This window comes from Rhodococcus sp. MALMAid1271 (assembly GCF_049195265.1).
Taxonomy (GTDB): Bacteria; Actinomycetota; Actinomycetes; order Mycobacteriales; family Mycobacteriaceae; genus Rhodococcoides.
Genome location: NZ_JBMIRQ010000083.1, coordinates 57,672 through 147,955, shown reverse-complemented (window position 1 = coordinate 147,955; position 90,284 = coordinate 57,672). Strand labels below are relative to the sequence as shown.

The 90,284-nt window shown below is 64.7% G+C and carries 87 protein-coding genes (1 of these 87 only partly in view); 32 read left to right on the top strand and 55 right to left on the bottom strand.

The genetic code is table 11. The annotated features are described in order from the left end of the window. Window positions 1-261 precede the first annotated feature (261 nt). Together glyA and ACOQFP_RS12390 are read right to left on the bottom strand one after the other, a co-directional pair. Complete coding sequence (gene glyA, locus ACOQFP_RS12395) at window positions 262-1,545, bottom strand: serine hydroxymethyltransferase (RefSeq protein WP_421584478.1); 1,284 nt, start codon at window positions 1,543-1,545, stop codon at window positions 262-264. 45 nt (window positions 1,546-1,590) lie between these two features. After that, complete coding sequence (locus tag ACOQFP_RS12390) at window positions 1,591-2,787, bottom strand: DUF885 domain-containing protein (RefSeq protein ID WP_421584477.1); 1,197 nt, start codon at window positions 2,785-2,787, stop codon at window positions 1,591-1,593. Between the two features lie 99 nt (window positions 2,788-2,886). Between ACOQFP_RS12390 and coaA the strand changes: the two genes are divergently transcribed. Next, the gene (gene coaA, locus ACOQFP_RS12385) at window positions 2,887-3,855 is read left to right on the top strand and encodes a type I pantothenate kinase (protein WP_421584484.1); all 969 of its coding nucleotides are present in this window, start codon (window positions 2,887-2,889) and stop codon (window positions 3,853-3,855) included. A 14-nt stretch (window positions 3,856-3,869) separates the two neighbouring features. Further along, window positions 3,870-4,187, top strand: a complete 318-nt coding sequence (locus tag ACOQFP_RS12380; protein ID WP_421584476.1) for a hypothetical protein — start codon at window positions 3,870-3,872, stop codon at window positions 4,185-4,187. A gap of 88 nt (window positions 4,188-4,275) precedes the next feature. Here the strand turns inward: ACOQFP_RS12380 and ACOQFP_RS12375 are convergent, their stop codons facing one another. Continuing rightward, complete coding sequence (locus tag ACOQFP_RS12375) at window positions 4,276-4,509, bottom strand: AfsR/SARP family transcriptional regulator (protein WP_421584475.1); 234 nt, start codon at window positions 4,507-4,509, stop codon at window positions 4,276-4,278. 169 nt (window positions 4,510-4,678) lie between these two features. Between ACOQFP_RS12375 and ACOQFP_RS12370 the strand changes: the two genes are divergently transcribed. The 3 genes from ACOQFP_RS12370 to ACOQFP_RS12360 are packed head-to-tail and all read left to right on the top strand — an operon-like array spanning window position 4,679 to window position 7,661. Beyond that, entirely contained in the window at window positions 4,679-5,293 is a 615-nt protein-coding gene (locus ACOQFP_RS12370) for a TetR/AcrR family transcriptional regulator (RefSeq protein ID WP_421584474.1), read from the top strand. Beyond that, on the top strand, window positions 5,290-6,045 hold the full coding sequence (locus ACOQFP_RS12365; RefSeq protein WP_421584473.1) for an ABC transporter ATP-binding protein: 756 nt from the start codon (window positions 5,290-5,292) through the stop codon (window positions 6,043-6,045). Before ACOQFP_RS12370 ends, ACOQFP_RS12365 begins: the two co-directional genes overlap by 4 nt. After that, the gene (locus ACOQFP_RS12360) at window positions 6,042-7,661 is read left to right on the top strand and encodes a hypothetical protein (protein WP_421584472.1); all 1,620 of its coding nucleotides are present in this window, start codon (window positions 6,042-6,044) and stop codon (window positions 7,659-7,661) included. The genes ACOQFP_RS12365 and ACOQFP_RS12360 overlap by 4 nt, the downstream gene beginning before the upstream one ends. Window positions 7,662-7,675: 14 nt before the next feature. Here ACOQFP_RS12360 and ACOQFP_RS12355 read toward each other — a convergent pair whose 3' ends face one another. After that, window positions 7,676-8,458: an isoprenyl transferase gene (locus ACOQFP_RS12355; RefSeq protein ID WP_206486740.1), complete on the bottom strand. Its 783-nt coding sequence runs from the start codon at window positions 8,456-8,458 to the stop codon at window positions 7,676-7,678. A gap of 131 nt (window positions 8,459-8,589) precedes the next feature. On the opposite strand from ACOQFP_RS12355, the gene trhA reads away from it, so the two are divergent. Beyond that, entirely contained in the window at window positions 8,590-9,255 is a 666-nt protein-coding gene (trhA, locus tag ACOQFP_RS12350) for a PAQR family membrane homeostasis protein TrhA (RefSeq protein WP_421584471.1), read from the top strand. A gap of 6 nt (window positions 9,256-9,261) precedes the next feature. On the opposite strand, the gene ACOQFP_RS12345 is transcribed toward trhA, so the two are convergent. The 4 genes from ACOQFP_RS12345 to mca all read right to left on the bottom strand — a co-directional run bounded on the left by ACOQFP_RS12345 (window position 9,262) and on the right by mca (window position 13,442). Next, the gene (locus tag ACOQFP_RS12345) at window positions 9,262-10,194 is read right to left on the bottom strand and encodes a sensor domain-containing diguanylate cyclase (protein ID WP_421584470.1); all 933 of its coding nucleotides are present in this window, start codon (window positions 10,192-10,194) and stop codon (window positions 9,262-9,264) included. A gap of 94 nt (window positions 10,195-10,288) precedes the next feature. After that, entirely contained in the window at window positions 10,289-12,298 is a 2,010-nt protein-coding gene (locus ACOQFP_RS12340; RefSeq protein ID WP_421584469.1) for a thioredoxin domain-containing protein, read from the bottom strand. Next, window positions 12,298-12,570, bottom strand: coding sequence for a hypothetical protein (locus ACOQFP_RS12335; protein ID WP_341243609.1), 273 nt, complete (start codon window positions 12,568-12,570; stop codon window positions 12,298-12,300). Before ACOQFP_RS12335 ends, ACOQFP_RS12340 begins: the two co-directional genes overlap by 1 nt. Beyond that, window positions 12,567-13,442, bottom strand: a complete 876-nt coding sequence (mca, locus tag ACOQFP_RS12330; RefSeq protein ID WP_206486817.1) for a mycothiol conjugate amidase Mca — start codon at window positions 13,440-13,442, stop codon at window positions 12,567-12,569. Before mca ends, ACOQFP_RS12335 begins: the two co-directional genes overlap by 4 nt. A 103-nt stretch (window positions 13,443-13,545) precedes the next feature. Here mca and ACOQFP_RS12325 point away from each other — a divergent pair, with 103 nt between their 5' ends. Next, window positions 13,546-13,986: a DUF4307 domain-containing protein gene (locus tag ACOQFP_RS12325; protein ID WP_206486735.1), complete on the top strand. Its 441-nt coding sequence runs from the start codon at window positions 13,546-13,548 to the stop codon at window positions 13,984-13,986. A gap of 222 nt (window positions 13,987-14,208) precedes the next feature. After that, the gene (gene greA, locus ACOQFP_RS12320; protein ID WP_032394210.1) at window positions 14,209-14,703 is read left to right on the top strand and encodes a transcription elongation factor GreA; all 495 of its coding nucleotides are present in this window, start codon (window positions 14,209-14,211) and stop codon (window positions 14,701-14,703) included. Between the two features lie 72 nt (window positions 14,704-14,775). Here the strand turns inward: greA and ACOQFP_RS12315 are convergent, their stop codons facing one another. The 4 genes from ACOQFP_RS12315 to ilvA all read right to left on the bottom strand — a co-directional run bounded on the left by ACOQFP_RS12315 (window position 14,776) and on the right by ilvA (window position 20,944). After that, complete coding sequence (locus tag ACOQFP_RS12315; protein WP_032380514.1) at window positions 14,776-15,570, bottom strand: ABC transporter permease; 795 nt, start codon at window positions 15,568-15,570, stop codon at window positions 14,776-14,778. Then, window positions 15,567-16,535: an ATP-binding cassette domain-containing protein gene (locus ACOQFP_RS12310; RefSeq protein WP_206486734.1), complete on the bottom strand. Its 969-nt coding sequence runs from the start codon at window positions 16,533-16,535 to the stop codon at window positions 15,567-15,569. The genes ACOQFP_RS12315 and ACOQFP_RS12310 overlap by 4 nt, the downstream gene beginning before the upstream one ends. A gap of 54 nt (window positions 16,536-16,589) precedes the next feature. Next, window positions 16,590-19,706 carry an arabinosyltransferase domain-containing protein gene (locus ACOQFP_RS12305; protein ID WP_421584468.1) on the bottom strand — a complete coding sequence of 1,039 codons (3,117 nt, stop codon included), beginning with the start codon at window positions 19,704-19,706 and terminating at the stop codon, window positions 16,590-16,592. A gap of 74 nt (window positions 19,707-19,780) precedes the next feature. Next, on the bottom strand, window positions 19,781-20,944 hold the full coding sequence (gene ilvA / locus ACOQFP_RS12300; RefSeq protein WP_421584483.1) for a threonine ammonia-lyase: 1,164 nt from the start codon (window positions 20,942-20,944) through the stop codon (window positions 19,781-19,783). Between the two features lie 137 nt (window positions 20,945-21,081). Between ilvA and ACOQFP_RS12295 the strand changes: the two genes are divergently transcribed. Genes ACOQFP_RS12295 through ACOQFP_RS12285 form a run of 3 tightly spaced genes read left to right on the top strand, consistent with a single transcriptional unit; the run spans window position 21,082 to window position 23,026 of the window. After that, window positions 21,082-22,068 carry an Asp23/Gls24 family envelope stress response protein gene (locus ACOQFP_RS12295; RefSeq protein ID WP_421584467.1) on the top strand — a complete coding sequence of 329 codons (987 nt, stop codon included), beginning with the start codon at window positions 21,082-21,084 and terminating at the stop codon, window positions 22,066-22,068. After that, window positions 22,068-22,619, top strand: coding sequence for a hypothetical protein (locus ACOQFP_RS12290; RefSeq protein WP_421584466.1), 552 nt, complete (start codon window positions 22,068-22,070; stop codon window positions 22,617-22,619). The genes ACOQFP_RS12295 and ACOQFP_RS12290 overlap by 1 nt, the downstream gene beginning before the upstream one ends. A gap of 20 nt (window positions 22,620-22,639) precedes the next feature. Next, window positions 22,640-23,026, top strand: a complete 387-nt coding sequence (locus ACOQFP_RS12285; protein ID WP_421584465.1) for a hypothetical protein — start codon at window positions 22,640-22,642, stop codon at window positions 23,024-23,026. Between the two features lie 18 nt (window positions 23,027-23,044). Here the strand turns inward: ACOQFP_RS12285 and ACOQFP_RS12280 are convergent, their stop codons facing one another. From ACOQFP_RS12280 to ACOQFP_RS12195, 18 genes are all read right to left on the bottom strand, one after another. Then, window positions 23,045-23,341: a putative quinol monooxygenase gene (locus tag ACOQFP_RS12280; RefSeq protein ID WP_421584464.1), complete on the bottom strand. Its 297-nt coding sequence runs from the start codon at window positions 23,339-23,341 to the stop codon at window positions 23,045-23,047. 25 nt (window positions 23,342-23,366) lie between these two features. Continuing rightward, on the bottom strand, window positions 23,367-25,892 hold the full coding sequence (locus ACOQFP_RS12275) for a polynucleotide kinase-phosphatase (RefSeq protein WP_421584463.1): 2,526 nt from the start codon (window positions 25,890-25,892) through the stop codon (window positions 23,367-23,369). Beyond that, window positions 25,889-27,184 (bottom strand): 3' terminal RNA ribose 2'-O-methyltransferase Hen1, encoded by a 1,296-nt coding sequence (locus ACOQFP_RS12270; RefSeq protein WP_421584462.1) that lies wholly within the window; start codon window positions 27,182-27,184, stop codon window positions 25,889-25,891. The genes ACOQFP_RS12275 and ACOQFP_RS12270 overlap by 4 nt, the downstream gene beginning before the upstream one ends. Window positions 27,185-27,477: 293 nt before the next feature. Continuing rightward, window positions 27,478-28,668 (bottom strand): elongation factor Tu, encoded by a 1,191-nt coding sequence (gene tuf, locus ACOQFP_RS12265; protein WP_206486727.1) that lies wholly within the window; start codon window positions 28,666-28,668, stop codon window positions 27,478-27,480. Window positions 28,669-28,769: 101 nt separating this feature from the next. Further along, window positions 28,770-30,872 (bottom strand): elongation factor G, encoded by a 2,103-nt coding sequence (gene fusA / locus ACOQFP_RS12260; RefSeq protein WP_206486726.1) that lies wholly within the window; start codon window positions 30,870-30,872, stop codon window positions 28,770-28,772. A 95-nt stretch (window positions 30,873-30,967) separates the two neighbouring features. Beyond that, the gene (rpsG, locus tag ACOQFP_RS12255) at window positions 30,968-31,438 is read right to left on the bottom strand and encodes a 30S ribosomal protein S7 (RefSeq protein ID WP_206486725.1); all 471 of its coding nucleotides are present in this window, start codon (window positions 31,436-31,438) and stop codon (window positions 30,968-30,970) included. Window position 31,439: 1 nt separating this feature from the next. Beyond that, on the bottom strand, window positions 31,440-31,814 hold the full coding sequence (rpsL, locus tag ACOQFP_RS12250) for a 30S ribosomal protein S12 (protein WP_008714048.1): 375 nt from the start codon (window positions 31,812-31,814) through the stop codon (window positions 31,440-31,442). A 295-nt stretch (window positions 31,815-32,109) separates the two neighbouring features. Continuing rightward, complete coding sequence (locus ACOQFP_RS12245; RefSeq protein WP_341244584.1) at window positions 32,110-32,637, bottom strand: DUF3558 domain-containing protein; 528 nt, start codon at window positions 32,635-32,637, stop codon at window positions 32,110-32,112. After that, window positions 32,634-33,152: a DUF3558 domain-containing protein gene (locus ACOQFP_RS12240; RefSeq protein WP_421584461.1), complete on the bottom strand. Its 519-nt coding sequence runs from the start codon at window positions 33,150-33,152 to the stop codon at window positions 32,634-32,636. The genes ACOQFP_RS12245 and ACOQFP_RS12240 overlap by 4 nt, the downstream gene beginning before the upstream one ends. Before the next feature lie 73 nt (window positions 33,153-33,225). Further along, a complete protein-coding gene (locus ACOQFP_RS12235) occupies window positions 33,226-34,641 on the bottom strand; it encodes a guanine deaminase (protein WP_421584460.1) in 1,416 nt (471 codons plus the stop codon). A gap of 46 nt (window positions 34,642-34,687) precedes the next feature. After that, window positions 34,688-35,308, bottom strand: a complete 621-nt coding sequence (locus ACOQFP_RS12230) for a TetR/AcrR family transcriptional regulator (protein ID WP_421584459.1) — start codon at window positions 35,306-35,308, stop codon at window positions 34,688-34,690. A gap of 16 nt (window positions 35,309-35,324) precedes the next feature. After that, window positions 35,325-36,074, bottom strand: a complete 750-nt coding sequence (locus ACOQFP_RS12225) for an enoyl-CoA hydratase family protein (protein WP_421584458.1) — start codon at window positions 36,072-36,074, stop codon at window positions 35,325-35,327. Beyond that, window positions 36,074-37,234 carry an acyl-CoA dehydrogenase family protein gene (locus tag ACOQFP_RS12220; protein ID WP_421584457.1) on the bottom strand — a complete coding sequence of 387 codons (1,161 nt, stop codon included), beginning with the start codon at window positions 37,232-37,234 and terminating at the stop codon, window positions 36,074-36,076. The genes ACOQFP_RS12225 and ACOQFP_RS12220 overlap by 1 nt, the downstream gene beginning before the upstream one ends. Continuing rightward, window positions 37,231-39,192 (bottom strand): biotin carboxylase N-terminal domain-containing protein, encoded by a 1,962-nt coding sequence (locus tag ACOQFP_RS12215; RefSeq protein ID WP_421584456.1) that lies wholly within the window; start codon window positions 39,190-39,192, stop codon window positions 37,231-37,233. The genes ACOQFP_RS12220 and ACOQFP_RS12215 overlap by 4 nt, the downstream gene beginning before the upstream one ends. Window positions 39,193-39,197: 5 nt before the next feature. After that, window positions 39,198-40,796: an acyl-CoA carboxylase subunit beta gene (locus tag ACOQFP_RS12210; protein ID WP_206486718.1), complete on the bottom strand. Its 1,599-nt coding sequence runs from the start codon at window positions 40,794-40,796 to the stop codon at window positions 39,198-39,200. After that, the gene (locus tag ACOQFP_RS12205) at window positions 40,793-41,941 is read right to left on the bottom strand and encodes an acyl-CoA dehydrogenase family protein (RefSeq protein WP_206486717.1); all 1,149 of its coding nucleotides are present in this window, start codon (window positions 41,939-41,941) and stop codon (window positions 40,793-40,795) included. The genes ACOQFP_RS12210 and ACOQFP_RS12205 overlap by 4 nt, the downstream gene beginning before the upstream one ends. Then, a complete protein-coding gene (locus tag ACOQFP_RS12200; RefSeq protein ID WP_421584455.1) occupies window positions 41,938-43,701 on the bottom strand; it encodes an acyclic terpene utilization AtuA family protein in 1,764 nt (587 codons plus the stop codon). The genes ACOQFP_RS12205 and ACOQFP_RS12200 overlap by 4 nt, the downstream gene beginning before the upstream one ends. After that, the gene (locus ACOQFP_RS12195) at window positions 43,698-44,495 is read right to left on the bottom strand and encodes a TIGR03084 family metal-binding protein (RefSeq protein ID WP_421584454.1); all 798 of its coding nucleotides are present in this window, start codon (window positions 44,493-44,495) and stop codon (window positions 43,698-43,700) included. The genes ACOQFP_RS12200 and ACOQFP_RS12195 overlap by 4 nt, the downstream gene beginning before the upstream one ends. A gap of 100 nt (window positions 44,496-44,595) precedes the next feature. On the opposite strand from ACOQFP_RS12195, the gene ACOQFP_RS12190 reads away from it, so the two are divergent. Together ACOQFP_RS12190 and ACOQFP_RS12185 are read left to right on the top strand one after the other, a co-directional pair. Next, complete coding sequence (locus ACOQFP_RS12190; protein ID WP_421584482.1) at window positions 44,596-45,681, top strand: endonuclease/exonuclease/phosphatase family protein; 1,086 nt, start codon at window positions 44,596-44,598, stop codon at window positions 45,679-45,681. After that, the gene (locus ACOQFP_RS12185) at window positions 45,605-46,087 is read left to right on the top strand and encodes an ASCH domain-containing protein (protein WP_421584481.1); all 483 of its coding nucleotides are present in this window, start codon (window positions 45,605-45,607) and stop codon (window positions 46,085-46,087) included. The genes ACOQFP_RS12190 and ACOQFP_RS12185 overlap by 77 nt, the downstream gene beginning before the upstream one ends. Window positions 46,088-46,150: 63 nt before the next feature. Here the strand turns inward: ACOQFP_RS12185 and ACOQFP_RS12180 are convergent, their stop codons facing one another. Beyond that, on the bottom strand, window positions 46,151-46,834 hold the full coding sequence (locus ACOQFP_RS12180) for a class F sortase (RefSeq protein ID WP_421584453.1): 684 nt from the start codon (window positions 46,832-46,834) through the stop codon (window positions 46,151-46,153). Window positions 46,835-46,840: 6 nt separating this feature from the next. Beyond that, window positions 46,841-48,190, bottom strand: coding sequence for an ice-binding family protein (locus ACOQFP_RS12175; RefSeq protein WP_421584452.1), 1,350 nt, complete (start codon window positions 48,188-48,190; stop codon window positions 46,841-46,843). Window positions 48,191-48,573: 383 nt separating this feature from the next. Here ACOQFP_RS12175 and ACOQFP_RS12170 point away from each other — a divergent pair, with 383 nt between their 5' ends. Further along, window positions 48,574-49,263, top strand: a complete 690-nt coding sequence (locus ACOQFP_RS12170) for a TetR/AcrR family transcriptional regulator C-terminal domain-containing protein (RefSeq protein WP_206486712.1) — start codon at window positions 48,574-48,576, stop codon at window positions 49,261-49,263. Window positions 49,264-49,268: 5 nt separating this feature from the next. Here ACOQFP_RS12170 and ACOQFP_RS12165 read toward each other — a convergent pair whose 3' ends face one another. From ACOQFP_RS12165 to ACOQFP_RS12155, 3 genes are all read right to left on the bottom strand, one after another. Further along, complete coding sequence (locus ACOQFP_RS12165; RefSeq protein ID WP_421584451.1) at window positions 49,269-49,988, bottom strand: alpha/beta fold hydrolase; 720 nt, start codon at window positions 49,986-49,988, stop codon at window positions 49,269-49,271. 70 nt (window positions 49,989-50,058) lie between these two features. After that, complete coding sequence (locus tag ACOQFP_RS12160) at window positions 50,059-51,753, bottom strand: MDR family MFS transporter (protein ID WP_421584450.1); 1,695 nt, start codon at window positions 51,751-51,753, stop codon at window positions 50,059-50,061. Window positions 51,754-51,859: 106 nt separating this feature from the next. Then, entirely contained in the window at window positions 51,860-53,134 is a 1,275-nt protein-coding gene (locus ACOQFP_RS12155; protein WP_421584480.1) for an MFS transporter, read from the bottom strand. Window positions 53,135-53,230: 96 nt separating this feature from the next. Here ACOQFP_RS12155 and aroQ point away from each other — a divergent pair, with 96 nt between their 5' ends. The 5 genes from aroQ to ACOQFP_RS12130 all read left to right on the top strand — a co-directional run bounded on the left by aroQ (window position 53,231) and on the right by ACOQFP_RS12130 (window position 57,548). Continuing rightward, window positions 53,231-53,680: a type II 3-dehydroquinate dehydratase gene (gene aroQ / locus ACOQFP_RS12150; RefSeq protein ID WP_206486710.1), complete on the top strand. Its 450-nt coding sequence runs from the start codon at window positions 53,231-53,233 to the stop codon at window positions 53,678-53,680. A gap of 46 nt (window positions 53,681-53,726) precedes the next feature. Beyond that, the gene (locus ACOQFP_RS12145; RefSeq protein WP_341245092.1) at window positions 53,727-54,497 is read left to right on the top strand and encodes a thioredoxin domain-containing protein; all 771 of its coding nucleotides are present in this window, start codon (window positions 53,727-53,729) and stop codon (window positions 54,495-54,497) included. A 2-nt stretch (window positions 54,498-54,499) separates the two neighbouring features. Next, a complete protein-coding gene (locus ACOQFP_RS12140; RefSeq protein ID WP_421584449.1) occupies window positions 54,500-55,066 on the top strand; it encodes a vitamin K epoxide reductase family protein in 567 nt (188 codons plus the stop codon). 120 nt (window positions 55,067-55,186) lie between these two features. After that, window positions 55,187-56,707 carry an NlpC/P60 family protein gene (locus ACOQFP_RS12135; RefSeq protein ID WP_421584448.1) on the top strand — a complete coding sequence of 507 codons (1,521 nt, stop codon included), beginning with the start codon at window positions 55,187-55,189 and terminating at the stop codon, window positions 56,705-56,707. 49 nt (window positions 56,708-56,756) lie between these two features. Further along, window positions 56,757-57,548, top strand: coding sequence for an acyl-[acyl-carrier-protein] thioesterase (locus ACOQFP_RS12130; protein WP_421584447.1), 792 nt, complete (start codon window positions 56,757-56,759; stop codon window positions 57,546-57,548). Here the strand turns inward: ACOQFP_RS12130 and ACOQFP_RS12125 are convergent. The 7 genes from ACOQFP_RS12125 to ACOQFP_RS12095 form a co-directional block, all read right to left on the bottom strand. Then, window positions 57,452-58,900, bottom strand: a complete 1,449-nt coding sequence (locus tag ACOQFP_RS12125; protein ID WP_421584446.1) for an AMP-binding protein — start codon at window positions 58,898-58,900, stop codon at window positions 57,452-57,454. The two genes, ACOQFP_RS12130 and ACOQFP_RS12125, sit on opposite strands and share 97 nt — an antisense overlap. Next, a complete protein-coding gene (locus ACOQFP_RS12120) occupies window positions 58,893-59,540 on the bottom strand; it encodes an energy-coupling factor transporter transmembrane component T family protein (RefSeq protein WP_421584445.1) in 648 nt (215 codons plus the stop codon). The genes ACOQFP_RS12125 and ACOQFP_RS12120 overlap by 8 nt, the downstream gene beginning before the upstream one ends. Continuing rightward, the gene (locus ACOQFP_RS12115; protein WP_341245469.1) at window positions 59,537-60,217 is read right to left on the bottom strand and encodes an ABC transporter ATP-binding protein; all 681 of its coding nucleotides are present in this window, start codon (window positions 60,215-60,217) and stop codon (window positions 59,537-59,539) included. Before ACOQFP_RS12115 ends, ACOQFP_RS12120 begins: the two co-directional genes overlap by 4 nt. A gap of 10 nt (window positions 60,218-60,227) precedes the next feature. Further along, entirely contained in the window at window positions 60,228-61,346 is a 1,119-nt protein-coding gene (locus ACOQFP_RS12110) for a thiolase family protein (RefSeq protein WP_421584444.1), read from the bottom strand. Then, entirely contained in the window at window positions 61,343-62,494 is a 1,152-nt protein-coding gene (locus tag ACOQFP_RS12105) for an AMP-binding protein (protein ID WP_421584443.1), read from the bottom strand. The genes ACOQFP_RS12110 and ACOQFP_RS12105 overlap by 4 nt, the downstream gene beginning before the upstream one ends. After that, window positions 62,491-63,021, bottom strand: a complete 531-nt coding sequence (locus tag ACOQFP_RS12100) for a biotin transporter BioY (RefSeq protein ID WP_374222341.1) — start codon at window positions 63,019-63,021, stop codon at window positions 62,491-62,493. The genes ACOQFP_RS12105 and ACOQFP_RS12100 overlap by 4 nt, the downstream gene beginning before the upstream one ends. Before the next feature lie 174 nt (window positions 63,022-63,195). Beyond that, window positions 63,196-65,229 carry an HNH endonuclease gene (locus tag ACOQFP_RS12095; protein ID WP_421584442.1) on the bottom strand — a complete coding sequence of 678 codons (2,034 nt, stop codon included), beginning with the start codon at window positions 65,227-65,229 and terminating at the stop codon, window positions 63,196-63,198. A 76-nt stretch (window positions 65,230-65,305) separates the two neighbouring features. Here ACOQFP_RS12095 and ACOQFP_RS12090 point away from each other — a divergent pair, with 76 nt between their 5' ends. Continuing rightward, complete coding sequence (locus ACOQFP_RS12090) at window positions 65,306-65,818, top strand: GNAT family N-acetyltransferase (RefSeq protein ID WP_421584441.1); 513 nt, start codon at window positions 65,306-65,308, stop codon at window positions 65,816-65,818. Here the strand turns inward: ACOQFP_RS12090 and ACOQFP_RS12085 are convergent. The 3 genes from ACOQFP_RS12085 to ACOQFP_RS12075 form a co-directional block, all read right to left on the bottom strand. Beyond that, on the bottom strand, window positions 65,808-66,770 hold the full coding sequence (locus ACOQFP_RS12085; protein WP_421584440.1) for a CPBP family intramembrane glutamic endopeptidase: 963 nt from the start codon (window positions 66,768-66,770) through the stop codon (window positions 65,808-65,810). The genes ACOQFP_RS12090 and ACOQFP_RS12085 overlap by 11 nt on opposite strands. Before the next feature lie 105 nt (window positions 66,771-66,875). Then, entirely contained in the window at window positions 66,876-67,127 is a 252-nt protein-coding gene (locus ACOQFP_RS12080) for a hypothetical protein (protein ID WP_421584439.1), read from the bottom strand. 34 nt (window positions 67,128-67,161) lie between these two features. Then, the gene (locus tag ACOQFP_RS12075) at window positions 67,162-67,497 is read right to left on the bottom strand and encodes a GAP family protein (protein ID WP_421584438.1); all 336 of its coding nucleotides are present in this window, start codon (window positions 67,495-67,497) and stop codon (window positions 67,162-67,164) included. A 375-nt stretch (window positions 67,498-67,872) separates the two neighbouring features. Between ACOQFP_RS12075 and ACOQFP_RS12070 the strand changes: the two genes are divergently transcribed. Beyond that, a complete protein-coding gene (locus ACOQFP_RS12070; protein ID WP_421584437.1) occupies window positions 67,873-68,478 on the top strand; it encodes a TetR/AcrR family transcriptional regulator in 606 nt (201 codons plus the stop codon). On the opposite strand, the gene ACOQFP_RS12065 is transcribed toward ACOQFP_RS12070, so the two are convergent. Beyond that, a complete protein-coding gene (locus ACOQFP_RS12065; RefSeq protein WP_421584436.1) occupies window positions 68,457-69,650 on the bottom strand; it encodes an MFS transporter in 1,194 nt (397 codons plus the stop codon). The two genes, ACOQFP_RS12070 and ACOQFP_RS12065, sit on opposite strands and share 22 nt — an antisense overlap. A 62-nt stretch (window positions 69,651-69,712) precedes the next feature. On the opposite strand from ACOQFP_RS12065, the gene ACOQFP_RS12060 reads away from it, so the two are divergent. Next, a complete protein-coding gene (locus ACOQFP_RS12060; protein WP_421584435.1) occupies window positions 69,713-70,255 on the top strand; it encodes a GtrA family protein in 543 nt (180 codons plus the stop codon). Beyond that, window positions 70,242-70,769 (top strand): SixA phosphatase family protein, encoded by a 528-nt coding sequence (locus ACOQFP_RS12055; protein ID WP_421584434.1) that lies wholly within the window; start codon window positions 70,242-70,244, stop codon window positions 70,767-70,769. Before ACOQFP_RS12060 ends, ACOQFP_RS12055 begins: the two co-directional genes overlap by 14 nt. A 34-nt stretch (window positions 70,770-70,803) precedes the next feature. Here the strand turns inward: ACOQFP_RS12055 and ACOQFP_RS12050 are convergent, their stop codons facing one another. From ACOQFP_RS12050 to ACOQFP_RS12040, 3 genes are all read right to left on the bottom strand, one after another. Continuing rightward, window positions 70,804-71,004 carry a membrane protein gene (locus tag ACOQFP_RS12050; RefSeq protein WP_027498199.1) on the bottom strand — a complete coding sequence of 67 codons (201 nt, stop codon included), beginning with the start codon at window positions 71,002-71,004 and terminating at the stop codon, window positions 70,804-70,806. Between the two features lie 62 nt (window positions 71,005-71,066). Beyond that, the gene (locus ACOQFP_RS12045) at window positions 71,067-72,479 is read right to left on the bottom strand and encodes a PQQ-binding-like beta-propeller repeat protein (protein WP_421584433.1); all 1,413 of its coding nucleotides are present in this window, start codon (window positions 72,477-72,479) and stop codon (window positions 71,067-71,069) included. After that, the gene (locus ACOQFP_RS12040) at window positions 72,476-73,783 is read right to left on the bottom strand and encodes a hypothetical protein (RefSeq protein WP_421584432.1); all 1,308 of its coding nucleotides are present in this window, start codon (window positions 73,781-73,783) and stop codon (window positions 72,476-72,478) included. The genes ACOQFP_RS12045 and ACOQFP_RS12040 overlap by 4 nt, the downstream gene beginning before the upstream one ends. Before the next feature lie 145 nt (window positions 73,784-73,928). Between ACOQFP_RS12040 and ACOQFP_RS12035 the strand changes: the two genes are divergently transcribed. Genes ACOQFP_RS12035 through ACOQFP_RS12025 form a run of 3 tightly spaced genes read left to right on the top strand, consistent with a single transcriptional unit; the run spans window position 73,929 to window position 76,431 of the window. Then, window positions 73,929-74,504, top strand: coding sequence for a hypothetical protein (locus ACOQFP_RS12035; protein ID WP_421584431.1), 576 nt, complete (start codon window positions 73,929-73,931; stop codon window positions 74,502-74,504). Continuing rightward, complete coding sequence (locus tag ACOQFP_RS12030) at window positions 74,501-75,784, top strand: sensor histidine kinase (RefSeq protein WP_421584430.1); 1,284 nt, start codon at window positions 74,501-74,503, stop codon at window positions 75,782-75,784. Before ACOQFP_RS12035 ends, ACOQFP_RS12030 begins: the two co-directional genes overlap by 4 nt. Then, window positions 75,781-76,431, top strand: a complete 651-nt coding sequence (locus tag ACOQFP_RS12025) for a response regulator (RefSeq protein ID WP_421584429.1) — start codon at window positions 75,781-75,783, stop codon at window positions 76,429-76,431. The genes ACOQFP_RS12030 and ACOQFP_RS12025 overlap by 4 nt, the downstream gene beginning before the upstream one ends. Here ACOQFP_RS12025 and ACOQFP_RS12020 read toward each other — a convergent pair. Continuing rightward, complete coding sequence (locus ACOQFP_RS12020; protein ID WP_206486686.1) at window positions 76,428-77,750, bottom strand: NAD(P)/FAD-dependent oxidoreductase; 1,323 nt, start codon at window positions 77,748-77,750, stop codon at window positions 76,428-76,430. The two genes, ACOQFP_RS12025 and ACOQFP_RS12020, sit on opposite strands and share 4 nt — an antisense overlap. Before the next feature lie 131 nt (window positions 77,751-77,881). Between ACOQFP_RS12020 and ACOQFP_RS12015 the strand changes: the two genes are divergently transcribed. Continuing rightward, complete coding sequence (locus tag ACOQFP_RS12015) at window positions 77,882-78,781, top strand: LysR family transcriptional regulator (RefSeq protein WP_421584428.1); 900 nt, start codon at window positions 77,882-77,884, stop codon at window positions 78,779-78,781. Here the strand turns inward: ACOQFP_RS12015 and ACOQFP_RS12010 are convergent. Further along, window positions 78,757-79,725 (bottom strand): MsnO8 family LLM class oxidoreductase, encoded by a 969-nt coding sequence (locus tag ACOQFP_RS12010; protein ID WP_421584479.1) that lies wholly within the window; start codon window positions 79,723-79,725, stop codon window positions 78,757-78,759. The two genes, ACOQFP_RS12015 and ACOQFP_RS12010, sit on opposite strands and share 25 nt — an antisense overlap. A gap of 40 nt (window positions 79,726-79,765) precedes the next feature. Here ACOQFP_RS12010 and ACOQFP_RS12005 point away from each other — a divergent pair, with 40 nt between their 5' ends. Beyond that, a complete protein-coding gene (locus tag ACOQFP_RS12005) occupies window positions 79,766-80,413 on the top strand; it encodes a type 1 glutamine amidotransferase (RefSeq protein ID WP_421584427.1) in 648 nt (215 codons plus the stop codon). A 39-nt stretch (window positions 80,414-80,452) separates the two neighbouring features. After that, window positions 80,453-80,827, top strand: coding sequence for a VOC family protein (locus tag ACOQFP_RS12000; protein ID WP_206486683.1), 375 nt, complete (start codon window positions 80,453-80,455; stop codon window positions 80,825-80,827). Here the strand turns inward: ACOQFP_RS12000 and ACOQFP_RS11995 are convergent. Beyond that, complete coding sequence (locus tag ACOQFP_RS11995; protein ID WP_421584426.1) at window positions 80,810-81,775, bottom strand: endonuclease/exonuclease/phosphatase family protein; 966 nt, start codon at window positions 81,773-81,775, stop codon at window positions 80,810-80,812. The genes ACOQFP_RS12000 and ACOQFP_RS11995 overlap by 18 nt on opposite strands. A 132-nt stretch (window positions 81,776-81,907) precedes the next feature. On the opposite strand from ACOQFP_RS11995, the gene ACOQFP_RS11990 reads away from it, so the two are divergent. Next, window positions 81,908-83,548 carry a GMC oxidoreductase gene (locus ACOQFP_RS11990; protein WP_421584425.1) on the top strand — a complete coding sequence of 547 codons (1,641 nt, stop codon included), beginning with the start codon at window positions 81,908-81,910 and terminating at the stop codon, window positions 83,546-83,548. Window positions 83,549-83,593: 45 nt separating this feature from the next. After that, the gene (locus ACOQFP_RS11985; RefSeq protein WP_421584424.1) at window positions 83,594-83,935 is read left to right on the top strand and encodes a hypothetical protein; all 342 of its coding nucleotides are present in this window, start codon (window positions 83,594-83,596) and stop codon (window positions 83,933-83,935) included. A 9-nt stretch (window positions 83,936-83,944) separates the two neighbouring features. Here ACOQFP_RS11985 and ACOQFP_RS11980 read toward each other — a convergent pair whose 3' ends face one another. After that, entirely contained in the window at window positions 83,945-85,558 is a 1,614-nt protein-coding gene (locus ACOQFP_RS11980; RefSeq protein ID WP_421584423.1) for an alkaline phosphatase D family protein, read from the bottom strand. A gap of 121 nt (window positions 85,559-85,679) precedes the next feature. Between ACOQFP_RS11980 and ACOQFP_RS11975 the strand changes: the two genes are divergently transcribed. Beyond that, a complete protein-coding gene (locus ACOQFP_RS11975; protein ID WP_421584422.1) occupies window positions 85,680-86,102 on the top strand; it encodes a VOC family protein in 423 nt (140 codons plus the stop codon). A gap of 88 nt (window positions 86,103-86,190) precedes the next feature. Here ACOQFP_RS11975 and ACOQFP_RS11970 read toward each other — a convergent pair whose 3' ends face one another. Further along, window positions 86,191-86,577, bottom strand: a complete 387-nt coding sequence (locus ACOQFP_RS11970; protein WP_421584421.1) for a VOC family protein — start codon at window positions 86,575-86,577, stop codon at window positions 86,191-86,193. Between the two features lie 113 nt (window positions 86,578-86,690). Then, on the bottom strand, window positions 86,691-90,284 hold the 3' portion of the coding sequence (locus ACOQFP_RS11965) for a DNA-directed RNA polymerase subunit beta' (protein ID WP_206486676.1). Its footprint extends 363 nt past the window's final position; only the last 3,594 of its 3,957 coding nucleotides appear in the window; its start codon lies off the right edge, out of view — the gene reads right to left on this strand; the stop codon is at window positions 86,691-86,693.

Genomic DNA, 90,284 nt, shown 5'->3' with positions numbered 1-90,284 from the left:
CACACCATCCTCGAACAACGCTACCGCCGCGACCCGCTGATCCTCGGTAAGTGAACTTCGTGCACGCATACAAAACTCCCCGGTAGTCGGAACTGAATTACTCAGTCCAACTTCCGGGGAGCGGTGCACATACGTCTGAGCGGTGCAACGGTCCATTCACGCAGACCAACATGCTGCGTGAATGAACCACTGCATACGTCTGAACGGTGCAAGGGTCCATTGACGCGGGGTGGGGCGGGCGAGGGCAGGCGGCGGCCAGGGTCAGCCCAGCAATCCCCAGTCCTCCAGGCCCTCGTACAGCGGCGTGCTCTGCGCGAGCTTCACCACGCGATCCTTGAGCGCATCGCTGGCCTCACCGGTTGCCAGGGCGGTGCCGATGATGTCGGCGACCTCGGTGAACTCGGCTTCGCCGAATCCCCGGGTGGCCAGTGCTCCGGTGCCGATGCGCAGGCCGGAGGTGACCATCGGCGGGCGCGGGTCGAAGGGCACTGCGTTGCGGTTGACGGTGATGCCGACCTCGTGGAGTAGGTCCTCGGCCTGCTGACCGTCGAGCTCGGAGTTGCGGAGGTCGACCAGCACCAGGTGCACGTCGGTGCCGCCGGTGAGGACCGACACGCCCTTGTCGGCGACGTCGGATGCGGTGAGACGCTCGGCGAGCAGCGAGGCCCCGAGCAGGGTGCGCTCCTGGCGTTCCTTGAACTCCGGCGTCGCGGCGATCTTGAAGGCGACGGCCTTGGCTGCGATGGCGTGCATCAGTGGTCCGCCCTGCTGGCCGGGGAAGACTGCGGAGTTGAGCTTCTTGGCCCATTCCTTCTTGGCCAGGATGATGCCGGAGCGGGGTCCGCCGAGGGTCTTGTGCACGGTGGAGGAGACCACGTCGGCGTAGGGCACCGGCGAGGGGTGCAGGCCTGCGGCCACGAGCCCGGCGAAGTGCGCCATGTCGACCCACAGCAGTGCGCCGACCTCGTCGGCGATGGAGCGGAAGGCAGCGAAGTCCTGGTGGCGTGGGTAGGCCGACCAGCCTGCGATGAGCACCTGCGGCTTGGCGGCGATGGCTTGTTTGCGCACCTCGTCCATGTCGATGCGGTGGTCCTCTTTGCTGACGCCGTAGGACTCGACCTCGTAGAGCTTGCCCGAGAAGTTGAGCTTCATGCCGTGGGTGAGATGGCCGCCGTGCGCCAGGTCCAGGCCCATGATCTTGTCGCCCGGGTTGATCAGCGCCATCAGCACGGCCGCATTGGCCTGCGCTCCTGCGTGCGGCTGCACGTTCGCGAACTCGGCTCCGAAGAGTTCCTTGGCACGGTTGCGCGCGAGGTCCTCGACGATGTCGACATGCTCGCATCCGCCGTAGTAGCGGCGTCCGGGATAGCCCTCGGCGTACTTGTTGGTCAGGACGCTGCCCTGGGCCTGGAGAACCGCGCGGGGAACGAAGTTCTCCGAGGCGATCATCTCGAGGGTGTTGCGCTGACGTCCGAGCTCACCGGCCATCGCCTCGGCGACCTCGGGATCGAGTTCGGCCAGTGACAGGTTGTTGACGTCAGTCATAACGAGGGTCTCCAAGGGACAGCTGAGTAAGAGGGCGAGGCCAGTTTACGAGACGCGCACTGCACCGGGTGTCAGCGGCTCGTCGAGCAGCCTGCCGAACAGCTGTGCCCGCTCGCTGACGGTCTCACCCTGATCCAGCCAGCCGGCGAGAAGCTTGTAGCCCTCGACATAGGTACTGATGTATGCCCGCCACAGCGGGGACGACAGAAATCGGAGACTGTGCCGGGCGCGCTGCGGGGAGGTCAGGGACCACCGCTCCAGATACGCGGCCACGTCGTCCTCGCTCTTGTGCTGATCGTGCAACAGCAGGGCCGCGTCCTGACGCACCCCCAAAAGCAGACTCGACGCGGACGAGAGGCGCTCGGCCTTCTCACCGTCGAAACGCAGTCCCAGATCGGCGTAGATCTCCTGTGCCCACAGCCCCCATCCCTCGCCCACGATGGCCCCGAGGGCGTGATCGGCGAGGCCCTCGGCCATCAAACACTGAGGGGTGTTGACCACGAACAGCGTCTGCTCCAGTTGCCCGGCACCGACCAGTCCGGCTTCCTTGCGGCAGTGCTCGGTGTGATGACCGGGGTAGGACTCGTGCGCGATCAGGTGCGGCAGGTTGGCCATCTGCTGTTCGATATCGGAGTTGATCGCGACGGTCGACCGGTAGTCACCGAGGTAGTAGTTGAACCCGGACCACGGCTTGTCTCCGACGACCTCGTAGGTCACCTGCTCGGCGTCGGGCAGTGTGTACTCGGCGCGGACGCGGTCGCGTAGGGCCGAAGAGAACGCCTCGACGCAGTCCTGCAGTCGGTCGGCCGGAATGACGTCGGCGCGGCGGTGGGCGATCAACCGTTCGCTCAGCGAGCCGGGTCCGGCGAGGACCTCGTCCATCTTGCGGTGCGCCTGCAGGTATTGGTCCTGGTCACCGGGGGCGATACGAACGTCGAAGTAGGAGTACACCTCGTCGACGAAGCCGATGTCCTCGCCTGCGAACTTACGGGCCGAGCATTCGAGAGCGCGCAGGTGTACGTCGAGGAACGTCGTACGTTCGGGTGTCAGATCGACGTTGCCGAGTTCCGCACGCAGCGTCTGCGCGCGGCGAATCAGCTCGCGCGGCTCGGGCGCCGGGGCGTTCTCGGTGATTCGGCGCAGCTCGGGATCGCCGGTGTACGCGTCGACGAAGCCTTCTTCGAGTCGGTCGAAACTCAGGCCCAACAGCAGGTATTCGCGAACCAGGGAAGGAGCATCCATACCCGAACCCTAGTACGGCGAACGACCCCGCCCGTGCGCAAGCGTCCGCGACCGAGCACAATCTGAAGCCATGCGACTTCCGGACTCATCGTGCGCCTTTTGCGTACCCCCAAGTACGCAAAAGGCGCACGACGGGAGCCGCGCGTGAGCGAATCCAGTCCGTACGTCGAGTTCGACCGTGCACAGTGGCGCACGCTGCGCCAATCCACGCCGCTGGCACTCACCGAAGAAGAACTGATCGGTCTCCGCGGTCTCGGTGAGCAGATCGACTTGGACGAGGTGGCCGAGGTCTACCTGCCGCTTGCGCGACTGATCCACCTTCAGGTCGCTGCTCGGCAAAGACTGTTCGCCGCGACCGCGACGTTCCTGGGCGAGAAGCATCCCGATCGTCAGGTCCCCTTCGTCATCGGTGTCGCCGGCAGCGTTGCCGTTGGCAAGTCGACGACAGCTCGTGTGCTGCAGGCACTCCTGGCCCGCTGGGACCACCATCCGCGCGTCGACCTCGTCACCACCGACGGGTTCCTGTACCCGACGGCCGAGCTCATGCGTCGAGGCATCCTGCACCGCAAGGGTTTCCCGGAAAGTTACGACAGGCGAAAGCTGCTCAGATTCGTCACCGAGGTCAAATCCGGGACCGAAGAGGTGGGCGCACCGGTCTATTCGCACGTCTCCTACGACATCGTCAAGGGCCAGTACCACATGGTCCGGCAGCCCGACATTCTGATCGTGGAGGGGCTCAACGTATTACAGACCGGGCCCCGGTTGATGGTCTCGGACCTGTTCGACTTCTCCATCTACGTCGACGCTCGGATCGAGGACATCGAGAGCTGGTACGTCAAGCGCTTCCTCGCGTTGCGCAAGACATCGTTCACCGATCCGTCCTCGCACTTCCACCACTACGCCGGCCTGTCCGACGACCACGCGCAGATCGCAGCAGAGGATCTGTGGCATTCGATCAACCTGCCGAATCTGGTGGAGAACATCCTGCCCACCCGACCACGAGCGACGATGGTGCTGCGCAAGGACAACGACCACGCCATCAACCGGCTGCGCCTGCGCAAGTTGTAGACCACAATCCACCAATGACGGTGGAGAGGCGGACCATCGGAAACCTGCCGCTGATCGGCCGCGCCGACGAGCTGAAGCGGATCGTGGATGCCGCCCGCACGTACGGCGGAATGACCGTCAAGACAGCACCCGGTCTCGGCCGAACCCGGCTGCTGACCGAGGCAGTGTGCTCGCTGGTGCACCTCGGCCGGCATCCACACCGGGTGGTGACGGTGATGCCGACCGGTACCGGATTCGTTCCCGTCGAATCTGACCGAGCGCTGGCCGCTGCCCTGGCCTACGAGCACAGTGGCCGACGCACGGTCGTGGTGATCGACGCACGGTCGTGGTGATCGACGATGCCCAGTGGCCGGCCGATTCGACCGTCGAACTCCTCGCCCGGCCGCGTCGGATCGATGAGCCTGTTCGTTCTGGCCGGCGTCAGCGCGGGCCGGCGAGTACTCGCCGCAGGTTCGCCATGTACGCACACAACGACGTCAACGCCTTGGGCGGCGGACGTCGATCCCGGACGAGATCGATCAACCGGTCGAATTCGACGACGTTTCCCGACTCCACCAGCAGTACCGCCAGTACGGCCCACTGTTCGAGCCCACCGAGCGCCTTCACGCCCGCCCCGTCGCGCACCACCATGGGTCCGAGCACGTTGTAGTCCACGATCGGGAATTTTCCGAGTATCGCGCCGATCGCGCCACAGATTACGTAGCGGTACAGAGGTAAGTACGTAGCGACTTGGCAGTCGTGCCGTTCCAGGCTGACGATATCGTTCGTCGCTGCTATCTTTGGCATCGATGCCAAACAACTGACAACAATGCCAGGGAGTCGAATGAATGCCACACGGAAGGTGACCCTGACGCAAGAAGTACGTCGACGCCGGATCATCGACGCGGCCATCGACTGCCTTGCTCGCGACGGATGGCACGCCACCACGCTAGCTGCGATCGCCGCGGAGGCCGGCATCAGTCGTGGCTTGATCTCGTACCACTTCGCAGGCCGCAACGACCTGTACGAGGCCGTACTCGAAACAGTGGTCACCACGATCTTTGCGGAAGGATCCGCGGAGATGCAGCAGAGAATCGACAGTGCGCAGACCGCGGCGGCCAAACTTCAGGCATACATCGAAGGCAATCTCGACTTCATCGGAGCTCATCGGCGCGAAATGGCAGCGTTGGGACAGGTGATGCCGAATCTGCGGGGCCGGGACGGTGCTCTGCACGCCAGCCCCGACGCCGAGGAGCCGATCATCGCCGGGACTGCACTGCTCTTCGAGTTCGGTTCGAGCACAGGCGAATTCCGTTCGGTGGACGCACGCCTGACGGCATACACGTTGCGACGCTGCATCGACGGGGCGGCAGTGAAGATCGTCGCCGACCCCGAGTTCGACATCGACGCTTACGCGCGCGAACTCACATCTCTCTTCCTCCGAGGAGTCCGATCATGACCACCGACGTGACCCCGGCAGTCCAACTGAACGGGCTGTCCAAGCGCTTCGGCACCCACATCGCAGTCGATGCGATCGACTTGACCGTGCCTCCGGGAACGTTCTTCGGCATCGTCGGCCCCAACGGGGCCGGGAAATCCACGACACTCGCGATGATTGCCGGCCTGCTGACCCCCGACAGCGGGTCCGTCACGGTCGCGGGAATCGATGCCGCGACAGACCGAGAAAGGTTTCTCGGTTCGCTCGGAGTCATGATGGAGGGACTCTCCCTCCCGGAGCGGCTGACCGGCTCGGAACTGCTCGAGTACACCGCTCGGCTGAGGCGGATCGGCAAGGACTGGCCGAAGCGCGCAGCGGACCTGCTCGAGATCCTGCATTTGGACCGGACGCCCTCGACGTTGATCGTGGACTACTCCACCGGGATGCGAAAGAAGATCGGCCTCGCCGTGGCTCTGCTGCACCGCCCCAGCGTGCTGGTACTCGACGAGCCCTTCGAGGCCATCGACCCGGTCTCCGCGCGGGCAATCGAAGGCCTGCTCGGTCAATACGTCGCCGGTGGCGGCACGGTGCTGCTGTCGAGCCACCTCATGGACGTCGTGGAGCGCACCTGCGAACGGGTGGCATTGATCAAGGACGGCCGAATACACACCGAGGGCACCATCGATGCGGTTCGAGCAGGCCGAAGTCTCAACGACACGTTCGTGGATCTCGTCGGCGCACCTGCGAACAGCGAGATCACGTGGCTGGCATGAGCATGAGCGCGACGTTCGCGTCGATGCGGTGGAGAATTCTCCGGCACGGTCCGCACGACGAGCGCGGCTTCGGCTTGGTCGTCGGCTCGATCGTGGCGTCCGGGATCGTCGTGCTCGCGGCACTCGGGACCTCCGGCACGGTCGACCCGAGCTGGCTGACCGTGGGGATCTTTGCGTTCGGAGTTTTCTGGGCCATCGGACCGATCCTGCTTCCTGGATCGTCGGCGACCCTGGATCCGCAGTGGTTCAGGACGCTACCTGCGCGGCCGACCAGGATCGCGCGGGATCTTGCCGCGAGCGAGGTGATGAGCATCGGAACGGTTGTCACGGCGATCGCGCTGAGCAGTTTCGTGGTGGTAGCCGCAGCCCACGGGCCGGGTGCCGTCATCGTTGCAGCCCTGGCCCTTTCTGCCCAGCTGATGTTCCTGCTCTGGCTCGGTCGGTGTGTTGCGGCAGTGGTTGCCCGCCTGCTCCGCTCCACCGCAGGGACGTGGGTAGCGGCCGTGCAGACGTCGATGCTCCTCGCAGTGTCGTTCGCCGGCTGGGTGCCGGTCGCTGCGGCGGTACTACCCAACCTCGGCGATGGCGGAACGGAACTCGTCACCCCCTCGGTGGTGGGCGCTGTGCCTGCCGCAATAGAGAACCTGCTGCTCGCCCTGCCCACAGGATGGGGTCTTGCCGCCGTGCTCGCCGCGACGACATCCGCCTCACTCGTCTCGGTGGCTCTGCCGCTACTGGGCCTCGTCGCCGGAGCGATATCGCTCCGCGGTGTCTGGATCGTGCTGACGGCGAGTGAACTGCGCAGGCCACCGGCCCGGACGCCCAGCCGCATCACCGCCAGACGGTCCGCGCCCACTCGGGGCCGGCGACCAGGCGGACCGACGCGGGCGGTGTTCGACCGGGAAATCAAGACGTGGTTCAGGGACCCGCATCGCAGGCTGGGAACGATTCACGCATGGATCACCCCGTTGCTCATGATCGCCCTTGTCGCACCGACGAGCTGGTCCTGGGCCCTGCCGTTCATCGGCGTCATGGCTGCAGCGCTCGGCGCGATGGTTGCAGTGAACACCTACGCCCTCGACGGCACCGCGCTGTGGCAGATCCTCACGACTCCAGGAGCGATCCGAGCCGACGTGTGGGGCCGACAGCTCGCCTGGCTGCTGATGTTCGGTATCCCCACCTCGGCTCTGACCCTCGCACTGTGCCTGGTCAGCGAATCACCCTTGGCGGCGGTCGCGTGCGGAATGACCTTGGCCGCCACGGGGGCCGCCTGCGGGAGTGCACTGTGGCTGGGGGTGATCATGCCCGCGATCGGGGCCGACGCGCGCGACCGCGTCGCCGCGACGAGTCGCACCGGAAATCCCGCAGGCGCGCAGTACACGATCTTCACTGTCGTGGTCGGCGTAGCCGTTCTGCCTCCGCTTCTGCTGAACCTCGGCGGTGCGCACGTCCCGTGGCCGGTGCACGCTGTGCTCGGCGCGGTCATCGGAGTGGGGGTAGTGGTTGGCCTGTCGATCCCGACACGATCGCGCCTTCGACGAAGTGGAGCCGCCTTGTTGGCCGCCATGGAATCCGGCGACAGCTCACGGCTCGCGGGCGCGCGAATCGACGAGTGATCCGGCCGTTCGCGTCAGATACCGAAACGTCGGTGTCTGGCCGCGAAATCACGTAGCGCACGCAGGAAGTCCACGCGCCGGAATTCGGGCCAGTAGGCCTCGGTGAACCAGATTTCCGAGTACGCGCTCTGCCACAGCAGGAATCCGGACAGACGCTGTTCGCCGGAGGTGCGGATGACGAGATCGGGATCGGGCTGGCCGGAGGTGTAGAGGTGGCTGTCGATACCGTCGACGTTGATGGCGGAGATCAGCTCGTCTCCGGTGACGCCCTCGGCGATCTTCTCGCTCACCAGGGACTGCACGGCGTCGGCGATTTCTTGCCGACCGCCGTATCCGACCGCGACATTGACGTGCGTTCCCGTCCGCCCCTCGGTGAGCGCTGCCGCTTCTTTGAGTCGGCGTGAGGTCGATGCGGGCAACAGGTCGAGGGTGCCGACGAGTTTGACGCCCCAGTTCTGCTCCGGGCCGCAGATCTCCTCCACGACATCGGTGATGATCTCGAGCAACGAATCGAGTTCGTCGGCGTCGCGCCTGAGGTTCTCGGTGGAGAGCAGATAGATGGTGGCCATCTCGATTCCGGCGGCATCGCACCAGCCGAGCATCTCGGCGATCTTCAATGCGCCCATGCGGTGGCCGTGTGCGACGTCGGTGAACCCGTTCTCGCGTGCCCAGCGTCGATTGCCGTCGCACATCACCGCCACGTGTCGCGGATGCTGCACCCCGTCGAGCTGGCTCAACAGTCGCCGCTCGTAGACGTTGTAGAGCACGCCGCGCACCTTCTGCGGAATGATCACCACTGCTTCGTCACCACTGCTCCCATCACCACGGGGAATCACCTTACGCCGACACCCGAGAGCAGACCGCCGGTACAGTAACGTCAGAACCTACGGTTGCGTAGGTTCTGACGGCGCTACGGGAGGAAATCGACATGACGATGTTCGGACTCGACGAGATACCCGTCAAACCCCGCATGCGCGGCTGGATTCACCTGTACGCCTTCGTGGTGGCCGTGTTCTGCGCGATCACACTCGTCACGCTCGCTTTCACCATGGTCTCGGTCAGCGCCGGGGTGGCGACGGGGGTGTATTCCATCACTGTCTGCGGCGTGTTCGGCGTCAGCGCCACCTACCATCGCGTGCACTGGAAGACCACCACGTCGCAGATATGGATGAAGCGCGCCGATCATTCGATGATCTTCCTGTTCATCGCAGGCAGCTACACCCCGTTCGCCGTACTGGGCCTGCCCACCTCGACCGGACGCACGCTCCTGATCATCGTGTGGACCGGAGCCCTCGCTGGAGTGGCCTTGAAAATGCTCTGGCCCACCGCTCCCCGATGGGTCGGGGTGCCCCTGTACCTGATCCTCGGCTGGGCGATCGTCCCCGTCGCACCCACCCTGATCGAGCAGGTCGGTTACGCACCGTTCGTCCTGCTGCTCGTGGGCGGGGTCTTCTACAGCATCGGGGGCGTGCTGTACGCAGCCAAGTGGCCGAATCCCTGGCCGAGGACGTTCGGCCATCACGAGTTCTTTCACGCAGCAACGGTATTGGCGGCACTGTGCCACCTCGTTGCCGTCTGGCTCGTGCTGTTCTGACGCAGCTCAGGTGTGCTCGGACGCCTTGTCTCGGTACATCAGAGCGTCGGCACGTCGGATGAGCCGATCCCTCGACTCGCCGGGTTCTCGCACCGCCACGCCCACACTCACACTCATCGCGAGCAATCGGGACTCGAACGGCACCGGTTCGCCACAGATTGCTGCTCGAATCGACTCTGCAAGGCGTGCGCTGTCCAGTTCTTGCGGTTCGTCGGTGATTGCGACGACGAACTCGTCTCCGGCATATCGACCGACGACGGCGGAGCGCGACGACCATTGTTGAAGTCGACGGCCTGCCGCCTCGAGCACCGCATCACCGGCAGCGTGGCCGTGAGCGTCGTTGATCGACTTCAACCGATCGACGTCGACGAACGCCAGGGCAACCGGCAGATCGGCCGTGATCCATTCCTCGACATGAGTCAACAGCGAACCCCGTCGAAGCAGACCGGTCAGGTCGTCGCGCTCGGCCCGGTCGCGCCAGTGCACGGTGTCGTCGACGACGGGATTGACAAGATCGAGCAATGCGACGATGAATCGTCGGCCGGCGATGGTCGAAATGCCGACATGCATCCAACAGGAGACGACCTCGCCGTCACTGCGCCGCACTCGCCGCAGGGCTCCGATCGGCCGTCCGAGGTCGGGTGGACCTGCCACGGGGTAGCTGTGCTCGAGCTGCATCGCGATCCGCTTGGCCGACACCCGATCCCCCAGCGGCACGAAATCAGCCACCGGCCGACCCAGCATGCCCTCCACCGGGCAGTCGAGAATTTCCTCACACAGTAGGTTCGCGCCGACCACCGCGTACTGCATCGAGTGGACCATGACCGCCATCGGGATCGCGGCGACGAACTCGGCCACGGCCGCGAGTTGCTCGTCGGTCATTTCCTCGTCCACCACAGCGTCGCTCAGGACACTGTCGCTGGTTACGCCCTCAGTCATGACACCGCCGATCAGCTGGTTGGGTTCGGCCTCCCGCAGCCGAAGACGCTCTCGCAACGATACTGTTTGTCCGCCGAAGCATCGACGCAGTTCGTCATCTCTTCAGCGCGAATGCCAGATCTTCGGCAGACGTCACAGGACGGTCACAGACGAATCCACGACACACGTATGCCGTCTCGGCACCGTCGACGGGTGGCCGGCCCATCAGCAACACCGACGAATCGGTCTTCCCCGCGACCACCACGGAACCACCCGGCACCAGCGCCCGCGCGGCGGAGACCAGGTCAGCCCCGGGCGCAGTCGACACCGCGACCTGAATCGGACCGCGAACGGCGGCCTCCGCAACGGCCAACCAGTGTCCACCGGACCGCGGCGCACGCTCGAGTATCAGTGCCGCTCGCGCGAGCGACGCTGCCGCCAGTTCGCCGTAGCGCGCCGAGAACTCCGGATCGACCAGAGCAGCAGCTGTGAGAAACGCCTCGGCCATCGTCGACGCACCGGACGGAGTAGCACCGTCGATCGGGTCTCGCGGCCGAGTCACCAGAGTCTCCGCATCATCGGCGGTGTCGAACCAACTGCCGACATCATCGGGGTCGCAGAAGTGCTCTGTCGCCGCATCCAGGAGCGAGCTCATGCGTTCGATCCAGACAGCGTCGCCGGTGGCTTGGAACAGAGCGGCCGACGCCACCGCGAGACACGCGTAGTCCTCGAGCACACCGGAAGCCGCACCGACGGCGCTGCCGAGCGAGGCGCGACGGACCCGCCCCGACTCCACGTGAGAGGCGAAGAGCTGTTCGCCGCACTCGACTGCCGCGTCGACCCAGCTCGGCTGTTTCAGCCCGGTCCCGGCCTCGACCAGGGCCGTGATCGCCAGCGCGTTCCACGCGGTGACCACCTTGTCGTCACGGCCGGGCTGCGGCCTGCGTGCGCGAGCGTCGGACAATGTTCGGCGCACCCGAGCGAACCGGTCGTAGTCCTCTGGTTCGGCGGGCAGCTGCAGTACCGACATCCCGGCCTCGAACGTGCCCGCGGAGTTCACCGCGAACAACCCCGCAGCCCACACACCGTCTTCGAACCCGAGAGTCTCGGTCAGTTGCTCCGGCGTCCACGTGTAGGTCGAACCCTCGACGCCCTCGGTGTCGGCATCGAGCGCCGATGCAAAACATCCGTTGTCCGTCCGCAGATCGCGGAGCAGGAACTCCGCAGTGTCCGACGCCACCCGACGGGCCAGCGGATCATTGCCGATCCGGGCCAGGTGCGCATAGAACCGCAGCAGCAGGGCGTTGTCGTAGAGCATCTTCTCGAAATGCGGAACGATCCACTCGGCGTCGACGGAGTAGCGGGCGAACCCACCGCCGAGCTGGTCGTAGATGCCTCCGCGTGCCATGGCCGACGCGGTACGGCGAACGACGCCGAGAACCTCGCCAGCGCCGGTTCGTTCGTAATGTCGGAGCAGACCTTCGAGCAGTGCTCCCGGCGGGAACTTCGGAGCTCCACCGAAGCCTCCGAAGTCGGCATCCTCGTCGCCGCAGATCGCCGCGACCGAGGTGGCCAGCGCCTCGGCGTCGATGGGCCTGCCGCCTGCAGGCACTCCCGCGCTCTGCGAACGCAACTCGGTGACGACCGCGGCGGAGGCGTCGAACACGTCCTGTCTGCGTGTGGACCAGGTGTCGGCAACCGCGGTGAGCAACTGCTGGAACGAGGGCATTGCCTGCCGCGGGGTCGGCGGAAAGTAGGTGCCGCAGTAGAACGGTTCGGTGTCGGGGGTCAGAAAACACGTCATCGGCCACCCACCCTGGCCGGTCATCGCCACCGTGGCGTTCATGTACACCGAATCGAGGTCCGGTCTCTCCTCACGATCGACCTTGATGCACACGAAATGCTCGTTCATCAACGCAGCCGTTGCCTCGTCCTCGAACGATTCGTGCGCCATGACATGGCACCAATGGCACGCCGAATATCCGATCGACAGCAGGATCGGTACGTCGCGATCGTGGGCCGACTGCAGGGCCTGCGGTCCCCACTGCTGCCAGTGCACCGGGTTGTCCGCATGCTGCCGCAGATACGGGCTGGTGGACTCACCCAGTGCGTTGGCGTCGAGCATCAGGTTTCGTCGCGAGCGGTGGGGTCGCCGGAGTTCGTTCTCGGTGGCGTCGATCCTGCGATCCCGCCGCGATCGGTGCCCTCGTCGAGGGCCTGATCCAGCGTCGGATCTGCCTTCTCGAAGGTGGTGGGCAGCCGCTTGATCTTCTTGTTCATCGACCAGATCAGCAGGGCGGTGCCGACCAGGAGCGCCACCACGATCACCAGACCGACCGGCGAGGACTTGCCGTACTCGGGTCCGGTTGGCTGCTGGGCGAGAATCTCGATGATCACTGCTCTGTCTCTTCGATCCCGGCGAACAGGTCCGTCTCGGGCAGCGAGGTGGTCACCCGAGTGCGAGCCAGCTCGAATTCCTCGGTGGGCCACAGCTTGCGTTGCACGTCGAGCGGCACCGCGAAGAACGATCCGTTGGGGTCGATCTGCGTCGCGTGTGCACGAAGAGCATCGTCACGCTGCCCGAAGTAGTCGCCCACGGTGACCTGAGTGGTGATGCGGCCGATGATCTCGTCCTTCTGACCGTCCCACCGCTCGAGCCAGCCGACGAACGGGCTTTCCTCACCGCGGTCGATGAACCAGTCGTGAAAGAGCTGCATGCGTTTGCGGATGAAGCCGTGCGAGTAATAGAGCTTGAGCGGCGTCCAGGGCTCGCCGGCATCGGGGAAACGCTCGGGGTCACCCGCTGCCTCCCATGCGGCCATCGAGACCTCGTGGCAGCGGATGTGGTCCGGGTGCGGATAGCCGCCGCGTTCGTCGTAGGTGGTGATGACGTGCGGCTTGAACTCGCGCACCACCTTCACGAGCGCCTCGGTCGAGACCTCGAGAGGAACCAACGCGAAGCAGCCCTCGGGTAGAGGAGGAAGTGGATCGCCCTCGGGCAACCCGGAATCCTCGAATCCGAGCCAGGTCTGCGAGACGCCGAGGACTCGAGCAGCCTCGGCCATTTCCTCGCGCCTGACCTCGTGGATGCGCTCGTGCACTCCTGGAATGTCCATGGCCGGGTTGAGAATGTCACCCCGTTCGCCGCCGGTGAGGGTGACGACGAGAACGTCATGTCCCTCGGCCGCGTAGCGCGCCGTAGTCGCAGCGCCTTTGCTCGACTCGTCGTCGGGATGGGCATGCACTGCCATGAGCCGCAGTCCGGACACGTTCTTCCTCACCTCGGATTCACCTTGATCTTGCCTGCCCTATAGTTCCACCTGACGCCGACATGGCCCCAGCGGCACCCCCGATTTCACTCCGAGAGCTGACATGACCAACGCACTTCCCGCAGGTAGATACCCCTCGGGTTCCGGTCCCAGCGGCATTCGGCAAGCGCCGAAACGTGCGACGAAGATCGCACTGGTGGCACTGGTCCTGCTGGTCGGACTGGGCGTGGCCTACTACGGCTACACCAAGTTCGCGGTCAAACCCATCGAAGGCAACCAACTCTCGTTCGACATCGTCGACGAGGACACGATGTCGATCCGTTTCAGTGTCACCCGACAGGATCCCGAGCAACCGGCCGTCTGCATCGTGCGCGCTCGCTCGCGCGACGGTTCCGAGACCGGACGCCGCGAGGTGTACATCCCGCCGGAGTCGGCATCGACCACCGTCGAGCTGACCACGGAGGTGACGACATCGTCTCCGCCTGCCGTCGGCGATGTCTACGGTTGCAGCCTCGATGTTCCCGAGTATTTACGAGCTCGATAGGCGAACTGCCTGTTCGTGGTAAGCTCGGGCCATACACGGTCGCCGAACAGGTGCCGTGTATTGCTGCATTGCGGGCAGGGTTCAACTGCGAACGATGACGACGGCTCCAGGACGTGGGCCGACCAAGGGGATCCAACCATTGGAGTCCCCTGTTCGTTGCGTGCCCTACCTGCTCAGAAACGGAATCGATGTCGAGATTCCGACTACGAGGGAGTGATCGAGATGACCGAGACCCAGGTGACCTGGCTTACCCAGGAATCACACGACAGGCTCAAGAGCGAACTCGACCAGCTCATTTCCAATCGCCCCGTCATCGCCGCCGAGATCAACGAGCGTCGCGAAGAGGGCGATCTGAAGGAGAACGGCGGCTACCACGCTGCGCGCGAGGAGCAGGGTCAGCAGGAAGCGCGTATTCGCCAGTTGCAGGAGCTGCTCAACAACGCGAAAGTCGGCGAGGCACCCACCCAGTCCGGCGTCGCACTGCCCGGTTCCGTGGTCAAGGTCTACTACGACGGTGACGAGTCCGACACCGAGACCTTCCTGATCGCCACCCGCGAAGAGGGTGCCCGCGACAACAAGCTCGAGGTGTACTCCCCCGCATCCCCGCTGGGTGGATCGCTCATCGACGCCAAGGTCGGAGACACCCGCGAATACACGCTGCCCAACGGCAAGACCATGAAGGTCACGCTCGTCAGCGCGGAGCCCTACCACACGTAAGTCTTCTCGCACAGGGCTCACAACTGCACCCCCGGTCGCTCGGCGACCTGGGGTGCAGTTCTGTGTGCAGGGTCAGGCGGTCATCGTTTTCTGGTACTTGCGTACCGACAACGGCACGAACACCACCAACATCACCACGACCCAGATCAAGGTGTAGAGCACTGGATTCTGCAGTGGCCACACCTCGGGCGGCGGCGCCATCGGGTTGGTGTTTCCGAATTGCTCTCGCACCGCCAACGTCACCGACGAGATGGGATTCCACTCCGCGATCGTCTTGAGCACGCTCGGGAAATTGTCGATCGGGACGAACGTGTTGGCGATGAAGGTCAACGGGAAGATCACGATGAACGACGCGTTGTTGAAGATCTCCGGCGAACGCACGATCAGGCCGACCAACGCCATCACCCACGAGATCGAGTACGCGAACAGCAACAGCAGCACGTATCCGAGCAAAGCGTCGAAGAACGAGGACGTGATCCGCCAGCCCACGATGAGCCCGGTGATCGACATGATCGTGATGGTGACGATGTTGTTGCCCACATCGGCTGCGGTGCGCCCGATCACCACCGCCGACCGAGCCATCGGCAACGACCGGAATCGGTCCATCACGCCCTTCTGCAGGTCCTCCGCGAGCGAGGACCCGGTGATCGACGCACCGAAGATCATGGTCTGTACGAAGATGCCGCCCATCAGGAAACTCTTGTAGTCGATTCCCGGAACGTCGATCGCGCTGCCGAACACATACGCGAACAACAGTACGAACATGATGGGCGACAGTGTCGCGAAGAACAGCAGATCTGGAACTCGCTTGAGCTTGATCAGATTTCGCTTGGTGATGATCGCGGAATCCAGGAGAACATTGCTCATTTGTCTTCCTCCGCCGTCTCGGGCTCGCCGGTGGTCTGACCGGTCAGACTCAGGAACACGTCGTCGAGGTTCGGCCGTCGCAGACCGACGTCGACCACCCCGATCCCCGCTGCTTCGAGATGATTCAACGCCGAGGACAGATCCTTCGACCCGCCGTTGACAGGCATGACGATCCGTCCCACCTGCTCGTCGAGGGTGGGTGGCTCGACCCCGAGCGGAGTCAGGATCTCCTTGGCCCGATCGGCCTGAGACCGATCGGTGAGCACGAATTCGACCCGCTCGCCCCCAGTTTGCGCCTTGAGTTCGTCGGCGGTGCCGCGGGCGATGATCTTGCCCTTGTTCAACACGATGATCGAATCGGCGAGCCGATCGGCCTCTTCGAGGTACTGCGTGGTCAACAGAATGGTCGTTCCGTCGCGTACGAGGTCCGCAATGAACTCCCACATGGTGATTCGGCTCCGCGGATCCAATCCGGTGGTGGGTTCGTCGAGAAACACCACCCGCGGTCGCCCGATCAAACTGGCCGCGATGTCGAGCCGTCGACGCATACCGCCCGAGTACTGCTTGGCGGTGCGATCTCGCGCGTACTCCAAGTCGAACCGTTCGAGCAGTTCGCCGGCGCGCTTCTTGGCCTCGGCCTTGCGCAGACCGAACAGTCGCCCGACCATCTCGAGGTTCTCGTATCCGGTCAGATACTCGTCCACTGCCGCGAACTGACCGGTCAATCCAATCGTGCCGCGAACCTCGTTCGCCTGCGTCAGCACGTCGAGACCGAAGATTCGCGCCGAGCCCGACGTCGCCTTCAGCAACGTAGCCAGAATCCGGACGGCCGTCGTCTTCCCTGCCCCGTTGGGACCGAGCACACCGAGCACCGTGCCCTCCGGAACGGTGAAATCGATTCCGTCGAGCGCAACGTTCTTCCCGTACCGGAGCACGAGATTCTCTACTTCGATAGCGTTCGCCATGGCCCTCTCCCCGTTTCTCCTCTGTCGGTGTAAGGACTCCCGAACCCGTAGAGATTAACCGGTTTTGATCGGACCCGGGGTCCACAGGCCCGAACGCTGGACCTCGGTAGCGGTGATCCGAGCCGGCACGGCCGACTCGTCGTACGGGACGTACCGCTCGATCGATCCCCAGTCACGATCCCAATCGTCCTTCAGATACGACGGAATGGTGCGCGCCGAGGCGAGCACGTCGATCCACCCGAGCGGACCACCACCGAAATGGTCCTGCCAGGCATTGGTGATGACGGCACCGCTGCGGTCCGGAAGCACCCGGTACTGCGGAACTTCGGCCACGCCGAGGCGGTGGTCGAACGGATGCTGGCAGGGAAAGTTGAAGCCCACTTCCCAGTCCAGCAACACCGGACTCTCACGTCCGACGACCTCGTTCAACGTCTGCGTCCGCGGTACTCGCGGTGGAGTGATCGCGAGCCACTGATCCGACGCGCGGTCGGTATCGCTGAGCACGAGGCGAATCATGTTGGTACCGGCCGGAATCTGGTCCATCGGAACCCTCAGGTCGCGCCACGACGGTGCCGGTCCGATATCGATGGGCGTCACCCGGCCCTGTGCGCGACCGTCGATTCCGTATTCGAGTTCGAGGCTCTGACCGTAGGTGACGACGCCGTCGGAGTTCACCGAGCGGATGCGTCCGGCAGCGGCAATGGAGATCAGATCCCCTGGTTCGGCCGGGAGCGCGTACCACCCGGTGGTCAACGTCGCGGGAGTATCGGAACCGAACGAGCCGAGCACCGGCACTCGTGCCGGGTCCAAGCCGTACGGCAGTGCGCTGCCGCCGGTTCCGGCTCCGGTGGTCGACGTGGGCTGCTGCTGTTCCCCGGTATCGACGGTGTTGGAGGTACCCGACGCCGACGCCTCCTTGTCCGCGGTGAGGTCACCGGCCACCCCGTCCGGGGTGAACCCGTCGTTCTCGGCACCGAGTGCGGAAAAGGCGTCCCCGCTGACCGGTTGCAGCACATCGGCATTGGGATCGGTCTCGAGCAGCACGTCCTCGGCGAGACCACAGGTGTTTCCGGTCAACGCCGAGAGATTGGATTTGGCAACCGAGTACGACGGCCATTGCGCCACCGCGCCCTTGGCCATCGACGCGACGGCGAGCAGCACCATCACAGCTGCTGCGACCGCGATGGGCGGGATCGACCACCAGCGCGCCATGGGCTTGCCTGTGCGCACATAGGGCGCGCGCAGATGAAACCACACCGCCGCGAGCAACAGCAGCACGGTCAGGCCGAGGAACATCGTCGAGATGCCGAGCCCGGCAACGAGAATCGGCTTGTCCCAGAACGGAACTCCCCACGCCGAGACGTACCAGTACCCGTTGGTTCCGGTGAAAGCCACGGCCATCAGGAACGACACGGCGGCAGCGAACAGCAGTCTGTTGCGCCGTGAGCGCAGTACCGACGCCCCGGTGGCCACGGCCGCCAGTACCGCAACGGAGGCAGCCAGACCGGCGAAGACGCCGAAATGATGAGTCCACTTGGTGGGGGTGATCATCATCAACGCCATCGCCCCGACGGTGATGCCGACGATCCGCCGCGCCGGACCGAGTGCGGTGCCCGGGATCGTGCCGCCCTTGCGCAGCATGGCGAGAACCACCGCGATCAGCGAGACGATCATCACGAACACCCCGAACCGGCGCGCGAGCGAGCCGTCGATATCCATGTTCATCAGCCACTGATAGCGCAGGTATTCGTCGAACCAGGCCTGGCTCGGCCCGGCCGCGTTGTGCACCCGCTGCATCTCGAGCATGCCCGCCACCGTCTGGTTGCCGAACGCGAATACCAGCACCACCGTGCCCGACGCGATCAACGGGGCCAGCAGGGTCGCCACGCCCAACGCGGTGCGATCGAATTCTCGTGCGCGGGCCACGACGATCTGCAGCACCGGCCTGGCGCCGGCGATCAGCGGAGCAAAGCAGATGAATCCGGACGGCGCACACGTGACCGTCAACGCCGCGATCGCGATGGCGGCAGCAGCAGGGAGCAGTCTTCGGGTCGCGATCGAGCGCTCCACCGAGCACCACGTCAAGAGCACGCCGATCGCCACGAACGGCTCGGGGCGCAGGCCGTTGTTGTAAGGCAACCAGAACGCGAGCAGCACCAGCCCGCCGGTCCACAGCGCGGTCTTCGACGCACGCGCCGCGGCGCCGAACCGCGGGATCACCTCACGGCTGATGACAAGCCATGCCACGACGGCGCAGATCAGCGTCGGCAGGCGCATCCACACACTGGCAGTCGAGACGTGCGACATCAGCCCGAACATGTCGTACAGCGGTGTGCCGAACGGCGTCTCGGGCACACCGAAGTAGCGGAAATAGTTGGCCATGTAGCCGGCATGATCGGCCGTGCGAGCCATGCCGAGCTGATATCCGTCGTCGGAGGTGTTCGCGCCGATGATGTGCCACACCAGTAGCGTGCCGATCACCACCGCGTCGGCCGCCCCGAAGCTCCACCAGCGCCGAGGCAGGAAGCGTCGAGCCCGGCGGCCGTCGGACAGGTCCAGGCGGTGCAGTGCCACCAGTGAAACGCCGGTGGCGAGCACTCCGACGATCATCGCGAACCACTTCAGGACGCTCGGGGTCGAGGAGAACCTACTGTCCAGCTCGGCCTGCAGTTGCAGACCGGGAACGTTGCCCTGAAGATCGCTGAACACGCCGACCATCTGCGGCCGGACGTCGCCCTCACGCGTCACAGCGTCCTCGCCCGTCAATCCGACGGTGGTCGACGCGCCGTTCGAGGCAACCGTCAATGCGCAGTCGTTCAGTTCCGCGACCGGTTGCTCGAGGAGGACCGAATCACGCAACGTCACCTTCAGTTGCGATGTCTCACCTCCCGTCACCTCGGCAACGAGACCGTAGCGATATGCGTCGGGCGATCCCTTGGGCGAGGTGGACAGCAGCAGACCGCCGTCGGGGAGTTGACTCGTCGCGGCACACGGAACTGACGCGTCGACGCTGATCGGGGTGTACGAGACGAGCGGAGCTTCGACACTGCCGATCGGGTCGGATTGCGGCCACGTCAACGAGGACTGTTGTTGCTCGATCGGCAGCAGCGGTATCGCGATCGTCAGGAGAATTCCCAGCACGGCGGAGGCGATCGCGACGAGCCTAGCCATGCAAATATCTCCCACCAATGTCCTGGTCCAGATCGCTGATCAAGGTACCAGCCGGACCTGTGCGGACCGGACCGTCAGCTCTCGACCTGTACCGAGTATCCGGCTGCTCCCAATGCCTCCAGCACCGCCTCGCGGTGATCGGGACCGCGGGTCTCGACGGTGAGCATCACGTCGACCTCTTCGAGCCCCAGCCGTCCACCGGTACGGGAGTGGACGACGTCGACCACACTGGCCCCCGCGTCACGCACCACCTCGAGGACACCGGTCAGTCCGCCCGGCTTGTCCGAGATGATCACGCGCACAGCCAGATAGCGCCCGCCCGCACGCAGACCGTGCGTGATGACATGGGTGAGTAGCAGCGGATCGATGTTTCCTCCGGAGAGAACGGCGCACACCGGGCCGGTCAATCCGATGTCCGCCGCGGAATGCGTCATCAACGCTGCCACCGCCGCCGCTCCTGCCGGCTCGACGATCAGCTTGGCTCGCTCTATGCAGAGCACCAATGCCCGCGACAGTGCATCTTCACTGACGGTGACGATCTCGTCGACCCAGCCCTGCACATGATCGAAGGGCACCGATCCGGGTAGGCCGACAGCGATGCCGTCGGCCATGGTCGACATCGTATCCAGTGCGATCGGGTGCCCCGCCTTCAGTGATGCGGGCCAGGCGGCAGCACCCTCTGCCTGTACCCCGACGATCCGGATTCCGGGTTTGGTCAACTTGACCGCCGCGGCGACTCCGGCCAGGAGTCCCCCGCCGCCGGTGGGAATCACGACGGTTCCGACCTCGGGCATCTGCTGCAGCAGTTCGGTACCGAGCGTGGCCTGCCCCGCCACGATGTCGAGATGGTCGAACGGATGGATGAGAGTGGCCCCGGTTCGGTCAGCGAACTCCCGCGCCGATACCAACGCCTCGTCCACCGTGTTCCCGACCAGATGTACCGTCGCGCCGTACGCCTTGGTGGCCATCAATTTCGGCAGTGACGCCCCGACCGGCATGAACACTGTCGACTCGATGCCTACCTGCGACGCGGCCCACGCGACACCCTGAGCATGGTTTCCGGCGCTAGCCGCGACGACTCCGTGGGCGCGTTGTTGCGCATCGAGCCTGGCGATGCGGTTGTACGCCCCTCGGGGCTTGAACGATCCGGTGCGCTGCAGGTTCTCGCATTTTAGCCGCACCTCGTGACCGGTCAGGTCCGAGAGAATCCGGGACGCTACCACCGGCGTCCGCCGCATGACCGGCTCCAGCAACTGCTCGGCCGAGGCGATATCCGCTGCGGTCACCCGCACAATTTCCGACACCGTCGCAGTATGCCAGGAACGATTACGCCCACGGCGGCACCTGCGGTCGGTCATCACTACAGTTGTGGAGCGTGAGCCGCACCCGAGCGAGCCACGACCGGCACGAAGGACTCGCGGTGACGACGCAGGCTGCATCCGACGAGGTCGGCAAGGATCTCGAGACGCGCGGCAGCCTCGAGATCAAGGACCGAGCTATTTCCCGTACCGCCATCGCTGCCGCTTTGCAGGATCCGCGGGTCACCCGCACCACCGGTGGTCTCTCGCGACTGACCGGCCGAGAACTTCCACGGGCCGACGTCACACTGGGTGAGGACACGATCGCAGTGAACCTCTACATCGGGGTGAGGTGGCCATCGCAGATCACGGAGGTGGCCGCGTCCGTGCACGCCAGCGTCGAGGAAGCATTGGCAACGATGACGGGGCTGGATGTGCATCGGGTCAACGTTCTGGTCTCGGACACCGTATTGCATCGTGCTGAGCGAGTTCCCGAGAAAGACGTTGCTTCGCCGATGATCCCACCTCGTCCACCCACTGCTGGGCCGGCCGCGATGCCGGTCGCCCTGTTGTTCGGGTTCGCCCTCCTCGCTGCCGCGTTCCTCGCGGGACGGGAATTTCTCATCGCGCGCGGCCACCTCGGCGGTAGCCCGTGGATCGCCGAGGCCGTGTCCTGGATCGCCCGATTGCACTGGCAGAGTTGGATGATCGCCGCCGCAATCGCTGCCGTCGTCCTCGGGTTGCTTCTGGTGTTCGTCGGGGTCAAGCCGCGAACGAGGACTCATTCCGGCCTGGGCGAGTCCGCGTCGACGGTCTGGGCCACGCCGACCGATATCGCTCGATTGTGCAGTGCTGCAGCGCAGTCCACCCGCGCAGTCGTGGACGCCCACACCGTCGTCACACGCAGGAAGATCGACGTACGCGTCGAGCGTGACGGGGCCGTCGACGCCACGAGCGTGGACGCCGCAGTGCGCGACGCACTTGCTTCGGTACTGTCCGTCGTCTCCGGTGGCCGGCGTCTGACGGTGAAGCATTCGGTGACGGCTCCGACGAGGGTGTCGTGATGAAGACGTTCGTCGCCGGAGTCGATCGACTGCTCGCGGTCGTGGCCGGGCTGGGGTTGATCGCGGGAGGTAGCTTCACGCTTGCCTGGCACTACGACGCCCCGTGGGCGCGAGAGTGGCTCTCTCGCTTCGACCGTGCACGAATCGCCGCCCTACCGGAACAGAGCTGGTGGGTGCCGACACTGGCCGTGGTCGTCTGCGTCGCAGTTGTCGTTGCACTGCTGATGTTGATCGGCAACTTCTCTCCGCGCACGACGGGAACAGCAAGCGTCATCGAGGAGCCCCACTTCTCGGCGCACGCGGACCTGAGCGCCATCGCCTCCGGCGTCGCAGCAGAGTTGGCCGAGTTCCCCGGTGTTAGACGAGCCAAGGGAACGGCGATCGATGATCGGGGAATACCCACAGTCGCTGTGTCGGTCTATGCTGCAGCAGATTTCGATGTAGTTGCTTTCACGACGGACGCCGAGTCTTGCGCCGCGTTCGTGGCACGGTCTCTGGGCGGCGCAGATGTGGCGACACGCGTCCAACTGCACATCGACAAACGGACTTGACGTCACGTTACGGTGGATCCATGACGGCATCGACGCGTAGCAGATTCGAGCGATGCTCCGGCGGAATGCCTCTCACCGTTCCGGTGGCATTCGGGGCGGTGCTGGTGATTGCCGCCTTCGCCTCGAAACTGGGTGACAGTTCGGTCTACTTCTACGTCCCCCTGGTGTTCGCGACCACCGGGACGATGATCTGGCTCAATGCCCGTCATAACCGCGATCGAACCGGCCTGCTACACGCCGCTGTTGGATCGGCACTGCTGATCGGATGCGGCATCGTTGTCGCTGCCTGCGGACTTGCCGGCGCTCTGATGCTGGACTCGCAGACCTTCTCGGCGTCGATCGGGGTAGCTGCAATCGCGGCACCGATCAGTGCCGGAATCACTCCGTTCTCGTCGCCCAAAAACTAGTGCCGTTGCCCTCGCGGTCTAACGGACTGCCACACCGTCGATGACCAACACCTGGGCTGGACCAGCCCGGAACTCCTTGTTCACGGCAGCCGCGTCGCGCATGTGTGGGGCTTCGGCATGGGCCGCCAAGGCCTCCGCCGACTCCCAGTGTTCGAGTATCACGAACTTTTCCTCGGAGCCGACGACCCGATGCAGGTCGTACCGGAGGCAACCCGATTCCGCTCGAACCAGTGGTGCCAGCTTGGCGAACGCCTGAACCTGACGTTCGCCGAGACCGGCCTTCGTTTCCACGGACACAACGACTCTGATGGTCATCGCCGAAGAGTAATGCATGCGGCAGCTACAGTCGCGGGTCCACCGGCTCCGATTCCAGTGCCAGGACCGCGAACACCGCCTGGTGGATGCGATACAGCGGCTCACCTCGCACCGAGCGATCCAGCGCTTCCATTCCCAGCGCGTATTCACGCAGGGCCATCGACTGCTTGTGCCCCACGTTTCGGTTGCGCAGTGCAGTCAGTCGATCCGGGTCGGTGTAATCGGCACCGTAGATCAGCCGCAGGTACTCTCGGCCGCGAACCTTCATGCCGGGCTGCATCTTTCCGCGTGGAGCGTTGGCTGCCGGTTTGACGACCATCCCCTCTCCGCCCTGCGCCGTCAACTCCTCCCACCACTTCTCCCCTGCCGCAACCGAATCCGGCCTCGACAGATCGACCTCGATTCGACCGGTGGTGGCGAACAACCCGGGATCTGCTGCCACCAAGCGGTCGGCAACGTCGAGGTGCCACGTGTGCGGACGATCCGCATACGTCTCGACGTTCGACGCCAGTACCTGAAACGGCGCGATCCGAACTCCGTCGAGCCCGTCGGTATGCCAGACGTATCGCCGATACGCGGCGGTGTACTCACCCAAGTTCTTGTGCCGAACGGTGTTCCGGTCCTGCAACTCCTGCACATCCAGACCGCGCGATCCGGCCGATGCCAGCACTGCCGCCTCGGCCCCGAGATTCGCCCGAGACACCGCTGCAACCGCGGCGTACTCGGTCTTGATCAGGCCCTCCGCTTTGGCGGACCACGGCATCAGTTCGCAGTCGAGAACAAGCCAGCGCGCGGCCAATTCCTCCCACACACCGGCCTTCTCGACCGCGTCGGACACCCCCGAGATCAGCTCGCCGGTGAGCGACTCGTCGAACACCGGACGACCAGTCCGCGTGTACGCAGTGCCGAGCACTCCCTCCGGGGCATCGAACTTCTCCCGAGCGGTGTCTGCATCTCGACACACCACCACGACCACCCGCGAGCCCATGTGCTTCTCCTCGCAGATCACCGTCGAAGCACCGAGCGCGCGATACGCCTCGAACGCCTCCGTCGGATACTCGAGATAGCCCTCGCGCATCGATGTTCCGCTCGGAGCCATCGTCGGCGGCAGATAGTGCAGCCACTGAGGAGCCAGCGCGAACCGACTCATCACCTCCAGTGCGCCAGCGGCATTCTCCGGACGTACCGACACGCGTCCACGCAGGGATGTCTCCACCCCCGTCGGGCCGATCACGTCCGACAGATCGAGCGACGCAGCATCACGCGTGAACGCGCCCATCGGTCGCGCAGGCTCGTACCAGACCTTCTCGGCCGGAACCGAAACGATCTCACGCTCCGGATAGCGCAGTGCCGTGAGCTTGCCACCGAAGACGCACCCCGTGTCGAGGCACGCAGTGTTGTTCTCCCACTCCACTTCCGGCACCGGAGTGTGCCCGTACAGCACCGTTGCCGAGCCCCGATAGTCCTGCGCCCACGGATACCGCACCGGCAAGCCGAACTCGTCGGTCTCGCCCGTGGTGTCTCCGTACAGAGCAAAGCTCCGAACCCTGCCCGACGCCCTGTTGTGGTACTTCTCGATCAGTCCGGCGTGCGCGACGACGAGCTTGCCGCCGTCGAGCACCACGTGCGCGACCAGACCATCGCAGAACTCGAGAACCTCCCGGCGGAACTCCTCCGATTCGCCGTCGAGCTGTTCGAGCGTCTCGGCGAGACCGTGCGAGGCCGTCACCTTCCGCCCCCGCAGTGCCTTGACGAGCTTGTTCTCGTGATTGCCAGGAACAGCCAATGCCGCTCCTGCATCGACCATTCCCATCACCAGCCGTAGGACACCCACCGAAGCCGGTCCGCGATCGACATAGTCGCCGACGAACACCGCGGTTCGACCGTCCGGCGGCGTCGCACCGACGGATCTGCCTACTCCATCCCGTATGAGCGTGTATCCGAGTGCAGTGAGCAGGCTTTCGAGCTCGGACAGACAGCCGTGAACATCACCGACAACATCGAACGGTCCGGTCAGGTCTCGTCGATCACTGCGCAGCGGCGTGCGAACGAACTGCGCCGACGCCACCGCATCGACACCGCTCAGTACGTGGACCGTCCGAAAACCTTCCTTGGCCAGCCCACGCATCGAGCGCTGCAGCTGGGAGTGTTGGCGTCGCAATACATCGCGGCCGAAAGTTCGGTCGCTTCGCTCGGCATTGCGCTGCGCACACACCGATTCGGGCACATCGAGTACAACGGCGACCGGAAGCACATCGTGGTCACGTGCCAGCGCGATCAGCGCTTTGCGCGCGGCTGGTTGAACGTTGGTCGCATCGACGACGGTGAGCAAACCGGCGCGAAGCCTGGTTGCGACGAGAAACTCCAACAGCGCGAACGCGTCCTTGGTCGCGCTCTGCAGATTGGGGTCGTTGCTCACCATGCCCCGGCAGGCATCGCTGGACACTGCCTCGTACGGACCGAAGTGCTCCGCGGCGAAGGACGACTTACCGGAGCCGCTGATACCGATCAGAACGACGAGGGACAGATCCGGAATCTCGAAGGTACTCACTCGGACTGCTCCTCTCTGGTGAATACTGCCATCTGGGTCGGGGTTCCGTGATTCGGATCGCGCGGCCCGATTCCCTCGACGCGGACCGCATAGGCATGATCACCCGCCACCGCCGCAGACCACTGCTCGAATTGCGCGCGGGTGAACTCGAAGCGGTGGTCGACGTGACGGAAAGATCCCGCTTCGAGGCCGGGATACAACACGTTGTATTCGGAGTTGGGTGTGGTGACCAGAACCGTTCGCGGACGTGCCTGAGAAAACACCGAACGCACCAATGCCGGAAGCCTCGCGAGATCGACGTGCTCGATCACCTCCATGAGCACCATCGCATCGAATCCCTGCAATCGGACGTCGCGATACGTCGCCGAAGACTGGATCAGTTCGATCCGTGACCGCTGCCGATCGGCCATCTCGTCCAGACGTAGCCGCCGGTGCGCCTTGGCAAGCGCCCGGTCACTCACGTCGGCACCGAGAATACGCTCGAAGGTGCTGTGTGCGACCAAGTCCCGAAGTAGACGCCCCTCACCGCAGCCGAGATCGATCACCGATCTCGCGCCGGACTCGGCCAGGGCGGCCAATACAGCGTGCACTCTCTGCTCGGCCAACGTCGGATCCCTCGGGGCCACGTCGTCCTGCGGCGCGTCGGGCACGAGTCGATCCAGCGCCGAGGCCACCAGTTCGCGGCGATGCGCCAAGTATCGGGAGGAGATGAGCGATGACTCCGGGTGATCTCCCAACCAATCCCCTGCTACTCGAACGAGTTTGTCGGCCTCGTCCTCACCCACCCAGTAGTGCTTCCCGTCGTCGAGGACCGGAAGCAGAACATACAGGTGCCGCAGTGCGGCAGACAGTGTGAAGGTGCCGGTGAGAACGAGGTCGATGTACTCGGAGTCGCCCCACGTCGGCTGCGTCGGATCGAGCGGAATGGGCCTCGCGTCTACCGTCCAGCCCAACGGACCGAACATCCGTGACGCGAGATCAGCGGAACCACGTGACGGCGCGGACGGCATCGAGATCGTCAGATCCATTGCAGTAGAGACCAATTCAGGCCGGGTACTGCACACGCCTGCCCGCGTCTGCTTGAACAGTCGTGACAGGGCGACGGCCAATCCGGACGCGGCACCGTCGTTCAACAGGACTGCGACGGTGGTCCGCTGAGCCGAGACTTCCGGATACAGCACGGTCGTGGTGCCCATCGGCAGGTTCCAGCTCTGCACGCGATCGGGGTGCTTGTGCAACAAATACCCGATCTCGGAGGCGTCCGGGAAATCGGTTGTGGCATTTGCAGTCACGGTCAGTAGCACCGCAGCGACGTTACGGGACCGCCGCGTCCGATGCGTCCTATTTTTCGTGTGCCGCCTCGGGCCGCGTCAATGGACCACTGCATACGTCTGACCGCGTCAAGGGTTCATTCACCCACTGGGGGATAGCGGCGCGGTTGCCGCCCCCTCCGCGTGAATGAACCACTGCATACGTCTGGGCGGTGCAAGGGTCCATTGACGCGGGCGGCGGAGCCGCACGCACGCAAAAGCGGCACCCACCCTGTCGGGTGAGTGCCGCTTTCGGTACAGCTGGTGAAGCTAGATCACTTGATGATCTTGGTGACGCGACCGGCTCCGACGGTACGACCGCCCTCACGGATTGCGAAACGCAGGCCCTCGTCCATGGCGACCGGCTGGATCAGCGTGACGGACATCTCGGTGTTGTCACCGGGCATGACCATCTCGGTGCCCTCGGGGAGGGTCACGACGCCCGTAACGTCCGTGGTACGGAAGTAGAACTGCGGGCGGTAGTTGTTGAAGAACGGCGTGTGGCGGCCACCCTCATCCTTGGACAGGATGTAGGCGTTGCCCTCGAACTCCGTGTGGGGAGTCGTGGTGCCGGGCTTGATGATGACCTGTCCACGCTCGACGTCTTCGCGCTTGATGCCACGAACGAGGAGGCCGACGTTGTCGCCTGCCTGACCCGAGTCGAGCAGCTTGCGGAACATTTCGATTCCGGTGACGGTGGTCTTGGTCGAGCCGGGGCGGATGCCGACGATCTCGACCTCTTCGTTGACGTTGACCGAGCCGCGCTCGATACGTCCGGTGACCACGGTGCCACGGCCGGTGATGGTGAAGACGTCCTCGACGGGCATGAGGAACGGCTTGTCGGTCTCACGAACCGGGTCCGGGATGGAATCGTCGACGGCCTGCATGAGCTCCATGACCGACTCGCCCCACTTCTCGTCACCCTCGAGGGCCTTGAGAGCGGACACCTTGACCACCGGTGCGTCCTCGTCGAACTCCTGCGAAGCGAGGAGCTCGCGGACCTCCATCTCGACGAGCTCGATGATCTCGTCGTCGTCGACCATGTCGGCCTTGTTCAGTGCGACCAGGATGTACGGCACGCCGACCTGGCGAGCGAGCAGCACGTGCTCGCGGGTCTGCGGCATCGGGCCGTCGGTGGCTGCCACGACCAGGATTGCGCCGTCCATCTGTGCCGCGCCGGTGATCATGTTCTTGATGTAGTCGGCGTGACCCGGTGCATCGACGTGCGCGTAGTGGCGCTTGTCGGTCTGGTACTCGACGTGGGAGATGTTGATCGTGATACCACGAGCCTTCTCCTCCGGAGCCTTGTCGATCTGATCGAAAGCCGATGCCTCGTTCAGGTCCGGGAACTTGTCGTGCAGAACCTTCGTGATTGCAGCCGTCAGCGTCGTCTTACCGTGGTCAACGTGACCGATGGTGCCGATGTTGACGTGCGGCTTCGTCCGATCGAACTTCGCCTTCGCCACTGTGTCCTCCTGGACTGATCTGTGCGTGGCCCCGTGGGGCACGCACGCGTATGTGTTGTTACTTATTACAGGTCGAGCGTGGTCCAGCAGCCGGGAGAGAGTTACTCTCCGGTCGCCTTCGCGATGATTTCCTTCGACACGTTCGCGGGAACCTCTGCGTACGAATCGAAGACCATGGAGTAGTTAGCGCGGCCCTGTGTCTTCGACCGAAGGTCTCCGATGTAGCCGAACATCTCCGACAGCGGAACCAGTGCCTTGACGATACGGGCACCGCTGCGTTCCTCCATGGCCTGAATCTGACCACGGCGGGAGTTCAGGTCGCCGATGACCTCACCCATGTAATCCTCGGGCGTGATGACCTCGACGGCCATGACGGGTTCGAGAATGACGGGGCTGGCCTTGCGGGCGGCTTCCTTGAACGCTTGTGAGCCGGCGACCTTGAAGGCCATTTCCGACGAGTCGACGTCGTGGTACGCACCGTCGAGCAGTGTGACCTTGACGTTGACCAGGGGGTATCCGGCGAGAACACCGTACTGCATGGCGTCCTGAGCACCTGCGTCGACCGAGGGGATGTACTCCCTGGGCACTCGACCACCGGTGACCTTGTTCTCGAACTCGTAGGTCGCGCCGTCTTCGCCCTCGAAAGGCTCGAGCTTGATGATGACCTTCGCGAACTGGCCGGAGCCACCGGTCTGCTTCTTGTGCGTGTAGTCGTGCTTGTCGACCGTCTTGCGGATGGTCTCGCGGTACGCGACCTGCGGCTTGCCGACGTTGGCCTCGACCTTGAACTCGCGACGCATGCGGTCGACCAGGATGTCGAGGTGGAGCTCGCCCATGCCGCCGATCACCGTCTGGCCGGTGTCCTCGTCCAGCTTGACCGAGAAGGTGGGGTCCTCTTCGGCGAGCTTCTGGATAGCTGTTCCCAGCTTCTCCTGGTCGGACTTGGTCTTCGGCTCGATCGAGACCTGGATGACCGGGTCCGGGAAGCTCATGGACTCGAGGATGATCTGGTTCTGCGGATCGCAGAGCGTGTCACCCGTCGTGGTGTCCTTGAGGCCGATGACGGCGTAGATGTGACCGGCGGACGCGGTCGCGATCGCGTTCTCCTTGTTGGAGTGCATCTGGAAGAGCTTGCCCAGACGCTCCTTCTTGCCCTTGGTCGAGTTGATGACCTGAGCACCGGAGTCGACCTTGCCCGAGTACACCCGGACGTAGGTCAGCTTGCCGAAGAAGGGGTGTGTCGCGATCTTGAACGCGAGAGCGGCGAACGGCTCGTCCGCGGACGGCTTGCGAGTGAGCTCGGTCTCCTCGTCGCCGACGGCGTGACCGACGGTCTCGGCAACGTCGAGAGGTGACGGGAGGTAGTCGATGACCGCGTCGAGCATGGGCTGAACGCCCTTGTTCTTGAACGCGGATCCACACAGAATCGGGTACAGCTCGCTGTTGACCGTCATCTTGCGGATGGCGCCCTTGATCTCCTCGATCGTGAGCTCTTCGCCCTCGAAGTGCTTCTCCAGAAGCGCTTCGTCGGACTCGGCCACGGTCTCGAGCAGCTGCGTGCGGTACTCGTCTGCGCGCTCCTTGAGGTGTTCCGGGATCTCCTGGATCTCGTACTTCTCGCCGAGCTTGGTCTCGCCGCTCCACACGAGCGCCTTCATCTGCACGAGGTCGATGACGCCCTCGAACTCGTTCTCTGCACCGATGGGCAGCTGGATGACCAGCGGCTTGGCACCGAGACGATCGACGATGGTCTGCACGGTGTAGTAGAAGTCAGCGCCGAGCTTGTCCATCTTGTTGACGAAGCAGATACGCGGCACGTCGTACTTGTCGGCCTGACGCCACACCTGCTCGGACTGCGGCTCGACACCTTCTTTGCCGTCGAACACTGCGACAGCGCCGTCGAGGACGCGGAGCGAGCGCTCCACCTCGACGGTGAAGTCGACGTGACCGGGGGTGTCGATGATGTTGATCTGGTTGTCGTTCCAGAAGCACGTCGTGGCAGCAGAGGTGATCGTGATGCCACGCTCCTGCTCCTGCTCCATCCAGTCCATGGTGGCTGCGCCATCGTGAACTTCACCGATCTTGTAGGAGATACCGGTGTAGAAGAGGATGCGTTCGGTAGTGGTGGTCTTGCCGGCATCGATGTGGGCCATGATGCCGATGTTGCGGACCTTGTTGAGGTCGGTCAGCACGTCCTGTGCCACGAGTTAACCCGCCTTGGTGTTGGAAGAGGTATTGCCTGAGCTGATCAACGCTCCGGCGGTATCGGATAGTTCCGAGCACCACCGGAGCGAGGAGATCACCAGCGGTAGTGGGCGAACGCCTTGTTGGCTTCGGCCATCTTGTGAGTGTCCTCGCGACGCTTCACAGCGGCACCGAGGCCGTTGCTGGCGTCGAGCAACTCGTTCGCCAGACGCTCGACCATGGTCTTCTCACGACGAGCGCGCGAGAACGTGACCAGCCAGCGCAGTGCCAGCGTGGTGGAGCGGCCGGGACGAACCTCGACGGGCACCTGGTAGGTGGCACCACCGACGCGACGGCTGCGAACCTCGAGGGCCGGCTTGACGTTGTCCAGTCCACGCTTGAGCGTGACGACGGGATCGCTGCCGGTCTTCTCGCGAACCTGCTCGAGCGCCTGGTAGACGATGCGCTCTGCGGTCGACTTCTTGCCGTCGAGGAGGATCTTGTTGACGAGCTGCGTGACCAACGGCGATCCGTAGACCGGGTCGTTGATCAGCGGCCGCTTGGGTGCTGGGCCCTTGCGTGGCATATCAGCTCTTCTCCTTCTTGGCTCCGTAGCGGCTGCGAGCCTGCTTGCGGTTCTTGACACCCTGGGTGTCGAGCGAGCCGCGGATGATCTTGTAACGCACACCCGGGAGGTCCTTCACACGACCACCGCGAACGAGCACCATCGAGTGCTCCTGCAGGTTGTGACCCTCACCGGGGATGTATGCGGTGACCTCGACCGAGGAGGTCAGGCGAACACGCGCGACCTTACGGAGAGCGGAGTTCGGCTTCTTGGGGGTGGTGGTGTACACGCGAGTGCACACACCACGGCGCTGGGGACTGCCCTTGAGGGCAGCGGTCTTCAGTTTCGCGACCTTGTCGGTGCGTCCCTTACGGACCAGCTGGTTGATCGTTGGCATAAACCGGCTTTCTTCGTGTCGATAAACAGGGATCTAGCAGTTGGAGCAAGAGAACACTGCTCCTCACCCGGTACCGCTGCTGCTCCAGTACTACTTCTGCGGGTCTCTTGCACCCCGCGGTCGGGTGTGTCGCATACCCCCACACGTCCAGCCGGTTGCGCGCTCTTTCACTCGAACGTGCGCACGGCTGTACCTCGCATAGGCACACAAACGTTCCGGCCATGCCGGACACGACCCATAACGATACCCGGCGGCGTCGCCTCGGGTCAAAACACCCCTGCTGTGACCGCTCGAGCTACCGGCTCAGATTGAGAGTGAGGTCGGCGAGCTTGGTCGCGGCCTGACAGGGGTCGGGATGAGCGACGTCCGGCTGATACTGCACCCACCACCCGAATATGCCCGAGCGATCCGCACCCGCGGAAACCCCACACGACGCCGAATCGTTCGGCCGTTGCGTCTGGATTGCTTTGCGGCCCTGGACAGTTGTGTCGCTGACGGTGTAGTTCATCTTCTCGTCGGCGGCTCGCTCGGCGGCCAGGGTGCCGTACTCGAACCAGTTGAACGTCACCTTCACGGTACCGGCGGAGCCGATGAGATCCCACCGACATATTGCCCCGAAGAACCCCCGGGCGATGTCCTCGGCCTCGGTGGCGTCGAGGATCTGGTCGTCGGTGACGGCATCGCACTCGGTCAACAACTTGGTGAATTCTTCACCACCCGATCCACCGAACGCGGCAGGCCGGGCTGTCCCCTCGACGGTCTGGGAGCAGCCTGCGGCAAGCAACAGCGTCGCTGCGGCGGCAATCACACGTCTGGTGCTCATTGCTTGCGCTCCACGGTCAGCTTCGCCAGTTCGTTCGCGACCTCGCAGGGCGGCCGCACCACCGGTGAGTCGGAATAGGTGATCGACCAGTGAATGAAGTCGTCGCCGAACTGCACACCGATCTCGCACAAGGGTCCTTGCTCGGCCTCGAACCCGGGGTTGCCGTCGATCGAGATGTCCTTCGCGGGCCGACCGATCAGCTCGGAACCGGCACGTTCGCGTCCGATCGGGCTGCCGCGGTACCAGGAGAAGCTGATGCGGGGACCGCTGAAGCCCACGGTTTCCCACTGGCAGCCGACGGAGTTACGGGTGATCTGCCCGAACGGACCCACTCCGAACGCGGATTGCACCTCGGCATCGGAGATCGATCCGCATTCACCGAAGAAGGGGCCGGGCTCGTACGCCGCGGTGGTGGTCGTGTCCGTGGCTGCGGACGAGGACGCGGTGTCGCCCTCGCCGCCGCACCCGGCGACCAGAGCGGCGACTGCGGTGATGACCACTGCCACTCGCTTCATGTCGTCCTTCGCCTGCTGTTCGGTGCCGAAGTTCGGGTGTCGTTGTGAACCTATCAATCGGATGATCCCCGAGTCATGTGCCGTGCACGGCGCGTCCTCGGACATACACGCCGACGATGGCGGGCTCGCGCATGGCCATCAAGAGTGCGAACAGCGTTTGCTCCCGAGCCAGCTCTGGATCCTCGGCGCGTACGCCGTGATCGATGGCCGCCGCCAAGTTCGGCCACGCGTTCGGATCGACCACGACGAAGTCTGCTTCCTTGCCGGCGTCGAAGTTGCCGATTCGGCTCTCCATGTCCAGCGCGCGGGCACCGGCGAGAGTTCCGGTGAACAACAGCTCGGCCGGATGCAAGGACAGCCCCGCGTCTCCGGCCTCGGAGATGTGCACTTTGAATGCGTCGGCGAGCACCTGCGGCAGTAGCCATTCGTCGCCGCCGCCGAAATCGGATCCGATGGCGATGTTCACCCCCGCGGCGACGGTTCGTTTCCATGGCATCGTGCCCGAGCCGAGAAATTGCTGGGAGGTGGGACAGTGCGCGATGGATGTACCGGTCTCGGCCATCCGTGCCAACTCGGCGTCCTGACAGTGGACGGCGTGAGCGAGGATGCTGCGCTTGCCGAGGAAGCTCTTGCCGCCGACCTGCGAACCGGGCAGGAATTTGCCGTCGTAGGTGTCGAGATAGTTGTCCACTCGATACGCGGCCTTGGTGGCGTCGATCTCGCCGGTGCCCGGCCGGTTGTTCTCGTTCAGATGCGTGTGGAAGTAGACACCTCGCGTTCGCACCGAATCGTAGAGGTCACCGAGATTCTTCAGCGTCTGCGTGGTGACCGAGAGCGAAAACCTCGGTACGACGGCCACGTGCAGCATGGCCGTGTCGACGTCGCCGGTATCTGCAGCGTGCCACTTCTCGATCTCCTCCGAGACCAGCCGGATGGCCTCGTTCTCGCTGGTGATCAGGGCCTGGGCGGACGACGGGCCGGTGGTCTGGACTCCGCGACCGCTGACGATGCGTAGTCCGTGCCTGCTCGTCTCGGAGAACAGCGAATCCTGCGCATGAGGGAAGGCCGACCCGAACACCATCGCCTGTGTGGTGCCCGCCCGGATGCGTGCGGCACAGAAGTCCCTGGCCGCTGCGGCTGCGAACTCGGGATCGGCGAAGCGGGACTCGGACGGGAAGATGCACGTGTTCAGCCATTCGAGCAGCTGGCCGCCGCCGTACGAGTCTCCGGCGTAGGTCTGCGGGAAGTGAATATGTGTGTCGACGAATCCCGGCAGGAGGAAGCCCGGACGATGATCGGCCACCGACAGGTCAGCGAATCGACTTGGAAGTGAATCGAATTCACCGCAGAACTCGATGACACCGTCATCGCCGACGACGAGGACGCCATCGGGAATCGACACCAGCGCAGCCGCGGCCTCGACCATCGTGGGCGAGCCGGCGACGTGAAAGATGTGGCCGCGGTGCACGCGAGCGGTATCGGAAGTCACCAGCCAGACTCAAGCACAGGTTGCCAGGTGCTGCAGACCGGGCGAATCAGAGCGCTATCGATCCAGCTGTGTCCCTGGCGTTGAGCGAGGAGTCGAGTACATCTGCCCAGGTGCGGACGATCTCGACGCGTCGCCGCGCATCGTCGGTGAGCACATCGGCCAGACCCAGACCGCGGGCCAGATCCAGGGTCGCCTGGACGAGACGGTGAGTGACCGGATCGTTGTCGTCCACCCCGAGATTCTCGACGGCCATCTTGTGGGCCCGGCGGCCGAACCGTTCCTCGAGCGGCACGATCCGATCGCGTAGCTCCGGGTCGGCCGATGCAGCCGTCCACACCTGCAGTGCCGCTTTGAACATCGGACCGGTGTAGTACTCGACGAGCCGCTCCACCACGAGCTTCGTCCGCCCCGGCCCCGGCGGGATGTCCTGTGCCTCGCGGCGTGCGTGGTCCATTCGCAGGTCGAACATGTACTCGAGTGCGCCGGTGATCAAGTCTTCACGCGTCGGGAAATGGTGTTGGGTGGCGCCGCGGGAGACGCCTGCGCGCTCGGCGACCACACCGACCGTCGTTGCGCCCCAGCCCTGCTCGGAGAGCGAGTCGATCGTCGCCTCCAGCAGTCGCTGACGCGTCACCCTGCTTCGGTCCTGCTTGGGTTCGCGCGCCACCACCATCTCCCTCTACTTACTGAGCCGCCCAGGACGGGGACCTCTTCTCCAGAAAGGACATCATCCCCTCTCTGGCCTCGTCCGATGCAAACAACCTGGCAGATTGCTCGGCCACGGCCGTCCCGCGCTCGTCGATCTCGCGCCGGATCGCCGCTGTGGTGAGCCCCTTCGACTCGGCCAGACCCTGCGGCGAGCACTTGCCGAACATGGTCGTGTAGTCGGCAACGGCAGCCGTAGGCGAGTCCTCGGCCGCGGTGATCAGCCCGATGGCCTCGGCGACGGCCCCGTCGAAGGTCTCGCCGGTGAGAAAGTAGCGACTCGCGGCCCGCGATGACAATCGCGGTAGGACGGCCACGGAAATCACCGACGCGGCGAGACCGAGGCGAACCTCGGTGAGTGCGAACGAGCTCTCCGGCCCGGCGACTGCGATGTCGCAGGCCGCGACCAATCCCATGCCGCCTGCTCGCACATGCCCATCGATGCGTGCGATCACGGGCTTCGGGGTGTCGATGATCAACCGCATCACGTCGAGCATCTGCCGAGTACGAAGTTCCGGTGACGAGCCGACCTCGCGCAGATCGGCTCCGGCGCAGAACGTCGTACCTGTGTGACCCAGCACGATCGTTCGGACGGCTCGATCCTGCGCCGCCGCGGTGAATCCGGCGGTGAGCTCCTCGACCAACACCGAGGACAGCGCATTTCGATTCTCCGGCGAATCCAGCGTCACGTACGCTGTCCCGCTTGCCAACTCGTACGTGACCGCCATCAGTAGCTTCTCGGCAGTCCGAGCGAATGCTGGCTCACGAAGTTCAGAATCATCTCTCGACTCACCGGTGCCACACGCGCTATACGGGCGTTCCCGAGCAGCGCCGCCAAGCCGTACTCGCTGGTCAGACCGGCACCTCCGTGGGTCTGGATCGCCTGATCGAGCGCCTTGATGCTGGCCTCGGCGGCAGCGTATTTGGCCATGTTCGCGGCCTCGGCGGCACCGAAATCGTCGCCGGAGTCGTAGAGCACAGCTGCTTTCTGCATCATCAGCTTCGCGAGCTCCAGCTCGATCTTGCACTGCGCCAACGGATGAGACAGTCCCTGATGCGCCCCGATCGGTGCCTTCCAGACCGTGCGCTCATTGGCGTACTTCACCGCGGCGTCGATGGCGTACCGGCCGATGCCGATCGCCATCGCGGCACCGAGAATGCGTTCGGGGTTCAGGCCCGCGAACAGCTGCATCAGGGCGGCGTCGGCCTCGCCGACGAGTGACTCGGCGGGCAGGCGGACGTCGTCGAGGAACAACACGAACTGGTGATCGGGCTCGACGATGTCCATGTCCATCTGTGTCTTCTGCAGACCGGGCGCGTCGGTAGGAACGATGAACAGGGCGGGCTTGAGCTTGCCGGTCTTGGAATCCTCGGTGCGTGCAACGATCAACACCGCATCGGCCTGATCGACACCGGAGATATAGATCTTGTTGCCCTTCAACACCCACTCGTCGCCATCGCGACGGGCCGTGGTGGTGATCTGATGTGAGTTGGAGCCGGCGTCGGGTTCGGTGATACCGAAGGCCATGATCTTGGAGCCGTCGGCGAGGCCGGTGAGCCACTTCTGCTTCTGATCGGCTGTGCCGTATCTGCCGATGATGGTGCCGCAGATCGCCGGGCTGACGACGACGAGCAACAGACCGGCACCGTGCGCGGACAACTCCTCCTGGACGAGCGCGAGTTCGTAGATGCCCGCGCCGCCTCCGCCGTATTCCTCGGGCAGGTTGACGCCGAGGAAGCCGAGCTTGCCTGCCTCGTTCCACAGTTCGGTCAGCGGCTCGCCCTTGCGCGCTCTGGGCAACACGTAGTCGATGTAGTTGTACCGCTTGCCCAGTGACGAGACCGCGTGACGCAGCCCCTTCTGCTCTTCGGTTTCGATGAAACTCATGCTTGTTCCTCTCCTACTACTGCCAGAACTTGCCCTACTTCGACTTGCTGACCCTGCTGGACGTTGAGCTCGGTGAGCACACCGTCTGCGGGTGCAGTGATCGTGTGTTCCATCTTCATGGCCTCCAGCCACAGGATCGGCTGGCCCATCGTGACGGTATCGCCCTGCGCTGCAGCAACTCTGATGACACTGCCCGGCATCGGAGCCAACAGCGACCCGGCCGCCACCTCGTCTGCCGGGTCGGTGAAACGAGGTGCCCGAACCAACCGCACCGGGCCGAGAGCGGAGTCGACGAACACAGCCGATCCGTAGCTGTGCACCTCGAAGGTGCGACGAATTCCCCTGTCGTCGAGCGTCACCGACATCGGAGTGTTCTCGACGAGTTCGACATCGTCCAACGACACGCCGTCCACCGAGCAGGTGAGACCACCGCGACCGATCGAGTACTCGACGACGATGTCGTCGTAGGTCTTCCGCTGCGGTTGCGATCGAAGGTTTCGCCACCCCGCGGGCAGTCCCGCATTCACACGGGCCCGCTGCCTGTTGCTCGATGCATCGGCGAGGGCCGCCGCGAGCACGGACAACTGTTCGGAGCGACCCTGCGCAATCGGTCGGGACAGAACATCGAGGCCGTGGGTGTCGAAGAACGCGGTGTCGGTGTCCCCCGCCAGGAATGCAGGATGCCGCAGAATGTTGACCAGCAGATCACGGTTGGTCTTCAGGCCGTGGATAGTGGCCCGCTGCAGCGCTTTCGCCAGCAGGTTCGCGGCCTGGTCTCGCGTCGGCGCGAAGGAGATGACCTTGGCGAGCATCGGGTCGTAGTGAGTGCTCACCACACTGCCCGTCTCGACCCCGGAGTCCACTCTGATCCCGGCACGAGTGAGCACCTCGAAGTGCGCGCCGGGGATCTCGAATCGGTGCACGGCACCGCTCTGCGGTTGCCAATCCAGAGCCGGATCCTCGGCATAGAGCCGAACCTCGATGGAGTGCCCGCGCGTCGTGGGTTGCTCGGCAGGCAATCGCTGCCCCGCTGCCACCCGAATCTGCAGCGCAACCAGATCCAGACCTGTCGTACATTCTGTGACCGGATGCTCCACCTGCAGACGGGTGTTCATCTCGAGGAAGAAGAAGTTGCCCCTGTCGTCGGCGAGGAATTCCACGGTCCCCGCACCCTCGTAGCCGATGGCCTCGGTAGCCAGTCTCGCCGCCTCGAAGAGTTTCCCACGCATACCGTCGATGCGTTCGACGAGCGGCGACGGCGCTTCTTCGACCACCTTCTGGTGTCGGCGTTGGATCGAGCATTCACGCTCACCCACCGTCCACACGGTGCCGAATCGGTCGGCCATCACCTGGACTTCGATGTGCCGGCCGGTCTCGATGTACCGCTCTACGAATACCGTGCCGTCACCGAATGCCGAGAGTGCCTCCCGCTCGGCCGCTTCGAGTTCGGACTGCAGGTTCTCGAGGCTGCGCACGATGCGCATGCCGCGCCCGCCACCTCCAGCGGAGGCCTTGATCAACACCGGGAGTTCGTTCGCGGTGACCGACGCGGGATCGAGCTGGGTCAACACCGGCACACCTGCGTCGGCCATCATCTTCTTCGACTCGACCTTGGACCCCATCAGTTCGATGGCCTTGACGGGCGGTCCGATCCAGGTCAGGCCCGCGTTCTGCACCTGCTGCGCGAAATCGGCGTTCTCGGAGAGGAATCCGTATCCCGGATGCACTGCGTCGGCTCCGGCCTGTACCGCGGCGGCGATGACGAGTTCACCGCGCAGATAGGTCTCGGACGAGCTGTTGCCGGGCAGGCGTACGGCGGCGTCGGCCTCCCGTACGTGCGGGGAGTTCGCATCGGCGTCCGAGAACACCGCGACGGTGTCGATTCCTTCGGCTCGGCACGTGGTGAAGACACGTCGAGCGATTTCACCACGGTTGGCTACCAGGATGCTGTTCAGCATGTCTCTCACATCCGGAAGACACCGAAGTTGGCGGTGCCTTCGATCGGGGCAGATGCAATGGCCGACAGGCACATTCCCACTACCGTACGGGTGTCACGGGGATCGATGACGCCGTCGTCGTACAGGCGCCCGGAGAGAAACATCGGCAGCGACTCGGCTTCGATCTGGGCTTCGATCATGGCGCGCAGCCCTGCGTCGGCCTCGGCGTCGAAGGCTTGGCCGCGAGCCTCCGCGGCGGCCCGTCCGACGATGGAAATGACACCGGCGAGTTGCGCGCCGCCCATCACGGCGGACTTGCTCGACGGCCAGGCGAAGAGAAAGCGTGGATCGAAGGCGCGGCCGCACATACCGTAATGGCCGGCGCCGTAGGAAGCACCGAGCAGGATCGAGATGTGCGGCACTGTCGAATTGGAGACGGCGTTGATCATCATCGAGCCGTGCTTGATCATGCCGCCTTCCTCGTACTCTCTGCCGACCATGTATCCGGTGGTGTTGTGCAGAAACAGAAGTGGCGTGTCAGACCGATTCGCCAGCTGGATGAACTGGGTTGCCTTCTGCGATTCCTCGCTGAACAGCACGCCGCGAGCATTGGCGAGGATGCCGATCGGGTAGCCGTGCAACTGGGCCCAACCCGTGACGAGCGACCCTCCGTACATGGGTTTGAACTCGTCGAAATCGGAACCGTCGACGATGCGGGCGATGACCTCGCGTGGGTCGAACGGGATCTTCAGATCGGTGGGGACGATGCCGAGCAGATCCTCGGGGTCCGCAAGCGGTTCGACGACCTCGGCGCGCGGCTCGGGCCCCTTCTTCTTCCAGTTCAATCGGGACACTATGTTGCGGCCGATCCGGATGGCATCCTGCTCGTCGACGGCGAAGTAGTCTGCGAGACCGGACTTTCGAGCGTGCATCTCGGCCCCGCCGAGTGACTCGTCGTCGGAGTCCTCACCGGTGGCCATCTTGACCAGAGGCGGGCCCGCGAGGAAAACCTTGGACCGCTCTTTGACCATGACGACGTGATCGGACATGCCGGGGATGTAGGCGCCACCGGCAGTGGAGTTGCCGAACACCAGGGCAATCGTGGGTATGCCCGCCGCGGAGAGCTGCGTCAGGTCGCGGAACATGCGCCCACCGGGGATGAACACCTCCTTCTGTGTCGGCAGATCGGCACCGCCGGACTCGACCAGGGAGATGACCGGAAGTCGGTTCTGGGTTGCGATGTCGTTGCCGCGGAATCCCTTCTTGAGGGTCCACGGATTACTGGCTCCGCCGCGGACCGTCGGATCGTTGGCGACGATCAGACACTCGACCCCGCACACCACACCGATCCCCATGACAGTGCTGGCCCCGACCGGGAAATCGCTGCCCCAGGCCGCAAGTGGGCACAGTTCGAGAAACGCGGAGTCCTCGTCGATCAGCAACTCGATACGTTCGCGGGCGAGCAGCTTGCCGCGCTTACGGTGCCGCTCGATGTACTTCTCGCCGCCGCCGAGCAGAGCTTTCGAGTGCTCTGCGTCGATCTCGTCGAGCTTGGTGTTCATGGCCTCGACACTCACAGCGAATTGCTCCGAAGTGGTGTCGAGGGTGGACTCGAGCACGCTCATGCCTGATACCCCAATCGTTTTGCTGCCAGTCCGGTGAGAATCTCGGTGGTGCCCCCGCCAATGCCGAGGATGCGCATGTCCCGATACTGCCGCTCGACCTCGCTCTCACGCATGTAACCGAGTCCGCCGAACAGTTGCACCGCTTGATTGGCCACCCACTCCCCGGACTCGACGGCGGTGTTCTTGGCGAAGCAGACCTCGGCGATGAAGTCCTGGTTCTCCTGCATCGACCGCTCGACCAGCGCGCGGGTATATACCCGCGCGATGTCGATCTTGCGCGCCATTTCGGTGACGGTGTTCTGCACGGATTGCCGTGCGATGAGCGGCTTTCCGAATGTCTCACGATCGCGGACCCACTGCAGCGTCAAATCGAGGCACCGTTGCGCGCTGGCGTAGGCCTGGGCGGCCAGCGCGATCCGCTCGGTGAGAAACGCCTGCGCGATCTGCGCGAAGCCACTGTTCTCGGCCCCGACCAGATTGCGCACCGGAACCCGGGCGTCGACGAACGACAGTTCGGCCGTATCGGAGGCACGCCAGCCCATCTTGTCGAGCTTGCCGGTGACCTCGAAACCGGGCGTCCCCTTCTCGATGACGAGAAGTGATACCCCGGCCGCACCGTCGCCGCCCGTGCGGACCGCGGTGACGACGAAATCGGCTCGGCAGCCGGAGGTGATGTACGTCTTGGACCCGTTCACGAGGTAGTGCTCGCCGTCCCTGACAGCCTTCGTTCTGAGATGGCCGACATCCGAGCCGCCACCGGGCTCGGTGATCGCGAGCGAACCGATCTTCTCCCCCGCCAATGTGGGCCGTACCCACTTCTCGATCTGATCGGCATCACCCGCTGCGATCAAGTGCGGCAGGGCGATTCCGCTGGTGAACAGTGAGGCGAACAGACCACCCGAGGCACCGGCCTGGTGCATCTCCTCGCAGATCACCACGGCGTCGGCGAGATCCCCGCCGTCGCCGCCGACCTCCTCGGGAAACCCGGCTCCGATCAAACCGAGCGCTGCGGCCTTCTTGTGCAGCTCACGCGGAATCTCGCCGTCGTTCTCCCACTGATTCAGATACGGCGCGATGTCCTGCTCCACGAAACTGCGGACGGTCTTTCGGAGCTGCAGACGCTCGGGCGTCGTCCAGATACTCATCCGAGTTCTCCCTTCTTATCAGGTTGTTCCGCAGGCTCCACTCCTGAGCCGCCGGGTCGTTCCGCAGGCTCCACTCCTGAGCTGTAAGCAAGCGTTTCGGGAATTTCGATGTGCCGTGACCGCAGCCACTCACCGAGCCCCTTGGCCTGTGGATCGAATCTCGCCTGTGATGCGACGCCTTGGCCGAGGATGCCGTCGATGACGAAGTTCACCGCCTTCAGGTTCGGCAGCACGTGCCGGGTTACGGTCAGCGGCTCGGCCTCGGGCAGCATCTTCTTCAGAGTGTCGATCGTCAATGCATGTACCAGCCAGGCGAATTCATCCTCGGTGCGCACCCAGACCCCGACGTTGGCACTGCCGCCTTTGTCTCCGCTTCGCGCAGCGGCGAGGATTCCGAGTGGAGCTCGGATGGTGGGTTCGTGTGGCCTGGGTGTGGGCAGCGCTGGCTGTTCGAGTTCCTCCAGTGCTCGGGTCTGTGGCGACGGGGCGATGACGCTGTCGGTGCCGTCGGCGAAATGCGCGACGTGTGCGATCTCGGCCGCGTCGACGAAGCCGGCGGTGAACACCCCGTACGGGGCTCCGTTTCCCGGCGGCGCGGTCACCGAGAATCCCGGATAGCTGGCCAGTGCGAGTTCTATTGCCACCGATGAGAACTGACGTCCGACTACGTCGGGGTTGCTGTCGCGGGCCACGCAGCGCAGCAGCGCGCTGGCCGTCTCCTCGGTCTCGGCGTCCGGCTTGTCGGTGCGCACCAGAGTCCAGTCCAGCTCGGCCGGCCGGTTGGACAGCCAGGACTCGAACTGACGCTGCGCGAGTGCGGCTTTGGCTTCGATGTCGAGACCGGTGAGGACCATCGTGAATTCGTTGCGGAAGCCACCGAGTGCGTTGAGGGAGACCTTGTAGGTGGGCGGCGGTGCCTCTCCGCTCACCCCGGTGATCGACACGCGATCGCTCGATTCTCGAGTCAGGATCGCCGAGTCGATTCGCGCGGTGACATCGGGGTTCGCGTAGCGTCCGCCGGTGATTTCGTAGAGCAACTGAGCGGTGACGGTGCCGACGCTGACCGCGCCGCCGGTGCCCTCGTGCTTGGTGATGACGCTCGAGCCGTCACGGTGAATTTCCGCGATCGGAAAGCCCGGTCGAGACATGTCCGCGATCTCGGTGAAGAACGAATAGTTGCCACCGGTGGCCTGTGTTCCGCACTCGATGACGTGCCCGGCGACGACTGCTCCAGCCAGGGCGTCGTAATCGGTGCGGGCCCAACCGAAGTGTGCTGCTGCAGGCCCGACAATCACGCTGGCATCGGTGACGCGGCCCGTCACGACGACGTCTGCACCGGAGTTCAGGCATTCCACGATTCCCCACGCGCCGAGATAGGCATTGGCAGTCAGTGGACTTCCGAGATCGAGCTCGGCAGCACGATCGAGGAGATCGTCGCCGTCTACGTAGGCGATCTTCGCGCCGGAGTCGAGCTTGTTCAATGCCTCGGCGAGGCCCCGCGGATTGAGTCCGCCGGCGTTCGCCACGATCTTGACGCCCTTGTCCAGGGCCAGACCCAGACAGTCCTCGGCCTGGCGCAGAAAGGTTTTGGCGTAGCCGCGAGTCGCGTCCTTCATCCGGTCGCGGCCGAGAATGAGCATCGTAAGCTCTGCAAGGTAGTCACCGGTGAGGTAATCGAGTTCACCGCCCTCCAGCATCTCGCGCATCGCGGAGATCCGGTCTCCGTAGAAGCCGGAACAGTTGCCGATACGGACTGTCATGCTTTCTCTCGTCCTACTCCGGGAGGGCCTGCGAAGGCTTGGGCGATGGTGAGCCAGTGCAGTGCATCGGCTCCTTCGACCTGGAGGTCGAGGTTGTCGCGATGTGCGCGCTGGGTGACGAGAAGGCAGAAGTCCAGGGCGGGGCCGAGGACACGTTGAGAGGCGTTCTCGGGCCCCCAGGCCCAGAGCTGACCCGACGGTGCGGTGAGCTCGATCCGGAACGGTTCGCTCGGCGGAGCCTGCTGGTTCACCACATAGGCGAAATCTCTTGTTCGGACGCCGATGTGGGCAACACCGTGGATCCGGTCGGTGGCAGTGCGCGTGATCCCCAGCGCGTCGGCGACGTCCTGTCCGTGTGCCCAGGTCTCCATCAACCGGGCAGTGGCCATCGAGGCGGCGCTCATCGGGGGTCCGAACCACGCGATCTTGGTTCCGGACGGGACCTGTGTCAGGGCCTCGGTCATGGCGCGGCGTCGGGTACGCCAGGTGCTCAACAGGTCCGGATTCCGGGATTCCTCCTCGGCGGCGGCGTCGACGAAGCCGGTGGGGTCCTCCCATGCCTTCTTCAGCGTGACGCCGAACTCTGTTTCGGCCTCGGTATCGCCGGAGGCCGCGGACGTGGTTCGTTCCGCGACGTGATCCGTCCAGGACAGGTGGCCGATCTGGTGGGCGATGGTCCAGCCTGCAGCGGGGGTCGGTGTCGCCCACTGCTCGGAAGTCAGTTCGCCCACGAGCGCATCGAGGTCGTCGCCCTCGGCGCGCAGATCGTCGACGAGGGAGTGGAGGTCTGCCATGGGTTCAGCTTCACAAAGGGTCGAGAAAAAAGCAAGCACGACTGCTTGTTAATTTGTTACCTCGTGTTCGCTTGCCGTATCTACGGTGACGAACGTGAAAATGCCGAGACTTGTGACCGTCACCGTCGCCCTCACTGCCGTTGCCCTCACCGTCGCTGCCGCAGGCTGCTCGGCGACAGACGTCTCCCCCGCCGGCGGACGCGCCTCCGACGAGAGGACGAGCATCCGGGTCGCAACGTTCAACGCAAGTCTCAATCGACCCGAGGCCGGCCAGTTGGTGGCCGATCTGGCCGGCGAGAACGCACAGGCGCGCGCAGTGGCCGACACCATCGCCGCACACTCGCCGGATGTGTTGCTGATCAACGAGTTCGACTACTCGGGTGACGATGCGGCGAGGTTGTTCGGCGAGAACTATCTCGACAACCAGTACCCGTACTGGTACACCGCGCCCGTCAACACCGGTGTGGACTCGGGACTGGACCTGGACCAGGACGGCGAACTCGGCGGCCCGGGCGATGCCTGGGGATTCGGACAGTTCCCAGGTCAGTACGGGATGGTGGTGTTCTCGAAGTATCCGATCGACACAGATTCGGTGCGCACGTTCCAGAACTTTCTGTGGAAGGACATGCCGGATTCACTGTTGCCACGTGACTACTACGGAGATGACTCCGATGCGCTGCGACTGTCCAGTAAATCGCACTGGGACGTGCCGATCGTCGTGAACGGCCGGACTCTGCATGTACTGGCCTCGCACCCCACTCCCCCGTCCTTCGACGGACCGGAAGACCGCAACGGCAAGCGCAATCACGACGAGATCCGGCTCAGTGCCGACTACATCTCCGGCGCGGACTACCTCTACGACGACAAGGGCGTGCGCGGCGGACTGGACGAGGGCGCGTCGTTCGTCATGCTGGGCGATCAGAACAGCGACCCGGTCGACGGCGACTCCGTCGAGGGAGCCATCGCGCAGGTTCTCGATCTACCACGAGTACAGGACCCGGCCCCCACGTCCGATGGACACGGCACGGACACAGCCGATTTCGCCGATCCGACGCCGGGAGACCTGCGCGTGGACTACGTGCTTCCCTCGGACGACCTGACGGTGATCGATTCGCAGGTGTACTGGCCGGATCTACCCGAGCACCCGTCGGACCACCGACTGGTGTGGGCCGATCTCGAAATATGATGCCACCGAACTTCCGATCGTCGAATTCGCCTACCCTGGCCCGCTGCGAGAGACCCTGATTGCGGCTGTTCTGTCCGGTGCCAAGACCACCACGGCCAGCCTGTTGGTTCAGTACCGGGATGAGGCACTGCCGCGAGTCGGCGACCGCGGTGCGGTGGTGGACTCGGCAGGAAATACGGTCGCGGTAGTCGAAACGATCTCGGTAGAAATCGTTGCACTGAAAGATGTTTCGCTGCAGCACGCCCTCGACGAGGGTGAGGGCTACGCCGACGTAGCGCAATGGCGAGCCGGGCATGAGCAGTTCTGGCATTCGACGGAGGTCCGCGAAGAACTGGGCGACCCACACTTCACCGTCGGCGAGAACACGCAGGTGGTACTCGAGCGGTTCACACTCGTTCCGGAGTGAGGCCGGGCGGCCTCGGCAGGGCGCGATCAGCGCACTACTGCTCGCCGACGTCGGTCGACCAACTCAGACGCGATCGGCGTACACGACGATGTTGTCCTCGTAGCTCGACACGTTCGAGTCGAACGGCCCACCGCACGTGATCAGGCGTAGGCCGGGATGATCGATATCGCCGTACACCTTGTCGGAGGGGAACGCGTCCTTCGCATATTGCTCGACTGCACTGACGACGAACCGGACCGCATTGCCGTCCTCGCTGACGATGGTGACCTCGTCACCCTGTTCGAGATCGTGGAGTCGATAGAACACCCCGGGGCTACCACCCCAATCGACATGCCCGGCCACGATCGACGGACCGAGCTGACCTGGAACCGGCGATCCGGTGTACCAGCCGGCCGGAAAGCCTCCCGCCGGAACCTCCATGGAACCGTCCGGAAGCAGACCGAGGCCCATCACATCCGAATCGACGTCGATCGCCGGAATTTCGACGCGGGCCGGAGGCGATCCGGCGGTCGAGGAAGCCGACGGATCTGCGACATCGTCGGTCGGTGCCTCTTCTACCGGAACCGAGATGCTCACCGACGGCGAATTGCTCTCGGTATCAACCGAATCCGACGGCGTTGCACACCCGGAAATCAGCAACAGCGACATGAAGGACACTGCCGCCCCCGCCCGCAGCACGACCCGATACAGGGTGGTGCGGCGGGCGGGGCAGGCAGAAGCCGAGCGCACCTGCGCGAACGAGCGCATCGAAGATCAGCGCCGACGACGAGTCATCATCGTCACCGAGACCGCACCTACGGTGAGCAACGCGAGCACGGTCCACATCGTCACGACCGACGAATCGGACGACGGCGATGACATACTGCCGTCACCGGTTTCTACGCCACCATTGGGAATCTGCGTGATCTGACCACCCGGGTTGTACGTGCCCGGCTGATCAGGGCCACTCGGAGTGTTGGGCTGGTTCGGAGTGTTCGGCTGGTTCGGTGTGTTCGGCTGGTTGGGAGTGTTGGGCTGATTCGGCGTGTTCGGCTGATTCGGCTGATTCGGCGTGTTCGGGACGCCCGGGATCGGTGGGAGCGTGATGCCGGGAATCGGAGGTAGGCCCGGAATCGGGGGCACATCGATCACGATCGGCGGTGTACCGCCACCATCACCCGGCGTGCCCGGAGTACCGCCACCATCACCCGGCGTCGTCGTGACGGGCGGCGTGGTCACCGGAGGCGTCGTCGTAACGGGAGGCGTGGTCACCGGAGGCTCCGTCGTGACGGGCGGCGTGGTCGTGACAGGAGGCGTGGTCGTCGGAGGCGTCGTGGTCACCGGAGGCTCGGTTGCCCCACAGCCGGGGTTGGTGATGGTGTTCGAGTCGAGGGTGACGGCACCGTCGAGAGCCAGCAGTCGCCCCTGCACATCGGCATTGGTGGTCGCAGTGATCGACGCCCGAGCCATGACCGTTCCCACGAAATCGGTATTGGTACCGAGCGTGGCCGAGCTTCCGACCTGCCAGAACACATTGCAGGCGTTGGCCCCGTTGATCAGCGAGACACTGCTGTCGGACGCCGTGATCAACGTGGATGCAGCTTGGAAGATGAACACAGCATTGGCGTCGCCCTGCGCATCGAGTGTCAGTGTTCCGGTGAGGCCGAGCGTGCCAGAGCCGTACAGGCCGGCCAGCAGTGTCTGACCACCCAGTTCGACTCCGGTAGAGGTTGCTCCCGGCCGTCCGGCCGCGTCGTCGTACCCGGTACTCAGATCCGCTTTTGCCTGCGCCGCAACCGAATTACGATCGTTGACAACCCCGCTGGTGAGCTCACCCGGCGGGAATCCGGTGATGAACGGTTCGACACCGACGCCAGGGCTCACTCCGATGTTGCCGCCGATTTTCGACGGTCCGGTGTTCGTGATCTTGGAACCGGCCAGCACGGCATAGCTCGCGGCGGTTCCCAGCCCGACGGTAGTCGGCTGAGCGAGCGCGAGAGGGGCATTGACCAGCATCAGTGCGCTGGTTGCGAGAGCGATCGTCCCGGCCAGCGGGACGAGAGCCCGGCCGCGACCGGGGGCGGTGGATGGATGACTGGGCGGCGGAACGTGCATGGATTGCATACCGATCTGCTTGGAGGGTCCGAAGCAGGCGTGTTGTCGGCTTCGGGTGTCAACCGACGAGTTCTCGACGAATTGGTCTGTGCTTCAGTAGATCCGCACCTATCGAGCGTCCGGTCTGCTCATCACTGAGGCGTGGCGAAGAGATACTTCGATGGCGTCGCCGGCCAGCTGTCGGCAGCCGGGCGACAGGAATGTACATCAGCGAAGGCTCGGTCCCACTCCGCGACTAAGAGTTTCCCCGTATCTCTACGGTGTAGGGCTACAGCCCACCACGTGTAGGGTAAGCAGTCAAGCCAAAGTCGTTGTCGAACAACAAGTTTGTTTACGGGCCGCTAAACGGTCGATACGCTTCTCATCGAAACGACGGAAGGCGGTGGGAGCCGATGGCTCCTTCGGACCAATTCTTCTCGAGCTCCAGAGCAAAGATCGATCGTGAGTTCGTGGTGTCAGCGGCACTGTCCATCGTCGACCGAACCGGACTGGAGAGTCTGTCGATTCGGAACCTGGCGGCATCGATCGATCGCGATCCGATGACGGTGTACCGCTACGTTCCCACCAAGGAAGCGCTGCTCGACGCCGTCGCCGATTCCATCCTCCGCACGCTCGTCACGGTCGATGTCGACGATTGCCGGTGGCAAGAGCAATTGAGGACATTCGCTCGGCACTACCGCGAATTGGCCATTGCCCATCCGAACGCGGTGATTCTGCTGTCGACGCGGCCGCAGCGCACCCCTCTCGGCCTGGGCACGTCTCGATCTCTGGCGTCGCTCGAGAGCGTACTCGGCCTGTTGTCCAACGCAGGATTCACTGTGCCCGAGGCACTTTCGACCTATCGGATGCTGAAATCCTTCCTCCGAGGTCACGTGCTGAGCGAGACGCAGGAAGCCGGCAGGAGTGCAGACGAGACCGGCGATCTCGTACGTCTGGCACTACGCCGACTCCCCACCGGCGAATTTCCGCTGCTGTCCACCCTGCCTTCGCTCATCACGGCGTACGACGGTGCCCGCGAGCTCGAGCGGGGACTGGACGTGCTGTTCGAGGGCATCGGCCGAACCGTCGGCCACACAGGCTGAGACGGTCAGATTCGCCGGATCGGCGCGAAGGTCTGCACTGGGTCGTGGGTGAGGAAGTCCAACAGAATCGCGTTGCACAGCGCGGGCTTCTCGACCAGCAACCCATGCGAGGTTCCCGGCACGATCGCCAGTTCGGCGACGGGCACGCTTCGGTAGAACTCGGCCGCGTGCTCGATGCTCACCTCGTCGTCGTCGCCGATCATCACGAGCGTGCGCACCGCGAGCTCGGCAAGGTCGTTCGCCGCGAGAGCTGGGGCACTTCGATGCATGTCGTCGAGATCGCGCGCGAATTCGGATCTGTCCGCCCCGTCGGAGACACCCCCGCCCCACCCATCTCGGTGAAACACGCCCGCTACGCATGCGAGCCGATCCACCAGGTCCGGCCGCTGCAACGCGACGAGGAGAGCCACCACCGCGCCATCGCTGCATCCGGCCAACCGAGCCGGCCCGCCGACGACATTCTCGAGGAACTCGATCATGTCCGACGCCATCGCCGCGAACGTCATGGGCGAAACATTCGCCGTGCGCCCATGGCCTCGGCGTTCCGGCGTGTAGACGCGAAACGCCGAGGCCAGCGACGCCGTGGTGACGTCCAGGGCCGTCGAATCCACCCCACCCGGATGCATCAGCACCACGGGGGCACCCGGCTCAGACCCCTCGCCGGTGTCGGCGAACCAGGTTCGCACCGGACCGAGCTGCACGTAGCCGTCTCTGTGTTTCGTCACATCGAAACAGACCGGGCCCGGCCGCGGAAGTAACCGGGCCGGGCCTCGGCAGAGCACCTCGCGTGCCCTCTTACTTCTCCCCTGCCTGTTCGGCCGCACTGGCCTCCTCGTCCCGCTGCTGCCGAGCTGCAGCCAGTCCCGATTGCGTGCGCAGCGGAACCTCCTTCAGGAAGAGCACCAGTACGAATCCGAGGACCATCAGAATCGACACGGCCAGGAACACGTAGTCCATGGCGTCGGAGAACCCGATGCGGAAAGGCTCGGCGAGTGCGGGTTCGAGCTTCTGGATGAACGAGCTGTCCTGCAACGCACTGCCTGCGACCGAGGCATCACCCGAGGCGATCGCCTGAGCGAAGCCGGATTCGAGTGGATCGGAACTGCCTGCCGCACTCTGCACCGCCTGCTGGAATGCCGGCGTCGAACTCGCGGCCATCAGTGCGTCCCCCGTCTTCGGGGTGAGCTGCGTGAACAGCATCGACAGGAACACCGCAACGCCGACCGTCGCGCCGATCTGCCTGAAGAACGTTGCGGCAGAGGTGGATACACCCATGTCCTTGGGCGGCATCGCGTTCTGGATCGCCAGTGTCAGCGGCTGCATCATGGACCCGAGGCCGAGACCGAACAGGCCCATCACGACCATCGTCTGCCACAACGGGGTGTCGGCGTGGACGTAGTGGAAGATAAACATCGCAACGGCCATCAGCGCGGTGCCGACGATCGGAAAGATCTTGTAGCGTCCCGTCTTCGAGATCAACCGACCCGACACGATCGAGGCGATCATCAGAGCTCCGACGAGCGGCAAGGTCTGATAACCGGCCAGCGTCGGTGAGGATCCCTTGACCACCTGCAGGTACTGCGGCAGCAGTGAGATGCCGCCGAACATGGCGGCACCTGCGATGACGCTGACAGCAATGCACAACGAGAACAATGGGTTTCGGAAGAACCGCATGGGGATCAATGCGTCGTCGCCCATCTTGATCTCCGCGAGCACGAAGGCGAGGACGCCCACGATGCCGACTCCGAAGCACAGCAGGGCGCGCGGCGAACTCCAGCCCCATACGCGTCCTTGCTCGGCGATGATGAGCAGCGGCACCAGGCCCACACCGAGTAGTAGAGCGCCCCACCAGTCGACGCGCGCCTCACGCCGGTACACGGGCAGATTCAGCACCCGCCAGACGACGATGAGCGCGATGATGCCGAACGGGACGTTGATGTAGAAAACCCAACGCCAGCCCGTGATTCCGAGGATCGACGACTGCCCGGCCAGGAGTCCGCCGATCACCGGGCCGAGCACACTCGATGTGCCGAACACCGCCAGGAAGTAACCCTGATACTTGGCTCGTTCTCGGGGCGGCACGATATCGCCGATGATCGCCAACGCCATCGACATCAGTCCACCGGCACCGAGTCCCTGGATGGCGCGGAATGCGGCGAGCTCGTACATCGACGTCGCGATACCGCACAGCATGGACCCGATGACGAAGATCGAGATGGCCGCCATGAAGAACGGCTTGCGGCCGTAGAGGTCCGAGAGCTTGCCGTACAACGGGGTGGACACCGTCGAGGTGATCAGGTACGCCGTGGTGACCCAGGCAAGGACCGAGAACCCGTTCAGGTCGTCGGCGATGGTGCGGACCGATGTCGACACGATGGTCTGGTCGAGGGCAGCGAGGAACATGCCCATCATCAGGCCGGACAGAATGGTCATGATCTGACGGTGCGAATACTCGCCGCTCACGGGAGTCGCTTCTCGCTCGGTAACCATCTCTTTAATACACCTTTACGTAATGCTTGCTTGTGTCCTGCAACGATATTGGACCAACAGCATGCGCGCAGAATCGCATCGGTGCAACGAGATAACGGGAGGTCGTTCACCTACCCCTGATTCGGTCACGCACCTCACGCATCGTGTGAGGGTGGATGCCCTCCGCAGCGAGCACCTTCCTGGTCTCCCGACGCGTCGAGAGAACACCGATGATGGCGACGATCCACACCGGGAACTGAGCGAGCATCGCCAACCGAAAGGCGTCGAAGGAGTAGCCGCCCGCCGCATCGAGAATCCAGCCGATCGCAGCGATGACCAACAGCGACGCCGAGAAACCGCCGATGTTCACCATCCCCTGCGCCGTCCCCAGATTGGCACTCGGATTGAACGTGCGGGCGTAGTCGAAGCCGATCACCGAACCGGGGCCACCCACCGAGATCACCACCACGAGCAGCACCAACAACCACAGCGGAGCAGGACCTGGAAGCGCCAACACGATCGCCCACATCGTGGCGTTACTGATCATGATCGCCAGCACCAGCCACGACCGTCGCATCGGATAACGCCCGGTGAGCAACCCCAAGACGATGCCCGACGCCACCGCGGACAGCACCGACACCGTCAGCAACGCGCCGGCCGTCGACGCCGACAGCCCTTGCGCCGAGGTCAGGTACGGCACCCCCCACAGCAAGGCGAACACCGTGATCGAGAACTGGGTGCCCATGTGCGAGAAGAAGCCGAGCCGGGTTCCCGGCCGGCGCCACACCGCAGCGATGGAGGCAAGGGTGTTCCGCAGCGACGCCGACTGAGGTTCCGCGGTCACCGCTCCACCGTCCGGGCGATCTCGAACGAACGCGAGCACCAGCACGAGGGCGAGCAGTCCCAACGCTGCCGCGCTGCCGAACGCGAACGTCCAGCCCGGGCCGTTCAACAGAATCAGGAACGGAACCGCCGAGAGCACCTGCCCGAGTTGTCCCAGCAGACCGGTCAACTGCGAGACGATCGGCACCCGACGCGGCGAGAACCAGTGCGGTACCAAGCGGAGCACCGAGACGAAGGTGAGTGCGTCACCCACGCCGACCAAGGCGCGCGCGGCAACCGCAACCGGCAGCGAATCGGTGAGCGCCAACGTGATCTGCGCCGACCCCATGATCAACGCGCCCGCCGCGATCATCCGTCGTGATCCGATCCGGTCCAGCAACACCCCGGCCGGGATCTGCATCCCCGCGTACACGATCACCTGAAGCACCACGAACGAGGACAGCAGCGACGGTGACACCGAGAACCGATCCGCAGCGCTGAGCCCGGCGACCCCGAACGACGTCCGATGCAGCACCCCGACCACGTAGGCGAACACGCCGATGCCCCACACCAGCCACACGGACCGTCCAGTACTCACGGGACGATTGTGTCAACACCACTGTGCAAGGATCGGACCCGGTAGTACGCATTTTCCAGATTTGTTCGCGGCAAGAAAGTGAGTGACGTCTTGGCCAAGCAGGTGCTGGTACTCAACGGTCCGAATCTGAACATGCTCGGCACTCGGCAGCCGCAGGTGTACGGCCACGCCACCCTCGCCGACATCGTCGCGCTGTGCGAGCAGTCCGCTGCTGCCCACGGCCTCACCGTCACCGCCGAACAGTCCAACCACGAAGGCCAGCTCATCGACTGGATCCACCAGGCCCGCGGGGTGGCGTCGGGCATCGTCATCAACCCGGGCGGATTGACCCATACCTCCGTGGCGCTGCGCGACGCCCTCGTCATCCCCGAGGTGCCGATCATCGAGGTCCATATCAGCAACGTGCACGCCCGCGAGGAGTTTCGGCACCACTCGTTCGTGTCCCCTATCGCCAGCGGCGTCATCGCCGGACTCGGGATCGACGGGTACCGATTCGCCATCGAACGGCTCGCCACTCTCCTCGGTTGACCCAGCTCTCATCAAGTGCTCAGGATCGACTGCCTACACTGGCCGCGTGAACACGAGCAAAAAAGCCTCCAAAGGCAACGGGGCATCCAAAGACATCAGGGCCATGCAGAACGGCGACAAGAACCGCCGCACCCTGATTCAGATCCTCGTCGCCGTGGTTCTGATTGCTCTGGTAGCGGCAATTGCTCTGTTCATCGTCAACAACAGGTCGACGTCGGGCGACGCGTCGACCGCCACGAGCTCCGCTCAGGGGCCACAACTGACGCCTACCTCCCTGACCGACAACGGGGCCATCCGCTTCGGCAATCCCGATGCCACCACCGTGATCAGCGTCGTCGAGGACTTCCAGTGCCCGGCGTGCAAGGCCTTCGAGTCCACCAGCGGATCGACACTTCAGCAGCTGGCCGACGCAGGCAACGTCGCCGTGGACTACCGCCCCATTGCGATCCTCGACCGTTTCTCCAACGGCGCGATGTACTCGACGCGGGCGGCAAATGCCTCGATCTGCGTCGCCGAGAACGATCGAGACAGCTGGATGAACTGGCACACGACGATGTTCGAGAAGCAGCCGCCCGAGAACGGCACCGGCCTGCCCGATGACGAGCTCGTCGCCATCGCGGCATCGGCAGGAGCCGACTCCCCCGAAACCGCGTCGTGCATCACCGATGGCAGCTACACCGATTGGGTCACCAGCCAGACGCAGTCCGTCATCAGCGAGGGCATCAACGGGACGCCGAACGTGCGCGTGAACGGCACCGAGATCAGTAACCCGACGCCGGAGAACATCCTGGCGGCAGCGGCCGCGGCCGGCAACTGACCATGAAGGCCCGCGCCGGTGCGGTAGTTTTCACTGCCTTCAGCGCTCTCGGTCTGCTCGCCGCGCTGACGCTGACCATCGAGCGCATCAAGTTGCTCGAGGACGCGTCGTACGTGCCGTCGTGCAGCCTGAACCCCGTGCTCTCCTGCGGTTCGGTGATGGTGACCAAGCAGGCGGCGCTGTTCGGCTTTCCCAACCCCATCCTGGGCATCGTCGCATTCTCGGTGGCACTCGTGGCAGGCGTTCTGCTGCTCGGCCGCATCGAACTGCCCCACTGGTTCTGGCTTGGAATGAGCGCGGGCCTGTTGCTGGGCGAGGTGTTCATCCACTGGCTGATCTTCGAGAGCCTGTACACGATCAATGCGCTGTGCCCTTACTGCATGGTTGTGTGGACGGTGACGATGCCGCTGTTCGTCTTGGCCCTGAGCCGACTGATCGCGCGCGAGAACCCCGGCACCGTCGGCCGTCTCTTTCTCGAATGGCGGTGGACCCTGCTGGCTGTGTGGTACGCAATCGTCATCGCGCTCATCGGGATCCGCTTCTCGGACTATTGGGCATCCCTGTTCTGAACAGTTTCGCAGTTCTCATGAGTCGATCGGCCTCACCGTGCATGATGGGTACAGCACCCGAGTGAGCCTGATCACACCTGCTGGCTCGGGGGAGATCGTTCGAGTAGCAGGAGTCGATACATGGCAGGCGATCCCATCGCAGTCATCGTTGCCGTCATCGTGTCCGCCGCGGGTGCCGTCGCTGGAACGGACGCCCCAGCTCCGTTACAGAATCAGACGGTGAAGGACCAGGCCGCTGATATCGCGGCCACCGCCGAAGACCAAGCGAAGACCATGACCGATCAGTGGGACGAACTGCTGGGCAGCATGCCCGAGCCCGCCGCAGAAGTTGCCGACCGCACACTGACCGACGCCGCCGAGGGACTGCACACCGCCGTCGAACCGATGCTCCCCGATCTTCCGACGGTCGCCGAGATCGAGACTGCGGATGCCGACGCGACCGCACCCGACTCGGCCCCGGGCACGGCAGCCGAAACCCCTGGCGGCGCAACTGCGGCGACGACTGCTCCGGCGGCCCAGTCCAACGCCCCGCTTCCGTTCAGTGTGTTCTCCTCGAATGCAGCGACGCCGAATGCAGCGACGCCGAGTGCGCTGTCCACCGCTGCCGCCGCCCTCGGCGCAGGTGCGGTGCAGTTCGCCGGGCAGACCTATTCCGCCGTCGATCTCGCCACCCAGACCGCATTCATGGCCTCGGCCGAGGCCATTCGGCGCGCATTGTTCCCCGGGCAGCCTGCGACGTTCACCGGCATCAACCTGAGTCCGGTGGGAGCCATCACCGCCTTCGTGCCGTGGCTGCAGAAGGCAGGCACCATCTGCGGGGGCGTCAAAGCCACCACGATTGCCGCCCTCTACGCCGCCGAAAACGGTTTCAGGTACGGCCCTACCGCGCCGGTCTCGAGTACCGGCGCGCGAGGACCAGGGCAATTCATGCCGAGCACCTGGGCTACCTACGGCAAGGACTACGACGGAAACGGCGTCGTCGACGTCAACAGCATCGGCGACGCGGTGATGGCGTCGGGCACATTGCTGTGCGATATCTACGGGCAGGTCGAAGGTTGGAAGCGTGAGGGCAAGGTATCCGGCGACACCCTCGACCTGACTCTCGCCGGGTACAACGCGGGGGCGGGAGCGGTGCTGCGGTCCGGCGGTATGCCGTCGGGCACAGTCGATTACGAGACGCAGACCAAGCCGTATGTGGCACGCATCCGGGCGACCGAGGCACAGTTCGCCGCGATCCTGACCCCGTTCGCCGGTCTCGATCTCACCGGAATCGGTGGCCGGGCAGTGCAATTGGCGATGGACTACCTGGGACTGCCCTATGTCTGGGGAGGCGGAAACATCAACGGACCCTCCGGCGGAGGATTCGACTGCTCCGGACTGACCTCGTACGCCCTGTTCAAGGCATCGGGCGGAAAAGTGACACTGCCCCGCACGTCGGAGACGCAGTGGAACGTCGGCACCGAGGTTCCGATGGAACTCGCCCAACCCGGTGATCTCCTCTTCGGAAACTGGGGACCTGCAGGCCCGGGCCACGTGGCGATCTACATGGGCAACGGCCAGATGGTGCATGCACCCACCACCGGCGACGTCGTCCGGGTGGCACCGGTATTCGACGGAATGCGAGCCCGCCACATCATCTGACAGCACATCGCGCGCGCCCGAGTACTGGTCGCCCGAGTACAGTGCGAACGTGACCAATGCGCGTGTGGAACCGGGTGGCTTCGACGACGAACTCGCTCCCGAGCCACCGCCGGGTGAGGGCTTCGAGACCAGCTGGCCGGTGCGTACGGGAGACATCGATCCGAACAATCGGCTCCGATTCGACGGCGTGGCCCGCTATCTACAGGACGTCGGCACCGACAACCTCGACGCCACTCCCCTCGGCAAGACCGACCCGATGTGGATCGTCCGGCGCACCGTCATCGACGTCATCGAACCCATCCACTTCCCGGATCGTGTGCACCTGCGCCGGTGGTGCTCGTCGATGTCGACGCGATGGTCGAACATGCGAGTGGCGCTGACGACGCCGAAGGGCGGACGCATCGAGACCGAGGGCTTCTGGATCAACATCAGCAAGGACACGGGGATGCCGACGCGCATCAGCGACGGGGCACTGGAAATGCTGGCCCGAACCACCGACCAGCACCGGCTGCGATGGAAGGCATGGCTGACCGAGCCGGTGCCGACGGAGTCGCCCACCGATCTCCACTTTCCTTTGCGCGCAACCGATATCGATCCGTTCAACCACCTCAACAATGCTGCCTACTGGCATGCGATCGAGGAGCTGCTGGTGGACTTGCCGGAGCTGGCCGCCGTGCCGCACCGCGCCGTCATCGAATATCTGACCCCGGTGCTCGGCCACGAACGTGTCTCCCTGCGCCACCGTTACGACGGCGGCGCGTTGACCGTCTGGTTCGTCGTCACAGGAGCATCGGGAGAGCCGACGGTCCGCACCGTGGCCAAGGTTGCGCCCAAGGCTTGACGGTCGAGCTTGCCGCGTGGTGTTCGGGGCAGGGAAGCCACGACGGCGATCACCACCGGCATGCTCGGCCCCGGCAGCACGGTGCGTAGGTGGCGGCGAATCTGCGCCACCGATATCGGATCGGTCTGTGCAACAACAACTCCAGCCGCAGGCTCCTCACCGGCTCGCTCGTGGGGCAGCCCGACCACCCCGGCCTCGAGCACACCGGGAATTGCGAGCAGCGCCGCTTCGATCGGAACCAACTCGACGTTGAGACCGGCCCGGACGATCGTCTCGCTGCCACGGCCGTGCAGGATCAGTCGCCCCTGTTCGACACTGCCACGATCGCCGACCGTCATCCACCCGTCGTCGTCCGGTCCTCCGGCCACCGACTCCAGCTCCCCCGAACGACCCAGATAGCCGTCGAACAGCATGTCACTGCGGACGTAGAGCAGCTCGTCCCTACTCTCGACCTCGACGCCGTCGAACAACGCGCCTTCCATCTCCGCGCCGACGGCAGTTCGACGGTCGTACGAGACGAAACTCAACTCCGATGCGCCGTAGAAGTGCGTCATTGTTGCGTTCGGTAGGGCCGTCGCCAGTGCCGCTCGACCCGACTCCGCCCACCGCGCCGCAGACGAGAGCACCTCACGGACACTCGCCGATCGCCGTCCCGAACGAGCGATGTCCCAGGCAATGGTGGGTACCGAATACAGATGGCTCGCAGCGTCGGCGAGAGCCGCTGCCGGCTCCCGCAGATCTACCGTCGCACCACGAGTGAGTCCATGCACAGCGCCGTAGAGGAAGTGCGTGTGATCGAGTGTGCCGGGTGCGGACACCCGATCGCCTGGACCGAGATCGAACAGGGCATCGGAGCGATCGAGCGTCGCCGCCCACGACGCATGATTGCGCACGAACAACTTGGGTGGCCCGGTGGTTCCGGACGTGATGCCCACCAGAAGCTCCGAACTCGGCGAAGGACCACCGACGGAGCCGGGGATGCCGGTAGCGAGATCGGCCGGAGCCCGAACGTTGTGCGCGCCCCACGTGTGCAGCCGTGCATGCGAGCGCGGGTGCGCTGCGATCACCGACGGCTCGCACACCCTCATCGCCTCGGCGAATTCGCTGGGCACGAGATGCCGATGCAACAGAACGACACTCACGCCCGCATGCATCGCCGCCAGCACGACGACCAGCGACCCGATATCGGACGTCGGCAACACCGCGATGCGCCGCATCCCTACCAGGGCACCAGCTGTGCGCTCGACTCGATCCCAGAATCGGCGGTAGGTGATCTCGCCCGTCGCGTCGACAAGCGCAGCGTTGTGGCTCCCGGAATGACGTGCCACGCGGGCAGGGAGCAACTCACTCACGTTCGGCACCGTCGTCGTCTACCCGGTCGTCGTCTACACCGTCGTCGTCTACACCGCGGGCCACGAGGGCATCACCCATTGCATCGGCGGTGCGCAGCGCGCGCACCAGGACCGGAGTGGCCAGGGCCGTCATCGACCACTGCAGTCCGCGTGCTTTGCGGGCCTGCGATACCTCCTGCACGATGGACGCGAGCAGCGGGATGCAGCGGATGGCCAGGGCGAGAAGCAGACCGATGCGATCGGGGTCGACGCCGAAGCGTCGGACCGGACCGAGCGATCGGGTGACGGTGTCGAGCATGTCGGTCACTCGGGTGGTCAACGTGACCAGGGCCGCCAGGGCCACGGAGATCACCAGCACCCCGCACACCACGAGAGCGCGTTGCCAGGTGGTGAACAGGACCTGGAACACGCCGATGATCAACAGCATCCACAACACCGGACGCAGCTGTGCCAGTGCGACTTTCACCGGGATTCGGGCTACCGCGAACAGAGCGGCGACGAGAACGGCCACCATACCCACCTCGAGCGGTGTGCGGGCAAAGATCACCGTCGCCAGAATCGCGAGGATCAACGCCAGCAGCTTCGACCCCGGACTCATCCGGTGCAGCAACGAGGTGCCGGGACGGTAGAGACCGATCATCCGATCAACTCCCGATACGCCGGGACTGCAGCGTCCGGGGCACCGTCGAAGGCGACCCGGCCGTCGTCGATGACGATGACTCGCTCGAAACTGTCCAGTAATGCCAGTTGGTGGGTCACGACGATGACTTGCTGGTCCATCGAATCCAACGCCTGCGCGACGACGCGTCCGTTGCGCAGATCCAGCAGCGTGGTCGGCTCGTCGGCCACGACCACCTCTGGCCGCCTGATGAGCACGGCACCGATCGCCAACAGCTGCTTCTGTCCACCCGAGAGCAGGTGCGCCGGGTGGTCGCGGTGCTGATCGAGACGGAAGCGGACGAGAATCTCCTCCACCCGCTCGGCCACCTCGGCCTTGCTCAAACCGGACCTGCGGAGCGAGAACGCGAGATCCTCCGAGACAGTGGGCATCACGATTTGCGAATCGGGGTCGGTGAACACGAACCCGACCTTCTTGCGGACCTGCGCCCCCTTCTTGGCTGCATCGACGCCGTCGACGGTGACACGGCCGGTATCGGGCTTGATCAGCCCGTTGATCATTCGCGCGAGGGTGGACTTGCCGGACCCGTTCGATCCGATGATGCCGATGCGGCGCTCGTCGAATGCGAGATCGATGCCGCGCAGAACCTGCCGCTCTCCGAACGAGTGGGAAATGTTCTCGAACCTGACCGTGCTCATCGAATCCTGCTCATGCCACTCGCTCCACCAACATCGCTATACCTTGCCCGCCGCCGATGGCGCAGGCTGCCAATCCCAGTGCCGGACCGTTCGGTTGCAGCATCCGTGACGCCAACCGCACCAGCAGAATCGCACCCGATGCACCCCACGGATGACCCATCGCGATGGCTCCACCCTCCGGGCAGATCCGCTCTTCGTCGAGACCCAACTCGTCCGAGACCGCGAGTACCACCGATGCGAATGCCTCGGTGATCTCTATCGTGTCGATGTCTGCGGGACGCACCCCGGTCCGGGCGAGCAGCTTCTCGATCGCCGGCACCGGGCCGAGGCCGGGAAGAGCCGGATCGGACCCGGCGACCGCACTGCCGAGAACACGCAACGCAGACATCCCAGCTGCCCGCTCGGCCGTGGTGAGGGCCAGAACCGCTGCGCCATCCGATATTCCGCACGAGTTACCCGCCGTCACCGTGCCGTCGGGGGTGAACGTGGGGCGGAGCCTGCGGAGCCGCTGGACGGTCATGTTGGGGCGGATGCGCTCATCGCGTCCGACATCGTTCACCGTGACGATCTCGGCCGAGAAGTCGCAGGCCGCCGCGCGCGCGAACGACCGCGCTGCATACGCATCTTGGCGTTCGCGCCCGATACCGCGGATTCGCGCGAGGTCGTCCGCGGCCACACCCATGTCCGGGTCCTCGAAGCCGTGTGGAGCGAACGGCGCTCGCGTGTAGCGGACCGGGTCTGCGCCGTCCACCGGTGGCCAGAATCGCCACGGGCTGGTGCTGGCCGATTCGACGCCGCCGGCCAGAATCAGCGTCTCGTCGCCGGCGCGGATACGCGACGCAGCCTGCACGACGGCGTCGAGCCCCGATCCGCACTGCCGATCGACGGTGACTCCGGGAACGCCGACACCGAGACCCGCGAGCAGCGACGAGACCCGCGCGAGGTCGCCGCCGGGACCGAGGCAGTTGCCGAGGATCACGTCGTCGATCGGGCTGTCGATCGAACTTACTTGTTCTGCAACCGCTTTCAACACCGGTCCGGCGAGGTTCGGGGCAGTGACCTCGGCGAAGCCATGCCCGGCGATGCCGATTGCCGTGCGCTTCGCCGCAACGATCACCGGCACAGTCACTGCAGGGCCCCTCGTGCGATCTTGCCGCTCGCGGTGCGGGGCAACTGCTGCACCACCGTCCACCGTCGCGGCAACGCTTCCTTGGCCATGACTGCGCGAGCCTCGGCGCGAACGAGGTCGAGTTCGCGGGTTCCGTCGAGTTCGATCACAGCGCAGACCGTTTCGCCGAGTACCGCATGTGGTGTACCGATCGCGGCGGCAGCCCGGACACCGTCGAGCGCGGTCAAGATGTTCTCCACGTCCTCGGCGATCACGGTGGTTCCGCCCACGTTGATCGCTGCATCCCCGCGTCCGTGGACGAGGAGTTCGGTGCCGTTCAGTTCGGCCAGATCACCGACGCCAAACCAGCCGCGCGCATCGAGCGCGGCGTACGGCGATCGAACGAACAGGTAGCCGTCCTCGGTGCGTGCTTCGACCTCCCGAAGCAGACGCAGCGCAGAATGTTCGCCCACCACGCGCGTGGCCACCAACGACAGTTCTGCCGAGCCGTAGTACTCGACGAGTCGGATTCCGCGTGTCGAGATCGCCTGCTCCGCAGCTGAGCCGAGGCCGGCTCCTGCCGACACCGCGAGCCGAGCGCGCGGCATTCGGCCGACCACCTCGCGGAGCACTGCAGGCACAGCGTGCACTGCGGTGGCCTCGGCCGGGTCATCGGTGACGCAGGCCCCCAGCCACAGTGCGTGCACCGCGGCGAACAGATGCATCGTGGCGTGCAGCGGCCCGGTGATCAACACGGTGTCGGTGGGGCGGATCCCGGTGATGTCGGTGAACTCGGGGAAACTGTCGGCCCACGACTCGGCCGTGCGAGCGAGCGGTTTCGGGCGGCCGGTGGAACCGGAGGTCGCCACCAGCAGGAACGCGTCAGGATCGGGGTGCGCAGGGCGTTCGGGACGGGTGGCCGGGTCCTCGACTCGCACCGCGCTCCCCTGCCGCGCCGCTGCGAGAACGCAGATCAAGGCATCGGGCAGATCGAGCGCTGATGCGTCGTGGGATCGAGCGCTGTGCGATCGAGCGCTGTGGGATCGAGCGCCGTGCGGTGGGAGGGAGGGCCATTGCTCGACGGCTGCGTCGAGTTCGGCGTAGGTGAGGGTGCGATCCGCCCAGACGATGGCGGGGTCGCTCCCTCTCCCTCCCAGCTCGACGGTCACTTCGTGATCAGACCGGGGTACGCACGGTGCACGCTCTTGGCCACGACGGTGGCGACGACGACTTTGGCAACGTCACCGGGCAGGAACGGGCCGTTGGAGGTGATGGCGGCCCAGAACCCGACATCGGTGCGTAGGAACAGTCCGATGATGCCGAACACGTAGATGACGAGGATGCCGCCGACCGCGTTGATCAGAAGACCGAGCGGAATCGAGTACTTGGGCAGGATGCGTGCGGTGAGTAGGCCGATCAGGAATGCGGCAGGAATCCAGCCGATCAGGTAGCCGACGGTGGGCCCGGCCATCGCCGACAACCCGGTACGTCCGCCTGCCAGCAGGGGCAGGCCGATCATGGTCAGCGCGAGGAACACCAGGACCGCGGCCGTGCCTTTACGGGCACCGAGGATCGCGCCGCACAGGATGATGCCGAGGGTCTGGAGGGTGATGGGGACGCCCGAGAATCCGACCGTGATCGATCCCGGCAGACCGAGGGCGGCGATGAGCGCCGCGAACACTGCGATCTGTGCCATGTCGCGGGCAGAGACGTTCATTCGGCTGACCTTACGGCTCGGCGGGCGAGTATTGCTGTCGACATCGGACACGGGTGGCTCCTCGAGGAGTGGGGCAGCGCGCTGCCCCCAAAGACTTGAACGGCGTTCAAGGTAGCAGGTCTGCAGGCTCGATCACACCTGCGCGAGTTGCCGTCAGAACGGCGGAGGGTCGTATCGGGTGCGGTCGTATCGAACGCGCGCGTGGACGACGCGACAGTGTTCGAGGTAGGCACGCCGTCTCTCCGCCAACCTTCTTCGATCGATATCTGTTGCTGCAGAGCGACAGTCGTCGAGCGTCGGAGGTATACACCCGCTGTAGTCGAGCTCCCAGCGGGTGGGTTCGACCGGCCTCGCTCCCGGCCTGGACGAGGCCTTTCGCCGTCGGCGCGATAGGCGGGGAGCCGCGATGGACAACTCCGGCAACGTGACTGTGCGCAGACCGAGGGAGTTCGACCACAGAATCGCGCCGTCGGCGAGCATCACCGCCGACCACGCCCCCGAGGTCTTGGCCTGATGATGGAACACGCACACCGGCTGAAGATTGGTCACGATCGTCCAGCCGCCGCGCCCCGGATCGTCGTGATCGAAGGGAACCAGATGATCGATCTGACACCGGGCCGCCGGCACGTCGCAGTTGGGGAACGTACACGTGCGATACGCAGCACGAACGAACGCGGCGCCGCGGGCACCGGGCCGATACGTGATCGCCGACTTCGACGGAGCGAACTCACCGCCGTGACCGTCGGGAAAGATACCGCGAGCACGCTCGGGCCGTTCGGCGATCCATGCAAGCCACCGTGCGACGAGCCCATCGCGGACAGACTCCTCCCCCGGTAGCGGGACCGCAGGTGGGAGACAGTGGGCACCCACAAGACGCACGGACGGAAGCTGGGCGGGACCTCGCACCCGACCCATGCCGACCACCCGACGCAACACCGACGGCACCGCCGCAGAGAACGATCCGAACGAATTCGACTGCACACTCGACCCTTCGCCGCCGAGTGAGCCGGCATGGTCGACGTCGGAGAAGGAAGGACCTCCGGGGCGCGCCGGGGCTGGGCTGTCCGGGTTGCCCGTGGTGCCGCCGTGGCGAGGACCGCCGACGTCGTCTGGGCTGCAACTTCCAGATCCACCGCCGTCTGGACCACCGTCGTCGGGACTACCACAATCCGGACCACCGCCGTCTGGACCACCATTGCCAAATCCGTCGTCGCCCGTGTCTGTTTGTTCGGGCTTCACCATCTCGACCAGCTCGGTCAGCAGCGCCTGCCACTTCGCGTCCGTGGCGACGATGCGCGCCACTTCGGGGTCGATGGGAGTCCCGTCGGCAAGGGTCGCGGGCTCCGAGGACAGTCCCAGTAGCGTCTCCACCGCCACCACGATCTGGAGGAGATGCCCGCGCCGAGGAGGAATATCGTCGACAGCGCCCGCCACCGGGCAGTCGTCGCCGCGATCGCACTGGCACGCCAGCGAATGCTCGCCGTGCAATAACGCCATCAGACCCGCGGCCCGCAACGCGCCCGTCGATCGTGGGTCTCCCGTGCAGACCGTCCGGACGATCTCGACGATGAGTGCGTCGGCTTCCGCAGCTTCGAGATCGGTGATCTTCGCGATGAGCGACGCAATCCCGCCCGGACCGGTGCGGTCGACTCTCACTCCGAGCTCCTCGGACTTCGCGGTCTCACGGGCCGCTGCGGCACCGATCGGATCGGCCTTCATCCACAGCCGCCATATCCGATTGCGCAGCGCCTGCGGACGCATTCGACCACCCGAGGCACACACCTCGAATTCGATGTTCGCGATCGTCTCGTCACTGGCACGATGCAAGACCGAGGTGATAGTGACCACCGTCGACCAGTCGAAGCTGCCGGTCACGAAACGCAAGGCAGTCAACGGCATTCGATGCAGACGCTCCGCGACATCGTGTACCACGGACGCATCGTGACGCGTTTTGGTCATCGTCACGGCCAGATCGCACAGGGCACCGCGGACGGTCTCGCCCGGATCGCCGCCGGCGGCTTCGGCCGCCTCGAGGCGCATCTCGAGCACATCGCAGTACGCGAGCACAGTCGCCGCGCGGGCAAGGTTCTCGTTGACACGGTTGAGCGCGATGACATCGAGAAACCCTGCAATGCAGTCATCGACCAGCGGTGCCTGCGCCGCTCCCCACCCACCCGTATCGAACATACATTCGATAGTACGAGAGGGGTACGACAAGAAATTCCGACGACCGATCGACCCCCGTATCGGTATAACTACAACCGTGGCCAGCTACACGATCCGTGACGTCCGACCGGGCGACGAAGAGCAACTCGGCACTGCGCACGTGGCAATCTGGAAGGCCACGTATGCGGGAATCATGAACAGCGCCAAGCTCGATGCGATACGCCCCTGCGATCGCATCGAACGATGGGAACGGATCATCGCCCGCCGCGACGAAGAATCGAGTCGCGGTGTGCGGACCCGGTGCGCCGTCGACTCCAGCGATGCGCGCATCGTCGGTTTCGCCACCGGCGGCCCACCACGCGACCTCGATGCGCCTGCGTCGACCGAACTGTGGTCACTGAACGTGGTGCCCGAGCACCACGGCACCGGAATCGCAACGGACCTGATGACTGACGTGATCGGCGGCACAGACGAACCCGCGTATCTGTGGCTGGCTGCAGGAAACGAGCGCGCCATCGCGTTCTATCGCAAGCATCGTTTCGAATTGGACGGCACCACAGTGCTGGACCCGGAGTGGGACTGCCTCAATGCCCGCATGGTCAGGACGTGACCGGCGGTCCGCTTCTACGCACACCCGGATCGCCGCTACCAGGATCGAGCTTCTTCGGATCGAGCACGACCTCGGCCACCACGGGCGTCATCTCGGCCGTCGACTCGCTGTACCGCACGGATACCGTGTTCGGCAGAAACGCCTCGAGCGCTCTGGGAGTCAGCCACCACAACAGCGCAGTGAACAGGATCAGTATGTTGACCCATTGCATGATCGTCGCTGCGTTCTCGGACGGGATCACTCGATCGAAGACCTGGACGTTCATCACCAACCCGTGCACCACGATCAATACCCACAGCCGCCGGTAGCGATAGAACACCCACACCGCGGCCGCGCCCCAGCACAGCGCCCACAGAAAGCCGCCGCCGCCGAAGTACAGGTAGAGAAGGCCCCGCATGCACGCCGACAACGCCACGATGGCCCAGACCGGCACCCTGCCCACAAGCAGCAGCACCGGGAGGGCCACCAGGATCGGCTCCTCACGCAAACCCACGGTGAGCGCAGAAAGCACTGCAAGCCAATCGGATTCGACCGAAGCCGGTACAGAGAAGCTGAATCGCAACACATCCATCCGCGACAACACGAGCAACAACACGGACGCGGCCCCGATTGCCGCACACCAGGTGATGGCCGCCTCGAACGCGGTGCCGCGACGCGGCGGCAACACCGAAGGCAAGGTTCGGCGACGCACGAGGTACACAGCCGCAATCGCGACAGCCCCGACGGCCACCTGCGCGAGACCGACCGCAAGGTCCATCCATTGGTCCGACAGCGTGAGGGTCGGCGGCGAGGCATTCGGTTCACGGAATCGCCACAGCGCACCCACCAGGCCGATGAAGTAGACGAAGACCCAACCGGCCACGAGACCGAGGACCATCACGACAGTGCCTGCTGCGGCCAGACCACGCCGAGGCGAGCGAGTAGCGGACCCCGCGTCGACACCGGTCGTCACCAGGTCACCACCATTCCGTTCGGTAGAGCATCGCCGAACAGCTTGTTTATCACGGCTGCGCCGAGAATTCAGTACCGTACAGGCGACCCGAGTCGGCGGCACCGGTCACGGACGAGTGTCACGCCCGGACTCATCGCTCGAGTCTTTCGTGCCGACGACGTCGTCTCGCAGTTCCGCAAGCAGTCCCTGCTTCGGGGTGCCGCGACGCGAATCCCATACGTCGACCGTCGCGAGCACCAACAGGAGACAGCCGATCGGGCCGCCCTGAAACCACAACACCCGCAGGTCCCAGAAGAACAGCGCCAGCACAGCTCCGGCCACGATCATGGCGATACTGCGCGCATCTCTTGCTTTCATCGCTTCCCCTTCATCGATTCGGATCACAGCCAGGTCAGACCAGGTCCAGTTCGAGTGCCGCATCCGCAGCCAGTAGTGCGCCCACCACGAGCAACACCGTTGCCGTCACTCCCCCGTTCCAGCGATCCACGCGCCGGAGCAGCGCGGGAATGATCGACGAAACATGTTCTTGCGCAGAAACTCTGATTGTGAGCAGGACGAGCGCCGGCGCGAGCGTCACCAGCACGTAACCCGCGAGCAGCAGCGACGAGACGCCCCATCCCCGTCCGGCCTCGCCCACGGTGTCGATCGCCACGAAGTAGGGCAGCATCGTCGCCACCTCCACCGCGCCCACAACCGCAGAGAGCAGCACCCCCCCCCCCGCGAGCACCCGTAGGGGGCCGCGTCCACCACGCCGTGCCCTCACCCCGCCGCCGACGGTCACAGACCAGACCCGTGGCCACAACCACAAGCCCCACCGCCAAGCGAATCCACGCGTTGCCGGGAAGCGCCACGCTCAGCCCATCGGTGCCTGCCCACACGGCGATACCAACCCCGAGGTAGATCAGTCCCAACACAGTCAGATGCAGCAGAACGACCCGCGCCCGGAACGACGGCCGCAGCATCATCCACAGCGGAACCGCAAGAGTGCCGACACCGATGCTGTCCACCAACGCCAGCCCCGTCAGCTTAATTAACACAGATGTACCATATCACTTGAAAGCACACTTGTATCAAAAAGATTTTCTCGTGCTAGAACAGACCGATGCCGAAGATCGTCGACCACGACGCACGCCGGGCCGAGATCGTCGCTGCGGTGTGGCGCGTCATCGAACGAGCCGGGATGAACGGGGCGACGGTGCGCAGCGTTGCCGCCGAAGCCGGAGTCTCACCCGGGTCACTGCGGTACTACTTCTCCGACCAAGGAGAACTCGTCCTGTTCGCGGCCGAGGCCATGACGCAACGCGTCGTACATCGCTTGGAGGCGCACCCGACCGACGGTGACGGCCACGTACGCGCAATCCGCGTGCTCGAAGAGTTGCTACCACTCGACGAGGACCGCCGAGCCGAAGCGTCGGTCTGGCTGGAAGCGATCGTGCGAGCCCGATTCGACGAACGGCTCGCCGCCCTCAAGACGGCAGGATGGTTCGGCAGTCGGTACCTGTGCCGGCTCGCGTGGGCACACCTGCACGATCTCGATCGACCGGACTCTCCCGCCTTCACATTCGACCGCGCCGCGGACGAACATGCTGCCGCCGAACTGCACACGTTCATCGATGGGCTGACTCTGCAGGCAGTGACGTATCCCGACCAGTTTGCAGCCGAGGAGGTACGGCAGTCGTTGCGCACCTATCTTCGGTCGCGGCTCTGATCGGTATCGATGGGGAATCTGCGGCCGTAACACCAGCCGATCACCGCAACGACGACACCGGCCGCTGCGATAGCAGCCAGCACCGGTCCGAAGCCCGACGCGTCCACGACGCGACCGACCGCCAACGGTGCCAGAAGAAAACCGATGCGTGAGACCAGCGAGACGACCGAGATGGCCGCGGCCGAGGACATACCCGGGAGCCGCCCGGCCAGGCTGAAGACGACAGGAAACAGCGGACTCGAGCCCAGACCTGCAAGGGCGAAGGCCGCTATGACCAGTACCGGTAGATCCGCGTAGAGACTCGACAACCCCAGGATGACGAGGAAAGCCACGGCGACCACAGACGCGCCACCCGTCAACACCGCGGACGGCCCGAACCGATCGACGATCCGATCTCCGACCAACCGGCCGATCAGCATCGCCGCCGAGAAGGCTACGAATGCGATACCCGCCGAGCCGGGACCCGCGCCCTCTTCCGTCGTCATGTAGACAGCGCTCCACGACTGCGGAAAGTCCTCCATCAGACCCGCGAGCAGTACGACGACACCGAGCATCGCCAGCGCTGCAGTGGGACGGACGACCAGCTGCGGCACGTCGCGGTCGACATCGGATGTGGGCGCGACGGGTTCCGGGCCCAGCAGGCCCCGCCCGACTGCAGCCAGGACCGCCCCCAGCACCACAGCCACCAAGCCGAAATGCGCAGCTACCGGCATCCGGATGCCTGCCGCCGCCGCACCGGTGACTCCCCCGACCACGGCACCGACGCTCCACGCAGCATGGAAGCTGCTCAGCACCGATCTACCAAGGCGTTCCTCGACGAGCACGCCCTGCGCGTTCATGGAAATGTCCATCACCGAGTCCGCACCGCCGAGCAGCACCAGCGCGGCGAGCAGCGTCCACCATGAGACGGCCACTGCGGGGAGCACGAACGAAGAGCACAACAGCAAGCCCGAGGCCAGAATCGCCCACCGACTGCCGAACCGTCGAACCAGCGAGGCCGCCAGGGGCGCGGCCGCGAGCCCGCCGAGACCGACTCCGGTCAATGCGAGCCCGAGCGTCGCGACATCGATCGACAACGCGTTCTGTATCTCCGGAATGCGGGGAGCCCAGTTCGCGAACACCGCGCCGTTGACGAAGAAGACCACCAGGACGGACAAGCGGGCTCTGTTCATGACGCCGCGAGCCTATCGTTCACCGGCGAACCCAATCCCTTACTCGAGGTAACGTCGATGGGATGCATGTGTCCGACCGCCTCACCGACCACGTTCCCCAGCGATGGCTCGAGCCCCTCGTCAAGCACGCGGAGGCCCTGAAGTTCCTCATCGTGGGAGCGATCACCTTCGTCGTGACCGTCGTGCTGTTCTTCGGCCTGAAGTGGACGATTCTGCAGGACAAGCCTGTGACGGCGAACGTTCTGGCCGTTCTGATCGCGACGATCGTGTCCTACATCCTCAACCGCGAATGGTCCTTCACAGCCCGCGGCGGACGTCGTCGACACCATGAGGCGGCGCTCTTCTTCGTCGTCGCCGGAACCGGCCTGGCGATCAACCAACTCCCGCTCTGGGCGTCGAGTTACGTGCTGGATCTCCGTGCTCCCAACGTGTCCTTCCTCACCGAGAACATCGCGGACTTCGTCAGTGGTTCCATCATCGGCACCCTGTTGGCGACCGCATTTCGATGGTGGGCGATGCGCCGATTCGTCTTCCCGGAACCGGTGGACGTTCTAACCGATTCGCACGCTCTGACCGTTTACGGTGGACAGCATGGCGACCACTAGGACCCTCGTGCTGATGCGGCACGGCAAATCCGGCTACCCCGACGGAATTCCCGACCACGAGCGTCCCCTGGCACCGCGCGGCCAACGCGAGGCCGGACTCGCCGGAGCCTGGATCAGCGAGCACGTAGGCACCGTCGATGCAGTCCTGTGCTCGACCGCCCTACGCACCCGAGAAACCTTGGCCGCAACCGGGCTGGGCGATGCTCCCACTCGATTCGAGCGAGACATCTACGGCGGGTCGGCGGACGAGATCATCGACGAGATCCGTCTTGCGGACACCTATTTCGGCGACGTGGCCGTCTCGACGCTGTTGGTCGTCGGACACGAACCGGGAATCCCCTGGACAGCACTCGAATTGGCGACCGACGACGACACCGACCTGGCCCGCGAGGTCCGACATCGCTTCCCTACGTCAGCGATTGCGGTGCTCACCACCGAGCAGTCCTGGGCAGAGATGGCTGCCGGATCGGCCACGATCACCGAGTTCTGTATCCCCCGCGCCGAAACCGACTAACGGATCCTGAGATGACTAACGGATCCTGAGACGACTAACGGTTCCTGAGATACAGATAGCCGGCACCACCCGCTGCGATCAACAGAATCAACGCCGCGGGGAATCCGAGCAACCACCACACCACTGCCAACACCACCAACGCGGGCGCAGCGGCGATCAGTGCGATTCCGGGATTTTCGCGAACCGTCTCCAGTGCAGATTGTGCATGGACTCTGTCGATCTTCTTGCCTGCCATGGTGGACTCCCTGATCGTGGGTGCGCTGTCCTGTATGTGTAGTTCCACAGTAGCGCGTTCGACTATCGGTCGACGAGGGCAAGGTGGGCCGTGGACGAGTACACGAGGCGATCGCCGGATCGCGTCACCCGCGATCCGAGGGACGGCTCGCGGCTGAAACGGTCCGGTGTCGGCTCGATCTCGACCCGTCGTCGAGTCGAACCGTCATCGAGTGCAATCGACTCGACGGTGCCGCCGACGGCGAAGTACGCGAGACCATCGGCGTACGCGGTGATCGGATAGTAATCACCAGGATCGTTCTCCCACCGGACTGCGCCGGATCGCAGGTCGAGGGCGCTCACGTGCGCGGTGCCGGGGGCCCGCGCGATCACCACATCACCGGCGACGGCCACCCCGTTGGTCGACGCCAACAGCGGACTCGACCAGGCGAACGCTCCGGTCGAACGGTCGAACGCGGTGTCACCGACAATCATCGGCAGCGACAGGTCAGCGGGAGCGTCGATTTCGGGAAAAGGATAGATCGGCGTCGACGACCTGGCGAGAACTCGGCCATCGGAAGTGACCGCGGCGGTGCCGGTGAACGATTCGGACTGCGAACACACCAACTCGGTCATGATCACCAATGCCGGCTGCACCCGGTGCGGTTGCTGGATGCAGCTGTCGGGATACCCCCGATACCAGGTGATTGCCCCGGAAGCCGAGTCGAATCCTATTGCCGTGGGGCCGAAGCGTCCCAGGCCATAGGAGCCGTCGACGGTGATCGCCGAACTCGGCAACCCCGCATAGAGCGCCTGGCCGGGAAACTCGGTGACCCACTCACGCCCGAGATCGTCCGCGGAACCCTTCTGAAGCTGCGGCGCGCCCTCGTAACCTCCAGGTGCCACAGTGGAATTGACCGAATAAAGAGAAGATCCGTCGGTCCCCATGGCGATGATCGGGTAGGGCACCCGAACGGAGCGGCCCGCACCGGTCATGGCGTTCACCAGAACGATCGTCGATTCCGGGCTCTCCGATTCGTCGTCCGACAGGCAGACCAGGGATCCGGCCAGAAGCTGCTCGGCGCAGGAGTCGACCCGAATGTCGTCACGCCGCCAGACGGTGGACCCATCTCCGGCCGCGAGTCCCACCATCGCCGGCGCGTCGAAGTTTCCGTTGGCAGGATCCGGCAGACCCACGGAGGTGATGTACACCTGGCCCGCATCGATGAATGATGCTGAACCGGAATGGAATCGGTTCCCCACAGCCAGATCACCGAACTTCGCGAACTCGCGGCCGTACACATCCTCGGCCGACCTGGACCACTGGACCTCGGGCGAACGGGGAACCACCTTGGTCGCCGTGGTCGCCGTGGTCGCCGCGTTCGGCGCAGTCGCAACCGCAGGCACAGGGTCATCCTGCGCGACGACGATCACCGCAGCAAAGACGGTCACCAGTGCCACAGCTCCCGCGGCCCAGACCGGCCACCGAATGCTCACAGGTCCAAACCCGGTGCTGTCGCGATGGACTCGAGATTGCCGATGGTGATGAGATCACCCGCGGACGTCGACGAGATCCGAACACGAGTGCCCGAAGGCCGGGTGACAGTGACGGTCCGAGCCCCGCGCTTCGAGCGCTCCGAGATCGATCCGTCCGGCAAGCGGACCACATCGACAGAGCGATCAGCGGCCGGATCGTACCGGTCGGGAATCTCCGGAAGCGGCTGCCCTCCTGTGATCGAGACGCTCAGAACCCCTTCCGAACCCGGCGTCATGATCGTTCCGGACGTGCACAACGTGTCGTCGGTGAACGAACCTCGTTGCATCGGCGTCAGCGGTTGCTCGAATGCGATGACGGCCCGCAATGCGCGGATACGAGCATGTTCCAATGCCCGACCGATACGGTCGGCCTCGGACCACGTGACAGCGGGTCCATCCTGAGCGGTGCCAGTACCGCTGCAGGGCTGAGGTGCCGGGCGAGTGCCGGGCGGTATGGGTGCGTCGATGCGCAGGTCGCTCGACGAGGCAACAGTCACCAGGTCTTCCATCGACATCACTTCGTCCGAGGACACGAATTGACTTGCGTTGACGGACAGAGTCGTTCCGTCCGGTGCGTACGCGGATACCGTCCTGATCACCGCAGTTCTACCGTCGACGTCGCCGGTGGACTCCTTGGTGTCGACGACCGTACCGTCGGCCAACACCTGTCTGCGATCGAGATTCCCACCGATGCAGGACGGTACACCGCGCTTCGATTGGGAGAGCGACACATTCAGGTCGACGCCCCGGCCGTTGCGGATCAGCAGTCCGGCCGCATTCGAGCTCGCGAAGAACGACGGGTCGTCCACCGAACTACTGCGCGAGGGACCTTGAACGGGACCGAAACGAAGTGCCGATTCGGTAAGAAACAGGGCGCTGCCCGGCGCAGCGAACTCGATGGTTGTGTCGTTCGGCAATGCGGACGCAAGTGCGTCGGACAGAGCAGTTGCCTTACGCCCGGACAACCACGGATAGCGAGGATCGTCGTAACTGCCTTCATCGACCACGAAAGCTACTGCGGAATTGTCGGGAGCGAGAACTGTTGCACACCCGGGAATTTCCGTTGGTGGATCGCTCCGATCGTCGGACACCGCACTGAACGCACTCGTCCCGGGCGTTTCGGGAAGCGCGACCTCGGCCGCGTCGGGTGCACGCGACTCCACGACGATCACGCCCGTCGCGACGATTGCAACAGCGAGAAAGAGCCAGAAGATCTTCGGCTGACGCGCGGCAACCCTGTGCCCGAAAAGACTGCGGTGGATCACGTCGACGAGCCTAACCCGCCGATCGCCCGACATGGAGCGCTACGACTTTCGGTGGAGCCCGGCGTCGTACCTTCTACCGAACCACCAGCTACGACGCCACGCCCGGGGTATCTCGTGAGGCATCGACTGCGGTGACATGGACCCCATGAACAATCCGATTCTGCTCACGATCGCAGTCTGCGAGATCGGCTTCTGGGTGCTGGTGATCGGCGGACTGTGCCTGCGCTACGTGGCGCGGATGCGACGTGCCAGCACCATCACGCTGGCATTGCTCCCGGTCCTCGACATCATCCTCGTGGCCGCAGTGGCTCTCGATCTACACAGAGGCGGCGAGGTCGAATTCGCGCACCGCCTCGCCGGGATCTACCTCGGCTGGACCGTGGTGTTCGCGCACTCCACGGTGGCATGGCTCGACGTCCGCTTCGCCCACCGGTTCGCAGGCGGACCGGCGCCGGTCAAGCCTCCCAAAGCCAGTCCACAGGCCTATCGCAACGAGATCCGCGGATTCGTGAAATGGCTGTGCGCCGCCGCGATCGCGCTGGTGATCACCTACGGACTCGCGTACACCGTGGCAGACTCGGAGCAGGCAGCAGCGTTGAAGACCGTGATAACACCGCTCGGAGTCATCACGTTCTTCTGGTTCGTGACCGGACCGCTGTGGGTGCTGGGATCGAAGAAGACGGGTTCCCAAGACGCGGCAGGAGAACGGAGTCGGCTGTGACACTCGGTGGTACGCGTTGGTGGAGCACGTTTCGTCCCGCCTGGCGGCCACGCAACCCCGTGGTGCTTCCGATCGAGATGTTGCTCGCCACCCTCGTCTACGCCGGATTCCAACTTTCCACGGGCATGGTCGGTGATACGCGCGACGAACTGCTCGGCAACCCACTGCTCGTCGCCGCGAGTATCGCTGCCCTGTTGGCGATGACCGCGGTGACGTGTGTGCGTAGGAGATTTCCCGTCTCGTCGTATCTGACAGTGGTGGCCATCAGCGTGGCGCTGATTCTCGTTCTCCCGGACCGCACTCTGGGGTTCACCCCGCTGTACTGGTTCGCCATCGCGGCCTTGGCGATTCGAGTGACCGGTGTGCGGCTGTTCGCCCCTATCGCCCTCGGGTTGACCCTCGAAATCCTCGTCAGCGTCGACACTCGCCTGTCCTTCCCTGATGCGGCGGCCGGCCCCGGAGGCACTATCGGTGTCGTCGCCGAGCAGGTGGCGAACCTCGCCATCAACTACACGGTCCTCGTCGCACTCGGCAAGTACATCGCCCGGAACCGGGCCCAGGAACTCGAGAGCGAAGCGGCACTGGACCGTGCGGAATCGGAACACCGAGAACGACTGGACGCCGCTGTCCACAACGAACGCCGCACCATGGCCCGCGAACTGCACGATGTCGCCGCCCATCACCTGACCGGCATGCTCATTTCGGCCAAGGCATCGAAGACGCTCATCGCGACGGATCCCGATCAGGCCCGCGAACTGCTCACCGGTGCAATCGGACACGGCCAGCGCACCCTCGACAGCCTGCGTCAGATCGTCGGCATCCTGCGCCCGGGCAACCTGGTCGACAGCGCTCCGCAGCCGATGATCTCCGATATCCCCGAGTTGATCGAACAGTCTGCGATCTCGTTCGCCTCCATCGACATCGACATCACCGGACAGACAGCCGAGATCGACAGTGCGGTGCAATTGACGTGCTACCGCGTCGTTCAGGAAGCGCTGTCCAATGCCCGCCGCCACGCACCGAGATGCGCGGTACGCGTTCAGGTCACGGAATTTTCCTCGACCATCGAGGTGACAGTCGCCAACACTGTCGAAACAGGCAGCTCCGTCCAATCCGATTCTCCGGGACAGGGGTTCGGCATCCCAGGAATGCGGGAGCGTGCTGCCCTGCTCGGCGGAACCCTCGACGCCGCATTGTCTGCCGATGAATCGACCTGGACCGTGCACGCTCGGCTACCCATCGGCGGCAAGATCTCTCAGCTGCGCGAGGCGTCGGCATGATCACCGTCCTCATTGCCGACGACCAACCCGTCGTGCGGCAGGGGTTCGAGCTGTTCCTCGCCGGCAGTCCCGACATCGAGGTGCTCGGGCACGCACACTCGGGAACGCATGCTGTTCAACAGGTATCGGCACTGCGACCCGACGTGGTGCTGATGGACATCAGGATGCCTAACGGCGACGGGCTCACTGCGACCCGCGAGATACTCGCTCGCTTCGACGGCGTACGCGTCATCGTCGTCACCACGTTCGACCTCGACGAATACGTGTTCGCAGCTCTCGATATCGGTGCGTCCGGATTCCTGCTCAAGGACACCGACCCGGAGGAATTGGCCGCGGCCGTGGTGACCGTGGCAGGCGGTGGGGCTGCGCTCTCACCACGACTGACGCCGCGGTTGATGAGCGAGTTCGCTCGCCGCGGCACCCGCGCCCCGAGTTCGACGCCACCGCAGCATGATCTGAGCGCGCGCGAGATGGAGGTGGTGCAGCTGTTGGCCCAGGGACTCGGCAACAGCGAGATTGCCCGATCCCTCCATCTCGAACAGAGCACGGTGAAGACCCACATCGGCAACATCTGCCGCAAACTCGACGTCAATACCCGAGTGCACGTGGTGATCTGGGCCTACCGCAACGGCCTGGTAAGCAGCTAGGCCGCTCTGCGCTCGTCTTCATCGGATGCCGTAACTGCCGGATCCTCCATCGACGCCGACTTGTCGGTGTACTGGAAGTGCGGACGCTTGTCACCGATGTACGAGGTCATCCAGGACACCACCGCCACATAGCGATTGCGGAATCCGACGAGGTACATCAGGTGTACGGCGAGCCACATGAGCCAGGCGATCGGTCCAGACATATCGACCTTGCCGAACAATCGTGCCACGGCACTGAACCGGCCGACGATCGACATACTGCCCTTGTCGGTGTACTCGAACGCGGTTCCCGCGTCGACCTTTCCGATGATCATCTTGGCCACGTGGCGACCCTGCTGCATCGCGACCGGCGACTGGCCGGGCAACTTGTGCAACGAGGTCACATCGCCGATCGCGAAGATGTCCTTCGCCGAGCCGACCGTCAGGTCGTCGTGCACGAGAAGGCGTCCGGCACGGTCGGTCTCGCAGCCGGTGCGCTCGGCGACCGTGGCCGCCAGATCACTGGCCTGAACGCCTGCCGACCAGATGACCGTCTTGGCCGGATAGGTTCGCACAGCCTTGGTCTCGACGTCCTGCACGGTGACGACGTCGTCGGCGATATCGGTGACCATCGCCCCGGTGACGACATCGACGCCCGACTTCTCGAGCTTCGTGCGGGCGTACGCGCTGAGTTTTCCGCCGAATGCGGGCAGCACCTCGTCGACACCGTCGACGAGGGTGACGGTGACGTCATCCGGGTCGATATCGGGGAACGATCCGGCGAAGTAGCGGTGCGCGAGATCCCGGATCTGGCCTGCGAGCTCGACGCCCGTCGCGCCTGCTCCGACCACGACGAAGCTGAGCAGCTCTGTGCGGAGATCGGGATCGGTGGTCGTGTGCGCGGTTTCGTAGCAGCTCAGAATCTGCTCACGCAGTGCGATCGCGTCGTCCACCGTCTTGAGCGCGTACGTGCGGTCCTTGAACTCGTCGCGGCCGAAGTACGCCTGCGTGGCACCGGTTGCGACGATGAGGCGACCGAAGCCGATGGTGTGGCTCTGGCCGGCACCGATGTACGTGACCTGGTGAGCTTCGGGGTCCACATCGACGACACGTCCCAGACGGACGTCGGCGGAGTCGTACTGCGCGAGGATGCGGCGAATCGGAGGAGCGATCTCGCCCGTCGAGAGCATCCCGGTGGCGGCCTGGTAGAGCAGGGGTTGGAAGAGGTGTTCGGTGGTGCTGGAGATCAGCGAGAACGTCACACCGGCCTTGCCCAGAGACTTGGCGGCGGCCAAAGCTCCGAATCCCGATCCCACGATGACGACGTCGTACGTTTGCACTGCACTTTCCTTTCCTAGCCCAAGTCCTTTCCCATACGAAGAACCAACTCCATGGAACTCCGAACCCGGCGCTCTATCAACGCGGAAATTGAAATAGCATCTATGAGTAGAGCTCATGGAAGGGGCCGCAGATGGAACTACGACAGCTCAAGTACTTCCTTGCCGTCGGGGAGGAACTGAACTTCTCCCGGGCGGCAGAACGCTGCTACGTTTCGCAATCGGCAATCAGCCTGCAGATCGCGAAACTGGAAAGGGAGATCGGCGAGCCCCTGTTCGAACGAACCTCGAGGACCGTCCGATTGACCGTCGTCGGAGCGCAATTGGTCTCCATCGCTCGGCACATGGTGGAACTCGAACAATCCGCCCTGGCGTTGACGACGCGACGCCGACACCAACTACGCCTGACCGGGAACATGACCTTCGCTGCCAATGCCATCGCCGCCATCGTCTCGGTACGCGAACGCCATCCCGAGGCCGAGATCGACTTCGTCCTGAAACGATTCGCAGAACAGATCGAAGCAGTGACGTCAGGGGACTGCCAAGTGGCCCTCATCCGCGGCAGCGTCGAACGGTCGGGGTTGCACGTGACCGAACTGTGGACCGAGGACCTCGTCGTCGTTCTCCCCGAGGGACATCCCCTGGCCGACACAGACAACCCCAGCCTGAGCCAGCTCGCCGAATACCCCCTGCTGCTTCCCAAACGCAGCGAACAGATCCTGCTGCACCGGGTGATCGAGCGCGAGATGAAACGCAGCGGCCTACCGCTGACCTTCGGGCCACCCGTCGCGTCGGATCACACGGCCAGCGCCGAACTGCTCAAGAACCCGCAGTGCTGGTCGATCCTGTACTCCAGCACAGCAGACAGCACCCCGAAGACCGGATTGGTGTTCCGCACCGAGGCCGACCGCCGACTGCGACTACCGGTATCAGCGGTGGTCGACGCCACCGAGCCGGTCACCGACATTCAACGCGATCTGGTCGCCGCGCTGGCGGCAACAGCACCGATTCAACCGGCCGCGCCGACCAGTTGAGAGAGCGCGGCGTCCGCATCGAACAACTCGCTGCGGTCGTACGTCGATGTCGACGCCATGATCTCGTTCGCGCCGGTGCGCTCGACCAATTCCTCGAGCCGGGAACGAACCTGAGTCGCAGTGCCGAGAATCGTCGACGCCAACGAGGCCTCGATTCGGTCGCGCGTCTGCGGCGTCCACGGGGAGGCCTCGATGTCCGCCACCGATTCCAGCGCCGGAAATTCGCCCTCGCGCCGCGATCTGGCCATCGCCCACGCTTCGGGAATCGCGAGCCTGCGCGCCTCGGCCGCGTCGGCTGCGATCATCACGTCGAGCGAGACGATCACGCAGGGTTCAGGATTGACCGTCGACGGCCGAAAGTGCTTGCGATACAGCGCGGACGGATCGTCCTGCTGCAGGACAGGGCCGCCGAGGACGACCGGAAGGCCGGCGCGGGCAGCCACCTCGAGGCCGGAACCCGTCGCGAGTACGAACATCGCCGGAGGCGCGGCGGCCGGCCGAGCCGTCACCGGTGCCGCACCGTCCAGATACGAACGCAGTTCGGCGATATCGGCCTCGAAACTGTCAGGGGCTTCGCGATCTCGACGCAGAGCTGCGCGCACCGGTTCGGTGAAACCCAGCGAGCGACCGACCCCCAGATCGATTCGGCCGGGAAACAGCGACTCCAACATCAGGAACTGCTCGGCCACCACCAGCGGCTGATGATTGGGCAGCATCACTCCCCCGGAGCCGACGCGGATACGCGAGGTCCGCGAGGCCACCGCCGCGGCCAATACTGCCGGTGCACCCGATGCGATGCCGGGCACCCCGTGATGCTCGGCCACCCAGAATCGATGCATCCCGATCTGCTCGGCGTGTACCGCCCGTTCGACGGTATGGCGCAGCGCAGAGGCGTCGTCGAAACCCGTTCGAGTGCGAGATCGGTCCAGCAAGGAAATCAACACAGCTGGCACAACCGACGGGGCGTCGGGCATATTTCTCGTCATGAGTTGGTGGGTGATCACACATGTCGACATCGAGGGTCCGGCACTGATCGGGACCGTCATGATCGAGCGCGGAATCGAGCACTCGGTAGCCAGCATGAGTGGCGGCGACCCGCTACCCACGGCCGAGGACATCTCCGGGTTGATCGTGATGGGTGGGCCGATGAATGCGTGGGGCGACCTCGCTCACCCGCACGTACGAGCAGAACGCGAACTGATCGCCGAATGTCTGCGACGTGAGATTCCGGTGCTCGGGGTCTGCTTGGGCGCGCAACTGCTGGCAGCCTCACAGGGCTGCGCGGTGTACCCGGGACCTGTAGCGGAGCTGGGATCCGGAGAAGTCGGCGCGACCGCGGCCGGTGTGTCGTTACTCGGGGATGCGGCAGAGCCGGTGGTGCACTGGCACACCGATACCTTCGATCTGCCCGCGGGCGCGGAACTGCTGGCCAGCTCCAACCTCTACCGCAATCAGGCGTTTCGGTTCGGCAGCGGCCTCGGACTGCAGTTCCACGTCGAGCTCACCCCGGCAGAACAATCGATGCTCGAGGCCCACATGCCGGCGGGAACGGCACCGGACGCAGAGTTCCTCGCCCGCGTTGCCGAGGAAGGACGAAAAATTATCGGAAAGTTCTTCGACGAGTCGTTATAGCGGACCGAATATGTCCGCAATTGCCGTCAGTCTGTGTCCATGAACCTCACCATGAAGATCGAACTCGTCACCCTCGCCGTCACCGATGTCGACCGCGCCAAGGACTTCTACACCTCGATCGGATTCAACGCCGACCACGACGCGCGCCCCTGGGACGGCATCCGATACGTCCAGCTCACTCCCCCGGGTTCGGCCTGCTCCATCGTCATCGGCGAAGGCATCACCGAGGCAGAGCCGGGCAAGGGAGCCGGAACCCTGATGGTCGTCGACAGCGCCCAGGATGCCTACGAGCACCTCACCGCCGTGGGCCTGACCGTCGAACCACCCAAGGACGAGGGCTGGGGCACCTTCGTGTACTTCGCCGACCCCGATGGCAACCAGTGGTCGCTGCAGCAATTACCCGCGCAGTCCTAGTTCGGGACCGAAAGCCAACCGAGCCAGAATGCCGCGGTGGTCCGAGCCGGGAATCGTCACCACGTCGACGGACCTGACCTGCAGGTCGGCCACCAGAACATGGTCGATGGCAATGACGGGCGGATACCAGGTGTGCGCCGGGTACGTCCTGAGCATCCCGGCCCCGGCCGCCACCGCGGCATCGACGAACCGGCCGTCCTGCAGGTCACGGTATCGCCGATGATCATGCGTTGCGTTGAAGTCGCCCGCCACCACCACCGGGCCGTCGTCGACGGGAATCTTCGCCAGCAGTTGCCGCAACAGACCCAGTTCACGAACCCACTCCGACGGCTCGCGCGGCCACGGCGGCACCGGGTGCACCGCGAACACCAGCGGACGGCCCGGCATCTGCACCCGAGCAGAGAGCAGCTCGGTGACGAAGCCGTCGTGGCGCTGCTGGTCGACGAGCGGACAACGGCTGTAGATTCCGGTGCCCTCGCCGCCCGCAGCAGCGCTGACATGCACGTACGGCAACAGCTCGGACAGCCTCGGGCGGAGTTGCGCGTCGGCCTCGGGCGTCAGCTCCACGAGCGTCAACACATCCGGTCGATGTGTGTCCACGAGCGCAACAAGGGCATCCAGATCGGCATGGCCCAGCCAGATATTGGCGTGCAACACCGTCAACGTCGAGCCCTCGAGATCGGTTTCGGCGCGAGCCCGATGCAGCCGCCCCCGATGCAGCGGCACTTGTGTCGCCACGGCGCCTGCCGACACCAGCAGACCGACCGCCACACCCCAACCCCCGAACGCGATACCGGCCGCGGCCGTGCCGGGCACAGCGGCGAGCATGAGGACATGTGCCAACGCGGCTGCGACGAGCATCGGCTGTGATCGGGCGTCGAGAAAATGCGCAACTATGCCGGTCACCGCTGCGACGAGCAGCAACACGGCCACCGATGCCCACACCATGAGCGAAGTCTGACAGGCAAACCTGAGGCCCGGCTGGGAAGCATCCTCAATTCCGACCGAACCGTTGGCTTTCTCGTCACAAACACGACACAATCGACAACGCTGTCCGTGAGTCAAGTAGGGGGACTTTTCGTGAACCGAAGGCAACTGCTCAGGCTGGCCGCTGCCGGAATGCTCGGCGCTGCCGCCGCTCCCGTGCTGAGCTCTGCCGGCATGCCGGGTTCGGCCACCGCAGGCGCACTGCCCATCGGTGCCGAACGAATTCGGTCACTGGTTCCCGAACTGTTCGCCGACCCACCGCGCCCAGCAGACCACTCCCCCGTCATCGTCATCGGCTCCGGATTCGGTGCCAGCGCCGCGGCGCTGCGCCTGGCACAGGCGGGCAGCCAGGTGACCGTACTCGAGCGTGGACTGCGCTGGCCCCGCGACCCGTGGCGAGAAATCTTCACCGCAGACATGACCGCCGACGGACGCGGACTGTGGCAGCAGAGTTCGTTCACCAACATCACCGGAATGCCCGTGGGTCCCGTCGACGTGTTCGACGGCGTGCTCGACACCACCCGCTTCGAGAACCTCTCCGTCTGGCGCGGGGCCGCCGTCGGCGGCGGCTCGATCGTCTACACCGGCGTGACGATCGCCCCGGACAAGAAGTTCTTCGACCTCTCCTTCGGCGGACGCCTGAACTACGACGAGATGGCCGCCACCTGGTACCCCAAGGCGCGGTCCATGCTCCGGCCGTCGGCGATGCCCGAGGACATCTACAACAGCCCCAACTTCGCGCATTCGCGAACCTGGGACGACCACGCTCGCCGAGCCGGCTTCACCCCCGAGGCCGTCGACGGCAACTGGAACTGGAACATCGTCCGTGACGAGCTCGCAGGCCGATCCCGCCCGTCCGCCACCGTCGGCGCAAGCACCTTCGGCAATTCCAACGGCGCCAAGCACGACCTGACGCAGAACTACATCCCCCAGGCCGAGGCCACCGGCCGCGCAACCGTGTGCCACAGCCACCGCGTCGCAGCGATCGGAACCGAATCGGGCGGCCGCTACCGCGTCGAGATCGAACGCCTCGACCCCTTCGGCAACGTTCTCGAAACTCGCACCATCACCTGCGACACCCTCGTCCTCGGAGCCGGATCCATCGGCACCACCGAACTGCTGATGCGCGCCCGCACCACCGGAGCGCTGGGGAACCTGAACGAATTCGTCGGCACCGGCTGGGGCACCAACGGCGACGCCTCGATGACACGATCGCTCGGCCCGATGTCCGCCGGACCGCAGGGAGCGCCGTGCGCCTCCCGCATCGTCGACGACACCGGCCTGCCGCTGACCGTCGAGAACTGGTACGTCCCAGGCGTTCCGGTCAATCTCGGCTTCATCGGCTCGCTCGGTATGACCATCGACCCGCTGCGCGGTAATTTCGGATTCGATTCTGCCACCGACCGTTTGACCCTGAACTGGCCCAAGGGCGGCAGTCGCGACACCGTCGAATCCCTACGCGCCGTACAGAATCGGATGGCTCAGGCCGGCGGAACCCTCGTCGCGGCCGAGCCCTTCACCCGCGATGTCGACGACACCTTCACCGCCCACCCACTCGGCGGCGCGGTACTCGGCGACGTCACCGACGGGTACGGCCGAGTCAAGGGCCACCCCGGGCTCTACGTCGTCGACGGTGCGCTGATCCCCGGCAGCACGGGAGCAGCCAACCCGTCACTGACCATCACCGCGCTCGCCGAACGCAACGTCGCGCAGATCATCTCCGACGGGCGCTGACCGTCCGACGTGGGTAGACCCGCACCGAACGGGTAGCCCACAGGTATGAACGACGACGATCCGACCGAACGCACAATTGCCGACCGCGACGTCGAAAAGCGCTGGAATGACCCTGTTGCCATCCGCAGAGCGGCGGGATACTGCGCGGGCATGGTGGCGGTGGCCGCGACGCTGACCGCGGTGTTCCTCGCCGTCGACCGCAGCAATCCCCTGTTGGCCGCATCGGTCCCTGCGGTGTGCTTCCTCGGCGGCATCGGTGCTCTGGCGTTGGGCTACAGGTCCTATCGCGCCGGTGGCACGTGGCCGGTCTGGCAGGGCGCGGCATGGTTCCTGTTCACCGTGATGCTGCTCGGTCTGGCGATGCCGATGTTCGCCATTCGTCAGTGACCATCGGCATCAACCCAACTGAATCTCGGGACGGCCTTCGGGGACGGTGACGGTTGCGGCGGTGCGGACCGCCTTGCCGGGCGTCGACACCGCATCGAGAACCCGGACCTCCGAATGCCATTCGGTGTTCGTCAGCGTGCTACGGAGATAGCCGCGCCGGGCGTTGCCGTACTTGACGTGCGGCGAGGCCTCGGCGATCGCCGCACCGGCGGAGTCCACATCGGCACCGTCCTTGCCCGACGCGATGGACGTGGTCGCGATCTCCACGCCCTGTACCGGTGAGACCCCATCCTGGTAGTCGCGACGCAATTCCGAGACGATCGTGCGGTGGATATCGCCGACGATGGACGCGACGTTCTTCGTACCGCGATCCCGGGCACCGTCGAGGATTCGGTGACGTGAGGCCTCGTACCCGCTCCACGGATCCATACCGACCTTGCGTTCACTGCCGATTCCCCGCGCCAGATCGGAGATGACCGTCTGGTGCGCCAGAAAGTTCCAGGTCGACGGTGATGCGAAGCCATCCAGAATCCACTGTTCCTGTGCCGCACCGGTAATAGTGCGCGACGGGTCGGCAGTCTCGGCGTCCTGCGCATGCTCGCCGTCCCCGTGCGCCTGGTCGCTGCGGTACTGCCGCGTGTCCAGCACCGAGAAGTCCACCAGGTCGCCGAAGGTGAACCGGCGGTAGACCTTCATGTCCGGGCCGACGGGCTTCAGATTCGCACGAACCGGAGTGTTCTCCCACCACGCCTTGAACGCATCGGCTCTGCGTAGCAGGAACTCTCGCGGATCATCGTTGTCTTGGCTGATCTGCGAGGCCCAGTTGTTGTCCACCTCGTGGTCGTCGAACGTCGAGACGAACGGCGCCGACGCATGCGCAGCAGCCAGATTCTCGTCGGCTTTGTACAGGGCGTACCGATCGCGGTAATCGGAGAGCACCATGGTCTCTCGTGCCGCCGACTCGGTGCGCGGCTCTCCCTGACGCGCGCCCTGGTCCTTGATCGCGTACTCGTAGATGTAGTCGCCCAGAAAAAACACCACGTCCGGGTTCGACGCCGCCAGGTCCTGGTACGCGCCGAAGTAGCCGTCCTCCCATTTCTGGCACGACGCCCAGGCGAAATCGAGCCTCGAGAGCGGCTGCCCCACCGCCGGCGCAGTCTTGGTGCGCCCCACCGGACTGGCGTGCGGTCCGACGAGGAACCGATAGAAGTACTCGCGAGCGGAATCGAGACCGCGAACGTCGACGTGAATCGACCAGCCGTCGAGCTCGGTGCCGAGCTCGATCCCCTCGCGGGTGATGTTCGCGAATCTCTCGTCCGCTGCGATCTGCCACCGTACGGGCACCACGCCAGGGATCATTCCGCCCAGGGGCGCAAAAGGATCGGTGGCGAGCCGCGTCCACAGCACCACCGAATCTGGCAGCGGATCACCCGAGGCAACCCCGAGTCGGAACGGGTAGTCGGGGGTCACAACTGATTGCGCGTGTGCCGTCGCGCCCGCGAGTTCGGGAGTGAACGCCAGCGCCCCGACCAACGCACTCCACGTCAAAAACTGTCGGCGCGTGGCCCCCGCCCGTAGAGAGATGTCTCGCCCGATCCGTATCTCGTTACCCCGTCTCACCATTGTTCGAGACTGTCGTGCCCGGGCAAACTCCGACCGTCATCGATTCGACACCGAGGTAAACACGACCGATCCATCCGATTCAGGACCGAACTCGTCCGCGATCTCGGCAAAACTCGAACGCATGACCAACACCGACCGCACCGGATCCCAAATCGACCACCTCAACATCGGCGTAGCCGATCTCGCCGCCAGCGCCGAGTTCTACGGTGCTGCACTGAAACCGCTCGGGATCACCGAGATCATGCGGGTACCGCACACTCCCGAGGCGAACCAGCTCGCCATGATCGCATTCGGTTGGGCTCAGGTGAAGCCCTTCTTCTGGATCGTCGACGCACCGGGGTCGGCTATCGGACCGCACACCCATCTCGCGTTCAGCGCACAGGACCGAGCCACGGTCGATGCATTCCACGCCGCGGCCCTGGCAGCAGGAGCGATCGAGCTCCGGCCACCGGGACTACAGCCGGAGTACCACGCGACGTACTACGGATCATTCGTGCGCGACCTCAACGGCATCGACCTCGAGGCCGTCTGTCACCACGGATGAACGACCTCCTCGTGTCCAGGTGGGCGGCTGGACCACAATCGACGCACCACCTTCGCCGTCGTCGATCAGAAACATCCCGGCTGATCCGTCAGGCCTGCACGACCCAGATCGAGTTACCGTCGGGATCGCGAAGGGCGAACATCGGCGGCACGCCGTCCACCTCCTCCATGAAATCGTCGAGATCGACGCCGCCGAGAGCGCTGAGCCGCTTGTGCTCGGCGGCGACATCGGCAGTCTCGACGCCGATGGACCCGCCACCGGGCGTGCCCCCCATCGGCGGATTGAGGGCCAGACGCGCCGTCGAACCGGGCGGTGCCACCTCCAACCAACGATTCTCGCCCTCGGGTCCGAAGCGCAGATCTCCGCGAATCTCGAAGCCGAGTACGCGTGAATAGAACTCGAGAGCGGCGTCCTGGTCTGCGACGGTGAACATGGCCACGCCGATGTTCGCGATGGTGCTGGATTGTTCAGTCATACCGTTACCGACCCGAGTGGCAAGCAAAACTCACCGCTGCTCTCCTGAAACGACAGAGCCCCGCATCGACCGAAGTCGATGCGGGGCTCTGTCAGCTGTGCGACGGAGTCGCTCTAGCGGTATTCGTTGGAGAAACCGTAGTCGTCGAGCGGCACTGCAGCGCCGGTTCCCTGGCCGAAGCCGTCCGGGCTGTAGTACTGATCGTCGTACGACGGCACCGCGTATGCCGCGGCACGCGCCTCCTCGGTCGGCTGCACCGTGATGTTCCGGTACCGGTTGATGCCGGTACCAGCCGGGATGAGCTTACCGATGATGACGTTCTCCTTGAGACCGATGAGCTTGTCGCTGCGGGTGTTGATCGCCGCATCGGTGAGCACACGAGTGGTCTCCTGGAAGGACGCAGCCGAGAGCCACGAATCGGTGGCCAGCGACGCCTTGGTGATACCCATCAGGACCGGACGTCCGGCTGCGGGCTCGCCACCCTCGGAGACGACGCGACGGTTGCTCGACTCGAACTCGCTGCGCTCGGTCAGTGAACCGGGCAGGAATTCGGTGGAGCCGCTGTCGATGATCGTCACGCGACGGAGCATCTGGCGCACGATGGTCTCGATGTGCTTGTCGTGAATCGACACACCCTGCGACCGGTACACCTCCTGGACCTCGTTGACCAGGTGGATCTGCACCTGACGGGGACCCATCACGCGCAACACCTCGTGCGGATCGGCAGCACCTTCCATCAGCTGCTGGCCGACCTCGACGTGGTCACCGTCCGCCAGCAGGCGCTCGGTGCCGTCGTCGTGCTTGAACACGCGCAGACGCTGACGCTTGGAGAGCTTGTCGTAGACAACCTCTTCGCCGCCGTCGTCCGGGACGATGGTGATCTTGTAGAAACGATCGCCGTCCTCGAGCTGGATACGTCCCGACACGTCCGCGATCGGAGCCTTGCCCTTCGGCACACGTGCCTCGAACAGCTCCTGCACGCGAGGCAGACCACCGGTGATGTCATCTCCGGCGACACCACCCTGGTGGAAGGTACGCATGGTCAGCTGAGTACCGGGCTCACCGATGGACTGTGCGGCAACGATACCGACGGCCTCACCGATGTCGACCAGCTTGCCGGTGGCCATCGAGCGGCCGTAGCAGGTGGCGCAGACGCCGGTGCCGGTGGTGCAGGTGAGCACCGAGCGAACCTTGACCGAGGTGATGCCCGCAGCGAGCAGCGCGTCGATGGCCGGGTCACCGAGATCGTGTCCGCGAGCGACGATGACCGTGCCGTTCTCGTCGACAGCGTCGTTCGCCAACGTGCGGGCGTACGTGCTGGTCTCGACGTGAGCGTCGCGAATCATCTTGCCGTCGGGCGTCTTCTCGGCGATCGTCGTCACGATGCCGCGCTCGGTGCCACAGTCGGTTTCCCGAACGATGACATCCTGCGAGACGTCGACCAGACGACGCGTCAGGTAGCCCGAGTCGGCGGTACGAAGCGCCGTATCGGCCAGACCCTTACGAGCACCGTGCGTGTTGATGAAGTACTCGAGGACCGTCAGGCCTTCCTTGAAGGAAGACTTGATCGGACGCGGGATGAACTCACCCTTCGGGTTGGTCACCAAGCCTTTCATACCGGCGAGCGAGCGAACCTGAGTCATGTTTCCGGCGGCGCCGGACTTCACGATCATCGGGATCGGGTTGTCGTCGGGGAAGTGCGCCTCCATGGCCTTACCGACCTGCTCGGTCGCGTCCTGCCAGATCTTGACCAGTGCGGAGTTGCGCTCGACCTTGTCGAGTGCGCCACGCTGGTACTTCTTCTCGATCTGATCGGCCTGAGCCTCGAAGGTCTCCATGATCTGCGGCTTCTCCGGCGGCACGAGCACGTCGGAGATCGAGATGGTGACACCCGAACGCGTGGCCCAGTAGAAGCCCGCATCCTTGAGCTTGTCGACGGTCTGCGCGACGACGATCATCGGGTAACGCTCGGCGAGATCGTTGATGATGGTCGACTGACGCTTCTTCGGCATCTGCTCGTTGACGAACGGGTAGTCCGCCGGAAGCAGCTCGTTGAAGATCACGCGTCCCAGAGTGGTCTCCGCGGTCCACGCGTCGCCGCGATTCCAACCGTCGGGGAACAGCTCGCTCTCGATGTCACGCGGCGGGCGCTGCGTGGTGAGACGAACGCGGATCTGCGACTGCACCGACAACGATCCACGGTCCACCGCCATCTGAGCCTCGGCCGGGGAGGAGTACGCCCCGAACTCGGCAGTGTCGGTCTTGGCGTCGGCACGCTCGCCGACAGCACCGACGTCCAGACGCGTCAGGTGGTACAGACCCGTCACCATGTCCAGACGCGGCATGGCGAGCGGACGACCCGATGCAGGCGAGAGGATGTTGTTCGAGGACAGCATCAGCACGCGCGCCTCGGCCTGAGCCTCGGCGGACAGCGGGAGGTGGACGGCCATCTGGTCACCGTCGAAGTCGGCGTTGAACGCCTCACACACGAGCGGGTGCAGCTGGATGGCCTTGCCCTCGACCAGCTGCGGCTCGAACGCCTGGATGCCCAGACGGTGCAGGGTAGGTGCACGGTTGAGCAGCACGGGGTGCTCGGCGATGACCTCTTCGAGGACATCCCACACCTGCGGACGCTGACGCTCGACCATGCGCTTGGCCGACTTGATGTTCTGCGCGTGGTTGAGATCGACCAGACGCTTCATCACGAACGGCTTGAACAGCTCGAGAGCCATCAGCTTCGGCAGACCACACTGGTGCAGCTTGAGCTGCGGGCCGACCACGATGACCGAACGGCCCGAGTAGTCGACTCGCTTTCCGAGCAGGTTCTGACGGAAACGACCCTGCTTGCCCTTGAGCAGATCGGACAGCGACTTGAGCGGGCGGTTGCCAGGTCCGGTGACCGGACGTCCACGACGGCCGTTGTCGAACAGGGCGTCGACCGACTCCTGCAGCATCCGCTTCTCGTTGTTGACGATGATCTCGGGGGCACCGAGATCGATCAGACGCTTGAGGCGGTTGTTGCGGTTGATCACGCGGCGGTACAGATCGTTGAGGTCGGACGTCGCGAAACGTCCACCGTCGAGCTGCACCATCGGACGAAGCTCCGGCGGGATGACCGGGACGGCGTCGAGAACCATGCCCATCGGCGAGTTACGGCCGGCCTGGAACGCAGCGACGACCTTCAGACGCTTGAGCGCGCGCAGCTTCTTCTGACCCTTGCCACTGCGGATGGTCTCGCGAAGAGACTCGGCCTCGGCGTCGATGTCGAAGTTCTGCATGAGCTTCTGGATCGACTCGGCACCCATGGCACCGGTGAAGTACTCGCCGTACCGGTCGATGAGCTCGCGGTAGATGAGCTCGTCGACGATGAGCTGCTTGGGTGCGAGCTTGGTGAACGTGGTCCAGATCTCTTCGAGACGATCGAGCTCACGCTGCGCGCGGTCACGGAGCTGACGCATCTCGCGCTCGCCGCCGTCCTTGACCTTGCGGCGCACGTCGGACTTGGCACCCTCGGCTTCGAGCTCGGCGATGTCGGCTTCGAGCTTCTGCGCACGAGCCTCGAGATCGGCGTCGCGCTGATCTGCGACGGCCTTCTTCTCGACCTCCATCTCGGCCTCGAGCGTCGAGAGCTCGTTGTGACGGAGCTCGTCGTCGACCGTGGTGATGACGTAGGCAGCGAAGTAGATGATCTTCTCGAGATCCTTCGG

Coding starts and splice junctions, on each gene's coding strand:
- glyA (WP_421584478.1), bottom strand. CDS start 1,545: ATGACTGACGTCAACAACCTGTCACTGGCCGAACTCGATCCCGAGGTC.
- ACOQFP_RS12390 (WP_421584477.1), bottom strand. CDS start 2,787: ATGGATGCTCCTTCCCTGGTTCGCGAATACCTGCTGTTGGGCCTGAGT.
- ACOQFP_RS12380 (WP_421584476.1), top strand. CDS start 3,870: ATGACGGTGGAGAGGCGGACCATCGGAAACCTGCCGCTGATCGGCCGC.
- ACOQFP_RS12370 (WP_421584474.1), top strand. CDS start 4,679: ATGAATGCCACACGGAAGGTGACCCTGACGCAAGAAGTACGTCGACGC.
- ACOQFP_RS12365 (WP_421584473.1), top strand. CDS start 5,290: ATGACCACCGACGTGACCCCGGCAGTCCAACTGAACGGGCTGTCCAAG.
- ACOQFP_RS12360 (WP_421584472.1), top strand. CDS start 6,042: ATGAGCATGAGCGCGACGTTCGCGTCGATGCGGTGGAGAATTCTCCGG.
- trhA (WP_421584471.1), top strand. CDS start 8,590: ATGACGATGTTCGGACTCGACGAGATACCCGTCAAACCCCGCATGCGC.
- ACOQFP_RS12345 (WP_421584470.1), bottom strand. CDS start 10,194: ATGACTGAGGGCGTAACCAGCGACAGTGTCCTGAGCGACGCTGTGGTG.
- ACOQFP_RS12340 (WP_421584469.1), bottom strand. CDS start 12,298: ATGCTCGACGCCAACGCACTGGGTGAGTCCACCAGCCCGTATCTGCGG.
- ACOQFP_RS12325 (WP_206486735.1), top strand. CDS start 13,546: ATGACCAACGCACTTCCCGCAGGTAGATACCCCTCGGGTTCCGGTCCC.
- greA (WP_032394210.1), top strand. CDS start 14,209: ATGACCGAGACCCAGGTGACCTGGCTTACCCAGGAATCACACGACAGG.
- ACOQFP_RS12315 (WP_032380514.1), bottom strand. CDS start 15,570: ATGAGCAATGTTCTCCTGGATTCCGCGATCATCACCAAGCGAAATCTG.
- ACOQFP_RS12310 (WP_206486734.1), bottom strand. CDS start 16,535: ATGGCGAACGCTATCGAAGTAGAGAATCTCGTGCTCCGGTACGGGAAG.
- ACOQFP_RS12305 (WP_421584468.1), bottom strand. CDS start 19,706: ATGGCTAGGCTCGTCGCGATCGCCTCCGCCGTGCTGGGAATTCTCCTG.
- ilvA (WP_421584483.1), bottom strand. CDS start 20,944: ATGCGGCGGACGCCGGTGGTAGCGTCCCGGATTCTCTCGGACCTGACC.
- ACOQFP_RS12290 (WP_421584466.1), top strand. CDS start 22,068: ATGAAGACGTTCGTCGCCGGAGTCGATCGACTGCTCGCGGTCGTGGCC.
- ACOQFP_RS12285 (WP_421584465.1), top strand. CDS start 22,640: ATGACGGCATCGACGCGTAGCAGATTCGAGCGATGCTCCGGCGGAATG.
- ACOQFP_RS12280 (WP_421584464.1), bottom strand. CDS start 23,341: ATGACCATCAGAGTCGTTGTGTCCGTGGAAACGAAGGCCGGTCTCGGC.
- rpsG (WP_206486725.1), bottom strand. CDS start 31,438: ATGCCACGCAAGGGCCCAGCACCCAAGCGGCCGCTGATCAACGACCCG.
- rpsL (WP_008714048.1), bottom strand. CDS start 31,814: ATGCCAACGATCAACCAGCTGGTCCGTAAGGGACGCACCGACAAGGTC.
- ACOQFP_RS12245 (WP_341244584.1), bottom strand. CDS start 32,637: ATGAGCACCAGACGTGTGATTGCCGCCGCAGCGACGCTGTTGCTTGCC.
- ACOQFP_RS12240 (WP_421584461.1), bottom strand. CDS start 33,152: ATGAAGCGAGTGGCAGTGGTCATCACCGCAGTCGCCGCTCTGGTCGCC.
- ACOQFP_RS12225 (WP_421584458.1), bottom strand. CDS start 36,074: ATGGCGGTCACGTACGAGTTGGCAAGCGGGACAGCGTACGTGACGCTG.
- ACOQFP_RS12220 (WP_421584457.1), bottom strand. CDS start 37,234: ATGAGTTTCATCGAAACCGAAGAGCAGAAGGGGCTGCGTCACGCGGTC.
- ACOQFP_RS12215 (WP_421584456.1), bottom strand. CDS start 39,192: ATGCTGAACAGCATCCTGGTAGCCAACCGTGGTGAAATCGCTCGACGT.
- ACOQFP_RS12210 (WP_206486718.1), bottom strand. CDS start 40,796: ATGAGCGTGCTCGAGTCCACCCTCGACACCACTTCGGAGCAATTCGCT.
- ACOQFP_RS12205 (WP_206486717.1), bottom strand. CDS start 41,941: ATGAGTATCTGGACGACGCCCGAGCGTCTGCAGCTCCGAAAGACCGTC.
- ACOQFP_RS12200 (WP_421584455.1), bottom strand. CDS start 43,701: ATGACAGTCCGTATCGGCAACTGTTCCGGCTTCTACGGAGACCGGATC.
- ACOQFP_RS12195 (WP_421584454.1), bottom strand. CDS start 44,495: ATGGCAGACCTCCACTCCCTCGTCGACGATCTGCGCGCCGAGGGCGAC.
- ACOQFP_RS12190 (WP_421584482.1), top strand. CDS start 44,596: ATGCCGAGACTTGTGACCGTCACCGTCGCCCTCACTGCCGTTGCCCTC.
- ACOQFP_RS12180 (WP_421584453.1), bottom strand. CDS start 46,834: ATGCGCTCGTTCGCGCAGGTGCGCTCGGCTTCTGCCTGCCCCGCCCGC.
- ACOQFP_RS12175 (WP_421584452.1), bottom strand. CDS start 48,190: ATGCAATCCATGCACGTTCCGCCGCCCAGTCATCCATCCACCGCCCCC.
- ACOQFP_RS12170 (WP_206486712.1), top strand. CDS start 48,574: ATGGCTCCTTCGGACCAATTCTTCTCGAGCTCCAGAGCAAAGATCGAT.
- ACOQFP_RS12160 (WP_421584450.1), bottom strand. CDS start 51,753: ATGGTTACCGAGCGAGAAGCGACTCCCGTGAGCGGCGAGTATTCGCAC.
- ACOQFP_RS12140 (WP_421584449.1), top strand. CDS start 54,500: ATGAAGGCCCGCGCCGGTGCGGTAGTTTTCACTGCCTTCAGCGCTCTC.
- ACOQFP_RS12135 (WP_421584448.1), top strand. CDS start 55,187: ATGGCAGGCGATCCCATCGCAGTCATCGTTGCCGTCATCGTGTCCGCC.
- ACOQFP_RS12120 (WP_421584445.1), bottom strand. CDS start 59,540: ATGATCGGTCTCTACCGTCCCGGCACCTCGTTGCTGCACCGGATGAGT.
- ACOQFP_RS12115 (WP_341245469.1), bottom strand. CDS start 60,217: ATGAGCACGGTCAGGTTCGAGAACATTTCCCACTCGTTCGGAGAGCGG.
- ACOQFP_RS12100 (WP_374222341.1), bottom strand. CDS start 63,021: ATGGCACAGATCGCAGTGTTCGCGGCGCTCATCGCCGCCCTCGGTCTG.
- ACOQFP_RS12095 (WP_421584442.1), bottom strand. CDS start 65,229: ATGTTCGATACGGGTGGGTGGGGAGCGGCGCAGGCACCGCTGGTCGAT.
- ACOQFP_RS12080 (WP_421584439.1), bottom strand. CDS start 67,127: ATGAAAGCAAGAGATGCGCGCAGTATCGCCATGATCGTGGCCGGAGCT.
- ACOQFP_RS12070 (WP_421584437.1), top strand. CDS start 67,873: ATGCCGAAGATCGTCGACCACGACGCACGCCGGGCCGAGATCGTCGCT.
- ACOQFP_RS12065 (WP_421584436.1), bottom strand. CDS start 69,650: ATGAACAGAGCCCGCTTGTCCGTCCTGGTGGTCTTCTTCGTCAACGGC.
- ACOQFP_RS12060 (WP_421584435.1), top strand. CDS start 69,713: ATGCATGTGTCCGACCGCCTCACCGACCACGTTCCCCAGCGATGGCTC.
- ACOQFP_RS12055 (WP_421584434.1), top strand. CDS start 70,242: ATGGCGACCACTAGGACCCTCGTGCTGATGCGGCACGGCAAATCCGGC.
- ACOQFP_RS12050 (WP_027498199.1), bottom strand. CDS start 71,004: ATGGCAGGCAAGAAGATCGACAGAGTCCATGCACAATCTGCACTGGAG.
- ACOQFP_RS12035 (WP_421584431.1), top strand. CDS start 73,929: ATGAACAATCCGATTCTGCTCACGATCGCAGTCTGCGAGATCGGCTTC.
- ACOQFP_RS12025 (WP_421584429.1), top strand. CDS start 75,781: ATGATCACCGTCCTCATTGCCGACGACCAACCCGTCGTGCGGCAGGGG.
- ACOQFP_RS12015 (WP_421584428.1), top strand. CDS start 77,882: ATGGAACTACGACAGCTCAAGTACTTCCTTGCCGTCGGGGAGGAACTG.
- ACOQFP_RS12005 (WP_421584427.1), top strand. CDS start 79,766: ATGAGTTGGTGGGTGATCACACATGTCGACATCGAGGGTCCGGCACTG.
- ACOQFP_RS12000 (WP_206486683.1), top strand. CDS start 80,453: ATGAACCTCACCATGAAGATCGAACTCGTCACCCTCGCCGTCACCGAT.
- ACOQFP_RS11995 (WP_421584426.1), bottom strand. CDS start 81,775: ATGGTGTGGGCATCGGTGGCCGTGTTGCTGCTCGTCGCAGCGGTGACC.
- ACOQFP_RS11985 (WP_421584424.1), top strand. CDS start 83,594: ATGAACGACGACGATCCGACCGAACGCACAATTGCCGACCGCGACGTC.
- ACOQFP_RS11980 (WP_421584423.1), bottom strand. CDS start 85,558: ATGGTGAGACGGGGTAACGAGATACGGATCGGGCGAGACATCTCTCTA.
- ACOQFP_RS11975 (WP_421584422.1), top strand. CDS start 85,680: ATGACCAACACCGACCGCACCGGATCCCAAATCGACCACCTCAACATC.
- ACOQFP_RS11970 (WP_421584421.1), bottom strand. CDS start 86,577: ATGACTGAACAATCCAGCACCATCGCGAACATCGGCGTGGCCATGTTC.